Here is a 115343-nt window from a genome sequence, read left to right as displayed (position 1 = left end):
TATTTTCGATATTCCGGGTTATCCTTCTGTAAATGCAGGTGAGCTTGTTGATAACTTAATGGAGCAGATCAAGCAGTTCCAGCCCGGATTTACCCTTGGTGAAACAGCTGTTTCCTATACAAAAGTAGATGATGAATGGTTTGAAGTAGTAACTAATAAAGGAACGGTTCACAGAGCAAAAGCTATTGCAATTGCGGGAGGTTTGGGAACTTTCGAGCCAAGAAAACCGACTATCGAGAACATTGCTGATTACGAGGAAAAAGGTCTTGAATATTTTGTGAAAGAACCTGAGCATTTCAGAAATAAGAAAGTGGTAATTGCTGGCGGAGGAGATTCTGCGCTGGATTGGAGCATTTTCTTATCTAATGTAGCGAGTGAGGTGACTTTGATCCACAGAAGAAATGAATTCCGCGGGGCTTTGGATTCTGTAGAAAAGGTTCAGGAGCTGAAAAATCAAGGGAAAATTAAATTAATTACTCCGGCTGAAGTTACGGCAATCAAAGGTAACGGAAAAGTGGACGGAATTACTGTAGCTGTTGATGGCCAGGATCCGTATGATATCGAAACTGATTATTTTATTCCATTGTTCGGACTGACTCCAAAATTAGGAGAAATCGGAAACTGGGGCTTGAACATCGAAAAAAATGCGATCGTTGTAAATAATGCATTGGATTATCAAACTAATATCGACGGGATTTACGCAATCGGGGATATCAACACATATCCCGGAAAGCTGAAGCTTATCCTGTGCGGTTTCCACGAAGCTACTTTGATGTGCCAGAGTGTTTATAACAGATTGAACCCGGGTAAAAAATACGTATTAAAATATACAACGGTAAGCGGTGTAGACGGATTTGACGGAAGCAGAAAAGAGGCTGAAAAGGCAGTTGTGAAAAAAATTGACTAATTTTGCAAAATTATGTCAGATATCAATATAAAAATCACCGATAGAGAAGGGGTAACCCATAATGTAGTGGCACCTACAGATATGTCCATGAACCTTATGGAAATTATCCGTTCGTATGAATTGGCAGAAGAAGGAACCATTGGTGTTTGCGGCGGGATGGCGATGTGTGCTTCCTGTCAGGTATATGTAATTAATGATCCCGGGCTTGAACCGATGGGTGATGAAGAAGATGCAATGCTTGGAGAAGCGTTCCATGTGAAAGAGAATAGCAGATTGGGCTGCCAGCTGCACATAGCAATGGAAATGGAAGGTCTTGAAGTGGAGATTGCGCCTTATCCGTAGAAATTTTAATTTTAAATATAAACAAAAAACCGCCTGTTGTAGGGCGGTTTTTTTTGTTTCAATTTAACTTGAATAAATCAAACCTCCTCTTTAGAAATCCATTTTCCAACCACCGGAGCCTCATAATTTTTCATTTTCTCTAATAAATCATTAATGTCATCACTGATAAGCAGCATATCACGATTAATTTCTTTTAGGAAGCCTTTATCAACCATCGTTTGAACAAGCTTAATTAAATCATCATAAAATCCGTTGATATTTAAGACAGCAATCGGTTTTTTATGTAATCCAAGCTGAACCCAGGTAATCATTTCAAAAAACTCTTCTAAAGTTCCGTAGCCGCCGGGAAGAACAATAACTCCGTCGCAGAGTTCATTCATTTTGGTTTTCCTTTCGTGCATGGATTCTACTAAAATAAGCTCTGTGAGGTTTTTATGAGCTATTTCTTTTTTTTGTAAAAAGTCAGGAAGAACGCCAATAACTTTTCCATTTCCCTGTAAGGCTCCATCTGCCACTGCGCCCATCAGGCCGACATCTGCACCGCCATATATCAGCTGAATATTTTGTTTTGCTAAAGTTTTTCCAAGTAAAGCTGCCTGTTCTTTATAAATATCTTCCGACCCAAAACTTGAGCCGCAGAATACCGTGATGCTTTTCATGATTCTAAAATTTTTAATTATTGTTAAAAGTGCTTCGATAGGAACAGCATGACACTGCTAAAAATAATATTTAAAAACGATTAGTATTAGATATGTCATGCGGAGCTTGTCAAAGCATATACGCATATTTAGTAATTAAAATAAAAATATCCAAAATCAAAACGACTTTGGATATTCAATATTGCAATTACAGGCTTATTTTAAAGGAATATTCGCTAAAATATCTTTAGTGAAAGCCCAGAATTTTTGTGCTGAAGGTATATTTGCTTTTTCATCAGGCGAATGCGCTCCGCGGATTGTAGGTCCGAAGCTTACCATTTCCATTTCAGGATAGTTGGCTCCGATGATTCCGCACTCCAGACCGGCATGGCATGCTACAACGTGAGGTTTTTCACCGAACTTTTCCGTGTATAATTTCTCCATCAGCTGGACAATTTCAGAGCCCGGTTTTGGTTTCCAACCCGGGTAAGAGCCGCTGAATTCCACTTTCATTCCTGCCAGTTCTGCTACAGATTTCAGCTGTTCTGATACAGAATTTTTAGATGATTCTACAGAAGAACGGGAAAGGTTTAAAATTTTAAGCTCTCCGCCTTTTAATTCTACTCTTGCTACATTATTTGAAGATTCTACAAGATCTTTTACATCCGGGCTCATTCTGTAAACTCCGTTGTGAAGAGACTTAAGCGCCAGAATTATTTTCTTTGAATCTGCCTCTGATAAAGCTTTTTCGGAAGATGTAGCGTTTTCAATATTAATGTGAAGATTAGGCTCTATAGTTGCAAATTCTTCCAGTATTTCTTTTTTTAGTCCTGATGTAAGTTCTTCAATAAATTCATTTGCGTTTCTTACGGAGGCAATAGCAACGGCTTCTCTTGGAATTGCGTTTCTCAGCCCGCCACCGTCAATAGAAATCAACTGAATATTTTCTTTTTCCAATGCTTTATACAGAAGTCTTCCTAAAATAATATTGGCATTTCCGAAACCTTTATGGATATCCATTCCGGAGTGACCACCCTGTAATCCTTTTACTTCAAATCTTACAATTTGGCCTTTTGCTACTTCAGTTTCATAGGATTGTGTAATGGTTACATCAATTCCTCCTGCACAGCCAATATCAATTTCATCATCTTCTTCTGTGTCAAGGTTTAATAGAATCTGGCCGGTTAACTGGCCAGGCTTTAATCCTAAAGCGCCCGTCATTCCCGTTTCTTCATCAATGGTAAAAAGAGCCTCAATATCAGGATGCGGAATGTCTGAACTTTCCAGAATTGACATAATGGTAGCCACTCCAAGGCCGTTGTCTGCCCCTAAGGTCGTACCTTTTGCCTTTACCCAGTCACCATCGATTTCCATCTGAATTCCCTGTGTATCAAAATCAAAATTAACATCATTGTTTTTCTGGCAAACCATGTCCAGATGCGACTGTAAAACAATGGATTTACGGTTTTCCATTCCCGCAGTGGCAGGTTTTTTAATGATTACGTTTCCTACCTCGTCTACAGTAGTTTCCAATCCAAGATTTTCACCGAATTCTTTGATGAAAGCAATTACTTTTTCTTCTTTTTTTGATGGTCTTGGAACGGCATTTAATTTGGAGAAATTTTTCCAGATTATTTGCGGTTCTATTGCATTAAGTTCCATTGAATTTTTATTTTTATCAAAATTACGAAATAAAAAATGCTTCCGTAAACGGGAAGCAATATTTTTGCTAGAAGCTGGTTAACATCCGCATTCACCGTAGATAGGCATTGTTTCCACTGTACCGTCCGGTTTTTCGATGGTTAGTGTACCTTCAAACAGCAAAGCCTCTTCACTTTTTATTTTCTTGCCTTTTACGGAGATTTTGTAGTCATCATTTTCAATTTCCTTGGTCAGTTCCTCGTCTACTTCCATGTCGCTTGATGAGATAAGATTCATGGCAAGTCTTTTTCCGTCCAGCTTCATGTAAGCAGTTTTGCCTGCATCGTCAGCATAAATATATTTTTCTGCTTCGAAATCTGCCTTGTTTTTAGCAAAATAACATGAACATTCTTTAATTTCTTTTGGAAAAGGAAAGTTTTCAACTGTAATTTTTCCTGAAGAAACTTCTGTTTTGGCAGAATCTTGTACCGTTATAAGAGAATCCTTTCCAGATACAGAATCCTGAACCGTTTTCTTGTCTTTTTTACAGGCAACCAACACGATTGCTGAAAAGAAAATAAGTAAGTATTTCATTGTTTGTGGTTTATTTTTTTTTTCATTTTTTTAACCTCTGGCTCTTTCCAGAAGAGTCATCATCAATAAGGAAAGAATGATCACGCTTTCTTCTTCATCATCAATGTCAATCAGCCTGTCCAGTTGGAATCTTCTGCCGAAGAAAGACGGCATTTTTTTAAGTTTAAAATATTCTTTCCCGTCTATTCCTTTTACAGTGTAAGAAGGATTCAGGAAATATCCTGTAAACATTCCTATAATCGGGATTTCGCTTACAAATCCGTCGAAAAATTTTGTCCAGGCGTTGTCTTCTGTAATTGTAAATTTTTGTTGATCATTGGCGTCAAGAATATCATAGCTGGACTTCCAAAGCGATCTCATCCCTTTTCTGGCCAGTCTTCCGAAGCTTTTGCCTGTTGCAATTTCGCTTATAGAATAAGACGCATTAAAATCGATCCATTGATTTGCTTTGATTCTGAAAAGCTCCTTGGATTTGCTTTCGTCATTAAAAACGATTACATCTTCCTTTAGTTTAAACATTTTTTGGCGAACGTATGCTACATAGCTGCCGTTTTTATCGGTGATATTAAAATCACTGGATAATGTTGTAATCTTAAATTTAAAATCCAGCGGATAATTTAAATTGTTAAGTACCATTTTTAGTTTATTTTCAAATTAATATTTAGATGGTCAAAGATAGAGGTTTTTTATTTAAGAAGGAAGCCTGAAGACGGGAGATGGAAGTCTTTTCAAGTTGAAAATCCATACGTCGGATATGAAACAAAAATTCTATTAAATTGATAATTAAACTATTTCATAATTTACAACTTTTATCGTTATTTTTGTGCTATGGATTATCCAAGTAAAGTTTTGGCGAAGGCGGTGGATGAGATTTCGGGATTACCCGGAATTGGCAGGAAAACGGCTTTACGTTTGGCATTACATCTTTTGAAACAGCCCAATTCCAGAGCAATGAGCCTGGGAAATTCCCTTATTAATCTTGTAAATGAAATAAAATACTGTAAAGAATGTCATAATTTCTCTGATTTTGAGATCTGTGAAATCTGCAGTAATGAGAAGAGAATAGATGAGGTTATCTGTATTGTGGAAGATGTACGGGATGTGATTGCGATTGAAAATACAGGAAAATACACAGGGAAATATCTGATTCTGGGCGGGAAAATTTCTCCAATGGAAGGAGTAGGACCTAATCAGCTCAATATTCCAAGCATTGAGAAAAAGCTTAACGAGGGGCGGGTTAAAGAATTTATATTTGCTTTGAGCGCAACAATGGAAGGGGATACCACGGCTTATTATATTTATAAAAAATTTAAAGGGTTTAATGTGAATTTTTCAAGCATTGCAAGGGGAATTTCAGTGGGAGACGAGTTGGAATATGCCGATGAAATTTCGCTGGGAAGATCTATTATGAACAGGCTGCCTTATAATGAGGGAAATCCTTGATCTAATTAAAAAAACACAACTCTTACATGAAAAAAATGTATGTATTATCCCATCCCGCTTTAAAGAATTTGATTACTTTTTGTATTTACCTTGTTATAAATACTTTGTTTATTGTAAAATATGGGGAAAGTTATAATATCATTATTCTTATCGGGTATCTGATTTTTATTTCTGGATTAAGTTTTTTTTACATTAAAGTAAAATTAGGCGACATTTTCTATAAATCATTTTTCTGGTTAGGAATTATTTCATTTTTCTTTGTAAGTGTTTATGTTAACTATAAAGTTGATGGAAACTCACTGAATGTCGATCGCTGGTCTGCTATGGAAATTGGTATAAAAGCTATTTTGAACAGCCAGTATCCCTACAATATTCCGGATCATATGGGAAGAGAATCTTCTAATTTACCGGTACTGATCATATTAGGAATGCCTTTTTACCTGGTTTTTGGGAGTGTGGGATATTTGCAGTCCTTCGTTTTTTTACTTTTTTCCTATCTTGTTTTTACCATTTTTAAAAATTATAAAGAAAGATTAGCAGTTATAATTTTACTTTTTATTTCGCCAAGTTATCTTTGGGAAGTATATGTAAAAAGTGATTTATTTTCTAATTTTATTATAATTTCAGCCTTTACTTATGTGATTTGGAGAAAGTTTTTAACGAAAAATGAAATAAAACCTGAAATTGCTTCTTTTTTTTCGGCTTTGATATTACTTACGAGACTTTCTTCAGTTATTCCATTAATTATTCTTTTATTTAAAAAATATATAGATCTTGCTGTAAAAGAGAAAATCCGGTTTGCTGTTGTTTTTATTCTTACAATTTGTGGGATAGTTTATTGGTTCTTTCATAATGCGCCAAGTTATGATGTTTTTATTAAACATAATCCATTAGTTATTCAAGGGGCAAAACAACCTTTATTTCTCAGTCTTTCTTATATTGTATTAGCTTTCGTTCTTTCTTTCAGAATAAAATCTTTTTACGATATTATATTTAGATCTGGAATATTACTTTTTATTTGTGTTTTTCTTCCGTTTTTACTGTTTTTCGCAGAATATGGTTATACGAATATGATCACAAATTCTTTTTTTGATCTGAGTTTCTTTAATATGTCTATGCCTTTTGTAATACTTAGTGTAGTTTACGGAGTTTTTAAAAATAATTTTAAAGAAGATTAAATGATTTCTGTGATAATTCCAATGTACAACGCGGAAGGATCGATTATCTCTGCGCTGATGTCAGTAAAAAATCAGACCTTTGCACAAGATCAGTTTGAGATTATAATAATAAATGACGGCTCAGGAGATGGAAGTAAAGAGGCTGTAGAAAATTATATCAGAAAGAATTCACAGATGAATATTATTCTTCTTCACCAGGAAAACGGAGGAGTTTCTAAAGCTAGAAATACAGGATTAAGAACAGCAAAAGGAGATTATATTGCTTTGCTTGATGCTGATGATGAGTGGCTTCCGGAAAAGATTGCCAAACAGGTTAAAATTCTTGAAAATAATTCGCATATTGATTTTTTGGCAACGGCAAGAAATAATAACAAAATTCTTTTTCCATACAAGGTTAAAGATGGTATGGCTGAGATTACTTTCAAAAAGCTACTGATAAGAAATGAAGCGCAACCGTCTACAGTCGTATTTAAGAAAAAAGTATTAGAGAATACAGGATTGTTTGATGATGAACAGAGATATGCTGAGGATGTTAATTATTGGATGAAAGTATCTCTAAAAAATAAAATGTATATCTTGGACGAAAGTTTAGTGATTGTAGGAAAAGGTAAACGTTCTTTTGGGGTTTCCGGCTTATCTGCAAATCTTCCGGAAATGGCAAAAGGTTTTGAAAAAAATCTTAAGGAAATGTATCTGTTAAAAGAAATAAACTTTCTTCAATATCTTTCATTCCGGCTGTTTTACAAAGCAAAATATTTACTTTTGCTAACCAGAACTTTTTATTATAATTTAAATAAAACAAAAAAATAACATTTTCACAAATAGCATGAAGGTACTTATTACTGGAGGAGCCGGATTTATAGGAAGCAAGTTGGCTTTAGAACTTAAAAAAACAGGCTATGAAGTCACGGTTTTAGATAATCTTTCTTCGCAGATTCACGGGGAAAATCCTGAGGAAGATTCTCCATTATATAAGAATATTTTGGGCAAGGTGAACTTTATAAAAGGAGATGTTATTAATTTTAACGATTGGGAGAGGTCAATAGATAGTCAGGATGTTATTGTACATTTAGCAGCTGAGACGGGAACCGGACAATCCATGTATCAGATTGAAAAATACACAGAAGTGAATGTCTCTGGCACAGCTATGATGCTGGATCTTCTTGTAAATAAACCACATAGTGTAAAGAAAGTAATAATTGCGTCATCAAGAGCGGTTTATGGAGAAGGTAAATATTTGCATCCGGAATTAGGGCTTATTTATCCCAAACCAAGAAATGTAGAAGAAATGAGGAATGGGAAATTCGATATTATTTATCCTGATGGACAAGTACTTACGCCTCTTCCTACAGATGAAGAATCAAAAATACATCCTACTTCCATCTACGGGATTACAAAATATGCACAGGAACAAATGGTAATGACTGCATGTTCATCAATGGGAGTATCTCCTGTGGCTTTAAGATTTCAAAATGTTTATGGTGAAGGACAATCTTTATTAAATCCTTATACAGGAATTTTGTCCATATTTTCTTCTCAGATTCTTAACGGAAATGACATTAATGTATTTGAAGACGGAAAAGAATCCAGAGATTTCATACATGTGGATGATGCGGTGAAAGCAACAATAAAGTGCATAGAAAGTGATGCTGCTAACGGTGAGATTTTCAACGTGGGAACCGGTGTTTCTACCGCAGTAACTACGGTGGCAGAAAGTCTTAGGAAATTTTATAATATTGATTTTGAAATAAATATTTCAGGACAGTTTCGTTTAGGAGATATTCGGCATAATTTTGCGGACATCAGTAAGATTAAAACAAGATTAAATTTCCAGCCGGAAATCTCTTTTGAAGAAGGAATGTCAAAGTTTACCAACTGGGTGCTTCAGCAGAATATTCAAGATGTAAAATTCAAAGAATCCCTGGAAGAGATGAAAGTAAAAGGACTTTTGAAATGAAAGGTTTAAGGGGTAAAAAAATACTTTTTTTATCGGTAAGCTTTTTTAAGTACGAAAAAGCTATAGCGAAAAGACTTTCAGAACTTGGGGCTGAGGTAGATTTTTATGATGAAAGACCATCAAATTCAAATATTTCTAAAGGAATTATCAGATTTAATAAAAAGCTATATAATATTAAAATAAACAGATATTATAAGCAGATATTAAATGAAATTAAAGAAAAAAAATATGATTATTTCCTTTTAATTAAAGGTGAAGCTACTCCTGATTTTTTTCTTCAGGAAATAAAAGCTAACAATCAAAATATAGAAATGATTTACTATAATTTTGATCCATTGGCAGAATATCCTAACCTAATTTCACATCTGGATTATTTTGACAAAAAATTTACATTTGAGTATGATGATTCAGTAAGATATAATATAGGCTTCAGGCCTCTTTTTTTCCTCGATGAATACAAAAGCTTACAAGAGCAGACTCAGCCTGAATATGATATTGTTTTCATTGGCAGCGCCCATACAGACCGCTATATAGTGGGAGAGAAGGTTAAAGAAATATCAGATAGACTAGGCTTGAGATCATTTTTCTTCTATTATGCAATGGGTAGGCTTGCTTTTCGATTAAAGAAATTAGTTGATAAAAATTTAAAACAGTTCGACATTAATAAAGTAAGCTTTGATAAGCTGAATCATAATCAAATCATAGATTTTTATAGAAAAACAAAATCTGTTCTTGATATCAATAAGCCTTTCCAGAAAGGGTTAACAATAAGGACTTTTGAAGTTTTGGCTTCAGGAAGAAAGCTTATTACGACTAATCCTGATATTGCAAATTATCCCTTTTATGATAAAAATAATATTTTGATTATCAATCGGGAAGACATTCAGCTTAAAGAAGATTTTTTTTCTACCGGTTTTGAAGAAATACATCCTGAAATCCTTTACAATATGTCATTGGACTCTTTTATAGAATGTTTGTTTATTTCGGATCAGACAGATTATTGGAATACTTTCAGAAAAAAATAGATAAAAAAAGCAACTCCATCGAGTTGCTTTTCATTTTATATAAAAATATTATTTGCTTATTTAGCCGGTGTCTGAGCTGGCGTAGAAGATGCCGGAGCAGACTGTGTTTTTGCAGGAGCTTCTTTTTTCACGGGAGCTTGCGTAGGAGCAGCTTGTGAAGGTTTTCCTGTAATTACAACACTTAAAAGAATAAGAACGATGATTACAGCGCCCAAAGTCCATGTAGATTTTTCCATGAAATCGTTGGTTCTCTGTACTCCAAACTGTGCGGAAGAAGCACCTCCGAAAGTACTGGAAAGACCTCCTCCTTTAGGGTTTTGAGCCATAACGATGATTACCAGTAAAATGCTGGCGATCATTACAAGAACCATCAATAGTATAAATATAGAATCCATTAATTTGATATCTTTTAGAATGGGCAAATTTAATCTTTTTTTACTGAACAACAAAAAAAGATAGGTGCAAATATTGAGAAAATAAAAGCGGCAACCGAAGGTTGCCGCTTTTTCTCTGAAAATTCAGTGAGTTTTATTTAAAATCAGAATCTTTTGCCTGATTTACTTCGTAAGATTTCACCTTCATCGTCATATCCATTCCCATTTGGGTTACAGAGATGGTATAAGGCATTTTCACACCCGCTACATCCTTATAATCAGAAAAAGTGGAAGGGATTTCAACTTCCTGTCCCTGAGCTTTTACTTTTTTTGTCTCTCCGGTTTTTAATCCTGTTTTTACGCTGTAATAATAGGTAGTATCACCACCTTTCACAACATAAGAATCTTCACCATTGATCTTCTCAATTCCTGCTACTTTGTAATCAGGAGATTTAGCAAAACCAAGCTCTTCGAAAAGTTCAGTGTTTTTCATCTTTTCAGCGATTTGCTCGGCTTTCATTGGTACTTTCTGGCCCATTTGCTCAGAATATCCTGTTTTTCCGTCGAAAACCTGCTTCTGAACCACCTGTCCCATTGCTGTTACAACAGTTGATTCTTTACCACCCTGAGCTTTAATTAATTTAAAATCAATATTTTGCCCCTGCATAGTCATAGAAGCATTTGCTGTATAGGAAGAAATTTTAGAAAGATTAGCTTTTCCGCCGATAGCAGCAATATATTTATCAGCAATAGAAGCTACCGTTACGTTAGCATCTACTTTCTGTGCAGTTGGTTTAGCAACAGGATTTGCGTCTTTGTCATAATATTTTACAGGGTAACCCAGTTTTTCCAAGCCTTCAGAAATATCAGAAGCTTTACCGGCGATAAAAATTCTGCTTTGGTTTGGTAAAATAGTATTTTTTACTGCATTGGAAACATCCGCAGCTGTTACTTTATCAATGGATTTTAAATAATTTGTATAAAAATCAGAAGGCAGATCCTGTACTTTTTGGTTTAAAGCAAATCTTGCGATGGTTGCAGGCTGCTCCAGAGACATGATGAAAGCACCTTTCAGTTTAGCCTTAGCATTTTCCAGCTCTTCAGGTTTTACAGTAGAGATGGCATTAAGCTCATTCATAAACTCTTTAACCGCTTTATCCGTAACCTCGTTTCTTACGCTTGCACTTGCAGAGAACTGTGGAGAATATTTGCTTGCACTCAGGTTGGAATAAGCTCCGTAAGTGAAACCGTTTTTCTCACGAAGATTCATGAAAAGTCTTGCTTCACCACCGCCGCCAAGAATATAATTAGCGATTGTTGCAGAGAAATAGTCAGGATCCTTCATTTTAAGGTTGTTCAGGTTGTTTACTGAAACCACTGACTGTACGGCAGTAGGTACATCTACCACGTTGATTTCCGTTGCAGCAACATTAGAAGCATGCTCTAATTGTGAAACCGGAGTGTTGGCTTTTTTCCATCCGCTGAATGCTTTTTCCACCAATGGCTTCACTTTATCAAACTTTACATCTCCTACAATTACTAAATAAGCATTGTCTGGAGCGTAATATTTTTTATAGATATTCTGTACATCTGCAAGCTGGATTTTGTTGATAGATTCTACCGTTTCAAATTCTCCTCTTGACGTGTTTTTTCCGTACATTAAAGCATTAGATACTTTAGATGCAATAGAAGAAGCATTCTTTTCTTCAGATTTTAAACCTTCGATTGCTCTTTCTTTAGAGTTCTGGATTTCTTCTGCAGAAAATTTAGGATTAATAATAGCATCAGCCATTAAGCCTAATACTTCAGGGAAATATTTTGAAAGAGAGTTTGCAGAAGCCCCATTTGAAGAGAAACCAAGGTTAGCTCCAAGATAATCTACCTTTTTGTTGAAGGCATCCTTGCTCATGTTTGTAGTTCCGTTTTCGAACTGTTCTGCCATGATTTCGCTTACTCCTACCACGCTTCCTTCATAATATGGAGCTCTGTCCATAGAAAGGCTTGCGCTTACTCTTGGTAATTTATTGTTTTCCACTACCATTACGGTAAGGCCGTTCTTTAATTGGAAAGTTTTTGGCTTGGCAATGTTGATCGCAGGGGTAGGCCCCGGTTTTGGCATTGCATTAAGATCAATTTTTTGTGCTGAAACCATTCCTGCGAAGAAAAATGCTGCAGCTATATATGTTAATTGCTTTTTCATTTGTAAAAATTTAATTTTTGATAATCATTTTAAAGAATTACTTCTTTTCAGGCACGTAATTAATGATTATTCTTTGGTTGGAATTAAGATACTTTTTAGCCGCATTTTGAAGATCCTGTCTTGTGATAGATCTGTAAATGTCGATTTCCTTGTTGATAAGGTTAGTGTTCCCCATCAATACATGGTTGGTAGCCAATGAAGCTGCAATTCCCTGAATGCTTGAGTTAGCATTTACAAATTGGTTTTCATACTGATTCTGAAGTTTCTGATAATCTTCTTCAGAAATTAAAGACGTCTGAAGCTTTTTGATCTCAGCATCGATGTCTGACTGCAATGTCTGTTTTGTGGTCTGCCCCATCGGGATTGCAAAAAATGCAAAAATTCCGTAATCTTCAAGACCCTGGTTGAAAGCAGCTACCTGAAGAGCTTTTTTCTCCTGATCTACTAATTTTTTATACAAAACAGAAGATTTTCCGTTGCTTAAATAAGAAGAAAGCATATCAAGGATATACGCATCTTTTTCTTTGTTACCCGGTGTTCTGTATGCAAAAACATAAGCCGGAAGCTGAATATTCGGATCTGTGGCAGTTACTTCTTTTTCCTGAGTGATAGGAGCATCTTTCGGGAAATTTTTAGGGTAAACTGTTCCTTTTGGAATTCCTCCGTAATATTCCTGAATCCATTTTTTAGTCTGCTCAGGCTTGATATCTCCCGCAACTACTAAAGTAGCATTGTTCGGAACGTAATATTTTTTATAGAAAGCCTGGAACTCATCTAATTTTGCCGAGTTCAGATCCTCCATAGACCCGATTGTAGGCCAGTTGTATGGGTGATTGGTAAATAAATTTTTCTGAATTGTTGTGAAAAGATTTCCGTAAGGCTGGTTATCCATTCTCAATCTTTTTTCTTCTTTTACAACCTCTCTCTGAGTATCTACACCCACCTGATTGATCACGGCGTGACGCATTCTTTCTGCTTCCATCCAAAGACCCAGCTGTTCGTTGTTGGAAGGGAAGGTTTCGTAATAATATGTTCTGTCGTTTGTAGTGTTGGCATTATTTTGGCCTCCGTTTGAAGAAACTATTTTGAACCATTCACCTCTTTTGATGTTGGGTGTTCCTTCGAATAAAAGGTGCTCAAAAAAATGGGCGAAACCAGTTCTTCCTTTTACTTCATCTTTTGCACCTACGTGGTACATTACCCCCGTAGTTACTACCGGTGCAGAATTATCCTGATGAAGAATTACGTGAAGACCGTTTGGTAAGTCATACTCTTCAAATTTAATTTGTTGTGCGTTCAGGGCCATTCCAAAGAAAGCCGCTGCAGCAACAGATAGAAGTCGCTTTTTCATAAAAGTAGAAATTGTTTTGTCAATGAGTGTCAAAAATACGTTAATTGTTACATTTTTAAAAATAAAATATTACGTGTTAACTAGGTTATTTAAATATTTATTGAAAAGTGGTATCAAAAGTTTAAACAAAAACTGAAATAAAAATTAATTTTGCAATCATAAAACATTAGAATGAAAAATTTCTTGAAATACAATGTTTCTCAGGACTCTTTGGTTACCTTATTCAGCCAGGCCCCGGTTGCGCTGGCACTTCTGATCGGGGATGATTTTATAATAAATAAAGTTAATCCTCAGATGCTGGAGCTTTGGGGAAGGGACGAATCGGTTATCGGGAAGCCTTTATTTGATGTTATTCCTGAAATAATATCTCAGGGATTTACAGAAATATTGGATAATGTTTACAAAAAAGGAGAAATATTCAAAGGAAATAAATGGCCTGTTTTTCTGGACAAATATGGAAACTATGAAGAGCACTTTTTTAACTTTATTTATTCACCGGTTTATAATGACGATAATAAGATAATTGGGGTAAGTGTAGTAGCGACTGAGGTTACAGATCAGGTAATTTCTGAAAGAAAACTTCTGGAAAGTGAGTATCGTTTTGAAGATATGGTGAAGAAAACAGATTATTCCATTGCAATTTACCGTTCGGAAGACCTTTATATTGAGCTAGCCAACGAGCCCATGCTGAAAACCTGGGGAAAAGATGCCTCGGTAATCGGGATGAAGCTTGAAGATGCCCTTCCGGAGCTTGAAGGCCAGCCTTTTATCGGTATTCTTAAAAATATATTTAAAACAGGAGAAACATATACTGCTACCGAAGACCAGGTAGACCTTATTGTTGATGGCAAGCTGCAGACGTTTTATTACAATTTTTCTTATAAACCGTTAAAAAACTCTTCAGGAGAGGTATATGCCATTCATAATATGGCCGTAAACGTTACGGACCTTGTGGCGGCAAGGAAAGAAATTCAGGAAAGTGAGAAAAAATACCGTGATCTGGCGGATTCTATGCCGCAGTTTGTCTGGACCTCAGATCGTGAAGGAAATATTACCTATATCAATGATAATTGGTATAAATACATGAATTTCAGTAGAGATGAAAATGCCAATGAAGCCATCAGGAAACTTATCCGGCCGGAAGTATATCCCGAAATTCTCAGGATATGGGAAGAGAGTGTAAGAACCGGACAGCCTTTTGAGGTAGAATATGAATTTCAGGATCCGCAGAATCCGGAAATATACAGGTGGTTTTTGGGAAGAGCGGTCGCCAATTTTGATGATAAAAGCCAGATTAATCAATGGATAGGAACTTTTACTGATATTGATGATTTTAAACAATTACAGACTCAGAAAGATAATTTTCTTGGTATTGCAAGCCACGAGCTGAAAACGCCGCTTACCAGCTTAAAGCTCTATACCCAATTTATAGAAATGAACCTCCAGAAACAAGGCGATCTGAAAAACGCCGAAGTCGCTAAAAGAATGAATGGCCAGATTGATAAGCTTACGGAACTGGTAAATGATCTTCTGGATGTAACGAAAATTCAAAACGGTAAAATCCAGCTTAATGAATCTGAATTTGATTTTGATCAGCTCGTAGATGAAGTCATTGCCGAACAGCAGATGACGGCAAGACATAAAATTTTATTCAATAAAAAACAAATAGGACGGGTAACAGCAGACAGGCACCGGATTTCTCAGGTAATGAGCAATCTTATCAGCAATGCCATTAAATATTCTCCTGATGCAGATGAAGTTCATGTTTCTACGGCGGTGGAAAATAATATGATTACATTTTGTGTGAAAGATTTCGGGATAGGAATACCGGAAGATAAGCAGTCTAAAGTTTTTGAACAGTATTATCGGGTAAGCGGAACAAAAGAGCATACATTCCCAGGTTTAGGGCTGGGACTCTATATTTCATCCGAAATTATTAAAAGAACGGGGGGGAATATTTCTGTGCGCTCCGTTGAGGGAAAAGGGTCTGATTTTTGTTTCAAAATTCCCAAGCTAAAAGTATAAAAACCATGAGTAATTCTGTAAAAGTTGTGGTATTGGACGACAGTCCCGCAATCGTAGATTCCATAGAAATGATGATGGAAATGGAAGGATTAAGTGTAGCTAAATTTTATAAAGGTTCGGATATGCTTAATTCTTTGAAACCAGATGCAAAACCAGATGTTATCCTGATGGATATGTGGCTTTCCGGAGAAGACGGAAGGGATATCTGCCGCACCATAAGAGCAGATAAGGGTCTCAGGGATATTCCTGTTCTTATCATGTCAGCGAGCCGCGGGCTTGAGCAGTCTGCATTAGATGCCGGTGCAGATGATTTTATTGCAAAACCTTTTGATATGGGAGATATGATCTCGCGTGTGAGGTCTTACATTAAATAATTTTAAGGTTAATATCGGCTTAAATGCACCAATTTTTCCGTCGGGATTTATAATGTGTCTGAAAATCATTACAGATGATTATACTAAAATTTGAATTCTCCATAGAATACACTAATTTTGTGTTCCTAAATTTTTTTTTGCAGCATGGAGGATTATTTGAAAGGACTGAATGAATCACAATTTGAAGCCGTTACCACTTTACAGGGACCATTGATGGTTCTTGCAGGAGCAGGTTCGGGGAAGACACGTGTGCTTACGATGCGTATCGCCCATTTGATCACAAATGGAGTGGATCCTTTTAATATTCTGGCCCTTACCTTTACCAACAAGGCGGCAAAAGAAATGAAGGAACGTATTGCAAAAGTAGTGGGGCAGAGTAATGCCAGAAGCCTTTGGATGGGTACTTTCCACTCTGTTTTTGCAAGAATTCTGAGAAGCGAGGCTCATTATCTGGGATATCCTTCCAATTTTACCATTTACGATCAGCAGGATGCTCTTAATGTCATCAAAAAAGTCTTGAAAGACATGAATATTGATGCTGATTTGTACAAGCCCAAAAAAGTTCAGGCAAGAATTTCTACTTATAAAAATAATCTGATTACCGTAAAAGCATACTTCAACAATCCGGAATTGATAGAAGCGGATGAAAAAGCCAATATGAAATTCATAGGGCAGATTTATCAGCGGTATGTAGAACAATGTTACAAAAACGGGTCAATGGATTTTGATGATTTATTATTAAAAACCAATGAGTTACTGACGCGTTTCCCGGAAGTTCTGGCAAAATATCAGGATCGTTTCAGGTATATCTTGGTGGATGAGTACCAGGATACGAACCATTCTCAATACCTGATTGTAAAAGCTTTAGCCTCAAAATTTGAAAACATCTGTGTGGTGGGAGATGATGCACAATCTATTTACTCTTTCCGTGGAGCCAATATTTATAATATTTTAAACTTTAAAAAAGATTATCCGGACGCCATTACGGTTTCCCTTGAACAAAATTACCGCTCTACACAGAATATAGTAAATGCAGCCAATGTGGTAATTGCTAAAAACTTACAGCAGTTTAAGAAAAATGTTTTCAGTGAAAACGAAGAAGGAGAAAAAATTAAAGTCTACCGCTCACTTTCTGATGCCGATGAAGCGAATTTCGTGGCCGGAAATATCTGGGAGCTTAGAAACCGCGAACAGAGAAAATACAGTGATTTTGCCATTCTATACCGAACAAACTCCCAGACGAGAGCTTTTGAAGATGCTTTAAGAAGAAAAAACATTCCGTATAAAGTGTACGGCGGGCTTTCTTTCTATCAAAGAAAAGAAGTGAAGGATTTATTGGCTTACCTGCGTCTTTTAATCAATGAAAGTGATTCTGAAGCATTAATGAGGATTATCAATTATCCTACCAGGGGAATTGGTGAAACCACACAGAACAAACTGGTTGTTTTTGCTGATGCTCAAAATGTTTCTGTATCTAAAGTATTGGATAATCTTCCAATGTACGCGCCTCATTTAGGCTTTAACAATGGAGTTTTAAATAAATTAAATGATTTCTGGTCCATGATCAAAGCTTTTCATGTTTTACTGAAAACGGAAACGGCTTACACCGTGGCAATGGAAGTGGCAAAACGAAGCGGATTAATCAAGTTTTTAAAAGATGATCAGACTCCGGAAGGAATTTCGCGGGTAGAAAACGTCCAGGAATTAATGAACTCCATGCAGGGGTTTATTGAAGAGCAGATGCAGCTGGAAGACGGTGATCCCAGCTTATCCAATTTCCTTGAAAATATCGCACTTTCTGCCGATACACAAGATAAAGAAAGCGAGGATGATATGGTTTCATTAATGACCATTCACCTTTCAAAAGGACTGGAATTCCCGATTGTTCACCTTGTGGGACTGGAAGAAAACCTTTTCCCGAGCTTTATGAGCTCAGCAACAAGAGAGGATCTGGAAGAAGAAAGACGTTTATTTTACGTAGCGCTCACCAGAGCTGAAAAGCAGGCGTTTTTCACGTATGCAGTCTCCCGTTTCCAATGGGGGAAAATTACCGATGCCGAGCCTTCAAGGTTTTTAAGTGAAATAGACGAAGAATATATAGAATTTGTAAATCCTGCTATTGAAAAACGTTTTATTAATAATTCAGGGATAAGATCCAATATTTTTGATGAGCATCCTTCGGAAATGAGAAGCTTCAAAAAAGTTGAAAAAAAATCAATTGAAAGAAGTGACAGCTCAAAACCTATCGCAGAACCGCGCAAACTGAAACCGGTAAGCACCGCGAAAATCATTAATCCAAGCGGAGCGTCTTCGCAGGATATTGAAGTGGGAGATAAGGTTCGTCATGACCGTTTCGGAGTTGGGGAAGTGACTTTCCTTGACGGAACCGATCCTCAAAATATCAAGGCAAAAGTGGTTTTCCAGCATGAAGGTGAGAAAAACCTGATCTTAAAATATGCAAAACTTACGAAAATATAATTGTAGGGATTTAAAGAAGTATTCTTAAAAATATTAACCACAGATTACACAGATCTTATTTTTATAAAAGAATATACATAATCATCTGTGCAAATCCGTGTAATCTGTGGTAGTTTAATTAAACTAAAACTTCCACCTTACAAAAGCCTCCATCGCTTCATATTCAGCCAGGCCTAATTTATCATAAGCTTTTGCTGTTTCCCGGTTTCTGTCTTCCGCCCGCTGCCAGAATTCCCTTGCATCATCACCTGGAAAAACAGCTTTATCCTTCTGGCTCTGATGCTTGAAAATAGCCTGTTTTTTTCTTTCCAGTTCATTCGGGCTTAACGGAACAGCCATTTCAATTTCGTGGGTTTTGAATTCATGCCATGCACCGCGATACATCCACAGCCAGCAATCTTTAGCCCAGGTTTCTGTTTTTTTAAGACGTTTCATGGCTTCCAGAATAATATTGAAACAAATGATATGCGTTCCGTGAGGATCTTCGAAATCTCCGGCAGCAAATACCTGATGAGGCTTTATTTCCTTAAGCAATTGTATGGTTAAATCTATATCTTCTTCCGAAACAGAGTTTTTCCTGTTTGTTCCATTCTCATAAAACGGAAGCGATTGAAAATGGATATGATCATCCTCCAACCCGCAATATCTGGCGGCGGCAATGGCTTCACCTTTTCTGATCAGGGCTTTTACCGTCTGAATTTCCGGGATATCTGTTTCGTTGGGAACTTTTTGTTCAATAAACGCTCGCATTTTTTTATAAATCTCTTTTAATGGTGCATTATTAATATTCATTTCATTAGAAAAATCAAGATTAAATTCCATAAAACGAAGCGCATCATCATCCCAGACTGCTGTATTTCCCGAGGTTTGATAAGCGACATGCACATCATGCTTCTGATCGACCAGCCGGATAAAAGTTCCACCCATGGAAATAACGTCATCATCGGGATGTGGTGAAAAAATAAGTACCCGTTTTTTTGCGGGTTCAGCTCTTTCAGGGCGTTGGGAATCATCCGCATTGGGCTTTCCGCCCGGCCACCCGGTTATGGTATGCTGTAACTCGTTGAAAATTTGAATATTAATATTATAAACTGGACCTTTTTCAGTAGCCAGCTGTGCCATCCCGTTATTGTTGTAATCGTCTTCTGTGAGCTTTAGAATAGGTTTTTGCAATGTGTTGGCAAGCCAGATCACTGCTTTTCGGATGAGGTTATCCGTCCAGACACAATCTTTCACCAGCCACGGTGTATTGAACCGTGTAAGCTCACTCGCAGCAGCCTCATCCAGTATAAACTCCACATTTTCAGAAAGCTGAAGGTAAGTGGAAGGAACTTCACCCGAAATCTCCCCTTCCACAGCCTTTTTGATGATGGAAGCTTTTTTCTGGCTCCATGCCATCAGGATAATTTCTCTAGCCTTAAGGATGGTCCCGATTCCCATAGTGACGGCCTTTGTAGGAACAAAACTTTTGCCCCCGAAATCATGGGCCGCATCTCTTCTTGTAAGATCATCAAGGGTTACGAGGCGTGTTCCGGAATTAGGAGCGGAGCCGGGTTCATTAAAACCGATATGGCCCGTTCTCCCGATGCCTAAAATCTGAATATCCAGACCGCCAAGGCTTTCGATTTTTCTTTCATATTCCAGACAAAAAGCCGGGATTCCTTCCTGAATAATGGTTCCGTTCGGAATATGGATGTTTCCTTTCAGGATATCAATATGATTGAAAAGATTTTCATTCATAAAGGTTACATAGCTTTGCGGGGAATTGGACTGCATTGGGTAATACTCATCCAAATTGAAGGTGATCACATTTTTGAAGCTCAGGTTTTCTTCCCTGTGAAGCCTTATCAGCTCTTCATAAACGGCTATCGGGGTTACACCTGTTGCCAGTCCCAGAATAGCAGATGTATTCTCTGCCTGTTTTTTCCTGATAATTTCTGCAATGCGATGAGCTACGTGGATGGAAGCCGTTTTTGAGTTTTCGAATACGCTTACGGGAACTTTCTCGAAGCGTGTCTCTTCAAGTAAATTTAATTTCATCATTATAATGTAATTTGGTTCTTAAATATAAAAAGTTATGAATGAAATTTCAACAATTACGGCTTGTTTTTATTTAATCGTACGATTTCTGTTATTTAAATTTAAGTTTGATTTAAAAAATAAATTCTTAGTCATAAATTTTAGAATAGAATTTAATTTATATCAAATTGAGACAATAAGAAATTTGTATATTTAATGCTTAAAATATTTTCATTATGCCTAGAATCCTGATATTTTTAATTCTGACCTTATTTTACTTACCCTTATTTTCTCAAGAATATAATAGTATAAACGGCATACACTATTATGATGAAAAGATAAATAAATCTGATGCATATATTAATGAAAGATGTGTTCTGGATCTGTATGTACCGAAAAATGTTAAAAATTTTCCTACCGTAATCTGGTTTCACGGCGGGGGACTAACGGGCGGACAAAAAGAAATTCCTGAAGCTCTCAAAAATAAAGGAATTGCCGTAGTAGGGGTGAATTACAGGCTCTCTCCGAAAGTAAATGCTCCAAAGTACATTGAAGATGCTGCTGCTGCAACTGCCTGGGTATTTAAAAATATCAAAAGTTATGGAGGAAGTGAAAACCTTGTCTTTATCTCCGGACATTCTGCGGGTGGTTATCTTGCGATAATGGTAGGTCTGAACAAATCTTATCTAAATCCATACGGAATTGATGCCAATAAGTTAGCCGGTATCATCCCTTTTAGCGGACAAATGATTTCTCATTTCACAACAAGAAAGGAAAAAGGAATTGATGAGCTGGATGCAAGGATCGATGAGATGGCTCCCTTACATTTTATCCGTGCAGATGCTCCGCCGGTACTTCTGATCACCGGAGACCGTGAAAAAGAATTGCTGGGAAGATATGAAGAAAATGCTTATATGGCCAGAATGATGAAGCTTAAAGGCCACAAAGACACTACTTTGTACGAACTGGATGGCTTCGATCACGGAGGAATGGCTCAACCTGCATTTCCTTTACTGCTAAACGAAATAAAAAGAATCGAAAAATTAAAAAAATAGGATAAAAATTCATAATAGTTTATAAAGTTTAGTAAATTCTATCTCATTATAGCTTTGTCGGTTTTATGGTGGCAAAGTTTTTTTTACTTTTATTTCTTTTAAAAGTGAATTATAATGTTCTACAATAACGCAGTCTGTGATATCTATATCGGGAAAAGTGCAGGGAAAAAACTGATGGAAGAAATCAGGTGTGCAAAACGGGATGTAAAGATTGTTTCACCATATCTTTCACCTTTTTTGATAAAGGAATTGATTTATCTGCATTCGAAAGGAATTGATATTCATCTTATTACTACTGATGAAATTGAGGATTTTTACCGTTACGAAAAGAATATTCACAAGCTTATCATTCAGGAAAAACGCACGGATCAAAAAGCAAAGGAAACACGGGACAGCCTTATAAGCTCTGCAAAAACGCTGCTCTTCACCATAATCGGATTGGGATTTGTGCTGCTGTCATTAATGATTTTTCTTAAAGAAATTAAATTGGCTTTCGGTTTTATTGTTGTTGTCTTACTGTTCCTTGTAAGAGATTTTATGATCAAAAGAATTAAAAATATGAGGATTTATCGGTATTCTTACAGGCAGCTGTTTCCTTTCAAAGTTTTTATTTCGCCTAAAAGTAAAAATTCTTATAATAAGACCTTTATCCATAGTAAAATTTACATTATTGATAATGAAATCGCTTATATGGGATCTCTTAATTTCACAGGAAACGGGGTAAGGGAAAATCATGAAACAAGAATAAGAACCACAGACCCTATTGTTGTAAAAAGAATTTCAGATGAAGTTAATTTTCTGTTCCATTCTAACCTGGCAGAGAGAGACATACAGTATTGGGGCAGCCAGCTGTATTCCGAATCTATTAATTAAATTTAATTTTTCTGGGAAACAATAAAATTCACCATTTCATCTGTAAGCTGGTTAAGATAGGTTTTGTCTGTGGACCGGAAGCCGTGATTTCCGTCTTCTACAATAGTTAAGGTATTTTGTATATTCTTCTTATTGAGTTTTTTATGAAGTTTCTTTGACTGCTTCATAGGGACTATCTTATCTTTGTCTCCTTGTAAAATTAATGTTGGAATTGCAGTGTTCGTGTAAGTAATCGGAGATATGGTTTTAAAATATTGTACTACTTTTCTTTTATCTTTATTGATATCATATCCGGACATTCCTAGAATAATCTTTTGACGAAGGTCAACAATATTTTTCATAAATACACCTACAAAAAACACTGGGATTTTTCCCATTCTTGTATGCAAAAGCTTGTTCATATCGGTAGGCCCAAAGTTATTGACTACATAATCCACTTTTGCAGAATATCCTGAAAGCTCAGAGCTTCCCTTGAATTCATTTTCTGAAGTATAAGCCGCAAGCATTGATAGATGAGAACCCGCCGAAGCACCGAAAAGGCCAATGTTTTCAGGGTCAAAATTATATTTATCCGCGTTTTTTCTCACCCATCTTACAGCATCTTTCGTGTCCTGAATGGGAAGCGGAAAATGAATTTCAGGACTTATCAAAGTATAATCTATACTGAGTACAGCGTAATTTTTTTGAATTAATTTTAAAATGGTGTTTTCAATATAGCTGTCGGCCCTGATGATTTTATCTCCCTGCGCCCAGCCTCCGCCATGAACATAGAGCACAACCGGAAGCTTTTCTGACGAATTATTTTTAGGTCTGTAAATATCAAGCTGAATGGGTTTACCATTTTCATTGGTCTTGTAGATAATATTCTCTGAAACCATTGTTTTTTCGGGTAAAAGAAAGCTTTTCTGTGTTTCAGGTTCGATCTGATTTTGTGCAGAAGCTGTATTAAAAAATCCCAAAAAGAAAACAAAAAACAGGCTTACGGAAAACCTGTAAATTATATTTTGATTAAATGAATTCATAGAATATTTTTTGAAAAGTGGTTGTGTTTACAAACTCCTCAAAAAGTTTACCAAAAAAGTCATAACATCATATTTGATGCATAATTATGGTAATCATCCTAGAGAATTAGCTCCTGAAACAGCTTGTGAAAGGTTTTTTCCAGGTCTTTGGATTTTCCGGGATGAGGTCTGGAAGTCTGCACCACCGAACTTCTCACGGCTGTCAGCCAGCGAAAACGTTCAGGAATATCCAGCTGTGCAATTGGTCCGCCGTCTTTTTCCCCGTTGGCAATTTTTTGGAAGCTCTCCAGATTCTGGATGATATCATCGTAATCCAGCTTACTGTGCATCAGCTTAAATTTATCTGGGCACAAATAAAATTCTACCTTGATGAATTTCTCCTTCTTTGAAAACATCACCAGCCCGATGTTGAAAAACTCTTCTCTCTCAACCTTCGGCACCAGGCGTATTACGGCGTATTCGTATATTTTATCCTCTTGCATTTTTGGCTTCGTTTAAAAAGATTTGGGAATTTTCTAATCTTGTTTTCAAAAACTGAAAATAAATTTCACGAATTTCTTCAGGTGTTTCATCGGCGTCATTCCAGTGCAGCCAGTCTTCAGGAATTAAATCAACTATTTCCCTGAAAATATTTTCATTTAAAACTTCTTTCGCAAAATTATCCGCTTCATCCAGCTTTGTAGCCTGTGGGAGCAAAACATGGTCTTTTACATATTTAAAAGGAGTTTTTGCCGCCGCATCAAAGTTCTGCCACGAATGGTGAAAATAAAACGAGGCGCCATTGTCAATGACCCACAATTCTTTATGCCACATCAGAAGATTGGTGTTTTTAAAAGTACGGTCGATATTCGTAATAAATGCGTCCAGCCAGACAATTTTTGAAGCCAAAAGTGGATCAATTTTCACGCTAGGATCATAAGCAATAGAGCCGGAAAGATAATGCAGGCCAAGATTCAATCCTTCAGAAAATTTCAGAAGGTCCTGAATTTCCTCATCGGCTTCCGTTCTTCCGAAATCTACATCAAGATTCACGAAAACCAGCTCTGGAATCTGCAATCCCAGGGCTTCTGTAATTTTTCCGCCTAATAGTTCAGAAATCAGCATCTTAACTCCATGACCGGCGCCACGGAATTTCAAAACATATTTAAAATCGTCATCAGCCTCTGCCAGCGCCGGAAGCGAACCTCCCTCACGAAGTGGCAGAATGTAACGCATAACGGTTACCGTTCTTAAATCCAACATACCGCAAAAATAAGGCTTTTCCTTTGTGTTTATTTCTATTTTTAATATTTTTAAGTGAAAAATTAAGTTTAATAAAATCTTTAAACAGACCTTTTGCCATTCCATAGGAATCTGGACATTATTTTAAAAACTGGTATTGCCGAGATTCCTACGGAATGACAAAAAATAGGGTTATCTAATAACAAAATATGAACATCACAAAAAGACAAAATATCATTCTCTCAAATCCTGAGACTAAAGAATTTCTAGCTGATGCCTGTTATCCTGAAACAGATAAAAAACTACCGCTAGTCATTTTTGTTCACGGTTACAAAGGATATAAAGACTGGGGAGCCTGGAATTTAATGGCGGAAAAGTTTGCGGAGGCCGGTTTTTTCTTTGTTAAATTCAATTTTTCACATAATGGGACAACGCTGGACAAGCCTGATCAATTTGCTGATCTTGACGCTTTTGGAAATAATAATTATTCTAAAGAACTTTCGGATTTAGGTGTCGTGATTGATTATTTTAGCAAAGAGGAGCAGGTGGATGACCAAAAAATTGTGTTAATCGGGCATAGCAGGGGAGGTGGAATTTCCATTGTCAAAACCTTTGAAGACGAAAGAATTAACGGATTGATTACGCAGGCCGGTGTAGATTCTCTTGATCGCTTTCCGAAAAATGCAGCTTTTGAAAATTGGAAAAAAGAAGGTGTATTTTATGTTTTAAATGGAAGAACTAAACAGGAAATGCCACACTATTATCAGTTTTATGAGGACTTTGAGAAGGATCTTCATCGGTTTGATGTGGAAAGGGCTGCAGAAATGGCTAAGGCCCATGTGCTAATCATTCACGGAACCAATGATGAAAGTGTAAGTGTGAAAAATGCGGAACACCTTCATATTTTAAATCCTAATTCAGAATTATATTTAATTGATAATGCAAATCATACCTTTGGGGCAAAAGAACCCTGGGACGAAGAAATATTACCTAAAGATTTAAATGAAGTTGTACAAAAATCAATTGAGTTTATCAATTTGAAGATTGTTAATGAATGAAGCAAGGAAGTTGGAAGCAGGAGGATGGAAGTTGCAAATGGAACGCTGATTTTTAACAGTTGAAAACTTCCAGCCTCCTGCCTCACCTCCAGCTTATTTTTTTATTAAAATTTTCCAGGCTTCATCAATTTTGCTTTCCAGTAATAACTTCTGTGCATTTTGATGAACCGTTTCATCGGCATGATAATTTCCGGCGGGTAAAACTTCTACGTTCGCAAGCATTCCCAGGTCGTTTCCTGTGAAAATTTTACTTAATTTAATTTCATCCGGCAGAAGATCAAAGCCAATTCCTTTTGTTACCAAAGGTTTCGGAACTTCAAAAAGACTGTTTTCATTGCTTCTGGAATACCAGTTTCCACCTAAACGGGCTACCATATCCAGCTTTTTCTGGTCAATATTTCCTTCTTCGTTCAAATATTCTTCTCTGATATGAATTTTCTGAACTTCGCAAATTACCAGATTTCCTGCACCTCCCTGATCTCCTAAATGTTTTACTTCTAATACTTTACATTCAAAATTTACGGGACATTCTTCTATCAGCTTTGGGGTAACCAACTCGGCATCTTTCATGGTGAGCCCTGATTTTACAAATTCATTTACACCATCACCATATTCAGTTGATGCTAATGAAATCTGCTGAACAATCGGGAAATTCACGGTTCCAATGACAACTTCCGGTACTTCTAAAACATTTTCTAGTGTATGCTTTGTTGTATTATCACGAACTCTTCTTGATGGTGAAAAAATCAAAATCGGGGGAACCGTACTGAACATATTGAAAAAGCTGAACGGCGATAAATTAATATTGCCATTTTTATCAACCGTAGAAGCCAATGCGATAGGACGCGGGGAAACAGCGGTCTGCATGATGGTTTGCAGCTGTACGGGAGTTATTTCGGAGGGGTTTACTGTTTTCATATTTTTATTTAACCACAAAAGTCACAAAAGTTTTTAAAGAAAATAATTTGAATCTTTAAGATCAAAAAAGCATGTCGTAATATTTATTTACAAAAGTTTCATGTCCTTGATGATATAAATTTTTTACATTAAAATTTATCAATATTCCTTTGGGTTTCTTCATTAAATTAATATAATTCAAAACTTGAGCACGATGAATTTCATTTAGTTCTGAAACTGCTTTCAACTCAATTACAATTAAGTCCTCAACTAAAAAATCACAGAAGAAATCACACTTAATCTCTTTTCCTTTGTAAATGATTGGTATTTTGAATTCAGATTTAAAATTTATATTTCTTAACCTAAATTCTTCTTCTAAACATTTATGATAAACACTTTCTAATAAACCAGCTCCTAAGATTTTGTGAACTTCTATGCAAGCTCCATTAATCTTATAAGTTAAATCAGTTAATAAGACTGTGTAATCATTAAAGCTTTTGTGACTTTTGTGGTTATAATTTAATTAGCAGGAATAATTTTACCTGAAACCTCGCCAAAGCCTACTCTCACACCATCTTTTTCAGCCCAGGCTTTCATTGTTATGGTATCATTGTCGTCGATGAATTTTCTTTCCTGTCCGTTGCTTAATTGTAAAGGATTTTGGCCTCTCCAGGTCAGCTCAAGCATAGAACCGAAAGATTTCGGGTCACTTCCTGAAATGGTTCCGCTGGCATACAGATCACCCACTTCCACGTTGCAGCCGTTTACTGTATGATGAGCCAATTGCTGGGTCATATTCCAGTACATATGCTTGTAATTGCTTTCGCAGATAAGGTTTTCTTCACCGTTTTCAGGCTGTAAGTAGACTTCAAGATTAATGTCGTAATTTTTGTCACCTTCAAATTTCAAATAATCCAAAACTTCAGGGTCCTGGGCCGGAGAAGCCGTTCTGAATGGCTCCAAAGCTTCCAGAGTAACCACCCAAGGGGAAATTGACGAACCGAAATTTTTAGCTAAAAATGGTCCAAGCGGAACATATTCCCAAGCCTGGATATCCCTTGCCGACCAGTCGTTGAAAACCACCATTCCGAAAATAGCGTCTTCAGCTTCTTTTGTGGAGATACTTTCGCCCATTTCGGTGTTTTTGTTGATGATAAATGCCATTTCCAATTCAAAATCTAATTGTTTTGAAGGTCCGAAAACCGGCTTTTCTGCATCTGCAGGTTTTGTCTGGCCTTTTGGACGATTGATTTCCGTTCCTGAAACTACGATGGATGAAGCTCTTCCGTGATATCCTACAGGCAGGTGTTTCCAGTTAGGAAGCAGTGCATTGGCAGGATCTCTGAACATTTTTCCTACGTTGGTAGCATGTTCGATGCTGCTGTAAAAATCCGTGTAATTCGGGATGTGAACCGGCATCATCATTTTTACTTTATCCAGGTCATAAAAAGCTTCTTCTATTGTTTTTTGATCCTTTGATAAGATTGAACCGTCCAGCAATAATTCCTGAATTTTCAAACGAACGGCATTTGTAACCGGTTTTCCAAGCTCAATGAATTCATTTAAAGTATAAGCTTCAAAAACATTATCGTCCAGACCTTCTATCTCTTCAAAATATGCTAGATCATATAATGTTGCCAGATCGATAACCTGATCGCCGATTCTTGTGCAGCATCCGATATATTCTTTATTAAAGACCGCTACTCCGAACGGAATATTGTGTATAGAAAAATCCGAATTTGAGGAATACTCTACAAATGATTTCATAATTTTAGTATTTAATTTGATTGAGTTTAAACACAAATTCCACTAATTTTTAACGAATTAGTATTTATGCACTTTGCGTTTAAAAATATTTACTTTTTGTTTTTAGCCTTAGAAAAAGATTCTTCGTCGATCCATCTGGCTTTGGTATTTACATCGATCAGGTACAGGATATTGTCCTGTTTTGTAAGCAGTAAAGTTTTTGTGACCGGGATAGGAACTTTCTTATTTTCAAGCATATCTGCTCTTAAAGAAACGATGTTTTTCTTTCTGATAATATCACCTGTGAAAACATTCGAGCTACTTTCTCCGGTTGCTTTGTCATCGAAAACCTCTACATAAGTAGCTTTTTTACCTTTGATCACAATGAAGTCCCTTTCTGTGTGATCTGCTTCATCTTTAATAAAAATAAACTTCTTATTATCAATGTTTACCGCTTCCAGATTTTGATTTACGCCTTTTCTTTCTTCAAGTCTGGTAAGGATTTCATTTAATGATCCGTACTGAGCCTTAACACCTAATGTAGCTCCGATAAATAAAATTCCGATTAAAAATTTTCTCATAATACTGTGTTTTTAAAAAAAAGTTTTGTCAAGACTGTTCATCCTGACAAAACCCGATATTGTTAATTAAATTAAAGATTTCCTCTTTTTTCCTGTTCTCTTTCCAATGCTTCGAACAATGCTTTAAAGTTTCCTGCTCCGAAGCTCTGCGCACCGTGTCTTTCAATGATTTCAAAGAATAGGGTAGGGCGGTCTTCTACAGGTTTTGTAAATATTTGTAATAAATATCCCTCTTCATCATGATCAATAAGGATGCCTAAGTCCTGAAGCTTCTTAATATCTTCATCAATATGGCCCACTCTTTCAGGTACCATTTCGTAATAAGCTTCCGGCGGGGCAGAAAGGAATTCTACACCACGTTTTTTAAGCTCAGTTACCGTGTGGATGATATCTTTAGTGGCAACAGCAATATGCTGTACTCCTTCACCCTCGTAGAAATCAAGATATTCTTCTACCTGAGATTTCTTTTTACCTTCTGCGGGTTCGTTGATAGGGAATTTTGCGTATCCGTTTCCGTTTGACATTACTTTAGACATTAGTGCAGAATATTCCGTATTGATCTGCTTATCATCAAAAGAAAGGATGTTTACGAATCCCATTACCTTTTCGTACCATTCTACCGTAGGGATCATTCTGTTCCAGTCTACATTTCCTACGCAGTGGTCTACATATAAAAGACCTGCATCTTCCGGCTGGTAAGCACTTTCCCATTTTTCGTAACCCGGCATGAATGGTCCTGTATAATTTTTTCTTTCTACAAACATGTGAACCGTTTCCCCGTACGTATAGATTCCGGACATTCTCACTTCACCGTTTTCATCGGTAAGCGTTACCGGCTCTAAGTAAGGTTTACCGCCTCTTTTTGTAGTTTCTTCGAAAGCTTTGTATGCGTCATCTACCCAAAGTGCCAAAACTTTTACTCCGTCTCCATGTTTTTTTACATGTTCGTTAATCGGTGAATCAGACTTCAGACCTGTGGTAAGAACTAATCTTATTTTCCCCTGCTGAAGTACATAAGATGCACGATCTCTCACCCCTGTTTCAGGCCCGGCATAAGCCAAAGACTGGAAACCGAAAGCGGTCTTGTAGTAATGCGCAGCCTGTTTTGCATTTCCTACATAAAACTCAATGTAATCTGTACCATTAATTGGCAAAAAATTCTCTGCTTGAGCAATTTTTTCGGCAAATGTAAGTGTTGACATATTTTCTATTTTTACTTTTTTAATTACAGGTATGCAAATTACGAATTTCTTACTAATACGGAAAATATAAACGAACAATCGTTAGTCCTGTTTTAAGATAATCTAAAGAAAAGTTCATTTAAGTATGCTTAAGTTTATTATCTTATGACTTGTATGTTTAATTTTGTATTCACAAACCGATGAAAAAAGAATATTTCGATCAAGGGAGCCGCAGAAAGTCTGTGGCTTTCTTATGTATTGATGTTCTTTATTTTATGTTGTTCAGCCGGCCGGCGTCCGGATTGTAATTATCCCAGATTTTCCACTGGTTATCTATTTTTTTAATGAAATAAATCTGGGTGTTTAACTGATTTACGAAATGTTCTTCTCCCGTTTCCCCCACTTTGAACAGCAGATTCCAGAATTCCTGGGATTCAAGGATCTTTTTATCCGGCTCATCTGTTACGATATTGATATCAAAAACTTCATAATTGGAACGGTTATTTTTTGTGATCAGATGAAACTGCCTGTCACATAATTCCTTGCTGAAATGAGAGGCTCTTTCCAGAAACGGAGACTCATTGAAAACGAGGTCTTTAAACATTTCGACGTTATGATTCGGGAATTGTTTATAGAATTCAAAAACAGTAGCACAATAATCGTACACGATCTTGAAAAACCTTTCTTTGCTGTCATCATTATTCTCCTGCCTTTTTTCTTTTATGTCCAGAATGTATGCATTCAAATCTTTATAGAAATATGCAAATTTTATCCAAAGTTTTTAAAAACCTCAGATCACTATGTGTTTTATCCTGATAATCATTTTCAAAAAAACGTTGCAGCGTAACGTGTGAAATAGTATTTCCTATTTCAAATTTTTTTCCTCCCTTTAGTTCTTCAGCGTCGGACAGCTCTTCTTTTATAATTTCTGAAAGAATGATATAATGGCTTCTTTTCCATTCATCCACATTCCCCAAAACTGAATTTTTAACTTTAGAATGCTTAATGACTTCCTCCCGTATAGAATTATATATAGTCTTCAATTTCCAATGTTTAAATAGCAAATAATCAAAAATACTGCCACAATACTGAGCATTTTTTCTGCTATTTTGTTATAATAAGTTTAAAAATACATTTTTTTAATTTAAACGAAAAATTTAATAAAATAAATCTTTTTAACGAATAATATTAAATATGTTTAAATCTTTCATAAGCTGCTCTTTCCAGCATTTCCCTGTCATCCGGGTGAGCAATACTTATAAGTTCCTGTGCTCTCTGGCGCAGATTTTTCCCATATAAATAAGCCGTTCCGTATTCCGTGACAACATAATGGATATGACCTCTTGTGGTAACGACTCCCGCTCCCTGCTTAAGAAAAGGAACGATCCTTGAAACGCCTTTTTTAGTTCTGGAAGTGATTGCGATGATTGGTTTTCCATCTTCACTCAGCGCCGCGCCGCGCATAAAATCCATCTGGCCGCCAATCCCGCTGTATTGAATAGTTCCGATGGAATCTGCACAAACCTGACCCGTCAGGTCAATTTCAATAGCGGAATTAATTGCCACCATTTTCTTGTTCCGCATGATATTGATCGGAAAGTTCACTGCGCTTACATCATTGAATGCAAAAACCGTATTATCATCTACATAATCATAAAGTTTTCTTGTTCCGAAACAGAAGCTTGTAATGGTTTTATTATTGTGATAACCTTTATATTTATTGTTAATAACGTCATTTTGAATTAGATCTACCACGCCGTCACTCAGCATTTCGGTGTGAACACCAAGGTCTTTATGATTGTTCAGGCATTTCAGAACCGCGTCAGGAATTGTCCCGATGCCCATCTGAAGGGTAGATTTGTCATCAATTAATTCAGCAACATTTTTTCCGACTTCCATTTCTTCGGGGCCGACTTTTGCGCCATAATCCACAGTCGGAAGCTCTTCTTCATGCCATACCAGCTTGTGAATTTTGCTGATGTGAAGCATCCCGTCGCCATGCGTTCTTGGCATTAACGGATTAACAATAGCAACGATTATTTTTGCCGTGTCAACAGCTGATCTGGCAACATCCACTGAGGTTCCCAATGTACAAAAACCGTGCTTGTCAGGTGGTGAAACGGTGATAAGAGCTACATCCAGAGGCAGAATATTTTTTCTGAATAAAATAGGGATTTCACTCAGAAAAACGGGAACAAAATCACCTCTTTCAGAATTCACTGCATCACGAACCGGTGTTGAGACAAACAGGGAATTGATGAAAAATTTATCCTTATATTCTGGCTTTGCAATTTCCACATTGCCCTGCTGGGTGATGGAAACCATTTCTATATTATCAAGACGGTGAGACTGTCTCGCCAGTTCGTCAATTAAATAATTCGGTGTACATGCACTTCCGTGGAAGAAAACACGGTTTCCGCTTTTAATGGTATAAATAGCTTCTTCTGCACTGACGTAATTATACATATTAAACTTTTTATAAATGTTAATCTTAGTTTACCTGATTTAAAGATAGTTCATATTAAATTTATTTCTTACAATTTTGGACCTCTTTTTTAGAAACTTTTATCATGTTTTAAAGCTTTGGACGAAAAAAAGACCGAATGCATTACATCCGGCCTTAATATTTTTAAATTACATCTGATTATTCCTGAGAACGGTCTTCCATAGTTTTATCCTGCTCTTCCAACCACGAAGTTTTATACGAAGGATCTTCCACTTTCAAAGCTTCTTCGGTAATTTTTAACGGTCTGAAAGGATCTACCATTACGGCATATTCTTCAGTGAATTTTTTACCAATACTTCTTTCCATTGCTCCCGGGTGCGGACCGTGAACAATTCCTCCCGGATGTAATGTAAAATCCATCAAATCAATATGATTACGGCTCATAAAATCTCCTTCTGTGTAGAAAAGAACCTCATCAGAATCAATATTGGAATGATTATATGGCGCCGGAATAGCCAATGGATGATAATCATACATTCTTGCACAGAACGAACAAACCACAAAATTGTGCGCTTCAAAAGTCTGGTGCACCGGCGGCGGCTGGTGAATTCTTCCCGTAATGGGCTCAAAATTTTTGATATTAAATTTATAAGGGTAAAAATATCCGTCCCAGCCCACAACATCGAACGGATGCGTTGCGTAGATGAAATCAGTAATTTGATTTTCTTTTTTTACTTTAATTAAAAATTCTCCTTTTTCATCTTTTGGCTCCATGAAAGTCGGTGCAATGATGTCTCTTTCGCAGAACGGAGAATGTTCCAGCAATTGTCCGAATTCGTTTCTGTATCTTTTCGGGGTGTATATTGGTGAATGGCTTTCCAGAACGAAGAAAACGGTGTCTTCTGAGTGCAGTTCAACCTGATAAATGGTCCCTCGTGGTATAATCAGGTAATCACCTACGAAAAAGTCAAGATTCCCGACAAAAGTTTTAAGTACTCCGCTTCCCTGATGAACGTATAAAAGCTCATCGCATTCCGCATTTTTGTAGAAATAATCCATCGATTTTCTTGGCTTGGACAATCCCATTTTCAGGTCATTGTTTACCATCAGAAATTTACGGCTGTCCATGAAATCATCTTCAGGAGTTACATTCATTCCTTTGAACATTCTTGGAGTTACGTTTTTATCTACCGCAATTTTCGGCGCTACATCTTTTGGCTCACTGATCGATTTTATCTGTGTCGGGCGGTGAATGTGATATAGTAAAGAGGAAATTCCATGAAAACCTTCCGTACCGAAAAGCTGTTCATAGTAAAATTTATCTTCCGGAGACTTGAAAATCGTATGTCTTTTTTGTGGGATAGTTCCCGACTGATGATATCTCATTTTACTTTATATGTAGTTTTCTCAAATTTAAGACTTTTTCATGAATTGGATTTAATAAGATTTTTATAATGAGTTTTGCTATTCTAAAAATAATTGTTAGTTTTGTCTAACAATTTCAATTTCATGACGCGAATATTATTTTTTGCCATCTTTTTATCACCCTATAGCTTTTCACAGCAAGTGGATAGTTTAGAATTAAATCAATACAATAAGATGGATTCAGCTAAAATTTTAAATAAGAAAGAAATTAAAACAAAGTTGATAGACGATGTTGTGATCACCGGAACCATAAAGCCTGTAAGCAGATCAAAAAGCCCGGTAGCTGTGGAGATTTACAGTCAGAAATTTTTTCAGAAAAATCCTACTCCCAATATCTTTGAAGCTATTTCAATGGTAAACGGAGTGAAGCCGCAGCTTAATTGTTCGGTTTGTAATACAGGAGATATCCATATTAATGGTCTTGAGGGGCCTTATACCATGATTTTAATTGACGGAATGCCTATTGTGAGTTCACTTTCAACGGTTTACGGCCTTAGTGGAATTCCCAACAGCCTGATCGACAGAATAGAAGTGGTAAAAGGCCCGGCTTCATCACTTTACGGCTCTGAAGCATTGGGAGGTGTTATTAATATCATCACTAAAAATGCTTTAATGGCCCCAAAATTAAGCATAGACCTTATGACAACTACCTGGAGTGAAAATAATGTAGATTTGTCTACAAAATTTAATCTCGGGAAAAAAGCAGCTTCGCTACTAAGTCTGAATTATTTTAATTATACTAAAAGATTTGATGAAAATAATGACAATTTCACTGATGCCGCTTTGCAGAACAGGATTTCTATTTTTAATAAATGGAATTTTCAGAGAAAAGAAAACAGGCAGGCAAGTTTTGCCCTAAGATATTTATATGAAGACCGTTTTGGCGGAGAAATGCAGTGGAATAAGTCGTTTCGGGGAAGTGATAAGGTGTATGGAGAGAGTATTTATACCAGCAGGGTAGAAGCTTTCGGAGTGTATCAATGGCCTTTAAAAGAGGATATTATTACGCAGTTTTCTTATAATTTCCATGACCAGAATTCATTTTACGGGACCAATCCTTTTACTGCAACTCAGAAAGTAGCTTTTGCGCAAACTTACTGGAACAAAAAACTGGGAAAGCATGATGTTATTTTAGGTGTGACGTTTAAAAATACTTTTTATGATGATAATACGCCCGGAACTTTGTCGGCCGACGGATTAATTAATGAGCCGATGAAGTCACCTATTTTTGGGGCTTTTGTTCAGGATCAGTGGGAAATTAATGAAAAAAATACGCTTTTGCTGGGGTACAGATTTGATTATGATAAAGTTCATCACGCGGTGCATTCTCCACGTTTCGCATGGAAATTTTCCCCGAATCCTTATCATACGTTACGGCTCAATTTCGGAACAGGTTTCCGTGTCGTAAATTTGTTTACAGAAGATCATGCGGCGCTTACGGGCTCTCGTGAGGTGGTAATTCAATCAGATTTAAAACCTGAAAGATCTATTAACGGAAATTTGAATTATGTTTGGAAGATACCAGTGGGAGAACGTTTGCTTAATTTGGACGCATCTGCTTTCTATACCTATTTCAGCAACAAAATTGTGGGCGATTTTGATACCGATCCGGAGAAAATTATTTATGATAATCTTCAAGGATACGGAATTTCAAGAGGCGTTTCTTTAAATCTGGATTATAATTTCAGCTTTCCGTTAAGTCTTAACCTGGGTGTGACTTATCTTGATGTCTATCAAAAATTTGATGACGAAAAAGAAAAAGTTCAGCAGCTTCACGCACCGAAGTGGAGCGGGACATACAGTTTGACCTATAAATTCCCAAGCAATCTGACGATAGATTTCACAGGACAATTTTACGGGCCGATGCGGCTGCCGGTTTTACCGAATGATTACCGTCCGGAATATTCTCCTTTTTTTACGCTGGCAAATATTCAGGTTTCAAAGAGTTTTGCATCTGGATTTGAAGTGTACTGCGGAATCAAAAACTTGTTCAATTTCACTCCGAATGATCCATTAATGCGGCCTTTTGATCCGTTTGATAATCATGTGAATGATCCGGTTAATAATCCCAATCATTATACCTTTGATACCACTTACGGCTATGCACCGATGCAGAAGATCAGGGGATTTTTGGGTGTTAAATATATTTTGAGATAAAGATTTAATAACCACAAAAGAAATAAAAAAGAACAGATGAAATGAGGTTTTTAACAATATTTTTATTTTTAATGTTTGTGCCCTGTTATTATTTTTCGCAAATAATGACAGGCACTTTTGCTGGTCTGGAAACTTCTCTGAAACAAAATCCTAAACCTGTTATTATCCATATTTATACGGATTGGTGCAGTGTATGCAGGATTGAAAAATTTAATTTAAATAAGAATAAAGATCTGGTTACATTACTGAATGACAAGTTTTATCTTATCAATTTTGAAGCAGAAAAAACGAAAGAGAAAATTAATTTCCAGGGAAAGGAATTTAACTATTTACCGAATGGAAATTCAGGAATTCATGAGCTGGCTTTAGCTTTATCAAAGAATAAAAACCAGCCGGTTTATCCGTTGTGGATTATTTTAGATAAAAATCAGAATTTAATTGAGTATCATGAAGGCGAATATAAGCCTGAAAAAATGAAGGAAAAGCTTTTAGAAGTGTTAAGTTTTTAATTCTCGCAGATTTTGCAAATCTTTATTAAATAAATTTTAAAGCACAAACATCTGCGTAATCTGCGAGGATAAAATTATTTCAAAAGTACAGCAACTATCGCCAAAATAGCCGGCAATGCCTGTACAAAAAAGATTTTCTTCGTTGCGGAAATCGCACCATAAATTCCGGCAATAGCTACACAACTCAAGAAAAATAGAGCAACATTCGTCTGCCATTTCGGGTCTTCAATAAAAAAAGACCAGATCAGTCCGGCAGCTAAAAAACCATTGTATAATCCCTGATTAGCAGCTAAGCCTTTTGTGGGTTTAAACATTTCGACGGGTAAAGCAGATTTGAAAGCTTCTTTACCTTTGGTTTCCCATGCAAACATTTCCATCCAGAGAATGTAAATATGTTCCAGTGCTACAACTGCAATCAGAATTTTTGCGACAATTTCCATGATGTATTGTTTTGTTTTGTAAAACTAAAAAAATAAAGTTAAGTTTGGTTATACAATTTTAAAAATGGAAACCCTTAAGGCGCATCTGGATAAATTTATTGCTGTAAATGATGAAGAATTTGCTTCCATATTCTCTTTTTTTACAGTAATGGAGGTAAAGAAAAAGCATGATCTGATGCTTGCAGATGAGATTTGTAAATCTATGTTTTTTGTGGTGAAAGGCTGTCTTCGTAAATTTTTTATCAATGAAAAAGGAATAGAGCAGACCACGGAGTTTGCCATTGAAAACTGGTGGATTATAGACACTTTTGCTTATGAAAGGCAGATGAAATCAGACTTTTGTATTCAATCTGTAGAAAAATCAACTGTTTTGGCTATTGATTTTCATTCTCAGGAAGAATTATTGAAAAAACATCCTGTGATGGAGCGTTATTTTAGAATGATTTACCAAAGGGCTTATGCCGCTTCTGAAAGAAGGATCCGGTACCTTTATGAGATGTCAAGAGAAGAATTGTATATGCATTTCAGCACACAATATCCATGGTTTATCCAGAGAATTCCACAATATTTAATTGCTTCTTACTTGGGTTTTACCCCGGAATATTTAAGTGAAATCAGGGCAAAGCTACGTTCTTAAACCAGTTTAAGATTTTTACGGGTCTGTATTCTGAACTTTGTCATGTAATTAAACCCAAAAAATTAAATATTATGAGCGCAAGATTTGACTGGACAGCAACTCATCCAACCGCTTACAAAGCAGGTATAGGAATGGAAACGGCACTTCAAACAAGTTTTTTAAGCCCAATTCAGAAAGAATTGATCAAAATCAGAGCCTCTCAAATTAACGGATGTGCATTCTGCCTGGATATGCACACTAAAGATGCCTTAAAATATGGTGAAACACCACAGAGAATTTTCCTTCTTAATGCCTGGAGGGAAGCTAAGGAATTATTTACCGAAGAGGAGCAGGTGATTTTAATGATTGTAGAAGAGGTTACTTTAATCAGCCATAAAGGATTGACGGAAGAAACATATCAGAAAGCGAAAGAATTATTTAATGAAACTCAGATCGGGGATATCATTATGGCGGGCATTGTGATCAATATGTGGAACAGAATTGCTATATCTACGCACATGCCGATTGGGAAATAGCCTGTTATTTGTTTAAAAGTTATTTACAAAAAGAGCTCTTCAAAATTTTTGAAAAGCTCTTTCCCTTATGATGAATGATGTCCTACAACTGGCAATTCAGCTGCAGAACATTGGCGTTCAGTGGCTGTTCCACCTTTCTTTCTAATTTTTGATCATTTACGGTTATATAAATTTCCATTGAGCCGGTTCCTACATTCAGCGACAGAATATGACCGCCGTATGTGTTGAACTTATCATCCGTTGCCACACCGTGAACATGAATAGAAGGGCCTTTTTCATTCCAGGCAATAGAGCCCGTAAGACTTCCCATCTCCACTTTGGTGAATGTTTTCGGATTAAATTTCTTAGTATTAAAATCATAAAATCCAAAGGTAGCTTCCGATGCAAAACCTATTCCTGTAAAGCTTGCAGACGGAATATTTTCCTTCTGTGCAAGGTTTTCTATATGGGCGATCACATCATCTCCCTGTCTCAGGACCATGAGGAAGCCTGTGGGAGTTTTAATGTAACGGCAATTTTCTTTTTGTTGGGCAGAAAAACTGTTCATCGATAAAATTGTAATTAAAAGTAAAAATGCTTTCAGGAAATTCATAGTTATTCACTTTAAATGTAGTATGAAAATTTTACACCAAAATGGTCATTAAAAATTTTAACTTGAACTGTTCTGATAAATTAATTCTGTAATTCCTTTAAAATAGCTTCACCCACGCTTTTTGCAGATTGAGGGTTTTGCCCTGTAATCACCCTCTGATCACTTACTACATAATTTTGCCAAAGTCCTGATTTTTCAAATTTTGCACCTCTTTCTTTTAATTTATCTTCTAAAAGGAAAGGAACAACATTCGTAAGCTTTACTTCGGCTTCTTCCTCATTGGTGAAAGCGTTGATCTTTTTACCATCAACCAGATATTTGCCATTGTTTAGTTTAATATTAACCAAACCGGCCGGGCCATGACATACTCCTGCTACAATTCCTCCGTTTTCGTAAATTTTTGAAGCAATAGCTGATAATTCCTTATTATCTGCAAAATCCCACATTGCGCCGTGGCCTCCGGCATAAAAAATGGTAGAATAATCGGAAGGATTTACCTGTGAAGGCTGTAAGGAGTTGTCAATCTTATTCTTATATTCTTTGTTTTCCCAGAATTCTTTGTTTACAGGATCTTTTAAATCGAAACCGTCAACTGGCGGGGTTCCACCTTTCGGACTTACGAAATCTATTTCATAGCCGGCGTTGTGAAGAACTTCCCACGGATGCGAAACTTCTCCTAAATAATACCCGGTACTTTCCCCTGTATCACCCTTTTTATCATGACTTGTAACGACAAATAAAATTTTCTTTTTCATTTTTTTTGATTTTTTGGTTTGTGCCTGTACCAACACAATGGTGAATAAGGCAAGCAGTAAAAACGCTATTTTTTTCATGTTTTTAAATACGATTGGTTAAATAAATCTGCGGCTTTTCCGCCAGTTTTTCATCTACAAGATTCCCGAAAGCTTTAATATAAGGCTGTTCGTTGTGAAGAGCTAATCCTTCATGATTTTTCCAGATTTCATAGAAGATGAACTGGTTTTTGTCTTCAATTCCCTGATGAAGCGTATAAACTTCGCAGGCTTCTTCTTTTCTGGTTTCAGAGACCATATTTTGAAGCACTTCCAGAACTTCATCTCTGTATTCTTCCTTTGCTTTTATAACAGCTGTAAGATAAATTTTCATTTAAGCTAATTGTGGTTTTAATTCTTTTTCAAAAACAGAAGTAAGATGTTTTCTATAAAGCTTCATGTCACGTTCAATATTCGCATTTTTTTCTACATCGTGAAAGTGAAAGCTTTCCATTTTTTCTAAAGATACAAAGGCATTCATTCTATGAAATCCAAATAAAGGTCCATTATCTACACTTGTTTCATTAAAGAATTCGCCCGGAAGTGTGAAAGCGGTTTCCGGTGCGTTCCAGCTTGTGGTAACCATATATTTTCTTCCGCCAAGCATTCCTCCGGTTCCGTAATTGATTTTTGGGTTTTCTGATGTTCTTCCGTCGCTCATATAAATTCCTTTTGCATGGCCTGCAGTGAAAACTTCATCAATATATTTTTTTAGTCCGTTCGGCAATTGAAACCACCAGATAGGAGTGTGATAAATAATATAATCTGCCCATACAAATTTCTGAACCTCTTCATTTTTATCATATCCTGCATCTACATTTGTAATATTAACTTCAATATTTTTAAACTGCTTAAGTACTTCTGCCGTATTTTCTGCAATGGTTTGGTTATATTTTCCTCCGGAATGCCCGAAGTTTTGCCCGCCGTTGATAATTAATACTTTTTTCATTGTTGTATGATTGTTTAAATTTTACAATGCAAAGTTAGAACAGAATTAGCCATAATAAAAATAATATAAATTATACTTAATTATCAGAATAATAATACAAAAAAACTGCTTCAAAATATTGAAACAGCTGTATGAGTAATTTGTTTTAAATTATTTTACTTCTTTTGATGCTCTTATAATAACATCTGCAACTTCTTGGGGGTGAGAGATAAAAACTGCATGACTTCCTTTTATTTCTGTGATTTTTGCATTACCTTTTTTATACATTTTACGTTGGATAGAAGGCAAGATGGCTTCGTCCTGTGTAGCCACAATCCCGTATGAAGGTTTAGTTTTCCATGGAGCTTTAGTTACCTTGGCATCCAGTGCTGCCGCTGCAAAACGCCCTTGGGAAGCGTACATAAAATCTGTCTGTTCTTTCGGAAGATCTGCAGCAAAGCCGTCATGGAATTTTTCTTTGTCATAATAAAGAATTCCTTTTTCATCAGCTGGCAATATACCGTTTTTAGGAGATCCGGGTTCTGTTTTTGCCCAGTCAAGCGCAGATTCTCCCTTATCCGGCTGAAATGCAGCTACGTAAACCAAAGCAGCTACATTCGGGTGATCTCCGGCTTCAGTGATTACGCTGCCGCCGTAAGAATGACCTACCAAGATGGTTGGTCCGTCCTGTCTGTCCAATGCAGCTTTTGCAGCATCTACGTCATCAGCCAAAGAACTTAATGGATTCTGAACAATAGTAACATGATAACCTTTCTTACTAAGGATATCATAAATTCCTCTGTAACCTGATCCGTCTACGAAAGCACCGTGTACAAGCACTACGTTTTTAATTGCTTTTTGAGATTGAGCAGATAGATTTGAAGTTCCGCTTAACAGAATAAATAGAATAGCTAAGATAGATCCGAACGATTTTAAGATTGTTGATTTTTTCATTGTTGTTTATTTAAGATTGTTGAATTATTTACAGGACAAAGGTAGAGTAGTCTGATGGTTAAAAAAATACATAAAAGTTGGTATTTATTGTACTTTTTTCCCTGTTTGGTTTTATATGAATTCGTAAATAACAGGTATAGGTAATATTATTATAATTGTTTATTAACTTTGTATCAGAATATTAATAATTAATCATGGTAAATTTAGAATGGTATCGCACTTTTAAAGCCATATATAAAACCGGAACGCTGACTGGCGCAGCAGATTCTCTGTTTATTTCGCAGCCGGGCGTGAGCTTGCATTTAAGTTCTCTGGAGGCATACGTAGGTTACAAATTATTCGACAGGACCGGAAGAAAAATGATCCCAACGGAAAGAGGGAAAGTTCTCTTTAATGCAATAGCAGAACCATTGACAAAATTGGAAGATGTAGAAAAAAACTTTCAGAAATCTACGGAAAAACATACGCCAACGATAAGCGTGGGAATGTGTTTTGAGACTTTTCAGACGACTTTAGAGCAGTATGTTTCAACATTGCCGTTTAATTTAATTATCAGTTTCGGTGAATACCCGGAAATGCTGGACCAGCTTGATAAAGGGATTTTAGATTTAATTATTACTCCCAAAAAAGGGACCTCACCGAATATTGAGCATGAAGCATTTTCTTCTGAACAGATTATTTTAGTCGGAGGAAAAGATGTGGATACGGAAGGCTTCAGGGAAGTTCTTGCCATAAAAGGTCTTGAACATGTTGAAGAATGGCTGAAGCAGGAAAAATGGTACGGAACCACAGGCGATATGGAGCATCTTTTCCAGTTCTGGATCCTGAATTTTGGGCATAAACCCAACTTCCGTCCGAATTATATAGTCCCGAATCTCAATTCTATCATTCGTTGTCTGAAAGGTGGAACGGGTCTGGCTGTTGTTCCTGATTTTTTATGTAAAAATGAAATAGAAAACGGTGATGTAAAACTGATCTGGGAAGGTGATAAAAAACTGGAAAACACATTATACTTCGGATGCAGGAAAAAAACAAATTATGCTCAGGAAATCGACCATATCAAAGGGTTATTCAGGAAAATGATGAGTAAGGATGAAAGTCTAATTGTTTAATTTTTAGTTATTTATCCACAGAATTCAATAATTGCTCGGAGGTTTTAAGCTTAACGTTTATCATTCTGACGAAGGAAGAATCTCAATATCATTTAAGGATTTCATTCAATTATTGTAAACTCATATGGATAATCGGATAATCCTTACCTGAACCATCTTTTTCAGACCTTCCTGTTTTTTTGAAGCCTAATTTTTCATAAAAACCAATTGCCTGCAGATTTTGTTCATTTACATCAACTTTTGTAAGCCCTGTTTTTTCTTTCATAAAGTGATATATTTTTTTTCCAAAGCCCTTTCCTCGGACATCATTATGGATAAAAAGCATCTCCAGATTTCCTTCCGCTACGGATGCAAAGCCTTGAGCTTCATTGTTTTCAGAGATTAAATATACTTCTAGATGTGGTAAATAATCTCTTGGAATCACTTGTTTGAAATAATTAAAATCTTCTTCAGAAAGAAAACTGTGGGTTGCTTTCACGGCAGATTCCCAAATTTGCATAATTCTGGGATAGTCTTCTGAAGTGGCAATTCTGATCAGGTGTGACATAAGTTGAAATTTCCACAAAAATAAAAATTTAAGAATAAGTTTAAAACAAGTAATATTGGTAACCGAAAATTCCAAAATTTCATCGCAAATTTGTTTGACTTTAAATTTAAAAGAATTAAATAATGGACAAAAAAACATATCCGGGGCAACCCGTCATTACTTTGAATAACGGAGTTGATATCCCGGCTTTAGGTTTCGGAGTATGGCAGATGGAAAATCTTCAGGAGTGCGAAAATGCTGTAATTAAAGCCATTGAAACGGGTTACAGAATGATAGACACAGCTTCTATTTATCAAAACGAAACGGCAGTTGGGAACGCAATTAAAAATGGTGGAGTAGGCAGGGAAAAACTGTTTGTGACTTCAAAGCTTTGGGTGCAGGATACATCTTATGACAAGGCAAAAAGTGCTTTCCAGAGATCACTGGACAGATTACAGCTGGATTATCTGGATATGTACCTCATTCACTGGCCGTATTCTGATTTTTTGGGAGCATGGAAGGCAATGGAAGAGCTGTATCATGAAGGAAAAATAAAAGCCATCGGTGTTTGCAATTTTACGATTGAAAAAATGGAGGAACTGAAAGCAAATTCATCAGTTTTACCGGTAATTAACCAAATTGAGCTTCACCCGATTTTCCAACAGAAGGAGCTTCAGGTGTATGACAGGGAAAACAATATTATAACCCAGCCATGGAGCCCGCTTGGAAACGGAAATGCCGGGCTTTTAGATAATTCGGATTTAAAAAATATAGCGGGTAAATATGGCAAAACAGTTGCTCAGGTAATTTTAAGATGGCATTTGCAGGAAGGATTCTGCGTCATTCCAAAGTCGGTAACACCTTCAAGAATTGAAGAAAACTTCAATGTTTTTGATTTTGAATTAACTGAAGACGAAATGAATATTGTTCGTTCTTTAGATACAGGAAAAAGATTGTTTTTCGATCCGAAAGATCCGGCTTGGGAAGATAAAATGCTGAAGTCTGTTGCGGATATTTAATAATTTTGGATTTTCCTCAAACAAATTGAGCGGATTTAGCAGATGATTACGTATGAAATCTGCGACATCTGATGGGAATTATCATATTCAAAAGAAGCAAAAAATCATTGCTTCTTTTTTTTATGATTTCAATTTAAAATATTTTAACTTTACTTATCAAATCATAAAAAATTAATACCATGTCAGAAGAAGAAAAAAAATCAGCAGAAAATGATCAGCCACAATCCGTAAATGACCAGATTACGGATGCTGTATCAATAACTAATGTTATGAATATAGGGGAGCATCCTGCATTTGTATACAGTCAGGTCTACCAGACAGCAGCTCACTCTACGGGCATCATGTTTGAGAATTCTATAAATAATCAAAACAATCAGAATATTCTTGGTCAAGCAGCAACAGCGCAGGGTATAATGCAGATTTATAGTTTGGATTCAACTGCAGATGGGATTTCTGTTGAAAAATTGTTAAATCCAATTGGTGGTGCAAGGGTAGAGCCAACTTCTGAAGAAAATAAGGACAAAAAAAACAATGATTGAAGCGGTAGCATTTAATTAAAATTAATTTATTTTTGTGTGCTTCAAAACATTTTTTGAATTAATTATGAAAAAATTATTTCTTTTATTAATCTTATGTTCGATTGTTTCTTGTAACAATGATGATGAGGTTCAAAATGACAGCAATAAAGCTTCAATTATCGGAAAATGGTATATTGAAAAATCTGAGATATACCGGTCTTTAAATCAACAGATCCAAACTACTTACTCAACGGATTGCCAGAAAATGAGCACGTATGAATTTACTTCTTCCCATGCTATTTCGATTTCTTATGCGCAGAACAATAATATTTGCGAAAAAACAGATGCTGTGGCAAGGAAATACACGTTTGATAAAGGAAATGGTAAATTCTGGTTTGAAGGTGAAGAAAATTATCCGTATTTCGTGACTAAGCTTACTTTAACCGATATGGTTATAGAAGACCGGGCTCAGGATTTTGACGGAGACGGAACCAATGACAAAATAAGACGTTTTTATAAAAGAATTAATTAAAAAACAAACTCCTTTCAGATCGAAAGGAGTTTGTTTTTTGTATGTATCAAAAATTATTTCGTTAGATCCAGTCCGCCAAAATTTCCGGAGCTCATCATCATATAAACGCCCTGTGTTTTATCCAAAGTGTTCCAGTAAGCGTGAAGATCCTGGGCATTGGTAAAGACTTTTAAATTATCGTTTTTAAATTTTTCTCTGATTAAATCAGGGGAAATAGGTTCCATCCTTTTTATTTTCAAAGCATCTTCCGAATAGAACACAACCGCCTCATCCAGCCCGTCCATGGCATGGTCATACTGTTCAAGAAAGACAGGATTTAAGCTTGAATAGGTGTGGAGCTCAAGAAAACCGTATTTTTTTTCGTTTTTAAACTGTTCACAAAAAGCTTTTACAGCTGCCTTTACCTTGCTCGGAGCGTGGGCAAAATCTTTGTAAAGTGTTCCTTTGTCTTCTCGTTCTACTTTTTCAAGTCGTTTGGAAGCCCCTTTAAAGCTCATAATGGCTTCGTAGAAATCTTCATCCATGATTCCTAATGTCTGGCAGATATGTCTTGCGCCTTCCAGGTTCAACAAGTTATGCGCCCCGAAAACAGAAAGAGGAATGTCTCCCATCTCGGTTTTTAAATAGACTTTACCGCTATTGATTTCATATTCAGGGGTTTTGTAAGGGATTTTTCTGAAATAGTTTTCCGCATTTTCCACTACTTTTACCACTTCCGCATCTTCTTCATTATAAACTAAAACACCGCCGGGCGTAATGCTTGCCACAAATTTCCTGAACTGCTCCACATAATCATCGAACGTTTTAAAAACATTGATATGATCCCATGCAATTCCGCTCAACAAAGCGATATTCGGCTGATACAATAAAAATTTTGAACGCAGGTCAATAGGAGAGGAGAGGTATTCATCGCCTTCCAAAACCATGAAATCGTTATCCTGAGTAAGTTTTACCATACAGTCAAAACCTTCAAGCTGTGCCCCTACCATAAAATCCACGTCTTTCTGATGGAAATTAAGGACATGCAGAATCATCGAAGTGATGGTGGTTTTTCCGTGAGATCCGGCAATAACAACTCTGGTTTTGTTTTTGGACTGCTCGTAAAGAAATTCCGGATAAGAATATATTTTTAAACCCAGCTCTTTTGCTCTCGCAAGCTCAGGATTGTCCTGATGAGCGTGCATTCCAAGAATAATAGCATCAATATCAGAAGTAATTTTTTCAGGAAACCATCCCATTTCTTCCGGGAAAATTCCTTTTTTTTCCAATCTTGATTTAGAAGGCTCGAAAATAGCATCATCCGAACCTGTCACCTGATATCCTTTATCTTTTAACGCAATGGCAAGATTATGCATGGCGCTTCCGCCGATAGCAATGAAATGGGTTTTCAACTTTGTCTACTGTTTTTTTACATTATTATTAATGATCTCCTGAAAAGCAGTGGTGATGTTCGTCCAGCTTGTCTTATAAGCCGGCATTATAGAACTTGCATCGGTTTTGCTGCCCTCGTTCGGTCCTTTTTTGATATTAATAGAAGTGGCTACGTTGTCATAGATCTTCTGGTGATCTTCCTGTATTCTTCTAAAATTGTTTTGGGAAAGCGTATTGTCAAGTTTTTTAAGATCTTCATCAGAGATTTTAAATTGCTGCTTCTGCTTTTTACCCTGGCCTTCGAAAGAATAATGTGCCTGATTTCCTTTGATCAGCAAATTCTCATAAATCGGGGCAAAGCCTCCGCTTTTGGAGTAGCTGATGTCAAAATCTGAATATACTTTCTGGCTGCTGCATGAAACTAACACTATGATTGCGAATAAGATCCCTATTATTCTTTTCATAATTTTATTCTACTTTAATTATCTGAATCCTTTTGTTCTAATTTTTTAGCTTTAAGTTCTTCATCATAATTGTGCAGTAGGTTGAAATCTTCAGTCTGCTCAATGGCAGTCATGATTTTCAACAATATTTCATGTGCGTTTTCTTTGTCGTAATCTATTTCCAGAGGTGCTTTGAACTCCATAGTGGGTTTTACGCCTGTTACCTTTACCCGGAGGCCTTTTTTATCAAACGCTCTTCGGAATCCGTTAATTTTAATAGGAATTACGATCGGGCGCTGATTTTTTACCAGTTTTGCGGTCCCTCTTCTTCCCTGCGCAAATGCGGATGTAGTACCTTGAGGGAAGGTGGCTACCCAGCCGTTGTCCAGGGCTTTCATGATGTTATCTACCTCGTTCAGATCCACCAACCTGTTGACATTTTTGCCCTCAGCTCTCCATGTTCTTTTTACTGTAACAGCTCCTGCAATTTTAAAAATTTTCGGAAGAATTCCTTTATTCATGGTTTCTTCGGCTGCTACGTAATAAAAATCAATCTTGGGATTCAGCAGGTAGATAGGATTTTTTATAGTATTTAAATATCCGTTATTCACTGCACAGAATGCATGGTACATTGCTGCCACATCTGCAAAGTAGGTCTGATGGTTTGATACAAATAAAACATTGGAATCCGGAAGATCCACAAGGTGCTCGGTACCGGTTATTTTTAATTTATTAAAGCCATTGAATCTCCTGTAAGATACAAGTCCTAAAATAAAAATAATTAACCTTTTTAAAAAATAAGGTGTTCCGAATGCATCGGTGAAAATATTTTTCTTCGCCATCTCTTCAATTAAACACGGTACTGCAAAGTTACATTTTTTTCAACAATTGGCTGAATTCACTTAATATCATGGCTGTAGCGCCCCAGATGATGTATCCGTTGAAATTAATGACCGGAACTTCCTTCCCCGCAGCACTTGGCAGAGCCATGATTTCTGGCTCATCCGGCAGTCCGAGAAAAGAAGTGATTGGAAATTCTATAACTTCTACGGCTTCTGTCTGCTGAAGGATGAATTCCGGATTCTTTTTGGTATAGGAGATAAATGGATACACGTAAAAATTGCTTGGTGGAATATAGATAGGGGACATCTCACGGATAATCCTTACAAAATGCTTTTCTATTCCTATTTCTTCTGAGGTCTCACGGATGGCGGTTTCGGCAAAGTCCTGATCCATCTCTTCACGCTTGCCTCCCGGTAATGAAATCTGCCCGCTGTGCCTGTCGTGCTCATTGATAGTCCTCTGAATTAACGGAAAATGCCATTCATCATTTTTTAAATATAAAACGATGTTTACAGCTGCAAACTTTGGATTTTTTGTTAAAACCTCTTCATACGTAAAAACCGGCCGATAGGGGGGTGAAAAAACGCCGTGCGCATTTTCTCCCGGCAGTTCTGCATCGGTAATTTTCCTTAATAAATCTTTTCCAAAACTCATATCTCAAATTTAGCAATATATTTTGAAGAATGGAAGAGTTTAGGGTTTGAGTTTAAATTTAAATTGATGATTGCTTAGTTTATAAGTTGATTTTTATATAGCTTCCATGCGGTATGTTTCCTGATAGATTTGCTACAATTAAAAATTCCAAACTTGTGGGCTTGGAATTTCTTTGGTTAATTAAGTCGGTTTTGAAGTTGTGTGTTTAAGTTACACATAAGTCTCATCTTGTTAACCTGCAACCTGATACCTGACATCTCTTACCTTTTTCCTCAGTCCAGAATATGGTTTTCCATGGCGTATTTCACGACTCCGACTGAGTTTTTTACGTTAAGTTTTAGAAGAATTCTTTTTCGATGTGTTTCTACCGTGTTGATGCTTATAAAAAGCTTTTCAGAGATGTCTTTGCTGCTGAGTCCGTCGCAGATGAGCTTCATGATTTCCAGTTCTCGTCTTGTGAGCGGATCTTTGATGTGTATTTTGTTCTGCCTGTGATCGTGATTGATAAAATTGAGCATTCTGTTCTTTGCATAGTCGCATATATAGATCTCATTGAGAAGAAGAGCCTGTATGGATTTGATAAACTCGTCGTACCGGCTGTTTTTATCAAGGTAGCTTTTGATGCCTTTATTGAATAATTTTCTGATTGATATCACATCATAATCATTTCCCATAATAATTATTTTGATGGATTTATTTTGATATACAATATCTTCCACTGATCTGCAAAGGTCTGTAAGAGTAAGCATGTTCGAGCTTATCATGAGAAATTCCGGCGGGTCATCTTTAAGCAGGGAAGCGAAGTCCTGATGACAATTGCATATTAGTATAGTTTCAAAAATCTCACTTTGGCCGAGAAGTTTTGAAAGCCCTTCTGTATATAACAGCGGCTCATCAAAGATAGTTAATCTTGGTTTCATCAGGAATTAGTTTTGGTGTATAAAAATAATAATAAAAATCTAATATTTTAATAAAATTATTAAATAAATACAATTTATAGTATATTAATTAATGAAATAAGATCAATTTTAACAATTATTTCGTAAATAATTCCCGTAAAGTGGAGTTTTAGTGGACTATTTTAGAGTTATTGTTTTAAAAATGTAATGATATTAATGGTTTTCAGAGTTTTAATAATTTTTAAATTTTAATTAACTAACACTTGAGGGATATGTTTTACAGGAAAGTTAACAGAATTTGCAATAAAACAAAACCCATTAGCTTTATGATGAAGCTCTATAGCTTTGTTAATCATGGATTTATTTTCCACTATAACTCTAGGATTAAGTATGACTTCTGTAAAACGACCGCTTCCATTGCTACTTTCTTGCATTATACCTGTTGCTTCATCGGTGTAATCCAGCACAATGATTCCCGCCTCAGAGCAAAAATGAAGATACCAAAGCATGTGGCCTGAAGAAAGTGAAGATAGCAGCATTTCTTCCGGGTTATACTTTGTTTTATCGCCTCTGAAGGCCGGATCAGATGAACATTCAATTATCGGCTTGTTTTGTACTGAAATGGTGTGGCTTCTTTCGTAGTCACGGTAGCTGCTGGTTCCGGTTCCTTTGTTGCCGGTCCATTGAATGGTGGTTTTGTAGTGGTGGTGTGTCATCACAGATTGATATTTTTCTTAAAAATAATAATTATTCTTAATTTTTACTTATCCAATCCATAATATTTAATTGCCTTTTGTTTTAGTGGATTTGTACTCCATTCTTCCCATTCTCCTGTGTAAGGATTATAGCCACATTTTAAGGGTTTCGAAATGTCTAAACCTTCTTCGTTAGTGTGAGTTTGTTCTGTATAAGCCCTGCAATCTGTACAGATATAACGGAATTCACAGTCTTTGCAGACTTCTATTTTATCTTTGGTAAGATTCCAATATTTTTTGAAATCTTTATGGTTTAAGGCTTCTTCTAACGTTGTGTCTTTTATGTTCCCGAAACTTTGGGACATAGAGGGGCAGTTTTTTATGTTGCCATCTTGGTCTATTGCAATTTTTTTATTGAGGCAAGAATTGTGATGGATGGATTCTGTGAATGTTTTAATATTAGTAACAAAGTATGAACTATTAATAATTCCGCACGAATTATTATTTATTTCATCTTTTGTGAATATTATGTAACCCATTCCATTAGTTTTTTTTGAATGTATTAATTCATTTTTATCCACTATTATGTATTATAAAATAGGAAACCCTATTATATTTTTCTATTAATTTTGATATATACTGTTGTGAGATTGCTTTATTGTTCTCAATAACAATTCCAATTGTTGAGATGATCATTTTATTATTATCAATATAATCTAATACTGAAACTGCACTGCTAATATCATTGTTGTAAAATCTAATTTCAATATTTTTGCAATTTAAATCATCAAGTTGTTTTAAAAGATTGTAAATATTATACTTCTTCTCATCAAAATAATCTATTACGGCATTAGATATTGGAAAGCAATCATTAAAGGATAGATCGATATCAGGAAAAAAATCTATATTTGTAGTGGGAAATCCCAAATTATGTTCTTTTAAGAAAGAAAAGTATTGATAAACATCTTTTTTTTGTACAATTTGCATAAATCTTTTATAGATTTGTTTTTTTGCAATGTTAAAATTTCATATAGTTCTGAATTTATTATTAAGAAATCATTGTTTTGCAAATCGCAAATTAAACATTGCGAGTGTCCTTTTACTGGAATGCAATTCGAGAAAAGTTTGAATGTGTCATTCAAATTCATTAAAATCTATTATTTTAGTTATTGATTTATAAAAGTTATTCGGAATAACTTTTTTTGATTGGATTTTTTTTACTGTTATAGTATTTTCCACTACTGTATTTTCCTGGATAATATTTTCTATGATCTTTGTTTGCTTAATATAGGGAGAAAGTGAATTGTTTTTAAATTGTTTTTTCATTTTGTATTAAATCTAATGCAATGTGTTTTTCGATATTATAATTACAATAAAATGATACCCAATGAAATTGTCCCTGGCTATTGTTTTCTAAAAAATAAAATATATTTTTTGAATCTACCATTAAATCAATTGAGCCAGTATTAATGTTTTTAATTTTAAAAAAAAGTTGTATCCTCTTTTCTATAATTTCAGGTAAGCAAAAAGGAGTATATCTTTTAGGGCTTTCTGCTGTTGCGATTCTAAAATCTAGAGTATCTGGAATATCAAATCCAGCTTCTTTCGCATAATAAAGATCTAAAATTTTGTTATGCTGTTCCTCATCATTAAATTCACCAATATAATTTCCTTTAGCTTTAGAAATTTTTTCATAGGCTTTTAATATTAAGTTATCATCTGTTTTTATTTCATTCCTATAAGGGAAATTATAAAGGCTTGATGGAATAGTGTTTATCTTAGCCCTTCTATGAAAAGTGTTTTCAAGTAATCCCATTATTGATGAATTGTTGATTTCAAGTATAAAATCCTGAAAGTCTTCAACGTTTTTTCTTTCAACCTTATGACTTAAAGATATAATCCATTCAATAATTAAGTCAGAAGTAATATCAAGTTCTTCTGTAATTATTTTTATCATAAGGATTTAACTTTGGAAAAAATAATTTCCCGAAATTTTTTTTCATCTATTATGTATTCTTTCGGAATATCAAAATTGTATATTATTTTGTCATAATAAAGTGGAGGCAAACCTACTTTTTCTCTTATTATATCAACATTCTTTATATCTTCAATAGGATAATATTTAAAATCTCTTTCAGTACCATATTTCTGTTTTCCTGTTTTTGATATGTTATAATCATCTTCAAAGGGAGTAAAAAAATCTCTTTCCATATTTCCATTTTCAATTTGTGAGGTGATATAAGGTTTGAAAAAATTCCATACAAAATTATTTTCACTGTATGCTAATCTATGATGCTATAGCAATAACCAACCATTTTCCATATAATCATACTTTTTAGTGATTTCTATATATTTCTGAATATTTGATGAATCTGTATTTTTTTGTAATTTTAAATTAAAATCATCAAGGATTTTATTACTAAAACTCTCATAAATCCCATATTTTTTAATGGCTACAGAATCTTTTTTATTCACAGCCTCTATATATTTTAAGAGCATTTGACCTTTTTGCTCATCACTAATTCCAAAGTAATAATTAGGTTTCTTTTGTCTCTGTTATTTTGAGAATAACAGATTCCAGCACAAAGAATAAGAAAAAATAATAACTTTTTAATCATAATAAATAGTAAAACTACACTTCTGCATGAAGTGTAGTCTGTTTTAATATACTAATTAACATCTGAACACATTGTATATGAACAGGCTGTAAATTTTTCAGTTTTGTCTAATTTTCCATTATTATTATCATCATTGTATCTGTCAACAGTAATGGTTTTGCAACCATTTGCTTGTCTAACATCAGTAGATGTTTGAACGAAACCATTGCCACAAATGGATGACATCTTTGACTTAGTTAGAGTTTTAAATTGTTTTTTCATAATATTTAAATTGTTTTAATTTACATTACAGTCAATCTGGCTACATGTAGATTTGGTTTCATTTCTGTCCCACTTGCCATTGCCATTATCGTCATTGTATCCATCAACTGTTGTTTGAACACAAGTATAGCCATTGGGGTTTTGGATGTTTCGGGTAGTTGATGATGTTTGAACAAAACCTCCTCCGATTAATCTTGACATTTTTGATTTTTCGATTTTTTTGTTTTCTAATTTTTTCATAATTTGAATTTTTTATTTTTCTGTGTCACTATTGACAAACCAAAAATATCAAACAGGTTTGAATTAACCAGCAGATTTTTATGTGAATTTTGTATCAGCACAAAAAGAAACACAATGATAAAACAAAAATTGATTAAAGTACGAAAATCAAAGTACACTCAACAAGACATGGCTAAAATATTACATATGACTCAATCACAATATCAAAGAAGAGAAAAAGGAGAAATCAAAATCTCAGAGGAAGAATGGGAACGTATGGCAAAAGCGTTGGGAACTACGGTAGACGAAATTAAAGAGGATGATTCCAAAAAACAAATCATCAATAATTTTGATAATAACGATGGAAATTACTTTGGAAGCAATAACTATTTCTACAATGTTCCGGATTTTATTCTTGAAAATCAGCAGGAATATATCAATATGTTAAAAAAAGAAATTGAATCTTTAAAAGAAGAAATTAAAGCTTTAAAATCTTAAAAATCAAAAAAAACCTCCAGAAAAACTAGAGGTTTTGAATTTTGTATTAATTGGAATATCCCATTAATTCTTCTTTTTTAGAATTGTAAATTCTGTATTCCAGATACTTAAAAGAATCCCTTGGGATTACGGTTACCCATTTTTTGTATTTCATGAACCATTTCATCTGGATGCTGTTGATACCTTTGGTAAGGTAAGCTTCCACAAATGGATGTACATGCAGGTAAAGCTTTCCTTTTTCCTTTTGCATGATGGTTCTGAGGGTTTCACCCATTCTTTCAACAATTACGATCGGAGCTACTATTTCTCCGTCCTTGTTTGGGTTTTCCTCTTTAGTGTCGATCTGTTTTTCCGGGCGGTTTCTTTGTCTGGTAATTTGTATCAATCCAAACTTGCTCGGGGGAAGGATTTTGTGGCGCGCTTTATCGCGTTTCATCTCTTCCTTCAGATGTTCGTACAGATCTCTTCTGTGTTCGGGGTTCGGCATGTCGATAAAATCGATTACGATGATTCCACCCATATCACGGAGACGCAGTTGTCTTGCGATCTCGGTAGCTGCCATTTTGTTCACTTTCAGTGCGTGTTCCTTATTGACACCGGCTCCGGTAGTGATATTGTTTCCGGAGTTTACGTCGACTACGTGTAGTGCTTCTGTATGTTCTATGACGAGATAAGCACCTTTTGAGCTTGGGATATTGACGTGTTTCCCGAAGCTTTGCTTGAGCTGTTTTTCAACATTGTAATATTCCAGAAGAGGAATATGAGAATTATAAAAGTGGACAATATTTTTTCTTTCCGGGGCTATTACCTCCAGATAGCTTTTCATTTCTTCTACCATCTGCTCGTCATCACAGGTAATGCTTACGAAATCCTGGTTGAAGTTGTCTCTTAAAATAGCTGAAGCTTTGTCATCTTCGCTTAAAACTCTGGACGGAACTTTATTTTTCTGTATATTTTTAAAAGTAGTTTCCCATTTCTGAATCAGCTGATTCATATCATTGTGGAGGTCGGCTACTTTTTTACCTTCGGCTACGGTTCTTATAATGACCCCGAATCCTTCAGGCTTAATACTTTCGATGAGTGTTCTCAGTCTTTCTTTTTCCTCAGCGCTTTTTACTTTTTTGGAAATCGAAACCTTGTTATCGAAAGGAATGAGTACTAAAAAACGCCCTGTTAAGGAAACCTGAGTAGAAATTCTCGGTCCTTTTGTAGAGATAGGCTCTTTAGTGATTTGTAGCAGAACAAGGTCATCTTTTGCGATTACCTTATCCACGGTTCCGTTTTTATCTATTTCGGGTTGTATCTCGAAACTTTTTAAGCTTGATGAGCTTTGTTTTTTGGAAATAGTATCTCTCAGAAACTTCCTGTAAGTTAGATATTGCGGCCCAAGATCCTGATAATGCAGGAAAGCATCCTTGTCATATCCTATATTTACGAATGCGGCATTAAGGTTTGGTGCCAGCTTTTTTACTTTTCCGACAAACAAATCTCCAACTATAAAATCGCTTTTGTCCTCTTGCTCATGAAGTTCACATAGTCTTCCGTCTTCCAGCAGTGCAATCTTTGTAAGATCATCCTCATGCGAAACTATTAGTTCTTTCTTCATTTTGTTGTAAGATAAAAATTGTTAAGATTGTAGGAAATAGGCATTGTTATTCATCAAAAATAATTTCTTTAAGATAAGAATTACTATTGAAAGAACAGTATATTTCATTAAAAATATTGTACCAATACTATTTCTGCGGAATCTTATAGTTGCAAACAAAAATATAGTCGGTGAGCCTTTAAAATTTAAAATCACCAACTATATTATTATATTGTAGATCTCGAAAAAAAGAGATTATTTCTTCTTGTGTCTGTTTGCTCTTCTTCTTTTCTTTCTCTTGTGTGTTGCAACCTTGTGTCTTTTTCTTTTCTTTCCGCTTGGCATAATTATAATTTTTTAGTAACTAGTTAATATTAAGTTAATGTTTTATTTTACTGAAACTTTCGTTTTTACTTTCTCCACAAAAGATTTTGATGGCTTGAAAGCAGGAATGTTATGAGCAGGGATCTCAATCGCAGTATTCTTGGAGATGTTTCTTCCCGTCTTAGCTGCTCTTGTTTTAATGATAAAAGAACCAAAACCTCTTAAATAAACATTATCTCCATTATACATAGAAGTCCTGATTTCTTGCATAAAAGCTTCTACAACTTTCTGTGTTTCATTCTTTTCTGTTCCCAACTTATTTGAGATGGTGTTTACCAATTCTGCCTTTGTCATTTCCTTTTTTAATTTTAAATTTTAGGTGTGCAAATTTAGTTAAAAAAATTGAATATTAGCAAATTAGTGGCAAAATATTTTTCGATAAAAGGTTGAAAACGGAATGTTTAATCTGTGTTAATTTGATATTAACTCACCTTTACATACTGGAATTATAATAGCCGTTCTCCACACAGAAGCGGATCAGGTGAAGTTTTGTCTTCAGTCCGAGCTTTTCCGTAAGGCGGTTGATATACGTATCAATGGTTCTTGTGCTGAGGTTCAGTTTTTCCCCGATTTCCTTGTTGCTGAAGCCTTCGTAGCAGAATTTCATCAGCTGGATTTCTGTAGGGGATAGCTCTTCCTGGCTCTTTTTCTGGCGGTCCATATATTCCATTACAGCCAGCGGCTGCTGTTCCCATTCTTTGGTGTAGGCCTCATAATCAAAGCTGTCTGAGGCTATTTTTCCTTTAACGATATCTTTGATGATATTGCTTTTTTTCTGGCAGTAATAAATATTGGGGATTTTAGAGAGAATTTCTGCCATATCTTCCTGGTAGGTCCCGGAATAGGTAATGATAGGAGTTTCTGTATTGCTTTTTCGGATGTATTTGATGGCTTCCAGCCCACTTAATACCGGCATGAAAAGTTCTACGATGAACACGTCTTCCTGTCTTCTGTAATTTCTGCTGATAAGCTCATGGCCGTTGTTGCAGTCGTTCAGAAGCATGTAGAACGGGTTTTCCATAAGGGTTTTGATCATTATTGTTTTAAAATAATAATCACTGTCTGCTATGGAAAATCGCACAGTATTAGTTAAAATTTTACTCACTTTAATATCGATTTGGTGAATGATAATTAAAATTCAGGGGACTAAATTATGAAAATATAGCGAAAGTGAAAATTAATCTTAAATTAATTAAATATTGTTTATAATTTCATTGAAAAAGTAAAATTTTGTGCATAAATTTATTTTTTATAATTTCACAGGCCAAACAAATCACAAACATATGTCTTCGAACAGGGAGAAAAAATTAAACAGGTCAGACGTTAGGATAGGCATTTGGAAATTTGTTCTATCATTCGTTGTGTTATCAGGTGTTTCTTTCATCTGTGTCTTCTTCTTTTTTAAAAGTTATGACATGCAGAGGGAAGGAATCAAAAAGCAGGCGGACGATTACCGTGAGCTGCTTACCCGAAGCGATCTTCTCAGAACCCATGTAGACAGTATCCTCTACCGCATGGATCAGCTTGATATCAATAAGGTGGATAACGATATTATCCTCAAAAATTATATCATGGACAATGTGCAGGATGCCAAAAACATCATGGGAAAAGACAGTGCAGACAATTTCAAGCATTATTCCATACTTATGAAGCAGGTTGAGCCCATGCTCGCCCTGAAAAACGATATCGTAAAAGTTTCATTTAAGGAACAGATCGCTCTTCGTGATCTCTCGGAATGCCGGGGGAAAGTGGGAATCATGAATAACGAGCTCAGGGAAGATCCTACCAGGAAATTTTCAGGAGGCAGACGCAGAAAATAAAAGCGAATAACTATGCAGGGACAAATCACACTATCGAAAAAAGAAAGGCATTATCAGTTTTTATATTTAATCTTAATGCTTTTTGCCGCAATTATTTTTTTAGGAATTATATTTCTGAAAGGTTTTGAATCTCCTTTTTCAGACGAAGACATCATCTCGATCCGGAATCTGGAAGAAAAGGCAAAATTTGACCAGGAACAGAAATTCACCTATAAATTACTCGACAGCACATTTTCACAGATCAACAGGCTGACGGATGAGCCGCCACAGCCCTTCGTGGAAAACAGCATTATGAACGGCATCAATGATGTAGCCAATCAGTTTGCGAACGGAAATACTGCAGACATCAGGAAGGATGCCTATCCGCAGATCGCTAAATTTTACAAAATGTATTTCGACGATAAAAAAATTATTTCAAATAAAACGGAGAATATCAAAAGCTTTCAAAAACAGTTTGATGAATGCTCCATTGGGTTTAAGGAAAAGAGAAGCCAGCTCTTCCAGCGGGAAACCGCTCTTAAAGCCCGTACCCAATAATCAAAATAAACTTATTCAAAAAATAAAACACATCACACAATCATTAACTATGAATTACTTTCAAAAAAACAAGAAGAACATTATTATTGGTGTTATTGCAACCTTGCTTATTGCTGCATTAGTTGCATTATGGTTGCAGAAGAAGGTGATACACTCCGCAGATGACATTATCGGAACTGTAAATCCGTCTTCGCTTGCAGTAGGAGATACCCTCTTGTTCGAAGATATGACCCAATTTGCAAAAACCAGGAGGTGGAACTTTGGAGACGGGCAGACATCTGATAAAAGCAGGGGGATCCATTTTTACAATAAGCCGGGATATTATCAGGTAACCCTGATTATTGATAACAAATATTCCAAATCTTTCCCGGTAATGGTATCTGCAAGAAGTCTTCCGAAGCCTAAAGATAGTACAAAGGTACAAACACTTATAGATGGGCCGTCACAGGCTATGCAGTTCGTAAATGTTCAGTTTCGCGCTGTTTCTGATGCCAAACAATTTACATGGAAATTCGGGGAAACCGGAAATATTGATTCCAAAGACAAGCTGGCATTCTATTCCTATAAAAAACCTGGAAACTACGTTGTAACATTGTATACAGACGAGAGTGAAGAGCCGGTTCTGCATCAGATCACCATTCTTCCTGCTTACGATGCAATGGAAGAAGAAGTAAGCGTGGAAGATGCGTATGCTAAAATTGATAACGATTTTAAATATCACCTTCAGCAGATCGCCAACGGAAACAATTTCAACATGCACTACAATTATCTGTTGAGAACTTATCTGTGCAACAATGAAAATACAGTGGTAAAAGTGAGCGACAGCAAAGTAAACAACTTCTACATGTATTGCGCAGGTCTTCAGTTTGACAAAAACATGGTGATCCAGACCGTAAAAGTGAACTTCGATGATGCACAAAACTGTGTAACAAAAGTAGATATAAACCAAAGTAAATAATATCGTTCAATTCCTTGGACGTACCCAATCATAAAAGATAAAAAGGATGAAAAATAAACTTCCTCTAGCAGCATATTACATTGGAGTTTCGGTGTTACTGACGAGCTGTCAGGTAAAATTACCGTCAAAAAGAACTCCCGAGCCGTCTCAATACGGACAGATCGATAATTCTACCGTTGTAAATGGTTTTCCTAAAAAATCGGTTCCGTGGATTGCGATTTCAGATCGCACCAGAAATACGGCCTATTTAGATAAAAATGATGAAAAATCATACAAAGAAGTTAAGTTTTTAGAGCCTTTAATGGTTTTAAAAAACCGTGACGGGATGGTAAAAGTCGCCGAATATATTCCGGATGCCTTAATGAAAAAAGTTTCATCAAAACAGATCAAAACCTATGGCTGGATCCCGGAATCTGACCTTCTTCTGTGGAGTAATTCCTTAAAAAACGAAAAAACGGGCTTTCCGGTAAGGGTGGCTGTAGTTCCTAATAACAGCGAGGTCATCACGAGCTCGGAAAGATATTATAAAAACGATTCCATCATGGTGTTCAACTCACCAAGTCTCATTGAGCAGGCCAATGTGAAAATCCCGAACGGACAAATTGTTTATGTCTACAAACAGGCGGAAAACAACAAAAGATTTTTGGTCGGGAAAAAGCCAAGCATTGATATAGACAGCATCAGCACAAGTTTATACGGCTGGGTAAGTTCAAACGTAATATCGGCCTGGGGAGAACGTTCTGCCGTTAAGATGAAAAATACAACAGGTGTTACGGAAACCGCTTTAGGCCTTCATGAAGGTTCTCCGGGCGGCAACGAAACGGAAAACAGAACGGCAATTCTTTTAACGGACGTGAATAAAAGAACACCGCTTGAAAATATTTATCCGGTAACTTTACCTTTAAATGAAACCCCGACTCCGGATTCTAAAACGAAATATTTTACGAATATTTTAGATTACAGTAAAAATTATGTTTTCAATGTTCTTGGAGAGCCGATTTATTTTGACCGCTACAGAGAGATTACGGAGAGAAATAAAAAGATCAACATTGTTTTTGCATTGGATATCAGTGCTCCGAATGCTCCGTATGCACCTATTGTAAAGTCTTTGTTGCAGGATCTTCAGCTTAGATTTGAAAAACCTTCTTATTTTAACGAGGTTAAATATGGGGTGGTTTTATACAAAAACAATTCTTGCGGAGATAATGTAGCTGTTTCCAATTTAAGTACAGATTACAGCAAGATTACCACATTCATTGATCAAAAAAGCAATGAGATGAATTGTACCAGTAACAGCGGCTACCAGCCTGTAAATGAAGGGTTAATGGCGGCCGGGAATCTTCTCGCCAATGTTCCGGACGAAACCAATATTGTGGTAACGGTGGGAACTTCAGCCAATCAGAGCGGAAATATGTACGGGGTGATCAATTCTTTGACGCAGGCTCAGGCAAGATTGATCATGTTCCAGACAAGTGCAAGATCATCAGATACTTATAATGATTTTGTTTTGATGGCAGAAAATGTAGTGACCAACACAGCTAAGAATATCGCCGAATTAAAGAAGCAGAAAATTATTAATCAAAATGATGTTTTAACTAAAAATAATTTCAGCCTTATTGAGGGTGATGAAGGCTTCTTCTCACTGGATTATCCAAAGCAGAGTATGGCTCAGGGGTTCGTTATTTTCCCGAAAAAAGGGGATATAGCTACTCCGGGTTATCTTAAAAAATCTGTTGACAGCTTAATTTCTCAGGTTACTTTTGATAATGAAACTTTAGACAAGTCACTGAATGACTATTTCCATTCTTCCGTAGGAGCAGGAAGAACGGATGTTGATCTGAAATATAAATACCTCTATCCGGGCCTTACAAATCCTGTTCCGGCAGGAATTGCGGCGCAGCTTATCAATTACGGAAGTCCGTTTTTAGTAAAAGGATACATCCCGAAAGAGCTGAAAGACTATAAGCCCGGGCTGGAAAAAGGAATCTTAATTTCTGAAACGGAATATGATAACCTGAAGCTGTTCTACACGGAAGTATATCAGCAGACAGGCGCTGAAAGGGCGGATTTCAGCCAGTCAAGAGCTATTAATGAGTATGTAAGATTGCTGAAAAAATATAATCCTACCGTGAAATTCCTGGATAAGGGTGATCTTTACAAGCAGCCCATGTCTTATGCGGTGGGTGTAAGCACAGGTTTTGATAATTCCGAGGAAGAATTAATGTCAAAATACATGCTGAAAGGCTGGAAAAAATCGAAAATCATTACTAATGAAACAGTGAGAACCTATTTCCGCCATTACAAGGATTTAGCAGAGAGGATGCTTACCCACAGAAACAATCCTGCAGTGAAAATCCAGCAGAACGGGCAGACATTCTATTGGCTTAATGAATACTTTATGCCAACCATGATGCCGACTGAAGAATCAGAATATACTAAACATTAATAACTTATAATACAGAAAAGCGGAAATTTATTTCTGCTTTTTTTATTTTTTTAATGTAAAATTTTTATCTTTGATAGTATCCAAATCATATTATTATGTCACAGCAATCATCACCTCATGACGGCAAACATTTTGTCGTTCAAAAAGGCAAAGCTCAATGCAATCAGGGTGATCAATTCCCTCAATATAAAGTCACGACCCATCAGAAGCATTTTTGGAATGATTCGGACGGGAACTCAGATTTTCTGGGTGTTACAGAAGATGACCTGCAGTTTAATCCTCCGGGCCCGAGTTTCGGAAAATGTAAGCTTAAGCCAAGCTCCGGCGGATATCTTCCATGTTCGTACGGACCGGCCGGAAAGTGGCAGAAAACCTATGATAAAGTAAAAATCATGGGTAAAAAGATCGTCACCGAAGTTTCTGAGCTTCAGTGTGTGGTCGGTGGGAAAATTACCATTAAAGATCATGGTCAGCGGGGAGTAATGAGCAAAAAAAATGTGCAGAATGCAGATAATAAAACGGTACAGCACATTAATCCGCTTGTGAAAATGCAGGACTTCAAAGAGACAGTCTTGGAAAGTGAAATCGATGCTTATTAAAATTTTTATTTAAAAGTTAAAAGATTTAAAAATTAAGAAATTAGAAATATCTCTTTTTTTAACTAAAATATTTTTAAGCTTAAACTTAGCCTTAACCTTAGCCTCAAATTAAAACTTTTTGCTATGTCAGTAAAAAAAGGAGTTTCAAGAATTTCCGGAAATCCGGCTCCGAAAGTTGGAGAAAAAACACTCTACAAAGTGGAAGACTGGTACCCCGGAACCCCAAAAGCAGAGCAAAACCCTGCTCTGGTTACGTGGGAACTGTTTAAAAAACGCTCAAACGGAAGCTTCACTACTACCAACATCAAAAAAGTAGGTGACGGAAATTTCACGTTTGGTGAAGTTGCTGCAAAAAACACATACCGCCTGGAAGCATATATTCATGAACCGGAAGGTCATGGCGCCACCACCATTGATATTACCCCACAGCCGGCCGGAATCCCTAAAATAAATAAAGTGGAGCTGCATTACGCAGATGATTCTCCGGGAACGGTTTTTAGCTATAATGAAAAACTGGTCGCAAAAGCACAATGTGTTAATCTCTCGGGGCAAAAATTACTGTTTACCCTGTGGGAAGACGATGAGGGAGGAAACGGGCACGATGATAAAAATCTTTTTGTAGACAGCAAAGAAGTTTTGGTAGACAGAACGGGCGTGGCTACTGCGGAATTTGCCTTGTCCAAAGCATTAATGCAAAAAGCCGCCAATGGTGAAACCGAACCTCAAAAGCTTGAATTTTATGTTACCGTAGAATATTACAGGAACAGAAAGCACGCCACGAACAATGTGGAAATACAAAATCCGGAATATAGAGAACCTGCTCAGCAGCCGACTTCGGATTCTAAAACGTCAGGTTCAGATTCTAATCAGAATAATTCGCAGCCCAATAGCAATGGCAATGGCCAGCAATCTCAGCAGCCTGCTTCCCGTAAAGAGGAAAGCGGAGTGGGAGACAATACTCAAAAACCTGACGCCGTAAACGAAACGAAAGGCACAGTAGAACCTGAACAGAAACCCACCGAAGAAAAGCCGGAAGGGAAAACAACAAGTGTGGTAGAAGAGCCAAAAACAGAAGGACTTCTGGATGCTTTCTTTGCTAAAGAAGAATTTACGCAGCCAACGGATGAGGCAGACGGAACCCATCAGTATGCTTTTGCAAAGGACAATAATAATATCAATAAAGAAAATATCGCTAAAATCATCAAAGGAAAAGTAGATCCTGCGGTGAAAAAAGATAAAAAATATGCCAAGCTTGACGACATCAAAAATGCATTAACCAAAACCTCTTACAAGAAAGGGAAATCCATCAGTTTTCCTTTGTATAAATTAGGTCCTGTCATGGTTCGGATTAATAATGCTCCGCTTGAGGAAGAAGTGTTTGTTGTAGCTAAAACCATGTTGCTGGACGGTAAGGAAGTAAGCATCAATATCAAAGAAAAAGAAGAGCTTTTGGTGGCTAAAGATGCCAATCTACCGGTAATGGAGGCCAAAGAAAACGGAGCAGAGCTCACTACGCTGAAAGCCACAGCTCAAAACGGAATCGCTAAGGTAAAAATAAAGCTTCGTCCGAAATCTGATGAAACTCTGAAAGAATGGCATGAAAAGCTAAGCGGTAAAAAAGACGGAACGCACACGTATAAATTCGGAGGAACTAATAAAACCGCCACTGCAGAAGAGAAAAAACGTGTTGCAGGAGTGATCGCCAATAAAATAAAAGATGAATTAGCCAAGCAGGAAAAATTCGCAAAAACAGATGCGATTGTAAAGGCCTTGACCAAAGAAGCTTACAATAAAGACGAAGAAGTCACTTTTGACGTATTCAAGAAGGTACAGGAATTACTTTGGCTAAAAGCAGAATGTACCGGAAATATCAAAAAGCATGAAGGAGAATTCCTGAAAAAAGAAGGTGCTTATTTTGAAGTGGCAAAAAAATGCCCGAGATGTGAAGCGAAGATTACGGAAGATGAATTTAAAAAAATGTTTCCTGATGTCACACAGTTATTCAATAAGGGAACCAACAGCTTCGGATCGCCTACCATTGCGACTTTCCTGGAATCTTTAAATAAAACTTTAAAAGAATTTAAAATAAATACCTGCGTTAAAAAAGCATTTTTCCTGACTCAAATCACCAAAGAAACAGGATACTTTTCAAGGGCAGATGAAAACTTATATTACACCACAGAGGGCGCGCTGCACAGTTTCTGGTCAAAAAGCAGCCATCCGAGATTGTATTCCAACCCAAGCGAATTCTTTAAAAATCCTGAAAAATTAGGGAACTATGTTTACAGGGGAATCGCTGAAAACGGCGACGAAGCCAGTGGCGACGGGTACAAATACAGAGGGCGGGGCCTCATCCAGATCACCCGTAAAAAAGGATACCGAAGATTCGGGGAATATGCCGGAAAAGATCTTGTGGCGGATCCGGACCTGTTGCTGAGTGATCTCGATCTTGCCACACGTTCTGCAGGCTGGTACTGGAAACATGGTGTTCTGCTTAATGACGGCAGTGAGAAAGACCTGAATACAGTTGCGGAGAAAGGAGATTTTAAAGAAGCAACAAGACTTGTGCACGGCTCTACTGATGATGTTTCAGCAAGGGAAACTATTTTGTCAAAAATAAAAGAAGTTTTAAGAACAGATGAATGTCAGGCCACCAATACCGGAGATGCGGACGTGGAATATCACATCCAGAGTTCAGGTGAAATTCAGTATAAATATAAAAATGAAAAGCGTGAGACGGCGGCTTATTTTTATCACGACAGTGCGGGAACGGTGCATGATTTAGGCAAATATAAATTAGTCAAGGTAAAAGAAAATTACGGTGGTGTCTACAAAGATAAGCTTGGAAAAGATACTGAAAATATTTACCTGATTGATATCCGCAACGTAAAGCACAGCTATAAGAAAGGCACGGTAGGTTATACAATGACCATCAACACCAGCCGTTATTATATGAATGATGTTACCATGGCGGGGCTTTTTGGCGCGTTATTGGAATGTGGTTATGATGATTTTGTATTCAATGGTTTCAGTAATGAAAAAGGAGAGTCTGTAGGGGGAAGTAAGTCCCATAAAAACGGGATGAACGGAGATTTAAGATACCTCAGAACGGATAAAAAAGGAGGAAAAACAGATCTTTTCAATGATAGTGAGGAAACGGGTTGGAAAGGAATGGATGAAACGAGGCAGAATGCTTTTAACGATGCTTTGTATAAATTCGGGTGGAAGAGCATGCTGTCGCAGAAGTACGGCGAAAAAAGTGAAAAAATTCTTAATCACTGTACCCACGATAAGGATAAAAATCATAATGACCACTTGCATATTCAAGGGTTTGCACCAACTTTAAAAGAAATATAACAATGAAGCTTATTTTTTGCCTGCTTTTTTTATTTCAGATGAAAGAATGTAAGTCGGAGACGCCGGCTTCAGCAAAAATTTCTTCGGTTCCGGCTGTTGAAGCAAAAGCTGTTGCTGAAAGGCTGCCGGACTCTTTTGTAATTAACTCGGTAGATCAGAATGCGGTAGGAGAAAAAATTAGTGATAATGAGAAAATAAAGCAGCTGAAAACATTACTCAAAAACGGATTCCAGAGAGAGGTGGAAAGACCTTATATGTGGGATATTTTTGTAGCTTCCAATGATTCTTTGCTGCAATTTCATAAGTATAAAAACTTTACAATTAATAATGTTCAGTTTACATCTTATTATACTAAAATTAATTATGAAGACGGTAAATATGAATGCATATTTTTAGTAGATGAATCTTCCCCGACGCCCTATAACAGTATGATTGTCTATGAAGATCTGAAGTCTGAGGAAAATTATCAGAGACATTGTGAGGTAAAAGCTGACAAGGTAAAAGTTTTCTTAAAAAGGCAGAATGAGGATAAAGATCTTCAGTTCGTGGTAAAAGACGGTGTTTTTTTGGATTATTTCGAAGCTCCGGCTATTGATAAAAAATGGGGTAAAGAAAAAAACGGCTACGAGTATCAGCTGAAAGGAAAAGTGAATAATAATCTGAAAAACGGATACTGGATCGAGAAAAAATACTCCATTGACTACAATAAAAACATTATTGAAGACGGAAACTACGTCAACGGATTGAAAGACGGCGAATGGAACTATTCTCCCGAAGGCCCTGTTGATAAAATAGAAGTCTATAAAATGGGTAAAGTCACAAAAGTTTATTACCCGTAAAAAAAATAAACTGAATAAAAATAAAAGAGATTATGTTGTAATGTATAATCTCTTTTTTATTTAATATTAATAAGTAAAAATTACATTTGTTAAAATATTTTTTATCTTTAAAAAATGTAAAAGTTTTGAATTATTCCTTTGGCATTTATATTGATGAAGATCAGTAACTATAAATAAAACATTATGATCAAAAAAAATTTCATCGGCCTGTGTCTTTTAACGGGTCTTGCCTTAATTTCGTGTAAAAAAAATGAAACAAAACCTGTACAATCCAATGATTCTGCCACTATAGAAACTGCCGCTCAGGATTCAGCAAAAACGGATACCACCACTGAAAAAACTGTTACTGATGCAGTGAATTCCATTGAAGGAAAATACGTTGTTACCAAAGGATGTGAATCCGGCAATTATTCCATAGAATTTTCCAATGTAAAGGACGGAAAAGTAAGTTATAAAATCTTTGATAAAACAAAAGAAATGTCTTCTGGTACAGGGTCTGTCATTAAAAACGCTCCTGGTGAAACAGGTACCGGTATTAATTTGGGTGTAGTGGGAGATACGGAGCTTATCATTGTTGTTGAGGGGAATAAATTTGAAATCCAGAATGACGGGAATAATATGAATCCGTTTCAGCACTTTAAAGATTGTAATGATAAATATCTGGAATTCAGTAAAAAGTAATTTCAAATAATGTAAGTCATAATTAAATTACCATGATCAAAAAAAATATCATCAGTTTTTGCCTTATTTCCGGGCTGGCTCTGGTTTCATGTAAAAAGAATGAAGCTCGTAAAGAAACTGTAGCAAAAGATTCTGTCACTGTTTCTCAGCCTGTGGAAAAAATGGAATCTCCGGCTCCTGAAACAACAGATTCGGCAGCTGCAGGTACTCCGCAAAAGGATCCCAAAGAAACTGGGACAGCTGATGCTTCAAAGTCCATAGAAGGAAAATATGTTTCAAAAAACTGCGAAGGATTTACCATAGAGGTCAAAAATATTGCAGACAATACAACGTTCAAAATCTCGGATAAAACTAAAGTTATTGCTTCCGGAAATGCTTCTACTGCGCCTTCAGACGGAGGAATGGGGATTTTAATGGGAGAAATTGGCGGTGTTTTCCAGGGAGACAGGCTTGAAATACAAAATACAGGAAACAGTATGAACCCTTATCAGCATTTTGACTGTCCGGAAAAGTATATGGAGTTTGTAAAACAGAAATAAATTTTTTTAAATATATTAATGGCAGCATACATTTTTTATGCTGTTTTTTTTGTTAAAATTTAATATTTTTAAAATTAAATAAAGGTAAAACTATTTTGTAAAGTAAAAATTTTAGATTAATTTGGTTTTAGCCAAAAAACAAAAATATATGATTGTTCATTTTATCCTTTCCGGAGAAACTTTGGAAAGTATATCTGAAGAAATAAAACTTGAAAACCCGAAATACCTTAAAGAATTTCACAATTCACATTGTGCAAAAGAAGATATTATTCAGGATCAGTTGATTCCAAGAAAAAAACTTTTAATTCCAGACAGTAAAAGGATTAAAGAGTACAACAGCAGGAATGATGCGCCTTTCAAGGATCCGAAAGTGAATCCTGATCTGCCGTTCAGGCCTGAAAACTTCAGTAAAATATTTTCTGTTATCAATAAGGAGGTTGAAGAAAGTGAATTTGAAAAGAAAGGCAATGTTCTGTTATACACCGTTTCCTTAAAATGGGTTGAAAAAAAAGAAAATTTTCACATTTTTCACATTTTTAAAAACAATTTTTCTAATGAGCATGGCAGTATGATGTCTGATCTGGCTTCGGAGTCGATAAGAGCCCTTAATCCTGTTGTTGTAAAAACGGATGAAAAAGGGAATCTTATCAATGTCAGCTTAAAACATGAAACCATAAATAATTTTGGAGTTATCAAAGAAAATCTCATCGATTTTTTCCCTGATAAATATGCCGGAATGTACCTTGATGAATTCGAATTTGCAGTGCTGAATAAGGAGGTGTTTAATGAAAGAATGAAAGAGGATATTTTTATAAAATCTTATTTCGCATCTTTAAGAAATACATTTAAAAACGGTAAATTATTCTTAAAACAAACAATAGGAGAAGAAAATATTCCTATTGAGGTAATTCAGAAAATTCAGAATGCTGATTATAGAGAAGAAATTATCCTTGAACAAAAAAACGAGTCGGAAAATGATAAGGATTTTACAGCAAAATATATTTTATCTGCAGAAACAGGCTTGGTAAAAAATATTGAAATCAATCATATTATTTCTCGATATGGTGTTAAAAATACAACTTTCTTTTCTGTTGAAGAATTGGCTTAAATGCTTTCTGGTAAAGTGATGTTAAGCGAATGTTAAATCATGTATCGTAGAATTACGACATCAAATCGTAGAATTACGACAAATTTTTAAAATCATATTTAAAAGCTTTCAGAAAAAAAAATGCCGCATTATCTTTGTTACACAATCACCGAATCACAAAATATTATTAACGATTAAAATTTACAAATCATGGCAGCAAATTCAAGAGGAATTTTAAAATTCAATGGAGGCGAAGGTCAAAAATTATTGAAGCTAAACTACAGTGTTTCAAGATCTACGGATGTTTCCGGTAGAGTTGCTTCTGATCCTTCCAACGCGATTATCAAACTTACCGTAGAAGCTACTGAAAAATCTGATATTCTGGAAAGCTTACTGAACGGGAAATACAAGCCTACAACAGGTGAAGTGACATTCAATAAGTCTCATGAAGAAGGTACGCTGATCACGTTATCATGGGAAAACGGGTATGTGATCCAGCACGAAGTAGAATTCGATGCAGTGGATGAAAACAGCATGCTGATAAGCTTTATTGTAAGTGCTGAAACTATTGACTACGGTAATTCTAAATATTCGGGTCTTTGGCCAACTTCATAAGATTCACGTAATTAAACTTCATATAAGCAAAAAAGACTGTCCCTACAAGGCGGTCTTTTTTTACCGTTATGAATATTTTACACAATTTTATATTTTTAATATGTGTTAAATAATATTAATAGATCACTTTAATTAGACTTAGTTCGGGTGTTCCGGAAAAAAAACAATATCTTAGTAACTATAAAATTCAGACAGTTATGGATTAATTTTTGTTGATTACAACAAAAAAGCATAATTGATGAAACTGCACCAAATCATATACAAATTATTAATAGATAAAATACAAGATGGGAGTACTAGTAACCAACGAAACCGTAAAACAGCTTTTTCATATTGCGCAGTCCATTGCTAGGGAAAATTATAATGCAACGTACGGCGGACCGCATATTTTGCGTGCTTTGATGCATAAAGATATCGGTCTCAATGAATTTTTAAAAAGCATTGATAAAGATCCCGGATATTTCTACGAATGGGCTGATGTGCGGATTGAAGATTACCCTAAGACAACACATCTTCCGGATGAAGTAGGTGAAGATGAGGTAGTTGATAATATCATTGAAGAAGCGGATGATATTCGTTTAAAATTAGGTTTGGACGAAATTACTCCTATTTGTGTATTAACGGCAATTGTAAAGCCGCAGGTTGCTTTTTCTTTGCAGCAGCTAAAATCTCTGCCGCTTAGAGAGCATGAAATTTTTAACTTATACCGAAAAGATACACCGTATGAAATTTCGGAGAATGGAGGATTTTCTTCAATTTTTTCAAACGGTTCAGAATATTCCGATAATGCTTTTCCTTCTATCAAAAATTATTGTGTAGACAGAACGGCTCAGGCCAGAAAAGGCGAGCTGGAAAATATCATCGGAAGAGATAAAGAGCTGAGAATGCTGGTAGAAATCCTTTGTCGGAGAAGCAAACCGAATGTCATTATCATCGGTGAGCCCGGTGTTGGTAAGACGGCATTGGTAGAGGGATTTGCCATAGAAATCACAAAAGGAAATGTTCCTGAAATGTTAAAAAACGGAACATTGCTGGAACTGGATACCGGAGCTTTATTAGCAGGAACTTCTTATAAAGGCGAAATTGAAGACCGTCTTAAGAAAGTTATTAATGAATGCAAAAAGATAGAGAAAGCTATCCTTTTCATTGATGAAATCCATACGCTTCTTGACCCGAAAGGAAGTATCGGAAACGTTGCAAATTTGCTTAAGCCTGAGCTTGCGAGAGGTGAAATCACCGTAATTGGTGCCACGACCCAGGAAGAATATAGGAAAATTATAGAGCCGGAACAGGCTTTTAACCGTCGTTTTGAAGTTTTAACGGTCAATGAGCCGGATGAAAAAACCTGTGTTAAGATGATCGATGTTCTTCTGGAAGGCTACAAAAAGCATCACGGAATTGAAGTTGAAAAAACATCACTTCCGGAATGTGTACGTCTTGCAAAAAGATATGCTAAAGGGAAAAAGCTTCCTGATGCGGCTATAGACTTGCTGGACAGAACAATGGCCGCCATAAAAATGCTTGACGAGCTTTCAGAAAAAGAGCTGGAAGGCTGGAAAATAAGATATGACGAAATCCTACAGGAAGAATTTTTTGATGAAAAAGATAAAGCAGATGAATTGATCTGGACGTATAATTTATTGAGAGATAAAATCAGTCCGATATTGTGGGGGTCTTTAAGCGAACAGCCGCAGATTGACAATTCCATGCCGGTGGAGCAGATTCAGAAGATCATTGAAGATACTTACGCGGAGCTTTTACAGCACGCTGCCGTTAAGAGAGAAAAAGTTGACCGACTGGAATTGGCGGCAGTAATGGCCGCAAAAACAAACATCCCGATCGGGAAAATCCAGGCGCAGGAAAAAGAGAAGCTTCTGAATATGGAAGGGCTTCTGATGAACAGGGTTGTAGGTCAGGACCACGCATTGAAGATCCTGTCGGATGCCATCGTTGAAAACCGAAGTGGATTAAATAAGCCGGGACAGCCCATTGGCTCATTCTTCCTTTTAGGACCTACAGGAACAGGAAAAACAGAGCTGGCAAAATCCATGGCGGAACTGCTTTTCAACGATGAAAAAGCGATGGTTCGTTTTGATATGTCTGAATTTAAAGAAGAGCATTCAGCGGCATTGTTATACGGTGCGCCTCCGGGATATGTAGGTTATGAAGAAGGAGGTATGCTGGTGAATAAAATAAGACAGCAGCCTTATACGGTAGTTTTATTTGATGAAATTGAAAAAGCGCATCACTCTGTTTTTGATGTCTTTTTACAGATTATGGACGAAGGAAAGGTTCATGATAAGCTTGGAAAAGAAGGCGACTTCAGCAACGCGTTAATTTTATTTACCTCAAACATCGGAAGTGAGGAAATTGTAAAGCAGTTTGAAGAAGGAAAAATACCGGAATCTAATTCCCTGATGCAGATTATGTCAAATTCAGGGCGTTTCAGACCGGAATTTTTGGCAAGAATTACAGAAATTATCCCTTTTGTCCCAATCACGGAATCTATTGCAGAGAGAATTTTTAATATTCAGTTGAAATCACTTCATACCTCATTAACGAGATTAGGAATGAGCCTGAAAATTTCTGATGAAGCGGTTAAAAACCTTGCATTGGGCGGATTTAGCAGCAAATACGGGGCAAGGCAGATCTCAGGAGTTATAAGATCACAGCTGGCAAGGCCAATTTCGAAGATGATTGTAAGAGAAGAAGTAAAATCCGGCCAGACCATCCATGTAGACTGGAATTCTGAGGAAGAAAAACTGACCTGGAAAGTAGAATAGATAAAAGCGAAGAAGGCAAAGTGGCTTATAAACTTATTTGCTCATGAGCTTTCTACGCTAAAAAATAAAAACAATGAAACCAAATCTCAAAAATATCTTACTAACAGCAGTGCTACTGATGTGTTCGCAGGCCGTGAACGCTCAGTTTCTGAATGCTTCCGATACTTCGGAGAGCAGTGTGAAGAGATACAAGAGTATTATTAATTCCAATAAGGATATTGTTAATTTTATAGAATATTCTTTAGTTGAAAAAGGCCTTCCGAAGCACTTAAGAAATCTTGCTTTAATTGAGTCTCATTTTAACAGTAATATTACTTCAGGAGCGGGAGCTGTGGGAATCTGGCAGTTTATGACCGCTCATGCCAATCAGTACGGGCTGACGCAACAGGATAGGAATGACATTTTTAAAAGTACAAAAACAGCAGCTATTTCCCTTGGAAAACTGTACAAAAAGTACAATAACTGGGTAACCGTTGTTGCGGCCTACAACTGCGGTGAGGGAAATATAGCGAAGGCAATGGCTTCGGCAGGTTCTATACAGTATCATGTTTTTTATAAATATTTACCGGCGGAAACCATTAATCATGTCAAAAAATATCTGAATGCCTGCTATGCAACGGGAGAATTGCAGAGTGTTTTAAGCAATTACAATTCTTCAAGGATGAACACCGTATTTTTCGTTAACGGAGGAAGCAAAATAGACAATTCTCAATTATCAGAAACGGATATTAATGCAGGTTTTAATTTAAATGTCATTGCAGACGAATTAGACGTGGATATGGACAAGCTTCTTTCATGGAATCCCGGCATCAATGAAGAGCTGCAGCAGAAAGGGGAAAGTACGTTATATCTGCCTACAGATTTAATGCCCGATTTTTTATTGAGAAAAAATAAAATCCTTTCAAGGTCAATAAAAGAAGGAAACACATCAAACACCAAATAAATAGCACTAAGCGATAATGTTTAACGATCCAAATCACAGGCAATATGAAAACAGAATCACAAAATATACTGAACAATCCTTCCTTCCGCCCATCTCAGAATGCCGACGGAATCTCAGAAAACCACCATGCGGGAATCAACCGCCTGGTAAAGCTTTCTTTAGTAATTGAAGGAAAAGTAATCAAATATTACAAACATTTCAAGCTTACCCAAAGCTCAAGAAAACACCATGAATTCAGCCTTACGCTGGCGCATGATGCTCTCGGTGACAGGCAGACCCATACTTTGGAAGAAGCCAATAAATTCTTGGGAAAACGTTTAACAGCCGTAATTTCTTATAAAGATATCGACAAAAGCCCCGAAAGAACTTTCGTGGGCGTAATTACCGGAGTAGGTTTCAGCCAGGAAAAAATGAGCTTGGGAAATATTGTTTTAACAGGATACAGCCCGACTATTTTATTGGACGGAGCCCCGCACATTCAGAGTTTTGGTGGCGGATCACCTGTAAACATGGGAATTATCGCAAATGAAGTTATTAAGCAGGGTATTGATTCAAGCCGTTTTGACGTGAGAGTGGATACCAATGATTATTCGCAGATTATCTACAGCAGCCAGTATGATGAAACCCATTACAACTATCTTGCAAGAATGGCAGAAGCCTATGGCGAACAGTTTTATTATGACGGGGAAGTGCTTCATTTCGGGAAGCTTCCGCCACAGAATAAACCGATAAAATTAACCTACGGAAGCAGTGCAAACGACATCAGGGTAGAATTAAAAGCTGTTCACACAAAACCACAGTTTTACGGTTATAACAGCAGTAAAAATGAAAAATTAACATCCGGCGAAACTCCGATCCAGCACGTAAGTGATTTGGCTAAAACGGCATACGCCCATAATGATAAAATCTATAAGACACCGGCTTTACAGGTGGCACCAATTAAAGCTTCCACCCATCTTGATGTGGAATATTCACAAAAAAGTACCTCAGGAAGTCAGGCGGTAAATGTGTTTACCTTATCGGGAAATACTACGGTTCCGTTTTTACATCCGGGCTGTGTCGTAGATGTTCAGATGAGAAAGTTGGATTCCAATGAATCTTCTTACTTTACAAGAATCATGGTAACGGAAGTTTCACATGAAATTGATACCATCGGGCATTACAACGGAAGTTTTGAAGGCATTGCCTCAGATACAGGATTTTTACCTAAACCTGAATTTAAAATCCCGAAAGCAGAGCCACAGATTGCCACAGTAATTTCAAATACTGATCCGGAAGGGCAGGGAAGAATTCAGGTAAGATTCGACTGGCAGAACAATGATACAACGCATTTTATCAGAATGATGAGCCCTGATGCGGGAGGAACGGATCTGGTGACTCAAAACAGAGGATATGTTGCCATTCCTGAAGTTGGTGATCAGGTGATGGTCAATTTTGTTCACAGCCATCCGGACAGACCTTTTGTAATGGGCGGAATGTTCCATGGCGGAATCGGGCTTGGCGGCGGACCAGATAATAGGGTGAAATCAATCCAGACAAGAAGTGGTCACAAAGTGATTTTTACGGAAGATGAAAGCATCATTATTACCGATAAATCAGGAAACGAAATTCATCTGGATACCACCGGAAGCAATATCACCATCACCGCTCCTGAAACCATGACTTTGAATTGCAAAAACATGAATATCAACGTAGGGCAAAACATGACCACCAATGTAGGAATGAATAAGTCCGACAGCATAATGGCGAACCATACAGAAAGCGTAGGTTCTATGAAGTATGTAACCACAGGTGCGGATTTCATGACCAATGTAGTAGGGAAAATGAGCCATTATGTAAAAGGTGATATGGAAGTTTACGGTGAAAAAGAGCATAAATTAACCAGCCTTAAAGGAGTGGAAGTCAGCAGCCAGGGAAAGGTGGAGCATCACGCAGAAAAAGAAGTTCAGAACAATAGTGGCGAGAAATCTAAAAATCACTAAAAATGAGCATCGAATATTTTGTAGAAGGCAAAACAATCACGCAGACAGGCGGTGATTATAAAACCTTTGCCAAAGAAGCCATTCATCATAACAGTGCCGCGACCGTAGAGCAAAAAGGCCTCGAAACGGGCGTGAGTTACAATGTGGCCCAGAAGATCCATCCTAATGATAAGCCTGTCAATACCATAGATGTAAGCTTGAATCTGTTTTTTGACGGAACTTTAAACAATAAAACCAATACCCAGGCAGGAACGAGCCATTCTTCCTCTAATGGAAACGACAGCTATGCCAATGATTTCAGCAATGTGGCCCGGGGTTATGATGCCATTGATCCCAATGCTCAGAATCAGGTTTCCTATTATGTGGAAGGAATCGGGACGGTAGATCTTAAATCAGATAACGATACGTTTGGTTTGCCCGTTCGTGGAGCCGGTTTGGGGACTAATGAAAGAGGAATTAAAGCGAAAGTGGTAAAAGGCTGTATCAAAGGTGCAGAAACTTTAAGATCAAAATTTTCTGGCAAAACAATAGATGTTTTAACGGTAAATGTTTACGGATTCAGCCGTGGAGCCGCCGCCGCGCGCCATTTTATGCATGTGGCCACCACTTCTGCCATTATGGAGCCGCTTTTCCAGAACCAGGCTATGATTTATCCGCCGGAATATTATGAAAAATCACAATCGGAAGAATCTGTTCAGCAGGAATTTGTGATTGATAAAGCAGATTCGCCTTTGTTGAGTTATGGCTATTTCGGGGCCTGTCTTTTAAGGAATAATCTTGTTATTAATAAAGTAAAATTCAATTTCGTAGGATTGTACGATACAGTAGCATCTTACGGGGTCAATCATAAAGGAAGCTCCATCTTCGGACTGAGTATTATTGATGATGATTCAAAACAATTAGGGTTAAATGCCGTAAAAAACGGATCTTTCGTCTTACAGCTGGCTTCGTCAGATGAATACAGGGATAATTTCAGCCTTACCAATATAGAAAGTGCCGGAATTAAAGGCTTGGAGCTAACATTACCGGGAGTACATTCCGATATCGGCGGAGGTTACGTTAATAATGCGGAGGAAAAAGTGTTGTTGTACAGAAATGAAAGCAGCCGCACGGAATGCGACAGGTTCAGGGAAATTTTAATTGAAGAAGGCTGGTATGATCCCAAAGAAATTTGGGTAGAAATGGAAAGTCCGCATGTGCACGATGTGGATCCGCAGTATAAGCTTTGGGGCAAAAGGAAAGTTTCTAATGAATATGACAAGGTTTCTCTGTACCACATGTACGAATACTCCAAACAGTTTGAAGTAAAATATAACCCTGCCATAGAAGCCGATCACAAAATAAAGGATGGTTTTATACAAAATATCAATAGTCAGTTGATTTCTTACATCTCAAAATGCAATAGCTGCAGAAACGAATATGTAAAAAATCACAACGAAGGAAAAAATCCGTCTCCCGCCGAATACATCAGGGAATCAAAAGGTTTTTCATACCTTACCTCAGGAATCAATATGGATGATCTCAAAAAACTGAGACGTGCCTATCTCCATTGGTCTGCAAATATGGCAACTTTCGGGATGGGGCCGAGAATTTCAGGTGCTAAGCCTGCATCAGAACGAAAAAGGTATATTTTAAATGGATAAACTAAAAATAATTGTTTCTTTACTGGGAATGCTCCAGCTTACTAACTGTCAGGATATGAAGAAAAATGACACGCCTTTGCCTACCTATAATGTTGAAATTTCGCATCCCGATAATGAATATCTGATAACACCCGTTGAAGATCAGATTATTACATTAGAAAATGTGCCGGCTCATCTTCCTTACGGAAGTTCATCAGGAAAATGGGGAGATTCGGGAAAAGGTTTTACGGAACAGCACGGAACGCCTATCAGAGCAGATATTGTCTATTTTTCCAGGTATGAAGACACTTTTTATCATTTAAGAGTTGAATTCCCGAAAGGTAAGATTAAAGATCTTGTTCAACGGGCTTATGCCAATGACGAATCCAAATCTTCGGACGAACCGATGAAAGAATTTATCAACAGAAGAGATGAACCCGATTATAATGAAAAGTACAACAAGCTGGGAATGGCTTATGACCGTTTTAATAACCTTGTCTTCGGTTTTGCACCGAAAGGCATGGTGGTGGTCTGGCTCCGTTTCGGATATACGCAGATAGAGCTTGGGGAATTCAAAGCTGAGGTGGTGAAGGACGATAAAAAATATGCTGACAAATTATTCTCAAAAATCTCGCAGACACGAGAAGAAATCAAGCAAAATATGTTTATTCCCAATGCATCGCCGCTTAATTGGGACAAATACAGAACCCGTTACAAATGGGCCCTGAACATCCATTCTGAAAACAAAGGCTTAAAGGTATTCAAAGTTCTTTCAGAATATTACAACGGTGAAAGGGAGGTAATGCTCCGCCCGTGGGTTTCTAATCCACCGATGAAAGAGCGCGCGCTTCCGAGGGAAATTTCCTTTTTCTGGGAAACCGGGAAAGGTGAGGCTTTCGAAGGCCGTGCATTCTTCAATTGGGCAGAAACCGATGATCAGTTTGAAAATGCAGGGGAAAATTTCAAGCTTGAATTTAAAATAGCACCTGACAACAATAGTTTTGAGGTTCTTTTAATGGGTTATCCAATAAAAATCGACAGTACAAGGGTCTATAAAAGTAATTTTACATTTAAAGATTCTTATAAATAACCAAAAATTGAAATTTGATTAAAATCTTACAGTTTGTATAAAAAATACAAAACATAAAATATTCAGATAATGTTTTAAACTCTCACGGTTAGTATAAGCGTTGTCTTGCTGAGCGTTTCGAAGTATCCCATAAGCTCTTTCGGTAAATTTATTTATCGAATTTTTTATTCAAATTAAAATTTTTGGAAACGTTAATGATTATTAAATTTATCTTAAATCTGTCTTAATATTTCCCATAATAGTGTGAAAAATAATTAGATTTAAAGTCGTGTTTTAGTATTTAAATATTTGATTTTAAGTTTATTATAAAAGTTAATATTTCTATTATAGTAGAATTACTACACCAAATCGTAGTATTACTACAAAAATAAAATTAACCACTTAAATAGTTTCAGGTTAAAAATATGAAGTCTATCTTTGACTCAACAAATTCATCAAATCACAAAATATTAACGATTAAAATTTACAAATCATGGCAGCAAATTCTAGAGGAATTTTAAAATTCAACGGAGGAGAAGGACAAAAATTATTAAAGCTGAACTACAGCGTTTCCAGATCTACAGACGTTTCTGGTAGAGTAGCTTCAGATCCTTCCAACGCATTGATCAAAGTAACAGTGGAAGCTACTGAAAAATCTGATATCCTTGAAAGCTTACTAAACGGAAAATACAAGCCAACTACCGGCGAAATTACATTCAACAAGTCTCACGAAGAAGGTACTTTAATTACTCTTGGATGGGAAAACGGATATGTAATCCAGCATGAAGTAGACTTCGACGCTGTAGACGAAAACAGCATGCTGATCAGCTTCGTGGTGAGCGCTGAAATCATCGACTATGGTAACTCTAAGTACGAAGGTGTTTGGCCAGGAGGTGGTGGTAAGTAATTAAAAAACCGCAATCATCTTAGTAAAAATAAAATTGGTAACAGAATAGTACAGCTTATACAGAGCCAGCTATTCTGTTTTTTTCTTTTTTGAAACTAAATTATTTCATATAGTTTTAATATTAAAATATTGATAATCAGTATTTTATTAGAAATAAATAAAGGATTTGTTTGATTTTTATCGAATAAATTTTAGCATTTAAAACAAAACACACCAATCACTCAAAATTTAAGGCTATGTTTCAGGATGATAATACGCCAAAAATGCCTTCTTCAGGGAAACCTTCCATGACAAAACAAGTCGGGGAAATGAAAGAATTGGCAAAAAATCAGGCGTTAACAAAAGCTTCAGAAAAAATTCAGGAAAAAACCAGCGGAACGGTTCAGAAAACAACCCAAAAGCTCGCCCAGGCGCAGGCTTATACAGGAGTTGTGCAGGGTGCATCCGGAATGTTGATGAATCAAAAGCTGCAGCCCAATTCGCCTACCCTGGTAGAAAATAAAGTCTGGAACCAGCAGCCGACTTCTAAAATACATAATGCAAAAGCGATCCCGGAAAGCCAGATTCAGGGTATCAACCGTGTCGTAAAGCTCGACATTGTTGTGGAGGGAACAGCAGTAAAGCATTTCAAACATTTTCAGTTAAAGCAAAGTGCCACCCGGCATCATGAGTTCAGCATTACTTTGGCTCACGATACATTGGGTAGTGCAGAAAATCACAATCTGGAAGAAGCACAGAATTTCTTAGGTAAAAGAATTACAGTAGTTTTCAAATATAAAGATGTTGAAGACGGCCCCGAAAGAAGTTTTGTGGGAGTCATTACGGAAGTAGGTTTCAGCCAGGAAAAGGGAAGCCTTGGGAATATTGTTTTAACAGGTTGCAGCCCGACTATTTTACTTGATGCCGCACCGCATATCCAGAGTTTTGGGGGCGGACAGGAGATCAGCCTGAACAGTATTGCAGATCAGGTGATCAAAGAAGGCCTGGGACAGGGAAAATTTGATTTCAGGGTAGATGCGCAGCACGGGAATGTTTCCTACAGCTCACAATACGAAGAAACACATTATAATTATCTCGCGAGAATGGCAGAAGCCTATGGCGAACAATTTTATTACGATGGGGAAGTTCTTCATTTCGGAAAGCTGCCGCCTCAGGAAAAACCTGTGAAATTAACGTACGGAAGCAGTGTCAATGATGTTAAAATCAGGATGAAAGCACAGCATGTTAACCCAAGTTTTTACGGTTACAACAGCAGTAAAAATGAAAAGTTAACAGCCGGAAGCACAAAAATTACCCATACTTCAGACATTGCAAAACGTGCCTATGAAATATCAGAAAAAACATTCATAACACCGTCTTTAAGGGTTGCTCCTATTAAAGCATCTTCTTTTATAGACGTGGAAACCTCACAGAAAGGTACGGCGGGAAGCAAGGCTGCAGATGTATTCGTAACCTCGGGAAATACAACGGTTCCTTTTCTTTATCCGGGCTGTATCGCAGATATTGAAATGAGGAAAACCGACAGCAATGAAACTTCTTATTTCACAAAATTAATGATCCTTGAAGTCAACCATGAAGTGGATGCAAGAGGATATTACACCGGAACTTTCGATGCAATTGCTTCTGATACGGGCTTTATTCCAAGACCCGAATTTCAGACTCCGAAAGCCGATGCCCAGTTTGCAAAAGTTATTTCCAATACAGACCCTCTCAATCAGGGAAGGGTTCAGGTTCAGTTTGACTGGCAGAATGGTTCCACAACTACAGAATACATTCGCGTAATGACTCCTGACGGCGGCGGAAGTGAAAAAGTAAGCAAAAACCGTGGATTTATGGCGATTCCGGAAGTGGGAGATCAGGTGGTGGTAAATTTTGCTCATCAGCACCCCGATAGGCCTTTCGTAATGGGCGGAATGTTCCATGGCGGAGTCGGCGGAGTCGGCGGAGCCGGGAATAATATTAAAAGTTTAAGCAGTAAAAGCGGTCACATTGTAAGCCTCGACGACGGTGGCGGAATGACCGTAAGAGATAAAGATCAAAACCAGATTTTCCTTGATGGCGCCGGAAATATCAGTGTCGACAGTAAAGAAACTATCACGCTGACCTGCGGTAAAAGCTCTATTTTCATGGATAAAGCGGGAAATATTATCATCAAAGGAAAAGAAATATTTGTTCAGGGAGATAATATCGGGGTTGCAGGAACGGCAAGCGTAGGAATCGGAGTTGGTCCGGAAGGCGGAGATCCTACTTCAGGAATCGGAATTGAGCCAACAACTCTGGATGTAGGAACCACAACTCTTTCCATGGGAGCAAAAACCGAAGCCAATCTCAGCAGCGCTAAGATCAATATCGGTGGCGGAAGCGAAACAAACATTGTAAGCGGAACTGTAAAGCTGAATTAAAATTCAATTATTAAATATAATATTTACAAAGAAATTGAAGTCTCTTCTAAGCGAATCGGCTTGGTGAAACTTAAAAGCAGTTAGTAATAAATAAATTTTGTGGACTTGGTGTTCAAAACATTAAAGCAGAGATTTAAAAATTAAATGTAAAAACTAATGAATCCTGTAGACCTGGAGCTTGTAAAATTAAAAAGGCAATGGCAGAATGTCGTTAAAAAAAACGAAGAAAAGCCTATGTTCATCTGTCTTGGAGAAAAACATGAAACTGATCTTTTTGACGGGTTTATAAAATCAAGATTATCCGAAGATTATGACGGGGAAGATATTTTTTTAATTCATTATCAGGAATTTAACGGTATGGATTCTTTCGGACAGACATTGTTCGATGAATGGAAAGAATATTATGAAATGTTGGAGAAAAGTGTAGAAAATATTCCTCAATGGAACTTACATACTTCTGATAATGAGTTTAAAACAGATGCTTACAAAGCATTTTTTCCTTTGCTGGAGCTGAAAAAGAACTTTCCGAATCTCAGAGATTCCAAGATTTATCTGTACATCGCACCGTTAAGGATTAATGAGATTAAAGAGCTTTCACTTTGGATTAAAGAATGGTGTGCCATCTGTGAAAAATCAGGAAATCAGGATATTAAGCTGATCTGGACGGAAAATCATCAATACAAAACCTTACCTGAAAACCCTTCAGCACATAGTTTCCGGGTTGAGGTGGATATTCATCAGCTGATGCAGAATACGGCAGCCCATACCAACCGAAAGAAAAACAGCGTGGATACTGATTTCCAGCAGCAGATTCTTACGGCGAGCAACCATTTAAGTAAAGGAAGATTCAGGGAAGCGGAATTTGCATTAAAAAATGCTGTGAAATTAGCCAAAGAACAAAAGAATAACCAAGGCGAGATTTCTGCCTATTTTATGCTGACACAGGCTTACATTGCTGATAAAAAGAAAGACAGAGCAGAAGATACTTACCGGACGATATTTGAAGAAGTGGAGCCGGATTCTCCGCTGGAAGTTCAGATGTACATGAATTACGGAAGCTATTTATTAGGAAATTCAAAAAAAGCAAAGGCTGAAAATGCCTTCGAAAAAGCGGCGGAGGTAGCACAGAATATCGGTGAATATGCAATGGCAATAGAATGTTACAGGATTATCGGAACATTAAATGATACCGTTTTAAGTAAAGATAAAATGATCGAATATTTTGAAAAATGTCTCGACATAGCAAAAATAATGGAACCTTCCACAAGGGAATCAAGCAGCTTAAAATTCGTGGCATCCATGCTTTACATTAAATATGAAGGCGATAAAGAGAAAAAAAACGCATTAGATAATGAAATGAAAAATTATTTTGGTGACGACTGGAAGGTGAGTGTGGAGAAGCCAAAATACAATTAAGTTGTGAATTAATTTAATAAAAAAAATTTAACCATTAAGACTTAATTAAGAAGAAAATTAAAGGACTTTGCAAGAATAAAACACACCAAATCTCAAATTAATATATCATGGCAGATCAAAATAAAAATATAAAAAAGATAAAGGTTGCAAAGCCAGATATGAATCCGGACCGTTCGCTGAATGTTTCTGCGGATGTAACTTCATTCAGCACAGAAAAAACCACTCAGGGCTGGAAAAACGGAATGAAAAATAATTTTGATTCCCTGAATCCTGTTTCTATGGTGAAATCTGTAGTTGGGGGTGACAGCGGCCAATCGCAATCCGGAAGTGGAGGCGGTGGCGGCACAACTTCCGTAACAGCAGAAAAAGCAGCACCAGAAAGCAAGGTTAAATTAATTAAAGTTAATACTCCTGCAATCTCACCCACCGCAATCCAGCATACAAGCAAGCATTTTGACATTGTTCTGGCGATCGATATCCACTGGACACTGATTCCGCCGCCACCGTCATTTATGCTGATTCCTTTGCCTCTGCCACACCCATTTATCGGGATTGTTTTCGATATAATGGATTACATTAAATTCAGCATTCCGGTTCCACAATTTATCAGAAATTTAAAACCAGACCTTCCGGAGAGCATTCCTATGGGAGGCTCAATATACGTTCACGGAAGACATAAAGCTACAACTACCACTTCAGTAATGGGTGTTGTCATTCCTTTCAGACATATTACATCCCTGATTCCCGTTTACATGATTCCCTTTCCACAGGAAGCTCCGCACGAAGGTGAAGTGTATTACGGTGCACAAACCGTTTTAGGGCAGGGAAGTAAAATGAGCGGGAACCAGCCGCAACAGGTTTTGACCTGTATGGGACTGCCTTTTGGAATGACTATGCTTCCCGCAATGCCCAATAAGCCCAAGAAAAATCCATTGGCTTATTTCGCGTTTTACAATAATTTTTCAAGCTTATATATTCAAATTAATACTGGCGGTCCTGTATTGGTGGGTGGTGCGTTTGTTCCTCACGTCTACACGCCGGGCGAAATGCTGATGCGTTTTGCAGGAATGGCTTTGATGAGGGGCCTAACGAAAAGTTTGGGAAAAGGAGTTACCAAATTCAATCATTTTTTACAGGGGAAATTCGGGAAAACGAATCCTGTTTCCAGAGCGTTGTGTAAAGTGGGTCTGGAACCTGTAAATTTTGCTTCCGGAGCCATGCTTTTCGAGTGGGACGATTTCGAAATCGAAGCCGGAACACCTTTGCAATGGACAAATGTATGGTACAGCGACAGGCCCTACAAAAACGGAATTTTAGGAAACGGAATATTCAATTCGCATGATTTATATATTATTCCTGATGAAGAAGACAAAGTTGCAGCCTGGGCTCACCCTGAAGAACTACAGCCGATGCCGATTCCTGTTCCACCAGTTGGAGAAGAGTTAACTTATTGCAGAAGCCAGAAAATCTGGCAGTACCGTCCGAATGACAGCATCTGGATTATCAGAAAAGGAACGGATATTTACACTTACAGACGTTTTCATCATGCTGAAGAAGGCAGTATTTTTAAAGTTATCCAAATTGAATATGGTGACGGAACTATCAGGGAATACGAATATCAGGGCATAAATATTGTTTTAAAAAATATTAAGGATGTAAAAAGCAGTTTTAGCATAGAAACTGTTGTTCATCCCGAGCTTAATAAAATTACCGAAGTTTATTATTGCTACAAAAATAAAAGAGATCTGCAGGTTTGCTATACTTACGACGAACGCGGAAATCTCACCCATGTCTGGGATATTCATAAAAAAGCCATCGTTTTTGAATATGATGATCTAAACCGGGTCATCCGAAGAACCAACAGAAACGAAATGAGCTATCATTGGGAATACGACAAAAAAGACAGGGTGGTTCATACCCGCGGACTGGGAGGCTTCATGGAAGGTTTTTTAAACTATAACGAAGATGAAGGTTACACTGAAGTTATTTATCCTAAACAAAATAATAAAACCGAGAGATATTACTATGACGAGGATCTTTTGGTGTACAAGCAAGTTGATGGCGAAGGCGGAGAAACCTGGTTCGATTATACTTCCCACAACGAATTAAAAATGACCGGAACTCCGGAAGGAAGAGTAGAAGGATACACCTACGACGAATATGGTAACATCAAAATTCTGCACACTCCGGACGGAGAAGAATATCATTATCAGTATGACGAATTTGGGCAGATTACAGCTCGTTTTTCACCTTCCGGAACTTCAGAAATCTGGAGTTATGATGAAGAAGGAAGATTATTAAGCTATACAGATCCTACAGAAGAAACAATAGAATATTTTTATCAAAATAATGAAAAGCTTCCTGAGAAAAGCGTAAGACAGGAAGTTGAAACACATTATGAATACAATAGCAGAGGCCAGATCACGCGGCGTACAGATACTATTGAGGGTGAAGAATATTGGAAGTATGATGATTACGGAAGACTATTGGTTTTCAGTCCTGAACCTCTTTACAGAACCGTTTGGGGAAGGGATAAAATGGGAAGGGTTGTAGAAATAAATGAATCCGGAGAGTTACCGATAAAAATTCGGTATGATGCCTATGATCTTCCTGTTCATATTACAGATGGAAAGGCAGAATGGCTGATAAGCTATACCCCAATGGGAAATGTGAAACGGCAGGTTCGGAGAAATGCACTTACTTATAAAAAAGAAGAAACGCTGGTCTTTGGATATGATTCCTACGAAAATTTAATGAGCATTACCAATGAAAAAGGGGAAGTTTACCTTTTTGAAAGAAACTATAATGACGAAATTATAGGCGAAAAAGGGTTTGACGGCCAGCAGAAATTCTTTGTAAGAGATAAAGACGGATTGGTTACCCAAGTCAGAAATCCGAATGGTAAAAATATATTCTATGAGTATGATCTTGGCGGCAGGTTAACACAGACTCATTATCCCGACGGAACCTGGGCTGCCTATCAGTATGATACTTCCGGAATGCTGATAAAAGCTGACACAGAAACCAGCAGTCTTACATTCCAGAGAAATAAACTGGGCTTAGTAACTCTTGAAAAACAGGGGGAGCATTCCATTAGCTATGAATATGACAACGATGGAAATTTAACCGGCTTAAAAAGCAGCCTGGGCGCAGAAATAGATTATTCTTATAATGATCTTGGCCAGCTTAAAAGTGTGGAGGCATCCACAAAAGATATTCATCAGCCGTGGCAAATGAACCTTAAAGTCAGTAAAAACGGCCAGCATTTTTCCCGTAAAATGACGGGCGGCGTTGAAAGTACTTTTGAATTTGATCATATCGGAATGCCAATCAGCCAGAAAGTAGTTGCCAATAAAAAAACTGCTTTCCATAAAGATTATCATTGGGTGGCCGGAAGCCGATTGTTACAGGTTTTAGATCACGTGACAGGAGGTAGAACAAAATTCGACTATGATGCTTTTGGAAGCCTTGTATCCGCAGAATATTCTAATGGTGAAATTCAATATAAAAATCCTGACGAAACTAGCTGCATATACGAAAGTCCCACACGAACCGACCGCATTTATGACAAAGGCGGAAAGCTGATGCGTGATAAAAATTGGTTTTATCATTATGATGAAGAAGGAAATTTATTATTAAAAAGCAAAAGGCCGATTAATAATATTAAATCTGACGAAAAAGAAACAGAAAATCACCATCCTTTCTATAAATCCATCGCAGAAGACTGGCTGAACACACCTAAGTTACGCCACGGAAACACACTGCCAGACGTCAGTGAAATTTTTCCTCATGAAATCCAAAATCCTGAATGGGAATCCGGAGATTGGGCCTATTCCTGGAATGCCAACGGGATGCTCGCAAAAGTAAAACGGCCGGATGGAAAAGAAATAAGTTTTGAATACGATGCGCTCGGAAGAAGGACTTCAAAAATTGGAAACCAAAAAATAACTCGGTATATTTGGGATGCGAATGTTATCCTGCATGAGTGGAGCTACGATCTTGAAGAAATACCGAAGAACTTTGTTGATAATGAAGGGAATCTTATCTCAACACAAGAGCCGACAGAAAATATTATTACGTGGATCTATGATGAAACAGGACATTATCCGGTAGCTAAAATTGAAGATGGAAAAAGATATTCTGTTATTAATGACTATTTGGGAACTCCTGTTCAGGCTTATAATGATGCTGGTGAAAAGGTCTGGGAGCGTGAACTTGATATTTATGGAGAGCCGAGAATAGGAGAAAGTAATTTTATTCCGTTTTTATTTCAGGGGCAGTATTATGATGAAGAAACGGAGCTTGCTTACAATAGATTCAGATATTATGATGTAGAAAGCGGAAGTTATATCTCCAAAGACCCGTTGGGACTGAATGGTGGTTTTGCTTTGTATGCCTATGTTTCTGATTCCAATTATTTTATAGATATTTTAGGCCTTGTAAAAGCAAAAGGCGCAGGAACGGGAAGATGGATGAACAGGGTGAAAAAAGATGGTACACCTTTTAAAAAGCCGGGGCCAAAATCCAAAGGAACGGGTGATCACAACGCCAAAATTGCTGAAATAATTAAAAGAGAAACTGCCAAAAAAGGAGTAAAACATATTGGGGGAGGTTCTAAAACAGAAATAATTATCGATACCAAAGGTGGTCATAAGCCCATCAGAAGAATGGACGCTTCTTTCCGTAGAAAAAATGGAAGTATCTATCATATTAATGTCGGAAGAACCCTGCAGGACGGGAAAACAGGGGTTATCAGGGAACGTCTGGCTATTGATGATGTTAAGAACAAAGGTCATGAAGTTTCATTCGAAGGATACGGAAAAGCTTCAGATTATAAATAGAAAATAATTAAACAAAAATATATGTCATATCTTATTAATTTAGTGATGTCTTTAAAAGATTTTTATCAGTATGTAGAAGATATTGTGGAAAAAGAAAACGGTGCTTTTTTCATTGAAGTAAAAAATAAAAGTGAAATTTCACTGCAAAAAATAGAAAAAGGAGAAGCTGAAAAAATAAAAGATAACAGAGAAAAAAAATTAAGATTTTACATTCTGTCCGAACGACCAGAGGACGTTTCCCAAGATGATATTTTTGATGATGAACTGGAACCAATCGTTATTGATGGCGAAGGAGGAAGAGAAACGGCCGACAGCATCGAGCGTATTTCATTAAGAATTCTCTCCAAAAAGCCTCATAAAAATACAACCAAAATATTCAATGCTATTAAAAATAAACTAAAAAAGGATAATGAGATAGGAATGGGAGTGAAAGGAGGATCAAAGCTTCACGACGATTATTTTTATCAAAAAGATCTTGTAGGAAAGAAAATCTTTAAAACAGATTTTCACAACGATAAAGCCCCGCTTGTTGAGGTGAAATAATTTTGAATTAAAATTTTTCTAATATAAATTGATCCAAAAAAAGTTAATTAATGTTATAAAAAATGTAGCAAAAAAAGAAATTTATTATCTTTAAGTAGAAAACTAAATGTACTACAATATGGAAGCCTACAACTTTGAAACAACGATTAACCCCTTTTTTTGGGTAGCCTCAGAAAAAACTTATTCAGTATGTTTAAATGCGGGATCTTATAAGCCGGAAATTTTCGAATGGAGAAAAGATGAAGGTTTCGAAGGAAACGGATACGACTGGACCTCTCTGGCTAAAGTTTTTCTGAATGAAAAAAAATCAAACCTGTCAGGTGACATCAAATTTGATCCGGAAGCAGATATGTTCTGCGCATATTCCACTAATCCGGAAAGCTTAAAAGAATTTGTTCTGGATTTTAAGAAAGCCTGTGACGACGAAATGCTGATTCAGGATTTGTTTTCAAAAGCAGAATTAGATTAAAAATAGTATATCAATCAAAGACCTCATTCTGAGGTCTTTTTCAGTTTTTGGGCGGCGGCTTTGCCGCCGCCCAAAAACTGAAAAACATCTTTTAAAATAAAATTACCCTCATCTATCATTTGCTGAGTGCAACGCCCTTGCGAACGAAAAAATACATGATACAATTTTAAAAATAAACCTTGCGGATCTTGCGTTAAAAAGTTTCAATCCATTCCCTCCAAAATAAAAGTTTTAAAAAAATTCCCAATTACTTTTAAATTATTTTAAGACAAAACAAAAAGGTCTTTTTCTTATATTTGTTCCTTATGGAAAATATGGACGCAACACAAGATAAAAGGTTATTTCTCATCGATGCTTATGCAATGATTTTCAGGGGATATTATGCATTGATAAGAAATCCCAGGCTTACCAGTAAAGGATTAGACACTTCAGCTATTTTCGGTTTTACAAACTCTTTGATTGAGCTGATCAGGAGAGAAAAGCCGACACATCTGGCGGTTGTTTTTGATGTGGGAGAGGCGAGTATCAGAACCGAAGATTTTTCTGATTATAAGGCCAACAGAAGCGAGACTCCGGAAGCTATTCAGATTGCGATTCCATACATTCACAGGATTTTGGAGGCTATGCATATTCCTATTTTAGGAGTTCCCGGCTATGAGGCGGATGATATCATCGGGACCATTGCCTGTAAAGCGGAAAAAGAAGGTTACACCACTTTTATGGTAACACCGGATAAAGATTTTGCACAGTTGGTTACCGATAAAATTAAAATTTATAAGCCGGGTTTAAAAGGCGGGGATATCGAAATTCTCGGTGTAGAAGAAGTAAAAGCAAAATATGAAATTGAAGACCCGAAACAGGTAATTGATTTCCTTGCCATGATGGGAGATGCGGTGGATAATATTCCCGGTCTGGACGGGGTAGGAGAAAAAACAGCTATGAAATTCCTTAAAGAATTCGGAAGCATTGAAAATCTTTTAGCCAATACCGACAAATTAAAGGGAAAACTGAAAGAAAAAGTAGAAGCATCGGCAGAACGCGGAATTTTATCTAAAAAATTAGCAACCATTATCTGCGATGCTCCGGTAGAATTCCACCAGGAACAGTATGACCTGGAATACCCTGATTTTGAAAAGGTAAAAGAAGTTTTTGATGAGATAGAATTCCGAAGATTGTATGAAAACCTTTATCGTGCCTTTGCTCCTGCTGCATCCACTACGGTTGTAACAGAAGTTGAGATTACCGTCACGGCTCAGACCCCGCAGCAGAAAGTGGCGCAGGCAGTGGGCCAGCTGGATCTTTTTGCGACTTATGAAGAGCTGGATCAGGCGACTTCCACGAAATCTACAATCGAGCAGAATGATCATTTGTATCAGTTTGTAGACAATCCGAAAGCGCAAAAAATATTGGTTCAAAATTTACTGCAGCAGAAGGCGGTTTGTTTCGATACGGAAACCACTTCGCTTAATGAATTGGAAGCCGAGCTTGTGGGAATGAGTTTTTCCTACAAAAAAGGATTAGCTTACTACATTCCTCTTTCGGAAGATCAGGGAGAAGTTTTGCAGACTCTTGAAATTTTCAGACCGTTTTTTGAAAAGGAAGATTTAATAAAAATTGCCCATAATTTAAAATTCGATTATAAAATTCTTCAGCAATACGGAATCACGGTAAAAGGCGCAATGTTCGATACCATGATCGCCCACTATCTACTGAATCCTGACGGAAGACACGGGATGGATTACCTTTCAGAGATTTACCTTAATTATAAACCGGTTTCCATTGAAACTATTATCGGGAAAAAAGGAAAGAAGCAGGGGAATTTCAGGGATGCGGATTTAAGGACTCAAACGGATTATGCGGCGGAAGATGCAGACGTAACCTTCCAGTTGTACGAATTATTTGCACCTCAATTAAAAAAAGAAAACTTAGAAGATCTTTTCTTTACAATAGAAATGCCGCTTATGGAAGTTTTAGCTAAAATGGAACTGGCGGGAATTTCACTGGACGAAAAATGGCTGGCTCAGGAAAGTATTGATCTTGAAAATGATTTAAAGCAGCTTGAGGCTAAAATATTTGAACTTTCCGGAGAAGAATTTAATATGAACTCTCCAAGACAATTGGGTGAAGTTTTATTTGAAAAATTACAGCTCGATCCGAAGGCTAAAAAAACAAAAACCGGCCAATACGCAACCTCCGAAGATGTTCTTCAAAAATTAGCCTCAAAACATGAAATTATTAAGCATATTCTGGAATACAGAACCTACCAGAAATTAAAATCGACCTATGTGGATGCTTTGCCTTCGCAGATTGATAAAGATGATAATCGGGTTCATACCAATTTCTCCCAAACCACCGCTGCAACAGGCCGTCTGGCAAGTGTAAACCCGAATTTGCAGAATATCCCGATCCGTACGTTGAGAGGGCAGCAAATCCGCGGGGCTTTTGTTTCGGGAGAAGGTAAGAAAATTATTTCTGCGGATTATTCACAGATTGAGCTTCGCCTGATTGCCGAGATTTCCGGGGAAGATAATATGATCAAGGCCTTTCAGAACGGTGAAGATATTCACGCGTCTACGGCAGCAAGATTATTCAATATTCCGCTGGAAGAAGTTTCAAAAACCCAGAGAGGCCAGGCAAAAACGGTTAATTTTGGGATTCTTTACGGGCAGGGAGCGTTTGCACTGGCCGAACAAACAGGTTTATCAAGAACTGAAGCCAAGCAGATGATTGAAGCCTATTACGAAACCTACCCGAAACTGAAGGAATACATGGCTGAGCAGGTAAATAAAGCCCGCCAGATGGGTTACGTAGAAACTATTTTGGGAAGAAAACGTCATTTAAAAGATATCAATTCCAATAATTTTGTAGTGCGTGGACACGCAGAAAGAAACGCCGTGAACGCTCCAATACAAGGTAGTGCAGCGGATGTTGTAAAAATGGCGATGATTAAAATTCAAAAACAATTGGAAAAAGAAAAGCTGCAGACAAAAATGCTGCTTCAGGTTCATGACGAATTGGTATTTGAAGCTCCCATCGATGAAATAGAACTAGCCAAAAATATTATCAAAATGGAAATGGAAAGCGCCATTGAGACAGAAGTTCCGCTCCTTGTTGAGGTAGGAGTAGGGGATAACTGGCTGGAAGCGCATTAAAGTTGTATTCTAAAATCAGCTCGGCATAGTATTGTTATGCCGAGCGTTTAGGATTATTTAATATGTCTATTTTTTAGAAGATAGTAACTTTTGAATTTGTTGTTCTAATCTTTCAATCTTCTCAGATTGTGACTTTAGTATTTCGTTTTCTTTTTGAAGATATTGAAGCTGTTTTTCCTGAGAATTTATCTGTTTATTCTGTTCGATTAAATATAAGGTTAATTCCTCAATTTTCTCTAAAAGTTTGGCATCCATTTCGCCAAGATTAATTCCATTTTTCTCTACTTCTTTTGCAGATGGGATATTAGGTAAGTGACCCTTATCTGCAATATGCTTTTCTACTTCTTCTAATGTACGAAGTTTATAATCTTTTTTGAATACATAATCTGCCCAGCCATTAGCAGCAGGGTTTTCTACTTTAACTTGCTCTGCTTTAATTCCTTTTTTTACATAAAAAATATAATTGGGATCATTGTCATACTGGTCAGTACCAACGGTTACTTTTCCTGTATTGAAAATAACAAGATTGCTTTTATGAACTGCATCACTAAATTTTATTTTTGTAATTCCTGAAGAATTAGGTGTGCTCACGTCTGTATTAGAATCAATGGCGTTGTTATTTGGCATAAAAAATTCCATATTCCTACTCCCTAAGTTCCGAATTACTACATCAGAAGGTACAGCCCAGTTAGACATACATCCATTACATAAAACAGTTGCTAGTTCTAGTCTAGCTCCACCAGGAGTGCCTATTGCACTTTGATTTCCTATAACAATACCATTAACGTATGGTCCTGAATAAATTTTAAATCTTTCCTGATTATTAGTTTTAAAAATAAGATCTTTATTATCGATTGTTCCGATAAAATTACTTGTGGGTACTGTTCCTGAATTTCCTGTGGTATTCCACGACTGAGCAAAAGAAAATGTTGAAATTAGTAAAACAAATGGTAATAACTTTTTTTTCATAAGTGTTTTATTGTATTATTGATTTATTAGGTATTAAGTTGAATTATTACTTACAAAAAATTAATTTCAGTAAGTAAAATTGGGGTATTTTTTAAAATTTATTGATATATAAGGTAGTGCATAAAGAAAACGCACCCATTAAGTAAAGGTTTTTATTCGTCATTGTGTCTTTTAATTTGCAGCGAAGTTAAAACTTTTTTTTCTTTTACAAAAAAATTGTTTTTTTTATAATATATTGTTTATTAAAAATTACAGAATCTAATGTTGACCTACATAAATAATTTAATATATATAAGGTCTTTATATGTAGGACAGGTAAATATTTATAACAATAAAGCTAAAAAACTCTAAGCTTTTGTATTTTTTAAACCTTAGCTAAATGCTAAACTCAATTCCACCCACATAAACAAGCGAGAAAAAATCATTTTCCACAGAAGCCGGCTTTGCAATCTGTCCTCTGTTCAGGAAGATTATTGAATTGATATCAAAGTCAGGATTAATTTCATTCAGTCTGTTGATTAAAATGGGTAGCCACTGCTCAGCAAAAGAATAATCGGCAAACTTCTCGTAGATCGTTCTGTTTCCAGCTTCAAAACCATATTCTACAAAATCATGATCCAGCCATACGGTGTCCTGAGATTCAGCAAATTTTGATATATATCTTTCATCAGATTCTTCTTCAAGGTAAAAATTATCATCCTCTTCTACGAATTCATAAAAATCTTCTTCAGTGTTGAAATTTCCTACCCAAAAATCTAATGTCTCTGTTTGCATAATTGTTTGATTATTGTTCCCATGTTTAATGGAAGCCCAAAGTTATGACAATTTAAATTTCTTAAGAAATCAATTGTTGAATAATTAATAAATCATCAAATTAAAACAGTTTGATTCTTTTTTCATCCTCACTTTCTTTAATGGTTTTTTCTAACCTTGATAAACGTGTTTTCTCCTGTTTTGCACCCATGATCCAGTGAAGCATCACTTTCCGGTAAGAGGGTGGCTGGCTGATGAAAAAATCCCATGCTTTTTATTGGATTTAAACGTTCTTTCAAATTCGGGATCGAGTGTTGCTGTTTCTTTTTCGTGAGAATATACCCTGGATTTTTCTTCCTTTCTGAGTTCAAAAGCTTTCAGCCCTTCGGGCTTCATTAATCCGGCTTTTGTTAATTCTTCAACCTTTTTAATATTAATGGCGCTCCAGATGCTCGTTGGCTTTCTTGGAGTGAAACGGATGCTGTAGCTTTCTTCATCAATAGACCTTCTCACGCCGTCTATCCAGCCAAAACACAAGGCCTGATCTACAGATTCCGGCCATGTTATGCTTGGTTTTTTAGAACCTACTTTGTAAAAACCTACCAGTAATTCTTTTTCTTTCTGATGGTTCTTTTCAAGCCATTTCCTGAATTCTTCGGGTGTTGAAAAAAATATTGGTTTCATGATATTGTTACTGTTTACGAAGATAAAATTTTTTATGAAAAAAGCCTTCAGTTATTGCTGAAGGCTATTGCTTTATTTTGTATTGATTAAAATAATTTTGTTGGATTTTAGCTTGTTTTCAAGCCATGATTTCAGTTTCTGCTCATCAATTTTCTCATCGGCTTTATAGAGTAAAGCTGTTTCAACGGCGGTGGAATCTGTCGTGTAAAAGTTTTGGATTTTTCCCACTGCAATTTCTTTTACTTCCGGGAAAAGTATTTTAATTTCTTTTACCAAAGCGGGATTATCCATTTTGTACTGATTCAGCTCATTTTTTAAAACGTTGATTTGAACATCTTTTTCCGAAGCATTTGCTTTTTGGAGATTGATTTCATTAAGAATCTCTGCTTTCAGGTCAGATGTATTTTGCTTAATGATCAGTTTGGTATTATTTACTCCAAAATTTTTAAGTGAATTATTTAATTCTTTGATTTCTGTACTGTCAAATTTTTTGGACAGGAACGCCAGCTCAATGGATTTTGGATTGGTATGATAATCTACTTTTTTGTAGATCACCGTATAGCCGTTTTTTGTGAATTCATCATTAATGAACTTTTCTACATTTTGGGTATATTTTCGCTCATTGAGAAGGTTGTAAGCCAGATAGCAGCTCGGAATAATCATAATGACAATTAATATTGAAATTCCGTAACGGATTCTTTTTTCCAACATTTTGTCGGCATTTACTACGGCTTGATATTTTAATGATTTAATAATTAAAAACGTAGCAATACAGATAAAGAAACAATTGATGGTATACAGATAAAAAGCACCGGCTACAAAGGAAAAATTGCCTGTTGCAATACCGAAACCAGCCGTACAGAGCGGCGGCATCAAAGCAGTTGCAATCGCTACACCCGGAATGGGGTTCCCTTTTTCAACACGGGTAATGGAAATAGCACCCACAACCCCTCCGAAGAAAGCAATAAGGACATCGTAAATATTAGGAGAAGTTCTGGCCAGAAGCTCCGACTGTACCTCTTTGAACGGACTCAAATAAAAATATAACGAGGAAACCGTTAAGCTTACAATTGTTGCTATAATCAGGTTTTTGATTGATTTTTTTAATAACCCAAAGTTGAAGGTCGCCAAAGCAAATCCAGCTCCCACAATAGGCCCCATTAACGGTGAGATCAGCATGGCTCCGATAATTACAGCCGTAGAATTTACATTAAGACCCACCGACGCAATTAAAATGGCACATGCCAGAATCCAAAGGTTAGCTCCCCGGAAAGAAACATTACTGGTAACGTTTTCAAGGACAATTTTGGGATTTTCTTCTCCTGTATGCAGATTCAGGAAATTAGTAATCATGTTTTTCATGTCATTAAATGTATTTTAAAGATATCATTAATTTGTTTAAAATTTACATACTATCAATTAAAAACATTTCATTTCCATAGGGATATAAAAAATGGGATGAAATTTTCTAATTCCATCCCGCTGCAAATATACATTTTAAAACTTAATTCCGAAGCTTTGCGGATTATTTCGCGATGATTTTGATCTCTTTTCGGGCGGGAGCTTCGCTCCCGCCCGAAAAGAAAAATTACATTTTAAAACCAAATTTTATTATTTATTTTAAAAAATTAGCACAATAGATGGTAATAATAAGAAATATCCTGAGGTTACTTTTTGATTGCGTACATTTGTATTGCATTCTGATTTTAAGGATGAAAATGAAATTTATGATTGATAAAAAATATACAGAAACAGCTCATACAGATAAAAATAATTACGAATATATCACTATTTCCCATGACGAAAACAAGGTAAGGATTTATACCCTTAAAAATGGTTTAAAGGTTTTTCTTGCCCAGAATTTTGATGCTCCCAGAATTCAGACGTACATTCCGGTGAGAACGGGAAGCAATAATGACCCCTCTGATAATACGGGTTTAGCGCATTATCTTGAACATATGATGTTCAAAGGAACTTCAAAAATCGGCAGCCAGAACTGGGAAAAGGAAAGTGAATTGCTCAACCGGATTTCTGACCTGTACGAACAGCATAAAGCGGAGCAAAATGCCGAAAAAAAGAAAGAAATCTATAAAAAAATAGATGAAATTTCTCAGGAAGCAAGTAAATATGCTATTGCAAATGAATATGATAAAGCCATTTCGTCATTAGGAGCAACAGGAACTAACGCGCACACCTGGTTTGACGAGACGGTTTACAAAAACAATATCCCGAATAACGAACTTGAAAAATGGCTGAAAGTTGAAAAAGAACGATTTTCTGAACTGGTTCTGAGACTTTTCCATACGGAACTAGAATCGGTGTATGAAGAGTTTAACAGGGCGCAGGATAACGATACTAGATTGGTTCAATATGAATTGATGGACGCTATTTTTCCAACCCACCCAAACGGCCAGCAGACAACGCTTGGAAAAGCAGAGCATCTTAAAAACCCTTCTATGAAGGCTATTCATAAATATTTTGATGAATATTATGTTCCCAATAATTATGCGATGGTTTTGGTAGGAGATCTGGATTTTGAAGAAACGATCCAGCTTGTGGATCAATATTTTGGAGCTCTTCCTTACAGGGAATTACCAAAGAAAACCCCGATAGTTGAAAAACCGATTACTGAAATTATAAAAAGAACCGTAAAAAGCCCTACAACACCAAGGGTTCAGCTGGCCTGGAGAACAGAAAGTTACGGGACAAAAGAAGCGATGCTGGCGGATATTGTTGCTAATATTCTTAGCAACAGGGGAGAAGCGGGATTAATGGATTTAAATATCAACCAGACCCAAAAACTGCTTTGGGGACAGGCTTTTTCAGTTGGTTTAAAGCAATACGGTTATTTTTCAATTGTAGCGGTTCCGAAAGAGACCCAGACTTTGGATGAAGCTAAAAATTTGGTTTTAGAACAGATAGAATTGGTTAAAAAAGGAGAGTTTCCAGACTGGATGCTTCCTGCGATCATCAATGATTTTAAAATTCAAAGGATGAAGACACTGGAAACAGCGGACGGGCTGGCAACTAATCTTTATGACACTTACATCAAAGGCAGAACCTGGGAGGAAGAATTAAATGAAATGGATGAATATGAAGCATTTACGAAAGAAGATGTAGTAAATTTCGCCAATGAGTTTTTCAAAGACAATTATGCCATAGTTTATAAAGAAAAAGGAATTAATGACAAGCTGATCCGCGTGGAAAATCCGGGGATTACTCCTGTAAAGATCAACCGTGATGCACAGTCGGAATTTTTGCAGCAGATTTTAGCTGAAAAAACAGAAGATATCCAGCCGGAATTTATTGATTATGAAAAAGAAATAAAATCAGATACAGTTAAAGATAAAAAAATAAGCTTCGTCACAAATAAATACAATGATATTGCCCAGATTCATTTTATTTTTCCTTTTGGAAGCGATCATGACAGGGATTTAGGAATTTCTACCCAGATTCTTCAGTATTTGGGAACTGAAAAATTTTCGCCGGAAGATTTGAAGAAAGAATTTTTTAAAATCGGGGTTACCAATGATTTTAAAACTACAAACGACCAGCTGATGATTTCTTTAAACGGGCTGGAAGAAAATATAGAAAAAGGTGTAGAACTCCTGCAGCACTGGCTTTATGAGGTGAAACCGGATCAGGAAATTTACAACCAGTTTGTAGAAACTGTCCTTGAAAACCGCGCTGCAATGAAGAAAGATAAAGGCAGAATTATGACAGCCTTAACGAACTATACAAAACTGGGTGAATTCTCTCGTTTTACAGATATTATTTCAAAAGAAGAGCTTGAAAACAGCAAGGTAGAAGTTTTCACAGACAGAATGAAAAAGCTGTTCAAGTTTCCTTATCAACTGTTTTTCTACGGTAAAGATTTTGGAAAATTTAAATCTTATATCGGAAAATATATTGAAAATGAAAGCTTCTCCATTCCGGAACCAAAGAAATATCCTGAACCGGAAACAGTTGGGAATGTTTACTTTACAGATTATGATATGGTTCAGATGGAAATGAGCAAAGTAGGAAAAGGACATCTAGTGAACACTGAAAATTTTGGAAAAATCAATGTTTTTAATGAATATTTCGGGCGAGGCCTGTCTTCCATTGTCTTTCAGGAAATCCGCGAAAGCAAGAGTCTTGCATATTCTGCGTATGTATCGTATGCCGCTAATGCAGACCTGAACCATCCGGATTATATCACCACCTATATCGGTACACAGCCGGATAAGCTGCAGATCGCCGTTGATACCATGACAGAATTAATGGATGAGCTTCCGGAAGTTCCGGCGCAGTTTCAGAATGCTAAAAATGCAGCGTTAAAACAGATTGCATCCCAACGGGTAACAAGAACCAATATTTTCTTTAATACGCTGAGGTTAAAAAAATTAAACATCCATCACGATTTCAGGAAAGATATTTACAGACAGATCGAAAGTCTGAAATTTGAAGATTTAAAGCAGTTTTACAATACGGAAATCAAGCCGATTCATTTTAACACCGCTATTATCGGGAAAAAAGAAAACCTGAATATGGATGCGGTGAATCAGATGGGAACGTTTAAAGAAGTGGGACTGAAGGATATTTTTGGACATTAGAAATTAATTGAATTGAAAAGATGCTTCGACAGGCTCAGCATGACATCGCTACAAATTTACATTTTGATATGGTAAATTAAAACAGTTAGTATTAGAAGTGTCATGCTGAGCGGAGTCGAAGCATCTCAATATAAGAAACAAAAACCCCGAAAGAAAAACTTTCGGGGTTTTATATTGTTTTAAATGAAATTATTTCACAATTTTCATTTCATCCACGATCCATTTAGAATCAGCAAATTTATCAATGATAAAAAGGATATACTTCGTATCCACCATGATATTTCGGCTGAAACGCGGATCATAATTGATGTCACTCATTGTACCTTCCCACTGTCTGTCAAAGTTCAATCCTACGAGATTTCCATAGGCATCAAGGGCAGGACTTCCGGAATTTCCTCCCGTTGTGTGGTTGGTAGCTGTGAATCCTACAGGAACATCTCCTGTTTTGTCCTTATAATTTCCGAAATCTTTTTTGTTGTAAAGATCGATTAGTTTTTTAGGAACATCAAATTCATAATCTCCCGGAACGTATTTTTCCATTACCCCCGCCAGATGTGTCTGGTAGTTGTAAGAGACTGCATCTCTTGGTGATGAGCCTTTTACTTTTCCGTACGTCACACGAAGCGTGGAATTGGCATCCGGGAAGAATTTTCTTTCTTTATCCGTCGCCATTTGCTGTGCCATATACGTTTTTTGCAACGCATCAATTTTCGTTTGAAGCGAAGCAAACTGAGGATCTGCCTTCGTCATATAAGTATCTCTGATTACCGTGAAAAGCTGGAAAACAGGATCTTTTTTCAGGTTTTTAATTAATTTGTCCTGATTGGAGAATGCTTTATCAATATCCTGCGATAAAAAAGCTCCGTTAACTTCTGATCTTCCTGTGATGATCGAGTTTTTAGAAATTTCTTCAATATTCTGGATATTTTGTGCTTCGTTTTTATACTTTTCAAATCCGGCCGGAAGGAATTGGGGAGCGGTTTTATTAGCGTATAAAGCCAATAATTTCGCTGTTACCTTAGCATCCAGTTCTGCACTGTAATCTTTGTAGAATGAAGTCAGCCTGTTTTTGAAAGCAGTGGTGCCCTTTTCGTCCATTCTTCCGGCTTCTACGGCTGTGATGTAATTGTAGTAAAGATTGGCAAGCGTCAGCGTTTCTGCATTTCTGATGGTTTCAGAGTAATAAGCATTGTTTAAAGCAAACGGAGCCTGGTCATTATAAAGTTTGTTTAATTGGTCTAAAGTAGATTTAATTTCATGATTTTTAGCTACTAAAGAACCTTCATACATTACTTTTTTCTCAACAGCGTTTGACTTTTTCAGACCTTCCACTTCACCGATCCATTTTTTCCAGTAATTGGCTACGGAAGCATATTTTGAAGCGTATTTGATGCGGGTTGCATCATCGGTACGCATTTTTTCGTCTAATGTTTTTAAAGCTACATCTCTTACTGCAATTCTGGCAGGATCAATCTCTTTCATAATTTTTTCCACGGCAATTGCAGGCAGGTATTCCGTCGTTCTTCCCGGAAATCCGAATACGAAAGTGAAATCATTCTCATTTTTATCCTTAATGGAAACCGGAAGGTAATGCTTCGGAACATACGGAACATTGTCCTTTGAATATTCTGCAGGTTTATTGTTTTTGTCGGCATAGATTCTGAACATGGAGAAATCTCCCGTGTGTCTCGGCCACACCCAGTTATCCGTATCAGACCCGAATTTTCCGATGCTTTGCGGCGGTGCTCCTACAAGACGGATATCTTTATAGGTCTCGATGGTATAGGCATAATATTTATTGCCGTAATACATTGATTTTACAGAAATTGACTGATAAGGCTCAGTTTTCTGCGCGTTTTTGTAAACCTCAATATTATTGGCGATTTTCTTTGAAAGTTCAGGTTCTGTAAGGTTGCCTGTACCTTCCAGAATCTGGTTGGTAACTTCTTTGATATCAACAATAAAGCCTACTGTTACTCCCGGATTCGGAAGTTCTGCCTGAGGATTTTTTGCCCAGAATCCATTGGATAAAAGATCATTCTGAACCGTAGAATGTGCCTGGATCTGCCCGTAACCACAGTGATGATTGGTGAGTAAAAGCCCTTTTGGCGAAATGATTTCGGCGGTACAGCCTCCGTTGAACTGTACTACAGCATCTTTTATGCTTGCTTTCTGAGGGTTGAAGATGTCTTTTGCAGAGATTTTCATTCCCAGGTCCTTCATTTCCTTCTCATTAAGCTCTGTAGGGATCCACATTCCTCCGTATTGCTGCGCAAAAGTCATTACAGCCGGCAAAAGAAATACAGATAAGAGTATCTTTTTTGTCATAATCAAAATTTTGCCCTAATTTACAAAGAAAATGTGAGTTTAAGGTTTTGAGTTTTTTGTTTTAAATTTTATTTTGATTATCAGTTATTTAGGGACTTGGAAGTTAAAATTTTAGAGATGTAGCTCCAAATTTATACTAAAATGCGTGCTTAAAAATTTTCGTTAATTAATTTAAATTAGTAAAAATTCAAATAATTATTTTTTCGGAAGATTCGGTTTAAAACTGATACGCTATTATTTTTTCGTCTTCCATAAGATTTTTCATTAAAGCTTTATGATGAATGCTTTTTCCAGTGACAATCCATGATGTGGCGAGATTTCCCTGTGTATACTGCTGTTTTGAGATGCTAAATTTCAAATGGTTTTTCTTAAAAATTTCTTCACAATGTTCGATGTCATGGTAATTGACGACGGCAATTTTATATTCCCGGATTTTATGTTCCCTGTCAATCAGCTTTTCAAAAATAGTGAGTGAGCTCAAAATCAATAAGATCAGAATGATTCCTAAAACTGCAAGATAAACATATCCCGAACCCACAGCCATCCCGATTGAAGCAGTGGCCCAGATGGTGGTAGCAGTAGTAATTCCGTCAATTTTATTATCACCTTTAAAAATTACTCCCGCACCCAGAAAACCTATTCCGGTAATAATATTGGCAGCAATACGATCCTGATCATGAATCCCGATTTTTATGGAAAGAATGGTAAAGAGACAAGACCCGAAACATATCAGAATGAAAGTCCTTAAACCAGCTGATTTATTGCGGTATTCGCGTTCTGCACCAATCAGGATGCCCAATACAACCGATATGAAAATCAACAGTAATTCGTTTTGAATAGAATGGTCCTTTAGAAATTCCATAGTTAAAATTTTAAGCTTCTTAGTATAAATTTACGATAAAAATTCTGTCAGGCATTATGATTGGAATTATAAAAAAAAGACTGCCGCAGCGACAGTCTTCATCTTGAATATTTTGTACAACTGAATTAGGCTTGTTACTTTTCAATTAAATCTAAAAACTGCTGTTCATCCAGAATTTCAATGGTTCCGATATCCTGGGCTTTTTTCAGTTTGCTTCCGGCCTTTTCGCCTACCACAAGGTAATTTAGGTTTTTGGAAACCGCAGAAATGTTTTTTCCGCCGTGTTTTTCTACCATTTCTTCGGCTGCTTCTCTTGTGAATAAAGATAATTTTCCGGTGAAAAGGAAGGTTTTTCCGTCCAGAACATTGGATAGAACTTCATTTGTACTTTCTCCTTTTTCAAGTTGGACACCATAAGATTTCAGGCGTTCAAGCATTAAAATATTTTCAGGGTTTGAGAAAAATTCAACGATGCTTACTGCAATTTTTGTCCCGATGTCTTCTACCTGACAGAGTTCTTCAACGGTAGCGTTTTTCAGTTCTTCTATCGTTGGGAAATTTTTTACCAATTTCTTCGCAACTGTTTCTCCTACGTGCTTTATACCGATTCCGTACAGCACTTTTTCAAATGCAATTTCTTTCGATTTTTCGATTCCTGAAATGATATTTTGTGCAGATTTTTCTGCCATTCTTTCAAGCGGAAGAAGCTGTTCTTTGGTAAGAGCATAAAAATCAGCAGGGTTTTCTACCAGTCTTTCCTTGTAAAGCTGTTCAATCGTTTCGCTTCCAAGATTTTCAATATTTAAAGCTTTTCTGGATACATAATGAATCATTCTTCCTACAACCTGCGGCGGGCAGTGAAGGTCATTAGGGCAGAAATGAATCGCCTGATCTTCCACTTTTACCAGCTCTGTTCCGCATTCCGGGCAATGTTTTATGTATTCAATTTCTTTGCTGTCTCCGGTTCTTTTTTCTGTATTTACCCCAACGATTTTAGGAATAATTTCCCCTCCTTTTTCTACATAAACGAAATCATGTTCATGTAAATCCAGTTTTTTAATAATATCTTCATTATGCAGGGATGCTCTTTTTACGATGGTTCCGGCAAGTAAAACAGGCTTTAAATTCGCTACGGGAGTGATGGCGCCGGTTCTTCCGACCTGGTAAGAAACGCTTTGAAGCTCCGTTTCCACTTTTTCAGCTTTGAATTTATAAGCCATCGCCCAGCGTGGAGATTTTGCAGTGTATCCGAGCTGTTTTTGTTGTTTTATAGAGTTAACTTTCAGTACGATACCATCTATTTCAAAAGGTAAATTATGCCTTTCAATATCCCAGAAGCTGATGAATTCTTTTACCTCATCCAGCGTAGTGCACAGCTTTGCTTCCCGGGAAGTTTTGAAGCCCCATGATTTGGCTTTTTCCAGCAGTTCCCAATGCGTTTCAGCAGGAATTTCCTCTGAAATAAACTGATAAAGAACTGATGAAAGCCCACGTTTCCTCACCTCGCCGCTGTCCTGCATTTTCAGACTTCCGCTTGCCGTATTTCTTGGGTTCATGAAGGGGTCTAAGCCATCTTCTTCACGCTGTTTATTGATTTTATCGAAATTTTTTCGGGTTAAATAAATCTCTCCGCGCATAAAAAAGTGTTCGGGAAAATCGCCTTTCAGTTTCAAGGGAATATCAGAAATTGTGCGAACATTTCCGGTAATCTCATCCCCCTGAAAGCCGTCACCGCGGGTTACAGCCTGCGCCAGCTTTCCGTTTTCATACAAAATGGAAATGGAAGCCCCGTCATACTTCAGCTCTGCAACAAATTCTACCGGATCATTAATGGTTTTAATGATTCTCTTTTCCCAGTCTTCAAGATCATCGAAATCATAAGAATTATCCAGGGAATACATCCTGAATTTATGCTGAATAGTCGGGAAAACCTTCGTTACACCTCCTCCTACACGTACCGTGGGAGAGTTTTCATCATAAAACTCGGGATATTTTGCTTCCAGATCACGAAGTTCTTCCAGCAGCATATCAAAATCGTAATCTGAAATGGTGGGTGTATCCAGAAGATAATAATTTTCGTTGTGCTGATGGAGTTCCTGGCGGAGATGTTCTATTTTTTGCTGAATATTTTCGGGCATTGGATTTCTGTCTTTTCGCAAAAATAATTAAACTAATCCCAATTTAAAAGATATGGGAATTAAATATTATGAGAAAATTAAAATTGCTTAATATATTCCAATGCACTGGCTGTCTACACGATAAATTGCGTGTTCAGTTTTATTTAACATAATGTTTCAATTTAATTTAAAAAATGTTAAAATTCCCTTAAATAGGAAGCTTGAGAAGTCACAATACCTTTGCACACAGCTAATTTGTAAACATGAGAAAAGTAAAAATTGTATTGGGACTTTTATTCCTGAGCTTCGGAACACTGGCGTACGCACAGACTACACAGGCTTCCATAACAGGTAAGGTAACGGGCATCGGTAATGCAGCGAAGGAAAAAGTGAAGGTAACGATTATTAATGAATCCACAGGGTTTAAAACCGAAACCGAAACGAATTCCAGAGGGGAGTATATTTTCAAGGAGATTCCTCTTGGAGGGCCGTATACGGTTATTGTAAATGATGAAAAGAAGGCGGGCTATAACGTAAATTTCGGGGATCAGGTAACCGTAAATGTAGATGTAAGTGGTGCTGAAAAATCTATTGAAGAAGTTGTAATCACAGGAAACCTGAAAAACAAAATAGGAAACCTGGGTGCTGCAACGGCAATTACGGCAAAAAACATCGGAATCTTACCGGTGAACGGAAGAAATTTCACCAATCTTACAGAGCTTTCTCCATTAAGCGGCAGGGGCGGGAATTTATCCGGACAGCTGGGTTCTTCCACCAATTTTACAATTGACGGGATGACGGCTAAAAACCCAACTTCCGCGGGTTCTACAACCAGCCGAAGCGGGGCGCCTTTCTCAATTTCCATTGAAGCCGTTCGTGAATTTAAAATTACAACCAACCAGTATGATGTGACGTTGGGAAGAAGCGGCGGCGGAACGGTAAGTGCCGTTACAAAGTCGGGAACCAATAAATTTTCAGGAAGCGCATGGGAATATCTGAGAACAAACTGGCTTTCAAGCCCGTATGATATCCGTGGAAATAAAAGAAACAATGATTTCTCCACCTCGCAGTTCGGGTTTTCATTGGGTGGCCCGATTATTAAAAATAAATTACACTTTTTCGTAGCTTGGGATCATCAGTTGGATTCTAGACCGTTACAGATTGCTGATATCAGATCACGTGAAGATGAGCTTAGATTAAATACAACAACTGCAACATTAAATAAATTCCTGGATATTGCAAGGGCAAAATATGGTGTTGCCAATACACAGCAGTTCGGCAGCTTTGATAAAGTACGAAATTCTGATGCAGGATTTTTGCGTCTCGACTGGCAGATTAATGACAAAAACTTATTGACATTAAGAAATAACTTCACCTACGACATGAACAAAAACGGTTTGGGTGATAACACAGCCATCAACTTCTTCGAATCCTACGGAAATGATAAAAACCTTGACAACAGCCTTTTGTTAACTTTAAGATCAAACTTAAAGCCTAATATGACCAATGAATTAAAGGCTCAATATCTGTATACTTTCCAGGACAGCTACCAGAATGATGAGCTGGGACATGCCGTGCCAAGGGCAATTGTAGAAAACATCATCACTAATATTGATGGTAATAAAGCTACCAATATCCAAATCGGGGGACATCGTTTTGCTCAGGAAAGCTTCAGAAATAATGTTTTCCAGATTGTAGATAATTTATACTATAATACAGATAAGATTAAATATACTTTTGGAGCAGATCTTATGTACACTACGGCAAGATCAGTTTACGGAAGCGAGGTAAACGGAAGGTTCCATTTCAGGGAAGCGGCTACCAATCCGGATAATCTTTATAATTTTAATAATCTTACGGCTTACAGGTTCTACAGGGAAGTTCCTTTGATGGAAGATCCTTCCGTGAAATCAAATATCTGGAACATCGGAGTTTACGGACAGATTCAGACTAAAATTGCCAGAGGCTTAGATTTAATGGCTGGTTTAAGGCTTGATTACGGTGGATATCCCAAAGCAGAGTTTAACCAAAAATTATATGACGAAATGGGAATCCGCACGGATAATCAGATTCAGTCGTTTATTATCCAGCCAAGATTTCAGTTTGACTGGAATATTAATGAAGGAAACAAGGATTTCTTAAAGTTCGGAGCGGGAATTTTCTCATCTGATATCAATAATTATATGGTAATTAATAATCTGGTGTTTGACGGAAAACATTTGGCCACGGTGGATGTAAATCCTTCTCAAATTGGTTTGACGCCGGATTTCATCAGTTATAGAAATGATTACGGAACAGTTCCTACACTGCCTCAGTATCAGCTTCCTACCATCAATTATACAGGCGAAGATGCAAAAGTTCCTGTGGTTTACAAAGCGAATATTTCCTATACACATTTCTTTAATGAAAGATTCAGAGCGGGAATTGCAGGATATATGGCTTTAGGAAGAAACAATTATTTCTACTACGACAGGAATATGAAGGCTGATCCTTTTTTCACTTTGGATAAGGAAGGCGGAAGAGGCGTTTTCGTACCTATAACATCGGTTGCGGCAAACGGAACTATGAACTGGAAAGACGGCAGAATCAACCAGAATTTCGGAAGGGTTCTGGAGCTGGTAAGTGACGGGAAAGTAAACCAGTTTTCATTTGTGGTAGATACAAGTTACCGCTACTGGAAAGACGGGGAAATTACGGCAAGTTACACCTGGTCAGATATTAAGGATAATACTTCTTACAACGGGAATGTAGCCAATTCTGCGACACTGTCTACATTAACTCCTAGTGATCCGAGAAACCTTAGAATGACCTATTCTGATAATCAGTTCAGAAATAAAGTGGTGATCTATGGAAATTCACCTACCATTGCAGGATTTACTTTGGGAATCAGGTATGCTGGAATCGGCGGGACACGTTTCTCAGTGACGGCCGGAGGAAATGTAAACGGTGATTTTGTTGATTCTAATGATCTGGCGTATATTTTCCCTAACCTTACACAAACTTTAATTGATAACCCTGAAGTAGGATCTGCACTGAAAAACTACATCACGGATTATAACAACCAGATCGCAGAAAGAAACGGCGGGAAAAACGGATTCTATGGAGTTTGGGATGTACGTGTAGCGAAAAAATTCAAATTTGAAAAAATAGGGGCATTTGAGCTTTCCGTGGATATTTTCAATGTTGCGAATTTGCTAAACAGAGAGTGGGGTGTAAACAAATCTTACGGAAATATGTCACTGTACAGAATCTCAGGATTTGATCCGGTAACGAAAGAGCTTAAATATAATCTGAATACGAGCGGTTTGGAGCCATTGTCAGGGAACCCTTACCAGATCCAGGTCGGAGCGAAGTATTCGTTTTAAAAATTGTGAATAATAGTTTATGGTGAATTGTGAATCAGAAATTGTGAATTGTCAATATTAAAATATATAATTCACCATTCATTTACAAAGCAAAAATTCACATTCACAAATTTAACTACCTTTATTAATATCAAATTTATATTATGAAAAATTTTATCTTAGGGTTAGCAGTTTTAAGCACAGTTGTAATGAAGGCACAAACCCAGATTATTGCGCACAGAGGCTATTTTCAGTCGCAGCCGCCAACTACCGAAAATTCATTGAAGTCATTGGAAAATGCCCAGAACCTTAAAATCTACGGATCAGAGTTCGATGTAAGGATGACTAAAGACGGCGTTTTGGTAGTGAACCATGATGAACATCATGCAAAAATGGAAATTTCGGAAACGGATTTTAAAGAATTAAAAAAGGTAAAGCTTTCCAATGGTGAAGATTTACCCACTTTAAAGGATTATCTGAAACAGGGTAAAAAAGACAAGTCACTAAAGCTGATTGTTGAAATAAAACCTGATAAAACAAAGGAAAAAGAGGATGAGCTTACTGCGAAAACCGTCAAAATGATTAAAGACATGAAGCTGGAATCGCAAAGTGAATTCATTTCTTTCAGTTTAAATATCTGTAAGGAAATCAAAAAGCTTGAACCATCGTTTAAGGTACAGTATCTGAAAGGAGAATTGTCTCCACAGCAGATCAAAGATGAAGGGCTGGACGGAATAGACTATCACTACAGCATTTTCCAGAAAAACCCTACATGGATATCTGAAGCAAAGGCATTAGGCCTTATCACAAACGCCTGGACAGTAAATGACGTAGCGATCTATGAAGAGCTGAAAAAACAGGGGATAGGATTTATTACTACCAATATTCCTGACCAGCTGAAAAATAAATAAGCATTTTTTAATCTTAGTTATAGAAGTCCGTCTCATTTGAGGCGGGCTTTTTGCTTAAATACGAATTAATTTTTAAGCTTGAAAATGATGAGGTATGTATGTGGTATTCATTATTTTCTCAGGAAAAGACAATAAAGTTAGGGAAATATTATGGGCATTAAACATTAAAATTTCTTAATTCCTTTAACCTATTGTTAATCATACGTGTATATAATTTCGTTAAAAATAAATTAATATAGCGTTTAATAATTCTTTAATAAACGTTAAAACCGTGTTAAAGCCATAACCATAATGTCGTTTTAATTTTGCGCAAACAAAAAGGATATGCGTAAAGAGACACAAAAGCTGTTGGTTTTGTCACTGCTAGGATTAGTAAGTGTCAATCTTACGGCTCAGCAAAAAGCTAAGAAAGACACAATCAGAAGCATTGACGAGGTGGTGGTAACTGCTTTAGGGATCAAAAGACAGGACAAGTCTTTGGGATATTCTACTGAAACCATTAAATCTGATGAGCTTCTAAGAACCCAAAACAATAACTGGACGGGAGCATTAGAAGGAAAAGTAGCCGGGTTAAAGATTCAGACTGCAGGAGCAGGACCTTTATCTACACCCAGAATTACTTTAAGGGGTGATGTTTCAATGAGCAGCATGGATGATAACCAGGCTTTAATTGTGGTAGACGGTGTCCCGATGAACAGCAGATCTGTGGGTACGGGTACACCGGCTTACGGGGCCGGTTCAGGAGGAGATCTTCCGATTGATTATGGAAATGAGGTAAGCAGCATCAACCCTGATGATATAGAAAGCATTACAGTATTGAAAGGACCTACGGCTGCGGCTTTATATGGTTCAAGAGGTGCAAAGGGCGCGATTATGATCACCACAAAATCAGGAAAAGGAAAAGACGGTAAGTTCCAGGTGAATTTCAACTCTTATTCCAGCTATGATACCGTACTGAAATGGCCGGATTATCAATATGAATACGGACAGGGAACACTAACAAAAAATACAGCAGGACAGTTTTACTATTCTTACGGAGCTTCTGCAGACGGTGTAAGTACCGGAGGAACCAGCAGTGCTTTCGGGCCGAAGTTCGACGGGCAGTACTACTTCCAGTATGATCCTAATCAAAATGGACAGAGCAAAGAAAGACAATTATGGAGACCTTACAAAGATAACATCAAAGGTTTCTGGAGGACAGGTTCTACCTATTCAAACAACTTGTCTATAGAAAGTTCTAACGATAAAACTTCATTCCGGGGCTCTTTAACCTATCTGAAAAACGAATGGATGATGCCCAATACCGGCTTCGACAGATGGAATGCGCAGTTTTCGGTAGATCATAAATTAACTTCAAAATTAAAAAGCAGCATTAAGTTATCCTATGCGCATACAAAAAGTGATAACCTTCCTGCAACAGGGTATAACAACCAGTCTATTTCCTATTTCATGATTTTCCAGAATCCGAATGTAGACCTGGCGTGGTACAAGCCAATCTGGAAGCCGGGTCAGGAAAATGTAGACCAGATTCACCCGTTCAGCTCATTTATCGACAATCCTTATCTGATTGCTTATGAAATGACGAATAGCGTAAACAGAAAAGGAATCACAGGAAATGTAAGCTTAAACTATCAGATTGATAAGCATTTTGATGTTTTAGTAAGATCAGGAATGATTTGGAATGATGAATTGCGTACTCAGAGAAGACCTTACAGCTCTGCAAATTACCTAAAAGGGTATTACAGAGAACAATATATCAATGGATTTAATTTTAATAATGACCTGATGGTTAACTATAAAAATAAATTCGGGGATTTAAATGTAGCCGCAACTGCGGGTGGAGGTTCTCAGTATGAAGAGCAAAAAACTCAGGATTATTTTGCAATAGGTCTTAAAAATCCGGGAGTTTACAGTCTTACGAATGCTATTGCACAGGATTTTAAAATCCCGAAGCCTTATGATAAAATGGTAAACAGCTTATATGGATTATTAAACTTCAATTATCAGGAAAAAGTATTCTTAGACATCACAGCCAGAAATGACTGGAGCAGTGCGCTTCCAAAAGCAAACCGTTCTTATTTTTACCCGTCAGTAGCTTCTTCATTTATTCTTTCCGATATTTTTGCATTAAGGTCGAATACCCTTAACATGTGGAAATTCAGGGCTTCATGGGCTAAGGTTGGAAATGATACCACTCCGTACCAGCTGGCTAATTATTACAGTGTAAGCTCATTCCCGGGATCGGTAGAAATACCAAGCACCTACGCTAATCCGAACCTGAGACCTGAAATGATTACCAATATTGAAGCCGGTATGGATTTCAGCTTATTTAAAAATAGATTGACATATAATATTACCGCTTATCAAAGTAACTCAAAAGATCAGATCATCAGGAATGTTCCTGTATTATGGGAAACGGGATATTCCTTAAAGGTAATCAACGCCGGAGAAATCAGGAACAGGGGAATCGAGATGATATTGAATGCATATCCTGTTAAAAACAAAAATTTCTCATGGAATATATCAGCAAACTGGTCTATGAACAGAAATAAGATCCTGTCTTTACCTGAAGAATTTAAAGGAGAGCCTTATACTATGGGAAGTGTAGGCGGAGTAGTGTATTATAATGCGGTTGTAGGTGGATCTCTTGGAGATATGTACGGATACGGTCTGATGTATTCTCCGGACGGTCAGGTAATATACGGATCAGATGGATTGACGGCGAAACCAACCCAAGTGAAGAAAATCGGAAATGCATATCCACTTTGGAGAGCCGGCCTTCAGAATGAATTTAAAATTAAAAACTTTACTATAAGTTTCTCATTTGACGGGCAGTACAAAGGAGTTGCCTATTCCCAGTCTCACCACAAGATGTCGGAACAGGGGAAACTTGAGCATACCCTTGTAGGAAGAGAAAATCCGGATGGCTTAATTATAGGAAGTGGAGTTGTGCAGAATGCCGACGGATCTTATTCTACCAATGTTAAAGGCATCCCGTTATCTACCTACTATGCAGATTATTACAGAAGAGCAAATGTAGAAACCAATACATTCGATACCTCTTTTATAAAATTGAGAGACGCAAGGATTTCATATTCTTTCCCTAAATCACTCACTCAAAATTTAAAGTTAACAGATCTTACCATAGCTATTTTCGGTAGAAATCTTTGGATGTGGACGAAATTTCCATTATTCGATCCGGAAGTGGCCACTTTAGACAATGCAACTATCACTCCTGGAGTGGAAGTAGGTCAGTTACCGACTGCCAGAACGGTAGGGTTCCAGCTTAATGTAAAATTTTAAATTAATCAGACATGAAAAAAACAATACTTAAATATTTTCTTCTGGCCGGATTGGGCTTAGTCACTCTATCTTGCGACAGGACTTTAGACGAAATCAATACAGATACAAGCAGGATATTGGAGCCTGAGGTATCAAGTTTTCTCGCGCCGGCACAGTACAATATGGCCTCAATTAATTATATGAGGGCTAATGATTTTACTTTCGATATCATGCAGGTTTCCCTTGATTTTCCTAATGAAGGAAATTCCCTGAGCCGTTACTACATGACCGAAAATACAGGAGCTGGCTTCTGGAATAACAATTATAGATGGCTGAAGCAGATCAGAGACCTTAAAATGGCTGCTATTAAGTCAAATGATAAAAATTATCAGGCAATTGCCCTGGTAATGAACGCATGGATTCTTTCAAATCTTACAGATAGTTTCGGGGACGTTCCTTTTACAGAAGCCTCAAGGTTGGATGAAGGAATTACCCAGCCGAAATTTGATAAGCAGAAGGATATTTATATTCAGTTACTGAATGATCTGAAAGAAGCAAACTCACTTTTCATCACCAACAAGCCAATTTCAGGAACAGACCTTTTCTACAATGCAGGAACAGACACCAACGGAATTACCAACTGGAAAAAATTCTGTAATTCACTTTCTTTAAGATTATTAACAAGGATTTTGAGTAAAAATGGTGAGGTAAATGTACATGAAAGAATTCAGGAAATCATAAATAACCCAACTACATTTCCTATTTTCCAGAGCAATGCAGAGACCGCTAAACTAAACATCACGGGAGTTGCACCACTTCTTCCGCCAATTGCAAGACCTCAGGATTTCACGACAGGAAGAGCCGCTTCAGCGTTTTTTGTTGAAACTTTAAAACAAAATAATGACCCAAGAATGTCTATGTTCTTCGGGCAGGCAAAAGATCTTGCCACCAATGCAAATATCGGTTATAAAGGAGCTCCTTCCGGATATGCTTTCGGGACGACGTTCAATTATCAGCCTTCAAACATGAATCAGAATCTTGCAAAAGCACCGTTAAATATTTTGATTTATCCGTATGCAGAATTGCAGTTTACGCTTTCCGAGCTGGCATTTAAAGGAATTATTCCGGGAAATGCACAGACGTTCTATGAAAATGGAGTAAAAGCGACTATCGAGCAGTGGGGTTCTACCATGCCGGCCAATTATTTTACGAATCCTAATGTGGCTTACAACGGGACTTTAGAGAGAATTATGCTTCAGAAATATGTGGCTTTGTTCTTTGTGGATCAGCAGCAATGGTTTGAAAAAAGAAGAACGGGCTTTCCGGTGCTTCCAAACAACGGCGGATTGTTGAACAACGGAAACCTTCCTTCAAGATTAATGTATCCACCGAATCCAAAAGTGTTGAATACGGCAAACTATCAGACAGCAGTTCAGCAGATGGGCGGTGATGATATCAACGTAAAAGTTTGGTGGAATAAACCGTAAGTTGAGATTAAGGCTCAGGTTCAGTTTAAGATTTAAAAAAAATCTAATTTCTAAATCTCATAATCTCTGAATTTTTAAATAAATAATAAAAAAAAATGAATATAAAATTTTTAATGCCATGTCTATTAATTTCAGCGATGGCATTTTCACAGGCTTCTGTTTCGGGATATGTATATGAAGACAGCAACAAAAACCAAAAAAAAGAAAACAAAGAAAAAGGAATCGAAGGGGTAGCGGTTTCCAACGGGACACAGGTTATTCTAACGGATAAAAACGGAAGATACAGCCTTCCGGTTCAGGATGGACAGACCATTTTTGTGATCAAGCCTTCAGGATATATGACTCCGGTGAATGGAAATAATCTTCCTCAATATTATTATCAATATAAGCCAAAAGGTTCTCCGGCAGAGTTTAAATATAAAGGATCAGCGCCTACAGGCGAGCTTCCAAAAGAAGTAAACTTTGCATTAAACAAACAAAATGAAAGCAAAAACTTCGATATTCTTGTCTTCGGGGATCCGCAGCCTTACACGGAAAAAGAGCTTGATTACTTCAGAAGAGCGATTGTAAATGAAGTTAAGAATACCAAGAAAAATGCAGTATTGGGAATCAGCTTAGGAGATTTGGTAGGAGACAATCTGAGCCTTCAAAAGCCTTACGCAGACGTGATGAAAGAAGTGGGATTACCGTGGTACAACGTTATGGGTAACCATGATATGAACTATGATGCCAAGGAAGATATGCTTTCCGATGAAACTTTTGAATCCAATTTCGGGCCGGCCAACTATTCTTTCAATTACGGAAATGTTCACTTCATTATTTTGGATGATATTTTATATCCGGATCCAAGAGACGGAAAAGGATATTGGGGCGGTTTCCGTGAAGATCAGATGAAATTCGTGGAAAACGACCTTAAATTGGTTGATAAAAATAAGCTGGTGGTTGTTTCATTCCACATTCCGCTGGATCACAAAAACGAAGATAATTTCAGAAATTCTGACCGTCAGAAACTGTTTGATTATTTAACGCCATTCAAAAATGCATTGATCTTATCGGCCCACACTCACATTCAGCAGCAGATTTTCTACGGAAAACAGGCAGGATGGAATGGTTCAAAAGACCTTCACGAATACAACGTAGGAACTACCTGCGGCGATTGGTGGTCAGGAACTTCAGATGAAATCGGGTTGCCGACTTCCACCATGAGAGACGGTACGGCAAAAGGATATTCTTTCATCAGTTTTGATGATAATCAGTATAAAGTTAAGTACAAAACAGCAGGAAAACCGGAGGACTATCAGATCAAATTATATGTTCCGAAAGTAATTCCTTTCCCATCAAAAACTTCTGCAAAAGTATTGGCTAATTTCTTTATTGGAAGCAAAAAAGACAAAGTGGAATACAGAATAGACGGCGGAGAATGGAAAGATATGGATTACGATGAAACCATCGATCCAAACTTTGCAATGTCCGTTTTCAAGTGGGATACCACACAGAATCTTTTCCCGGGAAGAAGGCCTTCAAACCCTGAAATGTCGAGACACATCTGGGTAGGAGGATTCGGAAATAAACTATCATTGGGAAAACATAAGGTTGAGGTAAGAGCGATGGATATGTATGGAAATCAGTTCTCAACATCAGAAGAATTTGAGGTTCAAAACTCAGTTCTTATTCCTTAGTTTTCATTTTTACTATACTTTCAATAGAAACCGGCTTCATCAGGAGCTGGTTTTGTTTTATTTTTATTTGTAGCTTTTTCCCGCTATCCACTATATCTTTTTTGTTACGGCTTCCGCTTTGCTTCAGCCGCAACAAAAAAGGATGCCGTTTCTATCGGGGCTAGAGTTGCAGTCATTCTCATTTTAAAACAGTCAAATAGTAGCTGTTGAGAATCATTACGCTAAAAACATTGTTTATTAGTGTTTAGAAAACATCTTTTGTACATTTGCAAACAGTAAAAAATTCTATAAAAATGAATATAAACGGGAAAAACGCTGTCATTACAGGCGGCGGAAGAGGATTAGGAAAAGCGGTGGCTTTGGCACTGGCAAATGAAGGCGTAAACATAGGAATTACGGGCAGAAATGAGGAAAACCTTAAAATGACTGTTGAAGAAATTAAAAAAGCAGGAGTGCATGCAGCCTACGCAGTTTTTACGGTGGACAATGAAATTCAGGTAAAAGCAGGCATCGAATCTCTGGCAGAGCAGCTTGGCGGGATTGATATTTTAATTAACAACGCCGGAATCGGAGATTTTGGAAGCATTGAAGAAATGCCTTCTGAAACCTGGGAACAGGTTGTTAAAACCAATCTTTTCGGGGTGTATTACACTGCAAAAGCAGTTTATCCTTATATGAAGCAAAAAGGGGAAGGTGATATCGTAAATGTAGCATCTACAGCCGGTTTAAAAGGAGGTCCGAACATGTCGGCATACGCGGCTTCAAAAGCGGCGGTAGTTTCCTTATCCCAATCCATGATGGCGGAATGGAGAAAGCAGAATATCAGGGTTGTAACGTTGACTCCGAGTACGATTGCTTCAGATATGTCCATCCAGGGAGGCCTTACGGACGGTAATCCCGATAAAGTGCTACAGCCGGAAGATTTTGCAGAATGGGTAAGGGATATTCTTAAAATGAACCGAAGAGCCCTGATT

General features: G+C 36.9%; 102 protein-coding genes and 1 pseudogene (2 of these 103 only partly in view). 52 read left to right on the top strand and 51 right to left on the bottom strand.

What is annotated here, in order from left to right; translation table 11 throughout:
- Together H560_RS0106310 and H560_RS0106305 are read left to right on the top strand one after the other, a co-directional pair.
- Positions 1-907: the 3' portion of an NAD(P)/FAD-dependent oxidoreductase gene (locus tag H560_RS0106310; RefSeq protein WP_027379260.1), read on the top strand. Its footprint begins 149 nt before the window's first position; 907 of the gene's 1056 nt are visible here — the last part of the coding sequence; its start codon lies beyond the left edge, outside the window; the stop codon is at positions 905-907.
- A gap of 12 nt (positions 908-919) precedes the next feature.
- The gene (locus tag H560_RS0106305; protein WP_027379259.1) at positions 920-1249 is read left to right on the top strand and encodes a 2Fe-2S iron-sulfur cluster-binding family protein; all 330 of its coding nucleotides are present in this window, start codon (positions 920-922) and stop codon (positions 1247-1249) included.
- A gap of 77 nt (positions 1250-1326) precedes the next feature.
- Here H560_RS0106305 and H560_RS0106300 read toward each other — a convergent pair whose 3' ends face one another.
- From H560_RS0106300 to H560_RS0106285, 4 genes are all read right to left on the bottom strand, one after another.
- A complete protein-coding gene (locus tag H560_RS0106300; RefSeq protein ID WP_027379258.1) occupies positions 1327-1908 on the bottom strand; it encodes an LOG family protein in 582 nt (193 codons plus the stop codon).
- A gap of 195 nt (positions 1909-2103) precedes the next feature.
- Entirely contained in the window at positions 2104-3549 is a 1446-nt protein-coding gene (locus tag H560_RS0106295) for an aminoacyl-histidine dipeptidase (RefSeq protein ID WP_027379257.1), read from the bottom strand.
- Between the two features lie 78 nt (positions 3550-3627).
- Positions 3628-4122, bottom strand: a complete 495-nt coding sequence (locus H560_RS0106290; protein ID WP_027379256.1) for a hypothetical protein — start codon at positions 4120-4122, stop codon at positions 3628-3630.
- A gap of 30 nt (positions 4123-4152) precedes the next feature.
- Entirely contained in the window at positions 4153-4758 is a 606-nt protein-coding gene (locus H560_RS0106285; RefSeq protein ID WP_027379255.1) for an LURP-one-related/scramblase family protein, read from the bottom strand.
- A 192-nt stretch (positions 4759-4950) separates the two neighbouring features.
- Between H560_RS0106285 and recR the strand changes: the two genes are divergently transcribed.
- The 5 genes from recR (at position 4951) to H560_RS0106260 (ending at position 9725) form a co-directional block, all read left to right on the top strand.
- Positions 4951-5565, top strand: a complete 615-nt coding sequence (gene recR, locus H560_RS0106280) for a recombination mediator RecR (RefSeq protein ID WP_027379254.1) — start codon at positions 4951-4953, stop codon at positions 5563-5565.
- 383 nt (positions 5566-5948) lie between these two features.
- The gene (locus tag H560_RS0106275) at positions 5949-6743 is read left to right on the top strand and encodes a hypothetical protein (RefSeq protein WP_162143853.1); all 795 of its coding nucleotides are present in this window, start codon (positions 5949-5951) and stop codon (positions 6741-6743) included.
- Positions 6744-7553, top strand: coding sequence for a glycosyltransferase family 2 protein (locus tag H560_RS21200; RefSeq protein ID WP_081413929.1), 810 nt, complete (start codon positions 6744-6746; stop codon positions 7551-7553).
- Positions 7554-7569: 16 nt separating this feature from the next.
- Positions 7570-8700: an NAD-dependent epimerase/dehydratase family protein gene (locus H560_RS0106265; RefSeq protein WP_027379252.1), complete on the top strand. Its 1131-nt coding sequence runs from the start codon at positions 7570-7572 to the stop codon at positions 8698-8700.
- The gene (locus H560_RS0106260; RefSeq protein ID WP_027379251.1) at positions 8697-9725 is read left to right on the top strand and encodes a CgeB family protein; all 1029 of its coding nucleotides are present in this window, start codon (positions 8697-8699) and stop codon (positions 9723-9725) included. Before H560_RS0106265 ends, H560_RS0106260 begins: the two co-directional genes overlap by 4 nt.
- 56 nt (positions 9726-9781) lie before the next feature.
- Here H560_RS0106260 and secG read toward each other — a convergent pair whose 3' ends face one another.
- From secG to H560_RS0106245, 3 genes are all read right to left on the bottom strand, one after another.
- The gene (gene secG, locus H560_RS0106255; RefSeq protein WP_027379250.1) at positions 9782-10120 is read right to left on the bottom strand and encodes a preprotein translocase subunit SecG; all 339 of its coding nucleotides are present in this window, start codon (positions 10118-10120) and stop codon (positions 9782-9784) included.
- 133 nt (positions 10121-10253) lie between these two features.
- On the bottom strand, positions 10254-12299 hold the full coding sequence (locus H560_RS0106250) for a M16 family metallopeptidase (protein WP_027379249.1): 2046 nt from the start codon (positions 12297-12299) through the stop codon (positions 10254-10256).
- A 37-nt stretch (positions 12300-12336) separates the two neighbouring features.
- Positions 12337-13650: a M16 family metallopeptidase gene (locus H560_RS0106245; protein ID WP_027379248.1), complete on the bottom strand. Its 1314-nt coding sequence runs from the start codon at positions 13648-13650 to the stop codon at positions 12337-12339.
- A gap of 171 nt (positions 13651-13821) precedes the next feature.
- Here H560_RS0106245 and H560_RS0106240 point away from each other — a divergent pair, with 171 nt between their 5' ends.
- The 3 genes from H560_RS0106240 to H560_RS0106230 all read left to right on the top strand — a co-directional run bounded on the left by H560_RS0106240 (position 13822) and on the right by H560_RS0106230 (position 18527).
- Positions 13822-15675, top strand: coding sequence for a PAS domain-containing sensor histidine kinase (locus H560_RS0106240; RefSeq protein WP_027379247.1), 1854 nt, complete (start codon positions 13822-13824; stop codon positions 15673-15675).
- Between the two features lie 5 nt (positions 15676-15680).
- Positions 15681-16049, top strand: coding sequence for a response regulator transcription factor (locus H560_RS0106235; protein WP_027379246.1), 369 nt, complete (start codon positions 15681-15683; stop codon positions 16047-16049).
- Positions 16050-16193: 144 nt separating this feature from the next.
- On the top strand, positions 16194-18527 hold the full coding sequence (locus H560_RS0106230) for an ATP-dependent helicase (protein ID WP_027379245.1): 2334 nt from the start codon (positions 16194-16196) through the stop codon (positions 18525-18527).
- Positions 18528-18650: 123 nt separating this feature from the next.
- Here H560_RS0106230 and nagB read toward each other — a convergent pair whose 3' ends face one another.
- Positions 18651-20570 (bottom strand): glucosamine-6-phosphate deaminase, encoded by a 1920-nt coding sequence (gene nagB / locus H560_RS0106225; RefSeq protein WP_027379244.1) that lies wholly within the window; start codon positions 20568-20570, stop codon positions 18651-18653.
- A 212-nt stretch (positions 20571-20782) separates the two neighbouring features.
- On the opposite strand from nagB, the gene H560_RS0106220 reads away from it, so the two are divergent.
- Positions 20783-21601, top strand: a complete 819-nt coding sequence (locus tag H560_RS0106220) for an alpha/beta hydrolase (protein ID WP_027379243.1) — start codon at positions 20783-20785, stop codon at positions 21599-21601.
- A gap of 114 nt (positions 21602-21715) precedes the next feature.
- Positions 21716-22474 (top strand): phospholipase D-like domain-containing protein, encoded by a 759-nt coding sequence (locus tag H560_RS22675; protein ID WP_155844970.1) that lies wholly within the window; start codon positions 21716-21718, stop codon positions 22472-22474.
- 2 nt (positions 22475-22476) lie between these two features.
- Here the strand turns inward: H560_RS22675 and H560_RS0106210 are convergent, their stop codons facing one another.
- The 3 genes from H560_RS0106210 to H560_RS0106200 form a co-directional block, all read right to left on the bottom strand.
- Positions 22477-23496: an alpha/beta hydrolase gene (locus H560_RS0106210; protein WP_027379241.1), complete on the bottom strand. Its 1020-nt coding sequence runs from the start codon at positions 23494-23496 to the stop codon at positions 22477-22479.
- A gap of 98 nt (positions 23497-23594) precedes the next feature.
- Entirely contained in the window at positions 23595-23978 is a 384-nt protein-coding gene (locus H560_RS0106205; protein ID WP_027379240.1) for a DUF3037 domain-containing protein, read from the bottom strand.
- Positions 23965-24738: a HipA family kinase gene (locus H560_RS0106200; RefSeq protein ID WP_027379239.1), complete on the bottom strand. Its 774-nt coding sequence runs from the start codon at positions 24736-24738 to the stop codon at positions 23965-23967. Before H560_RS0106200 ends, H560_RS0106205 begins: the two co-directional genes overlap by 14 nt.
- Positions 24739-24926: 188 nt before the next feature.
- On the opposite strand from H560_RS0106200, the gene H560_RS0106195 reads away from it, so the two are divergent.
- Positions 24927-25775, top strand: coding sequence for an alpha/beta hydrolase family protein (locus H560_RS0106195; protein WP_027379238.1), 849 nt, complete (start codon positions 24927-24929; stop codon positions 25773-25775).
- 93 nt (positions 25776-25868) lie between these two features.
- On the opposite strand, the gene H560_RS0106190 is transcribed toward H560_RS0106195, so the two are convergent.
- The 9 genes from H560_RS0106190 to H560_RS0106150 form a co-directional block, all read right to left on the bottom strand.
- Positions 25869-26693 carry a flavin reductase family protein gene (locus H560_RS0106190; RefSeq protein ID WP_027379237.1) on the bottom strand — a complete coding sequence of 275 codons (825 nt, stop codon included), beginning with the start codon at positions 26691-26693 and terminating at the stop codon, positions 25869-25871.
- Between the two features lie 61 nt (positions 26694-26754).
- Positions 26755-27093, bottom strand: coding sequence for a GxxExxY protein (locus tag H560_RS0106185; protein WP_262486263.1), 339 nt, complete (start codon positions 27091-27093; stop codon positions 26755-26757).
- A 98-nt stretch (positions 27094-27191) separates the two neighbouring features.
- Entirely contained in the window at positions 27192-28439 is a 1248-nt protein-coding gene (fahA, locus tag H560_RS0106180) for a fumarylacetoacetase (protein ID WP_027379235.1), read from the bottom strand.
- A gap of 89 nt (positions 28440-28528) precedes the next feature.
- Entirely contained in the window at positions 28529-28999 is a 471-nt protein-coding gene (locus H560_RS0106175; RefSeq protein WP_027379234.1) for a hypothetical protein, read from the bottom strand.
- Positions 29000-29070: 71 nt separating this feature from the next.
- Complete coding sequence (gene hppD / locus H560_RS0106170; protein ID WP_027379233.1) at positions 29071-30201, bottom strand: 4-hydroxyphenylpyruvate dioxygenase; 1131 nt, start codon at positions 30199-30201, stop codon at positions 29071-29073.
- A 247-nt stretch (positions 30202-30448) separates the two neighbouring features.
- Positions 30449-30925: a hypothetical protein gene (locus H560_RS23275; RefSeq protein WP_027379232.1), complete on the bottom strand. Its 477-nt coding sequence runs from the start codon at positions 30923-30925 to the stop codon at positions 30449-30451.
- 4 nt (positions 30926-30929) lie between these two features.
- Positions 30930-31223: a hypothetical protein gene (locus H560_RS23270; RefSeq protein ID WP_228372431.1), complete on the bottom strand. Its 294-nt coding sequence runs from the start codon at positions 31221-31223 to the stop codon at positions 30930-30932.
- Positions 31224-31368: 145 nt separating this feature from the next.
- Complete coding sequence (locus H560_RS0106155; RefSeq protein ID WP_027379230.1) at positions 31369-32646, bottom strand: acetyl-CoA hydrolase/transferase family protein; 1278 nt, start codon at positions 32644-32646, stop codon at positions 31369-31371.
- A gap of 178 nt (positions 32647-32824) precedes the next feature.
- Entirely contained in the window at positions 32825-34012 is a 1188-nt protein-coding gene (locus tag H560_RS0106150) for a homogentisate 1,2-dioxygenase (protein WP_027379229.1), read from the bottom strand.
- A 213-nt stretch (positions 34013-34225) separates the two neighbouring features.
- Here H560_RS0106150 and H560_RS0106145 point away from each other — a divergent pair, with 213 nt between their 5' ends.
- Positions 34226-36208: a TonB-dependent receptor plug domain-containing protein gene (locus H560_RS0106145; RefSeq protein WP_155844969.1), complete on the top strand. Its 1983-nt coding sequence runs from the start codon at positions 34226-34228 to the stop codon at positions 36206-36208.
- A 104-nt stretch (positions 36209-36312) separates the two neighbouring features.
- Positions 36313-36717, top strand: a complete 405-nt coding sequence (locus H560_RS0106140; protein WP_228372430.1) for a thioredoxin fold domain-containing protein — start codon at positions 36313-36315, stop codon at positions 36715-36717.
- Positions 36718-36791: 74 nt separating this feature from the next.
- Here H560_RS0106140 and H560_RS0106135 read toward each other — a convergent pair whose 3' ends face one another.
- Positions 36792-37157 (bottom strand): DUF1304 domain-containing protein, encoded by a 366-nt coding sequence (locus H560_RS0106135; RefSeq protein ID WP_027379226.1) that lies wholly within the window; start codon positions 37155-37157, stop codon positions 36792-36794.
- A 64-nt stretch (positions 37158-37221) separates the two neighbouring features.
- Here H560_RS0106135 and H560_RS0106130 point away from each other — a divergent pair, with 64 nt between their 5' ends.
- The gene (locus H560_RS0106130; protein ID WP_027379225.1) at positions 37222-37794 is read left to right on the top strand and encodes a Crp/Fnr family transcriptional regulator; all 573 of its coding nucleotides are present in this window, start codon (positions 37222-37224) and stop codon (positions 37792-37794) included.
- 71 nt (positions 37795-37865) lie between these two features.
- Positions 37866-38309: a carboxymuconolactone decarboxylase family protein gene (locus tag H560_RS0106125; protein ID WP_027379224.1), complete on the top strand. Its 444-nt coding sequence runs from the start codon at positions 37866-37868 to the stop codon at positions 38307-38309.
- 82 nt (positions 38310-38391) lie between these two features.
- Here H560_RS0106125 and H560_RS0106120 read toward each other — a convergent pair whose 3' ends face one another.
- From H560_RS0106120 to H560_RS0106100, 5 genes are all read right to left on the bottom strand, one after another.
- On the bottom strand, positions 38392-38901 hold the full coding sequence (locus H560_RS0106120; protein ID WP_027379223.1) for a PPC domain-containing DNA-binding protein: 510 nt from the start codon (positions 38899-38901) through the stop codon (positions 38392-38394).
- An 80-nt stretch (positions 38902-38981) separates the two neighbouring features.
- Positions 38982-39734 carry a type 1 glutamine amidotransferase domain-containing protein gene (locus tag H560_RS0106115; RefSeq protein ID WP_228372429.1) on the bottom strand — a complete coding sequence of 251 codons (753 nt, stop codon included), beginning with the start codon at positions 39732-39734 and terminating at the stop codon, positions 38982-38984.
- Positions 39735-39738: 4 nt separating this feature from the next.
- Positions 39739-40026, bottom strand: a complete 288-nt coding sequence (locus H560_RS0106110; RefSeq protein WP_027379221.1) for a putative quinol monooxygenase — start codon at positions 40024-40026, stop codon at positions 39739-39741.
- Positions 40027-40641 (bottom strand): NAD(P)H-dependent oxidoreductase, encoded by a 615-nt coding sequence (locus H560_RS0106105; protein ID WP_027379220.1) that lies wholly within the window; start codon positions 40639-40641, stop codon positions 40027-40029.
- 150 nt (positions 40642-40791) lie between these two features.
- Positions 40792-41574: an alpha/beta hydrolase gene (locus H560_RS0106100; protein ID WP_027379219.1), complete on the bottom strand. Its 783-nt coding sequence runs from the start codon at positions 41572-41574 to the stop codon at positions 40792-40794.
- Between the two features lie 194 nt (positions 41575-41768).
- Here H560_RS0106100 and H560_RS0106095 point away from each other — a divergent pair, with 194 nt between their 5' ends.
- Complete coding sequence (locus tag H560_RS0106095; protein ID WP_027379218.1) at positions 41769-42686, top strand: LysR family transcriptional regulator; 918 nt, start codon at positions 41769-41771, stop codon at positions 42684-42686.
- A gap of 109 nt (positions 42687-42795) precedes the next feature.
- Here the strand turns inward: H560_RS0106095 and H560_RS0106090 are convergent, their stop codons facing one another.
- Complete coding sequence (locus tag H560_RS0106090; protein ID WP_034752312.1) at positions 42796-43233, bottom strand: GNAT family N-acetyltransferase; 438 nt, start codon at positions 43231-43233, stop codon at positions 42796-42798.
- A 122-nt stretch (positions 43234-43355) separates the two neighbouring features.
- Between H560_RS0106090 and H560_RS0106085 the strand changes: the two genes are divergently transcribed.
- The 3 genes from H560_RS0106085 (at position 43356) to H560_RS22305 (ending at position 45281) form a co-directional block, all read left to right on the top strand.
- Complete coding sequence (locus tag H560_RS0106085; protein WP_027379216.1) at positions 43356-44231, top strand: aldo/keto reductase; 876 nt, start codon at positions 43356-43358, stop codon at positions 44229-44231.
- Positions 44232-44410: 179 nt separating this feature from the next.
- Positions 44411-44770: a RebB family R body protein gene (locus tag H560_RS21195; protein ID WP_081413928.1), complete on the top strand. Its 360-nt coding sequence runs from the start codon at positions 44411-44413 to the stop codon at positions 44768-44770.
- Between the two features lie 64 nt (positions 44771-44834).
- Entirely contained in the window at positions 44835-45281 is a 447-nt protein-coding gene (locus tag H560_RS22305) for a lipocalin family protein (protein ID WP_051289190.1), read from the top strand.
- A gap of 53 nt (positions 45282-45334) precedes the next feature.
- On the opposite strand, the gene H560_RS0106065 is transcribed toward H560_RS22305, so the two are convergent.
- From H560_RS0106065 to H560_RS0106000, 14 genes are all read right to left on the bottom strand, one after another.
- Positions 45335-46672, bottom strand: a complete 1338-nt coding sequence (locus tag H560_RS0106065; RefSeq protein ID WP_027379215.1) for a UDP-N-acetylmuramate--L-alanine ligase — start codon at positions 46670-46672, stop codon at positions 45335-45337.
- Between the two features lie 6 nt (positions 46673-46678).
- Positions 46679-47116, bottom strand: coding sequence for a hypothetical protein (locus H560_RS0106060; RefSeq protein ID WP_027379214.1), 438 nt, complete (start codon positions 47114-47116; stop codon positions 46679-46681).
- A gap of 14 nt (positions 47117-47130) precedes the next feature.
- Positions 47131-47937 (bottom strand): lysophospholipid acyltransferase family protein, encoded by an 807-nt coding sequence (locus H560_RS0106055; protein WP_027379213.1) that lies wholly within the window; start codon positions 47935-47937, stop codon positions 47131-47133.
- 28 nt (positions 47938-47965) lie between these two features.
- A complete protein-coding gene (locus H560_RS0106050; RefSeq protein WP_027379212.1) occupies positions 47966-48592 on the bottom strand; it encodes an NUDIX hydrolase in 627 nt (208 codons plus the stop codon).
- 272 nt (positions 48593-48864) lie between these two features.
- Positions 48865-49512 carry a response regulator transcription factor gene (locus H560_RS0106045; protein WP_027379211.1) on the bottom strand — a complete coding sequence of 216 codons (648 nt, stop codon included), beginning with the start codon at positions 49510-49512 and terminating at the stop codon, positions 48865-48867.
- 227 nt (positions 49513-49739) lie between these two features.
- A complete protein-coding gene (locus H560_RS0106040; protein ID WP_027379210.1) occupies positions 49740-50207 on the bottom strand; it encodes an OsmC family protein in 468 nt (155 codons plus the stop codon).
- Between the two features lie 44 nt (positions 50208-50251).
- Positions 50252-50767 carry a grasp-with-spasm system SPASM domain peptide maturase gene (gene gwsS, locus H560_RS0106035; RefSeq protein WP_027379209.1) on the bottom strand — a complete coding sequence of 172 codons (516 nt, stop codon included), beginning with the start codon at positions 50765-50767 and terminating at the stop codon, positions 50252-50254.
- Positions 50760-51173, bottom strand: coding sequence for a hypothetical protein (locus H560_RS0106030; RefSeq protein WP_027379208.1), 414 nt, complete (start codon positions 51171-51173; stop codon positions 50760-50762). Before H560_RS0106030 ends, gwsS begins: the two co-directional genes overlap by 8 nt.
- Before the next feature lie 147 nt (positions 51174-51320).
- On the bottom strand, positions 51321-51512 hold the full coding sequence (locus H560_RS23090) for a hypothetical protein (RefSeq protein ID WP_027379207.1): 192 nt from the start codon (positions 51510-51512) through the stop codon (positions 51321-51323).
- Entirely contained in the window at positions 51496-52143 is a 648-nt protein-coding gene (locus tag H560_RS0106020; RefSeq protein WP_027379206.1) for an ATP-grasp domain-containing protein, read from the bottom strand. The genes H560_RS23090 and H560_RS0106020 overlap by 17 nt, the downstream gene beginning before the upstream one ends.
- Complete coding sequence (locus tag H560_RS0106015) at positions 52140-52397, bottom strand: hypothetical protein (RefSeq protein WP_027379205.1); 258 nt, start codon at positions 52395-52397, stop codon at positions 52140-52142. Before H560_RS0106015 ends, H560_RS0106020 begins: the two co-directional genes overlap by 4 nt.
- 84 nt (positions 52398-52481) lie before the next feature.
- Positions 52482-52661 carry a hypothetical protein gene (locus tag H560_RS0106010; protein WP_155844968.1) on the bottom strand — a complete coding sequence of 60 codons (180 nt, stop codon included), beginning with the start codon at positions 52659-52661 and terminating at the stop codon, positions 52482-52484.
- A 194-nt stretch (positions 52662-52855) separates the two neighbouring features.
- Positions 52856-53065: a hypothetical protein gene (locus H560_RS21185; protein WP_034752239.1), complete on the bottom strand. Its 210-nt coding sequence runs from the start codon at positions 53063-53065 to the stop codon at positions 52856-52858.
- Between the two features lie 15 nt (positions 53066-53080).
- A complete protein-coding gene (locus H560_RS0106000; RefSeq protein ID WP_155844967.1) occupies positions 53081-53266 on the bottom strand; it encodes a hypothetical protein in 186 nt (61 codons plus the stop codon).
- Positions 53267-53419: 153 nt separating this feature from the next.
- Here H560_RS0106000 and H560_RS0105990 point away from each other — a divergent pair, with 153 nt between their 5' ends.
- Positions 53420-53782, top strand: coding sequence for a helix-turn-helix domain-containing protein (locus H560_RS0105990; protein ID WP_027379202.1), 363 nt, complete (start codon positions 53420-53422; stop codon positions 53780-53782).
- Positions 53783-53828: 46 nt separating this feature from the next.
- Here the strand turns inward: H560_RS0105990 and H560_RS0105985 are convergent, their stop codons facing one another.
- From H560_RS0105985 to H560_RS0105975, 3 genes are all read right to left on the bottom strand, one after another.
- A complete protein-coding gene (locus H560_RS0105985) occupies positions 53829-55388 on the bottom strand; it encodes an Rne/Rng family ribonuclease (protein WP_027379201.1) in 1560 nt (519 codons plus the stop codon).
- Positions 55389-55754: 366 nt separating this feature from the next.
- Positions 55755-56045 (bottom strand): HU family DNA-binding protein, encoded by a 291-nt coding sequence (locus tag H560_RS0105980; RefSeq protein ID WP_027379200.1) that lies wholly within the window; start codon positions 56043-56045, stop codon positions 55755-55757.
- 139 nt (positions 56046-56184) lie between these two features.
- Complete coding sequence (locus H560_RS0105975; RefSeq protein WP_228372428.1) at positions 56185-56787, bottom strand: response regulator transcription factor; 603 nt, start codon at positions 56785-56787, stop codon at positions 56185-56187.
- A 247-nt stretch (positions 56788-57034) separates the two neighbouring features.
- Here H560_RS0105975 and tssO point away from each other — a divergent pair, with 247 nt between their 5' ends.
- The 23 genes from tssO to polA all read left to right on the top strand — a co-directional run bounded on the left by tssO (position 57035) and on the right by polA (position 91358).
- Positions 57035-57571, top strand: a complete 537-nt coding sequence (gene tssO, locus H560_RS0105970; RefSeq protein ID WP_027379198.1) for a type VI secretion system TssO — start codon at positions 57035-57037, stop codon at positions 57569-57571.
- A 12-nt stretch (positions 57572-57583) separates the two neighbouring features.
- Complete coding sequence (locus H560_RS0105965; protein ID WP_027379197.1) at positions 57584-58108, top strand: type VI secretion system transmembrane protein TssO; 525 nt, start codon at positions 57584-57586, stop codon at positions 58106-58108.
- Between the two features lie 49 nt (positions 58109-58157).
- Complete coding sequence (locus tag H560_RS0105960) at positions 58158-59066, top strand: PKD domain-containing protein (RefSeq protein ID WP_027379196.1); 909 nt, start codon at positions 58158-58160, stop codon at positions 59064-59066.
- Between the two features lie 46 nt (positions 59067-59112).
- Positions 59113-61512, top strand: coding sequence for a type VI secretion system protein TssR domain-containing protein (gene tssR / locus H560_RS0105955; RefSeq protein ID WP_027379195.1), 2400 nt, complete (start codon positions 59113-59115; stop codon positions 61510-61512).
- 95 nt (positions 61513-61607) lie between these two features.
- Complete coding sequence (locus H560_RS0105950) at positions 61608-62111, top strand: DUF4280 domain-containing protein (RefSeq protein ID WP_027379194.1); 504 nt, start codon at positions 61608-61610, stop codon at positions 62109-62111.
- A gap of 123 nt (positions 62112-62234) precedes the next feature.
- Complete coding sequence (locus H560_RS23265; RefSeq protein WP_051289188.1) at positions 62235-65468, top strand: glycoside hydrolase family 19 protein; 3234 nt, start codon at positions 62235-62237, stop codon at positions 65466-65468.
- Between the two features lie 2 nt (positions 65469-65470).
- Entirely contained in the window at positions 65471-66307 is an 837-nt protein-coding gene (locus H560_RS0105940) for a hypothetical protein (RefSeq protein ID WP_027379193.1), read from the top strand.
- Between the two features lie 183 nt (positions 66308-66490).
- Positions 66491-66988, top strand: a complete 498-nt coding sequence (locus tag H560_RS0105935; protein ID WP_027379192.1) for a hypothetical protein — start codon at positions 66491-66493, stop codon at positions 66986-66988.
- A gap of 32 nt (positions 66989-67020) precedes the next feature.
- Positions 67021-67527, top strand: coding sequence for a hypothetical protein (locus H560_RS0105930; protein WP_027379191.1), 507 nt, complete (start codon positions 67021-67023; stop codon positions 67525-67527).
- A 148-nt stretch (positions 67528-67675) separates the two neighbouring features.
- A complete protein-coding gene (locus H560_RS0105925; RefSeq protein WP_155844966.1) occupies positions 67676-68635 on the top strand; it encodes a hypothetical protein in 960 nt (319 codons plus the stop codon).
- 189 nt (positions 68636-68824) lie between these two features.
- Positions 68825-69229, top strand: a complete 405-nt coding sequence (tssD, locus tag H560_RS0105920) for a type VI secretion system tube protein TssD (RefSeq protein WP_027379189.1) — start codon at positions 68825-68827, stop codon at positions 69227-69229.
- Positions 69230-69516: 287 nt separating this feature from the next.
- Entirely contained in the window at positions 69517-72012 is a 2496-nt protein-coding gene (locus H560_RS0105915; protein WP_027379188.1) for an ATP-dependent Clp protease ATP-binding subunit, read from the top strand.
- A 73-nt stretch (positions 72013-72085) separates the two neighbouring features.
- Positions 72086-72955 (top strand): lytic transglycosylase domain-containing protein, encoded by an 870-nt coding sequence (locus H560_RS0105910; RefSeq protein ID WP_027379187.1) that lies wholly within the window; start codon positions 72086-72088, stop codon positions 72953-72955.
- Positions 72956-72999: 44 nt separating this feature from the next.
- Positions 73000-74937 (top strand): type VI secretion system Vgr family protein, encoded by a 1938-nt coding sequence (locus tag H560_RS0105905; protein ID WP_027379186.1) that lies wholly within the window; start codon positions 73000-73002, stop codon positions 74935-74937.
- A gap of 2 nt (positions 74938-74939) precedes the next feature.
- Positions 74940-76580: a T6SS phospholipase effector Tle1-like catalytic domain-containing protein gene (locus tag H560_RS0105900; protein WP_027379185.1), complete on the top strand. Its 1641-nt coding sequence runs from the start codon at positions 74940-74942 to the stop codon at positions 76578-76580.
- Positions 76573-77649 carry a DUF2931 family protein gene (locus H560_RS0105895; RefSeq protein ID WP_027379184.1) on the top strand — a complete coding sequence of 359 codons (1077 nt, stop codon included), beginning with the start codon at positions 76573-76575 and terminating at the stop codon, positions 77647-77649. The genes H560_RS0105900 and H560_RS0105895 overlap by 8 nt, the downstream gene beginning before the upstream one ends.
- A 472-nt stretch (positions 77650-78121) precedes the next feature.
- Positions 78122-78535: a type VI secretion system tube protein TssD gene (gene tssD, locus H560_RS0105890; protein ID WP_027379183.1), complete on the top strand. Its 414-nt coding sequence runs from the start codon at positions 78122-78124 to the stop codon at positions 78533-78535.
- 236 nt (positions 78536-78771) lie between these two features.
- Positions 78772-80937, top strand: coding sequence for a type VI secretion system Vgr family protein (locus H560_RS0105885; protein WP_027379182.1), 2166 nt, complete (start codon positions 78772-78774; stop codon positions 80935-80937).
- Between the two features lie 156 nt (positions 80938-81093).
- A complete protein-coding gene (locus tag H560_RS0105880; RefSeq protein ID WP_027379181.1) occupies positions 81094-82353 on the top strand; it encodes a tetratricopeptide repeat protein in 1260 nt (419 codons plus the stop codon).
- Between the two features lie 107 nt (positions 82354-82460).
- The gene (locus H560_RS21175) at positions 82461-87194 is read left to right on the top strand and encodes an RHS repeat-associated core domain-containing protein (RefSeq protein WP_228372427.1); all 4734 of its coding nucleotides are present in this window, start codon (positions 82461-82463) and stop codon (positions 87192-87194) included.
- A gap of 21 nt (positions 87195-87215) precedes the next feature.
- Positions 87216-87737 carry a hypothetical protein gene (locus H560_RS0105870; protein WP_027379180.1) on the top strand — a complete coding sequence of 174 codons (522 nt, stop codon included), beginning with the start codon at positions 87216-87218 and terminating at the stop codon, positions 87735-87737.
- A 118-nt stretch (positions 87738-87855) separates the two neighbouring features.
- Positions 87856-88206, top strand: a complete 351-nt coding sequence (locus H560_RS0105865) for an immunity 51 family protein (RefSeq protein WP_027379179.1) — start codon at positions 87856-87858, stop codon at positions 88204-88206.
- Between the two features lie 314 nt (positions 88207-88520).
- Positions 88521-91358: a DNA polymerase I gene (polA, locus tag H560_RS0105855; protein ID WP_027379178.1), complete on the top strand. Its 2838-nt coding sequence runs from the start codon at positions 88521-88523 to the stop codon at positions 91356-91358.
- 66 nt (positions 91359-91424) lie between these two features.
- On the opposite strand, the gene H560_RS22295 is transcribed toward polA, so the two are convergent.
- The 4 genes and pseudogenes from H560_RS22295 to H560_RS0105835 all read right to left on the bottom strand — a co-directional run bounded on the left by H560_RS22295 (position 91425) and on the right by H560_RS0105835 (position 95126).
- Positions 91425-92327, bottom strand: a complete 903-nt coding sequence (locus tag H560_RS22295; RefSeq protein ID WP_027379177.1) for a hypothetical protein — start codon at positions 92325-92327, stop codon at positions 91425-91427.
- Between the two features lie 375 nt (positions 92328-92702).
- The gene (locus H560_RS0105845; protein WP_027379176.1) at positions 92703-93101 is read right to left on the bottom strand and encodes an immunity 22 family protein; all 399 of its coding nucleotides are present in this window, start codon (positions 93099-93101) and stop codon (positions 92703-92705) included.
- 100 nt (positions 93102-93201) lie between these two features.
- Positions 93202-93764, bottom strand: a pseudogene (locus tag H560_RS21165) (YdeI/OmpD-associated family protein).
- A 72-nt stretch (positions 93765-93836) separates the two neighbouring features.
- A complete protein-coding gene (locus tag H560_RS0105835; RefSeq protein ID WP_027379175.1) occupies positions 93837-95126 on the bottom strand; it encodes a DUF389 domain-containing protein in 1290 nt (429 codons plus the stop codon).
- A gap of 365 nt (positions 95127-95491) precedes the next feature.
- Between H560_RS0105835 and H560_RS0105825 the strand changes: the two genes are divergently transcribed.
- On the top strand, positions 95492-98359 hold the full coding sequence (locus tag H560_RS0105825; protein ID WP_027379174.1) for a M16 family metallopeptidase: 2868 nt from the start codon (positions 95492-95494) through the stop codon (positions 98357-98359).
- Positions 98360-98548: 189 nt separating this feature from the next.
- Here H560_RS0105825 and H560_RS0105820 read toward each other — a convergent pair whose 3' ends face one another.
- From H560_RS0105820 to ligA, 3 genes are all read right to left on the bottom strand, one after another.
- Complete coding sequence (locus H560_RS0105820; protein ID WP_027379173.1) at positions 98549-100687, bottom strand: S46 family peptidase; 2139 nt, start codon at positions 100685-100687, stop codon at positions 98549-98551.
- Between the two features lie 217 nt (positions 100688-100904).
- Positions 100905-101549, bottom strand: coding sequence for an MgtC/SapB family protein (locus H560_RS0105815; RefSeq protein ID WP_051289183.1), 645 nt, complete (start codon positions 101547-101549; stop codon positions 100905-100907).
- 134 nt (positions 101550-101683) lie between these two features.
- Positions 101684-103687: an NAD-dependent DNA ligase LigA gene (ligA, locus tag H560_RS0105810; RefSeq protein ID WP_027379171.1), complete on the bottom strand. Its 2004-nt coding sequence runs from the start codon at positions 103685-103687 to the stop codon at positions 101684-101686.
- A 242-nt stretch (positions 103688-103929) separates the two neighbouring features.
- On the opposite strand from ligA, the gene H560_RS0105805 reads away from it, so the two are divergent.
- The 6 genes from H560_RS0105805 to H560_RS0105775 all read left to right on the top strand — a co-directional run.
- Positions 103930-107031 carry a TonB-dependent receptor gene (locus tag H560_RS0105805; RefSeq protein WP_027379170.1) on the top strand — a complete coding sequence of 1034 codons (3102 nt, stop codon included), beginning with the start codon at positions 103930-103932 and terminating at the stop codon, positions 107029-107031.
- Between the two features lie 143 nt (positions 107032-107174).
- Positions 107175-107921, top strand: a complete 747-nt coding sequence (locus tag H560_RS0105800; RefSeq protein WP_027379169.1) for a glycerophosphodiester phosphodiesterase — start codon at positions 107175-107177, stop codon at positions 107919-107921.
- Positions 107922-108245: 324 nt separating this feature from the next.
- Positions 108246-111224: a SusC/RagA family TonB-linked outer membrane protein gene (locus H560_RS0105795; protein WP_027379168.1), complete on the top strand. Its 2979-nt coding sequence runs from the start codon at positions 108246-108248 to the stop codon at positions 111222-111224.
- Positions 111225-111235: 11 nt separating this feature from the next.
- A complete protein-coding gene (locus H560_RS0105790) occupies positions 111236-112690 on the top strand; it encodes a SusD/RagB family nutrient-binding outer membrane lipoprotein (RefSeq protein WP_027379167.1) in 1455 nt (484 codons plus the stop codon).
- A gap of 95 nt (positions 112691-112785) precedes the next feature.
- The gene (locus H560_RS0105785) at positions 112786-114369 is read left to right on the top strand and encodes a calcineurin-like phosphoesterase C-terminal domain-containing protein (RefSeq protein ID WP_027379166.1); all 1584 of its coding nucleotides are present in this window, start codon (positions 112786-112788) and stop codon (positions 114367-114369) included.
- A gap of 293 nt (positions 114370-114662) precedes the next feature.
- On the top strand, positions 114663-115343 hold the 5' portion of the coding sequence (locus tag H560_RS0105775; protein WP_027379165.1) for a 3-ketoacyl-ACP reductase. The gene runs 33 nt beyond the window's last position; only the first 681 of its 714 coding nucleotides appear in the window; the start codon lies at positions 114663-114665; its stop codon lies beyond the right edge, outside the window.

The organism is Chryseobacterium daeguense DSM 19388 (assembly GCF_000430825.1).
In the GTDB taxonomy this organism is placed as follows: Bacteria; Bacteroidota; Bacteroidia; order Flavobacteriales; family Weeksellaceae; genus Chryseobacterium; species Chryseobacterium daeguense.
The sequence above is the reverse complement of the archived record's forward strand: the minus strand, read 5'-3'. Positions and strand labels throughout refer to the sequence as shown.

Bases quoted from the DNA above. Each gene is read 5' to 3' on its own strand.
- H560_RS0106305 (WP_027379259.1), top strand. From the start codon at position 920: ATGTCAGATATCAATATAAAAATCACCGATAGAGAAGGGGTAACCCAT.
- H560_RS0106300 (WP_027379258.1), bottom strand. From the start codon at position 1,908: ATGAAAAGCATCACGGTATTCTGCGGCTCAAGTTTTGGGTCGGAAGAT.
- H560_RS0106295 (WP_027379257.1), bottom strand. From the start codon at position 3,549: ATGGAACTTAATGCAATAGAACCGCAAATAATCTGGAAAAATTTCTCC.
- H560_RS0106290 (WP_027379256.1), bottom strand. From the start codon at position 4,122: ATGAAATACTTACTTATTTTCTTTTCAGCAATCGTGTTGGTTGCCTGT.
- H560_RS0106285 (WP_027379255.1), bottom strand. From the start codon at position 4,758: ATGGTACTTAACAATTTAAATTATCCGCTGGATTTTAAATTTAAGATT.
- recR (WP_027379254.1), top strand. From the start codon at position 4,951: ATGGATTATCCAAGTAAAGTTTTGGCGAAGGCGGTGGATGAGATTTCG.
- H560_RS0106275 (WP_162143853.1), top strand. From the start codon at position 5,949: ATGGGAAGAGAATCTTCTAATTTACCGGTACTGATCATATTAGGAATG.
- H560_RS21200 (WP_081413929.1), top strand. From the start codon at position 6,744: ATGATTTCTGTGATAATTCCAATGTACAACGCGGAAGGATCGATTATC.
- H560_RS0106265 (WP_027379252.1), top strand. From the start codon at position 7,570: ATGAAGGTACTTATTACTGGAGGAGCCGGATTTATAGGAAGCAAGTTG.
- H560_RS0106260 (WP_027379251.1), top strand. From the start codon at position 8,697: ATGAAAGGTTTAAGGGGTAAAAAAATACTTTTTTTATCGGTAAGCTTT.
- secG (WP_027379250.1), bottom strand. From the start codon at position 10,120: ATGGATTCTATATTTATACTATTGATGGTTCTTGTAATGATCGCCAGC.
- H560_RS0106250 (WP_027379249.1), bottom strand. From the start codon at position 12,299: ATGAAAAAGCAATTAACATATATAGCTGCAGCATTTTTCTTCGCAGGA.
- H560_RS0106245 (WP_027379248.1), bottom strand. From the start codon at position 13,650: ATGAAAAAGCGACTTCTATCTGTTGCTGCAGCGGCTTTCTTTGGAATG.
- H560_RS0106240 (WP_027379247.1), top strand. From the start codon at position 13,822: ATGAAAAATTTCTTGAAATACAATGTTTCTCAGGACTCTTTGGTTACC.
- H560_RS0106235 (WP_027379246.1), top strand. From the start codon at position 15,681: ATGAGTAATTCTGTAAAAGTTGTGGTATTGGACGACAGTCCCGCAATC.
- H560_RS0106230 (WP_027379245.1), top strand. From the start codon at position 16,194: ATGGAGGATTATTTGAAAGGACTGAATGAATCACAATTTGAAGCCGTT.
- nagB (WP_027379244.1), bottom strand. From the start codon at position 20,570: ATGATGAAATTAAATTTACTTGAAGAGACACGCTTCGAGAAAGTTCCC.
- H560_RS0106220 (WP_027379243.1), top strand. From the start codon at position 20,783: ATGCCTAGAATCCTGATATTTTTAATTCTGACCTTATTTTACTTACCC.
- H560_RS22675 (WP_155844970.1), top strand. From the start codon at position 21,716: ATGTTCTACAATAACGCAGTCTGTGATATCTATATCGGGAAAAGTGCA.
- H560_RS0106210 (WP_027379241.1), bottom strand. From the start codon at position 23,496: ATGAATTCATTTAATCAAAATATAATTTACAGGTTTTCCGTAAGCCTG.
- H560_RS0106205 (WP_027379240.1), bottom strand. From the start codon at position 23,978: ATGCAAGAGGATAAAATATACGAATACGCCGTAATACGCCTGGTGCCG.
- H560_RS0106200 (WP_027379239.1), bottom strand. From the start codon at position 24,738: ATGTTGGATTTAAGAACGGTAACCGTTATGCGTTACATTCTGCCACTT.
- H560_RS0106195 (WP_027379238.1), top strand. From the start codon at position 24,927: ATGAACATCACAAAAAGACAAAATATCATTCTCTCAAATCCTGAGACT.
- H560_RS0106190 (WP_027379237.1), bottom strand. From the start codon at position 26,693: ATGAAAACAGTAAACCCCTCCGAAATAACTCCCGTACAGCTGCAAACC.
- fahA (WP_027379235.1), bottom strand. From the start codon at position 28,439: ATGAAATCATTTGTAGAGTATTCCTCAAATTCGGATTTTTCTATACAC.
- H560_RS0106175 (WP_027379234.1), bottom strand. From the start codon at position 28,999: ATGAGAAAATTTTTAATCGGAATTTTATTTATCGGAGCTACATTAGGT.
- hppD (WP_027379233.1), bottom strand. From the start codon at position 30,201: ATGTCAACACTTACATTTGCCGAAAAAATTGCTCAAGCAGAGAATTTT.
- H560_RS0106155 (WP_027379230.1), bottom strand. From the start codon at position 32,646: ATGTATAATTACGTCAGTGCAGAAGAAGCTATTTATACCATTAAAAGC.
- H560_RS0106150 (WP_027379229.1), bottom strand. From the start codon at position 34,012: ATGAGATATCATCAGTCGGGAACTATCCCACAAAAAAGACATACGATT.
- H560_RS0106145 (WP_155844969.1), top strand. From the start codon at position 34,226: ATGGATTCAGCTAAAATTTTAAATAAGAAAGAAATTAAAACAAAGTTG.
- H560_RS0106140 (WP_228372430.1), top strand. From the start codon at position 36,313: ATGACAGGCACTTTTGCTGGTCTGGAAACTTCTCTGAAACAAAATCCT.
- H560_RS0106135 (WP_027379226.1), bottom strand. From the start codon at position 37,157: ATGGAAATTGTCGCAAAAATTCTGATTGCAGTTGTAGCACTGGAACAT.
- H560_RS0106130 (WP_027379225.1), top strand. From the start codon at position 37,222: ATGGAAACCCTTAAGGCGCATCTGGATAAATTTATTGCTGTAAATGAT.
- H560_RS0106125 (WP_027379224.1), top strand. From the start codon at position 37,866: ATGAGCGCAAGATTTGACTGGACAGCAACTCATCCAACCGCTTACAAA.
- H560_RS0106120 (WP_027379223.1), bottom strand. From the start codon at position 38,901: ATGAATTTCCTGAAAGCATTTTTACTTTTAATTACAATTTTATCGATG.
- H560_RS0106115 (WP_228372429.1), bottom strand. From the start codon at position 39,734: ATGAAAAAAATAGCGTTTTTACTGCTTGCCTTATTCACCATTGTGTTG.
- H560_RS0106110 (WP_027379221.1), bottom strand. From the start codon at position 40,026: ATGAAAATTTATCTTACAGCTGTTATAAAAGCAAAGGAAGAATACAGA.
- H560_RS0106105 (WP_027379220.1), bottom strand. From the start codon at position 40,641: ATGAAAAAAGTATTAATTATCAACGGCGGGCAAAACTTCGGGCATTCC.
- H560_RS0106100 (WP_027379219.1), bottom strand. From the start codon at position 41,574: ATGAAAAAATCAACAATCTTAAAATCGTTCGGATCTATCTTAGCTATT.
- H560_RS0106095 (WP_027379218.1), top strand. From the start codon at position 41,769: ATGGTAAATTTAGAATGGTATCGCACTTTTAAAGCCATATATAAAACC.
- H560_RS0106090 (WP_034752312.1), bottom strand. From the start codon at position 43,233: ATGTCACACCTGATCAGAATTGCCACTTCAGAAGACTATCCCAGAATT.
- H560_RS0106085 (WP_027379216.1), top strand. From the start codon at position 43,356: ATGGACAAAAAAACATATCCGGGGCAACCCGTCATTACTTTGAATAAC.
- H560_RS21195 (WP_081413928.1), top strand. From the start codon at position 44,411: ATGTCAGAAGAAGAAAAAAAATCAGCAGAAAATGATCAGCCACAATCC.
- H560_RS22305 (WP_051289190.1), top strand. From the start codon at position 44,835: ATGAAAAAATTATTTCTTTTATTAATCTTATGTTCGATTGTTTCTTGT.
- H560_RS0106060 (WP_027379214.1), bottom strand. From the start codon at position 47,116: ATGAAAAGAATAATAGGGATCTTATTCGCAATCATAGTGTTAGTTTCA.
- H560_RS0106055 (WP_027379213.1), bottom strand. From the start codon at position 47,937: ATGGCGAAGAAAAATATTTTCACCGATGCATTCGGAACACCTTATTTT.
- H560_RS0106050 (WP_027379212.1), bottom strand. From the start codon at position 48,592: ATGAGTTTTGGAAAAGATTTATTAAGGAAAATTACCGATGCAGAACTG.
- H560_RS0106045 (WP_027379211.1), bottom strand. From the start codon at position 49,512: ATGAAACCAAGATTAACTATCTTTGATGAGCCGCTGTTATATACAGAA.
- H560_RS0106040 (WP_027379210.1), bottom strand. From the start codon at position 50,207: ATGACACACCACCACTACAAAACCACCATTCAATGGACCGGCAACAAA.
- H560_RS0106030 (WP_027379208.1), bottom strand. From the start codon at position 51,173: ATGCAAATTGTACAAAAAAAAGATGTTTATCAATACTTTTCTTTCTTA.
- H560_RS23090 (WP_027379207.1), bottom strand. From the start codon at position 51,512: ATGAAAAAACAATTTAAAAACAATTCACTTTCTCCCTATATTAAGCAA.
- H560_RS0106020 (WP_027379206.1), bottom strand. From the start codon at position 52,143: ATGATAAAAATAATTACAGAAGAACTTGATATTACTTCTGACTTAATT.
- H560_RS0106015 (WP_027379205.1), bottom strand. From the start codon at position 52,397: ATGGAAAGAGATTTTTTTACTCCCTTTGAAGATGATTATAACATATCA.
- H560_RS21185 (WP_034752239.1), bottom strand. From the start codon at position 53,065: ATGAAAAAACAATTTAAAACTCTAACTAAGTCAAAGATGTCATCCATT.
- H560_RS0106000 (WP_155844967.1), bottom strand. From the start codon at position 53,266: ATGTCAAGATTAATCGGAGGAGGTTTTGTTCAAACATCATCAACTACC.
- H560_RS0105990 (WP_027379202.1), top strand. From the start codon at position 53,420: ATGATAAAACAAAAATTGATTAAAGTACGAAAATCAAAGTACACTCAA.
- H560_RS0105985 (WP_027379201.1), bottom strand. From the start codon at position 55,388: ATGAAGAAAGAACTAATAGTTTCGCATGAGGATGATCTTACAAAGATT.
- H560_RS0105980 (WP_027379200.1), bottom strand. From the start codon at position 56,045: ATGACAAAGGCAGAATTGGTAAACACCATCTCAAATAAGTTGGGAACA.
- H560_RS0105975 (WP_228372428.1), bottom strand. From the start codon at position 56,787: ATGATCAAAACCCTTATGGAAAACCCGTTCTACATGCTTCTGAACGAC.
- tssO (WP_027379198.1), top strand. From the start codon at position 57,035: ATGTCTTCGAACAGGGAGAAAAAATTAAACAGGTCAGACGTTAGGATA.
- H560_RS0105965 (WP_027379197.1), top strand. From the start codon at position 57,584: ATGCAGGGACAAATCACACTATCGAAAAAAGAAAGGCATTATCAGTTT.
- H560_RS0105960 (WP_027379196.1), top strand. From the start codon at position 58,158: ATGAATTACTTTCAAAAAAACAAGAAGAACATTATTATTGGTGTTATT.
- tssR (WP_027379195.1), top strand. From the start codon at position 59,113: ATGAAAAATAAACTTCCTCTAGCAGCATATTACATTGGAGTTTCGGTG.
- H560_RS0105950 (WP_027379194.1), top strand. From the start codon at position 61,608: ATGTCACAGCAATCATCACCTCATGACGGCAAACATTTTGTCGTTCAA.
- H560_RS23265 (WP_051289188.1), top strand. From the start codon at position 62,235: ATGTCAGTAAAAAAAGGAGTTTCAAGAATTTCCGGAAATCCGGCTCCG.
- H560_RS0105940 (WP_027379193.1), top strand. From the start codon at position 65,471: ATGAAGCTTATTTTTTGCCTGCTTTTTTTATTTCAGATGAAAGAATGT.
- H560_RS0105935 (WP_027379192.1), top strand. From the start codon at position 66,491: ATGATCAAAAAAAATTTCATCGGCCTGTGTCTTTTAACGGGTCTTGCC.
- H560_RS0105930 (WP_027379191.1), top strand. From the start codon at position 67,021: ATGATCAAAAAAAATATCATCAGTTTTTGCCTTATTTCCGGGCTGGCT.
- H560_RS0105925 (WP_155844966.1), top strand. From the start codon at position 67,676: ATGATTGTTCATTTTATCCTTTCCGGAGAAACTTTGGAAAGTATATCT.
- tssD (WP_027379189.1), top strand. From the start codon at position 68,825: ATGGCAGCAAATTCAAGAGGAATTTTAAAATTCAATGGAGGCGAAGGT.
- H560_RS0105915 (WP_027379188.1), top strand. From the start codon at position 69,517: ATGGGAGTACTAGTAACCAACGAAACCGTAAAACAGCTTTTTCATATT.
- H560_RS0105910 (WP_027379187.1), top strand. From the start codon at position 72,086: ATGAAACCAAATCTCAAAAATATCTTACTAACAGCAGTGCTACTGATG.
- H560_RS0105905 (WP_027379186.1), top strand. From the start codon at position 73,000: ATGAAAACAGAATCACAAAATATACTGAACAATCCTTCCTTCCGCCCA.
- H560_RS0105900 (WP_027379185.1), top strand. From the start codon at position 74,940: ATGAGCATCGAATATTTTGTAGAAGGCAAAACAATCACGCAGACAGGC.
- H560_RS0105895 (WP_027379184.1), top strand. From the start codon at position 76,573: ATGGATAAACTAAAAATAATTGTTTCTTTACTGGGAATGCTCCAGCTT.
- tssD (WP_027379183.1), top strand. From the start codon at position 78,122: ATGGCAGCAAATTCTAGAGGAATTTTAAAATTCAACGGAGGAGAAGGA.
- H560_RS0105885 (WP_027379182.1), top strand. From the start codon at position 78,772: ATGTTTCAGGATGATAATACGCCAAAAATGCCTTCTTCAGGGAAACCT.
- H560_RS0105880 (WP_027379181.1), top strand. From the start codon at position 81,094: ATGAATCCTGTAGACCTGGAGCTTGTAAAATTAAAAAGGCAATGGCAG.
- H560_RS21175 (WP_228372427.1), top strand. From the start codon at position 82,461: ATGGCAGATCAAAATAAAAATATAAAAAAGATAAAGGTTGCAAAGCCA.
- H560_RS0105870 (WP_027379180.1), top strand. From the start codon at position 87,216: ATGTCATATCTTATTAATTTAGTGATGTCTTTAAAAGATTTTTATCAG.
- H560_RS0105865 (WP_027379179.1), top strand. From the start codon at position 87,856: ATGGAAGCCTACAACTTTGAAACAACGATTAACCCCTTTTTTTGGGTA.
- polA (WP_027379178.1), top strand. From the start codon at position 88,521: ATGGACGCAACACAAGATAAAAGGTTATTTCTCATCGATGCTTATGCA.
- H560_RS22295 (WP_027379177.1), bottom strand. From the start codon at position 92,327: ATGAAAAAAAAGTTATTACCATTTGTTTTACTAATTTCAACATTTTCT.
- H560_RS0105845 (WP_027379176.1), bottom strand. From the start codon at position 93,101: ATGCAAACAGAGACATTAGATTTTTGGGTAGGAAATTTCAACACTGAA.
- H560_RS0105835 (WP_027379175.1), bottom strand. From the start codon at position 95,126: ATGAAAAACATGATTACTAATTTCCTGAATCTGCATACAGGAGAAGAA.
- H560_RS0105825 (WP_027379174.1), top strand. From the start codon at position 95,492: ATGATTGATAAAAAATATACAGAAACAGCTCATACAGATAAAAATAAT.
- H560_RS0105820 (WP_027379173.1), bottom strand. From the start codon at position 100,687: ATGACAAAAAAGATACTCTTATCTGTATTTCTTTTGCCGGCTGTAATG.
- H560_RS0105815 (WP_051289183.1), bottom strand. From the start codon at position 101,549: ATGGAATTTCTAAAGGACCATTCTATTCAAAACGAATTACTGTTGATT.
- ligA (WP_027379171.1), bottom strand. From the start codon at position 103,687: ATGCCCGAAAATATTCAGCAAAAAATAGAACATCTCCGCCAGGAACTC.
- H560_RS0105805 (WP_027379170.1), top strand. From the start codon at position 103,930: ATGAGAAAAGTAAAAATTGTATTGGGACTTTTATTCCTGAGCTTCGGA.
- H560_RS0105800 (WP_027379169.1), top strand. From the start codon at position 107,175: ATGAAAAATTTTATCTTAGGGTTAGCAGTTTTAAGCACAGTTGTAATG.
- H560_RS0105795 (WP_027379168.1), top strand. From the start codon at position 108,246: ATGCGTAAAGAGACACAAAAGCTGTTGGTTTTGTCACTGCTAGGATTA.
- H560_RS0105790 (WP_027379167.1), top strand. From the start codon at position 111,236: ATGAAAAAAACAATACTTAAATATTTTCTTCTGGCCGGATTGGGCTTA.
- H560_RS0105785 (WP_027379166.1), top strand. From the start codon at position 112,786: ATGAATATAAAATTTTTAATGCCATGTCTATTAATTTCAGCGATGGCA.